The following is a 98671-nucleotide window of genomic DNA, read 5'->3' as shown; positions in this document are numbered from 1 at the left end:
CATCGCTGCAAGTTTACCAGAAGCTTTTGTGAAGTCTGGAGCAAGCGATAATAAATTTTTCTTTTCCAGATCTTCCTTTACGGCTATAAAGTTTGATGGCTTTAGTACACCGGTATAATCTTCGATCTCGTTAATATCTGGATATACTGAATATTGTCCAATTTCGTGAGAAATTAATGGCACTTCTATATTACGACTATTTGCGGTATAATCAGTTTCAAAATTTGGGCTGTATTCATTAAAAACACCTTGCCCGCGAATCCATCCTTTATCTGTCCACTGCGTTACAAAAAATTCATCTTCTGGTTCTGGACGAGTTCCTACCGGTTGCTGAAAAGAAAAACTTGTAGTCGCATATAAATGTCTTGTGTCTTTCTCTTTTAATTCTGAAACCAGATTATTTAATAAATCGAAGTTTCCTTCTAACTCGTTCCCCATAGACATAAATAGAAACGAAGGATGATGCCCATAATCTGCAATGATCTTATCGGCTTCACTTTCTAAAAACTGCCATGTTTTTTCGTCTTCCCCAACTTTTAAACTCCAATGCGGCAATTCTACCTGAAGGTACATTCCAATCTCATCGGCTGCAGCAAAAGCAGCTTCAGGAGGACACCAGGAATGAAATCTAAAATGGTTTAAGCCATAGGCCTTAGCTTTTTGATAAAGATCTAACCATTCCTCTTTTTGCATTGGCGGACGGCCGGTTAATGGAAAGATCACGCATTCTAAATTCCCACGTAAAAAGATTCGGTGATCATTTAGCGTAAGTTCTCCGCCATCATGGCTCAAGCTACGATATCCAAAAGTCTTGGTGATCTTTTTTTCTTCAGTACCTACCTGAACCGTATAAAGCTGCGGATTAAATTCGTCCCACTCTTCTAAAGCTCCTTCTACGGAAAACTGAAATTGAATTTTATTTTCTTCTTCGGAATATTCTGAAATAGATTCTGAAAAAACTGAAGCTCCCTCGCTATCTAAAACTTCTACTGAAATTGGCTTAGACGTACTACTATCTGTAGCAACTTCAATATTCAAAATACCAGTTTTAGTATCAGGATAAACCTCAACACTTTTAAAGATCTTTTGGCTAACAGGTCTAATCGAAATATCTCCTAAAATACCGTTCCATTTAATCTGCGTATGATTGGTATAGGCATGCGCCATTTCCTGATTAACTTTTACCGGGTAACGATCGCCAATCACATTAATATCTGGATAGAAATCTGAATTATCAATTAAAATACTAATCGTATTCTCGCCAGCTTTTAAATTTGAAAGCTCATATTGGTGATTCCCGATCAAACTTTCTCTAGAGCCTACTTCTTCTCCGTTCACAAAAACGGTAGATTTCCATAAAACTCTTTCCAGATTAAGCATCAAGGATTTCCCTTCCCATTTCTTAGGAATTTCAATTTGCTTTTGATACCAGGCTTTCCCAATATACTGTCGTTTACGTGTTAGACTGGAAAGCACATAATTATTAAGCGCAGGCGTGAGAGTATCTTTTTTACCGATCCCGGCTTCATCTAAAGTTCCGGGCAATTGTACTTTTTGGGTTTCATTATCCCAGGCCATTTGCCAATTTTCCTTGGTGCCAGTATCTAGAGAATCTAATCGAAGACTCCATTCTCCAGAAAGATCTATTTTGTTAGAATCTGCTTCCTTATCTGAAACGCAGGATAGTTGTAACGCACAAACAACAACCAAAAAAATAGTGGTGAATTTTGTATAATATGACATTCGGGTAGTTCATTTTAAGAACGAATAAAAACGTAAAACTTAGACTATAAACTTAGCTTAATTATACCCAATTTCGATACTTTTTTATCCAATTACCTATTTGAAACCGTTCATCCTATAACTCAATTTTCTAAAACTTACAACTCGTCCAAAAAAGTAAACCATTCACCGACAGTAAAAAATAGCCTGTCGATTTAGAAAAGATAAAAGCCTTAAGCTGATCTATTTTCGTGATATAAATCAACCAGATCATGAAGCAACAATTACTTTTTCTTTGTCTTTTAGTTTCTTTTTTCGGAACAGCCCAGGATTACAACTTCTTAGGAAGCTATGATAGCCAGGGAGTACCAGATTATTTAGTTGGTCGCGACAATATAAGCGCAGAAACCATGCAAATGATAGATGATGCGGTTCCAGAAGGTTATCCGGTACCAGATTATAATCCTCATTACATTACCGCTGGTTATGACACCGATCTTATCCTGGATAAAGATGCTGCTGTTTGGGTAACTTTTGTAAAAGAAGGTGCTGGTTATAAAAATGTTTTAGGCTTTTATACTTACGATATTAATGCGCCAAAACAACCAAAACCAGAACCAAAGGATATCACCATTATCTTCCCTAATGTTTCTGCAGCTGGATCTGGTGGTGGATTATATGCCGGCGATAAAGTTAAAATTGGAGATTTTAAGGCAGGAACCGGTATTGGCTGGGTGCTTTTAGCCAATGGTTGGAGAGGTTATGTAACCGGTGGTCACTGGCAGGTATTTTCTAATCCTGATTATAACCCAGAAGCCGATCCAGAATTAAGAAAGCATAATGTATTACTGGCAGATCCAGAAAACGAACGAGTAATCCTTGGTTTCGAAGATATTCGTCGAGATTATGCCAGCTGCGATCAGGATTTTAATGACGCTTTATTTTACATAACGGCTAATCCTTACGATGCGATAAGAACCGCTAATTACGTAGATATTAAATCGGCTACAGATGTAAGCTCTGCTAACCTTGGCGGATTAGAAAGTAATGGAAATTTAGCTTCTCTAATCGCTAAAAGAAATTTTAGCAGAATTAAAGAAAACAACTTTAAAGATCATAAACGTATACAATCAAAATATAAAGCTCAGGGCCCATTTATGAAAAACTCCCAGGTTAACCTGAAATCCCTACTACCAGAAACCGGGATGTTTGGCTCTGAGCAATCATATGAGTCTAGCCCAGAAGATCTTTTAGCGATCACTAATGCGAAAGAGATCTTCTCGGTAGACTATTACCAGGGCAATATGCGTGTTGCTGCAGCTTTGGCTACTTTAACAGATGACGGAATTTACGATCACTCTAAAGTAATTTGCGATCGATTAAACAGCTCTAGTTTAGAAGATATTAGAACAATTCAATTAGCAGGTCACGAAATCATCATGATCAAAATTCTTAGAGCTAGTGGTCAATTAGAATATGCACTTAATTTTTCTGTTCAACTTAATTCTGGTGGAAACAAATTGTACAGCTTCTGGAATATTGGGGATTATCCAAAAGGAAATTACGCAAATTTCCAGATTTGGGGCGGCTCTATGGGGCAGGTAAGCACTTTAGCAAAACATGTGATCGATACCTTTAAAGCTACAAACGGTTTAAGTTTTAATACTGAAGAAAGTGAGATCCCGAGTGTTTTTGTAAAAAAAGGAGTGTATAAAAACGGACAATTACATTTGCGCATCAAAAATAATTCGGGTGCTACGGTAATAAACTTTCAGGGAAATATTCGTTCAACTGAAGTGGCTTCTGAAACTGATTTCAATAAAAACATCACTTTAGCTGCTGAATATGAAGAAGAAGTGGTGGTAGATGCCGGAAGTTTATTTGACGTAGGATTAGAAATTCAGGGGAATAATTCACCAAAAGCAGATGCACTTTATTTAGCCGATGGTCCATGGGGAATTGATTATGCTGAAGCTGAAACCAAGATTAACTCTTTCAGTATTACTGAAGCGAAATTGGATAATTTCAGCAACAATTCTTATCAGATCGAAAGAAACGTAAATGTAAATGGTGAGATCTTTGGAACTTTAAATGTTTTCAGAAATATTCTGGCCGGAGATCAACAATTTTATACTGATAATTTTGAAGCCTTAGAATTTACTTCTAAAAGTAATCTTCCTATTGAAGTAATCCTGGTTACCGATGGTTTAACAGATTGGAATAAAAGATATCGCTACGCCATAGAAACCAATGAAGATGGAAAAATCTACAACTTAAGATTATCAGATTTCAGAAATGATTCTGAGAGTTTTAAAGGCGATCCACTAAAAGGAATAGTATTTTCTGTACAAGGGAATTATAGCGAATTTCAGCAATTTAATGTAAACATAGAAAATGTTCAGTTTACCAATTTTAGGGAAATTCCTTCACAGGAAAATCCAATTGCGGTAGTAGATACTCCCGTAAAGAAAGCCTATAATTATCCAAATCCTTTTAGAAATAATACAAGTTTGGTGTTACCAAAATCAGGAAAAAATGTAAAAGTGATGATCTTTGATATGGGCGGCAAAATGGTGCATAACAAGGAGTACGAACTGGAAAACGGAAAAATAGAAATCCCAATACAATTAAAAAGTGTGCCTCCGGGAATCTATAACAGCATAATTATCGTAGATAATAAAGATAAATCCCAAATAGGATTAGTCGTAAACTAATGGTTGGTTAGTTGGTTAGGTTAGTTATGAGTGAAAATGCCGGGAGTGGTTACCCGGCATTTTCTTTTTTATTGGCACCGCCAAAGAGTATAATACCCCGAGGCTTCTCTCGAAATTAAAAATCTACTTCCAAAAAAAGTCTTGTGGGCTTACCCCGAGATAATTTACTAAATTCGTTTTTTTAATCATAACAATATGACACTCGAGCAACTAAAATATCCCATTGGAACCTTTATAAATCCTGCGGAAATTACTCCGGAACTTCTTAAAACCTGGACTAAGGACATTGCAGAATTACCCGCCAAAATATCGAATCTTACCAAAGATCTTTCTGAAGAAGAATTATCCTGGCAATATCGCCCTGAAGGCTGGACAATAAAACAGGTGATTCATCATCTGGCCGATAGTCACATGAACAGTATCATCAGGTTTAAAATCGCTTTAACCGAAGAAGATCCTACCATTAGGGGCTATAACGAAACTGCCTGGGCACAATTAGATGATTATTCGTGTGATATCAACCAAAGTTTGATATTGCTAGAAGGTTTACATTATCGTTGGGTAAAATTGATCGAGAATTTTAACGAAAATGAACTTCAAAAGACTTTTTACCATCCAGAAAGAAAGCAAAAGTTCACTTTAAAAACCGCTATCGGGATGTATGCCTGGCATTCTAATCATCACCTGGCGCATATCGAACAGGCGATTAAATTTCAGGTGAAATTTGAGTAATATTGAAAATTTCTTGAATAAATTTTAGGCTTTGCCGTTAACTTTCTTTTTCTTATTTTAATTCCTTAAAAGTCTAAGTTTTAAGAATGTCTTCTACATCTCACTTCCCAAAAGGGCTAATGTTGATTGTAATATTATTCATTTACAATTCTAATGGATATGCTCAACAAGCGCTGGTTTTAGATTCGCTAAGTCTAGAACCTATTCCCTACGCTAATCTGAATTTTGGCAATAATCAAGGAAGTGTAAGTAATGAAGACGGAATTATCTTTACCCCAAAAGACCATGAGGAATACATTCTTTCTCATTTGGGTTATCAAACCAAAAAACTCCCCTCGAAAGATCTTAAAGACACCTTATATTTAAAAGCTTTAGCTTATAATTTGGATGAAGTTGTTTTAAACAATTTTAATGCAAGAGATACCATTTTAAAAGCTTTTGAAAATATCCCAAAGAACTTTTTTTCAAAGCCTTACAATCAGGAAGGAATATTTAGATATAGCTTAAAAAAGGATGGTAAAGGAGTAGAAATGATCGAAACCGACTTTCTATCCTACAAAGCTTCACTGGAAGAGGAAACCAAAACCAAAATTTCTGAGGTTAAAAAAACAGAAAAATATAAACGAATGAATCTTCTAAGTGGTGTAGCTGAGTTTTTAAATATAATGGATCCTACCTTAAAGAACGCTCCGATATTAGAAAAACTAAAAACAATGAATTTCAGTTATGCCGGTCGAATTGAAAACGAGGAAGAAGAAATCTATAAAATTGAAATCTCTGGAGGAGAAGATTCGGCAAATGGACATATTTTTCTAAGTAAAAACCAACTGACCATAAAAGAAATTAAAGTTGAATACCTAAGAAACCAGATACCAGAACTAACACCTGATAAACCAAACCACAACACACGAATTGCTTCACTTATTAAAATAAGTGCTGATGAAGATGGCAAACAATTTCTGTCTTATGCAGAAATCACAAATGATAAAACAGTGCTTTTTAAAAATGATTCGATCTTTCGTTTTGAGATGAAAGGTAAGATTGCCTTCAATAAATTAATTCAAGGAAAAAAGGTCAAAAAATTTAGAAGTAATTATAATTCGAAAAAAGCCTTCAATAAAACCGTGGCTAAATTTAAACAAAAGCAGCAATGGACCAATAGCCAAATGCTTCCCATGACTACTGAAGATTTAAATATTTTAAAAGATATTTATGCTAATTAATTCTATTTCGATTTTCTAAGATTTCCGATATCTCAAAGCCTCTTTTTTTAGATAATTGATGATCCGTAATTCGTTGTTTAGTCATTCCGTTCCAATAACCATTGGAATTGAAGCAGAATCTCATACTATATTGAAAACAAATTATTGTGATGGGACCCTGAATCAAGTTCAGGGTGACCATACCTCATTATTATCTATTTTGGACATTTAATTTGATAATCTTTTAAACTTACCTCGTTTCAAAAACCGGCTTATTCAAAAAGATCCACTTCAGTCGAAATCCAAATTCAGTAAAAGTAAAACCAGCTGCAGTGGCAGAAGCTATGTTACTTCGAGTTCCGTAGAAGTTCGCTAAACAACGCTCTGAAAATTTATAGCCAAACCTTCCCTGGATACGATAGGTAGATTGCTTGGGATCGTCTTCAATAAACTGGTAACCGGTTGCTGCGGTTAATCCGTAAAACAGACTTTTGGCTTCCACAGCATTTTCATCCATCAAAAATTCGACAAAAACTTCTACCGCATTAAATCGTGACGGACTAAAATAGATCGTTGGCACCTGATTCTTAAAACTTAAGAATTGATAATTTAGACCTCCTTTTAAAACCGGCTTCGACAAAAAGTTATAATACAACGAGGTAAACAGCAAATTCCTGCTATTTTCATCACTCTGCGAACTGTAATAATACTGCGTAAACCATCCTAAATTAAAATTGGTACCCATATTATAGTTCATGTAATAATTGTTCACTACGATTTCACGATCCAAAAGATCGGCGTTGAAATTCTGCACTTCGCGGTTATAACCAACTTCCAGATCCTGCAATTTATATGGCTTGATCTTGAAAAAAGCATGCGCTAAGAATTGATTATAATTATTACTGAAAGAGTTAGCCGAATTTATTCCTCCTAAAACATGAAAACTAGCTTTTGGATGAAATTTATAGCTTCCACCTAAACTGAAGTTATTTGAAGTTGCTTCATTTTCTGTAATGCTATTTCGGGTTTTTCGATAGTTATAATTGGCATTAAAACTCAGTTTTGTGCTAACAGGAAATTCAATATTGGTATTTGTAGCATAGGCTTTGTTATCACCGTTATCAAAGGTGTAATTTATTTTCTCTTCTACAGTTGGTGTAAAACTACGATCTAATTTGCCTAAGAAATTGGTCGCATCTTTTTGATTAGGAAACACCTTTAAAGTTTGATAAGCGGCATCGTAAGCATTTTCGGTTTCGCCATCTGCAAAATAAGCATTGGCAATTCCCAAATTTCCATCGAAAGAAGCAGTATCTTTTTCTAATATCTGCTGATAATCGGCAATACTTTCTTTAAAATCACTTCGATACATTCCTAAAGTTGCACGTAATGACAACACCCAGTTTTCTTCGCCGTAATCTTTTATTAATTCTGAAATGTAAGCTTCAGCATTTTTAAAATCTTTATTCCAAACCAAAGTCTGAGCATATCGTTCTCTTGAAGCCTGTATCGATGTGGAATCACCTAGGACTTCAGCTTTTTCAATAGCTTTTTCAGCAAGCCTCTGGGCTTCTTTTTCATTTTCAGCAATATGCGAAGCAAGTGACATTCCGTTTAAAGCGACGATACTATCTTTAGCGTTTTTGGCTAATTCCAGATACACATTTTTAGCTTCATCGGTTTCTTTAGTGATTAAATAGATATTAGCTTTATTCAGCAAGGTTTCTCTATCACCAGAAAAATCTTCTAAATTTTCATTCAGCAAAGCGATCGCCGGCTCGTATTGCTGATTTTGCATTTTTTGATACGCAAATCCAAGCCTGATGTATTTTTTAGAAACCATCGCATTTGGATTGCCGGGAGAAGTTTCTAATGCTCTATTCACATAGATCAAAGCATTGTCATATTCCTTCAAATTAGAAAGCGTGTTGGCAAAGCCTAAAAGTGCTGCAAAGTTTTCTGGATATTTTTGTACAAGATCGCTGTAATAAGCTTTAGCTTTATTAAAATGGCTTCCCCATAAAAGTGATTCGGCATAATTTAGTTCGATTTCCAGGTCACCGGGATAGTCTTTCAGCAAATCGGTAAAGATCGAAGTTGCCTTTTGCGGTTCACCGTTTAAGCCTACTGCCCTACCGTAGCACAAATTTGCAGTTTTGTTATCTGGATATTCGTTTAGAATACCTTCAAAAAAAGTTTCAGCTTTCGCAAAATCGCCTTGTTCTAAATAGCCAAAACCTTCCTGCATGTCTTGCGCAGATACTAATTGAATGCCTAGAAACAGAAAAAATAATAGGTTAAGTTTTTTCATGGGTACTTGGTTAATTTTTGTAGTTGCAAGTTAAGCCTGTTTTGGTCTTCATTCATCTACATAAAACTTCCGCTCAACGAAATAGAATCCCTTTTCACTGAAATCTACTGGATATTTGTGCCGATAACTAATCTAAAACCGAACTAAAATGATTTTATCACAACTAAAGGTAAGAAAAATAACGCCGGAACAGTTTTTTATGCTGAGCGCAATGGGTGTTAATTTAGGTAACTACCTATACAACTTGTTGTTAGGTAGAATATTGGGACCAGAGCAATTTGCTAATGCTGCGATCCTAATTACTTTTTTACTGGTTTTGTCGTTTATCGCCATGACATTTCAGTTAACCGTTGCTAAGTTTACCGCAGGTTACGAGACTGAAAAACAACTTCATTTCCTTAATTATGTAAAAAAAGCCAGCCTTATAATTGGAATCGTGGCTTCGCTTGCTGTTGTTCTATTTGCAGGACAACTTCAAAATATTTTTAATACTGATAGTAAGTGGATGTTCGTGATTTTTGGTGTTGGGATCCCGCTTTATTTTTTAATGAGCGTAAATCGTGGTTTTTACCAGGGAAGCAAAAGTTTCTATAAACTTTCTGCAACCTATCAAACCGAAATGTTTAGCAGATTAGTGATCACATTACTTTTGGTAACGCTTTTGGCTAATGGATCTTCGGTTTTAATTGCTTCAGGAATTTTGATCTCTTTTGTATTTGGATTGATCCCTTTTAAAAATAGCGGCAATTTTTTCGCAAAAGTGACCTTAGAACAATCAGATCGTAAAAGCCTGGTAAATTTTATCGCCATCACTGCTTTTTACGAGCTTACACAAATCATTATCAACAACAGCGACATCTTGCTGGTAAAACATTATTTCGATTCTTACGAAGCCGGTTTATATGCTTCGCTGGCTTTGATTGGCCGATTGGTTTACTTTGTAGCCTGGATGTTCGTGATGATCTTATTGCCAACCGTTGTACAAAAAAAGAAAAATGGCGAAAATACCTTACCTGTGCTTTTTAAGTATGTTGGTTTTGTAAGTCTTTTAGCGATAAGTATAATTACAGTGACTTATTTTGTGCCCGAGTTAATTATAGACATCATGTTTGGTGATGCTTATACCAGTATCGCGCCTTTACTTTGGAAGTACGCCTTAGCCACCTCTTTATTCGCAATCTCTAATGTTTTTGTGTATTACTTTTTATCGATCGATAAATACATGCCGGTAGCCTTGTCTGGGATCTTTGGTATGGGACAGGTAGGACTAATTGTTTTCTTTCATAATTCTTTAGAACAGGTGGTGTTAGTACAGATCATTATTATAGTGGTGCTACTTTTAATTCAACTGGCATATTTCTTTTACCAACACAAAAAGAAAGCTCACCTACAGTAAATTACCGTTTATCGAAGAAGAAAAAATTAAGACAGGTTTATATAGATATTTGAATCATAATTAAAAGAACAAGATTTTCTAAAATAACTAACTCCTTCTAAAAGAGGATTTTTAAAACCAAATTTACCATGAAACTAGCAATCGTAACAGCGTTCCCTCCTAGCAAAGTAACCTTAACGGAGTATGGATATCATTTGGTAAAGCATTTTGCTTTAAAGGATGAAGTAGATGAGATCGTATTAATTACAGATCATACAGAAGAAGAAAAGCAAATTGACTTCGATGCGAATTGCAAGATCACGGTTAAAGACTGCTGGAAGTTTAACAGTTACGCCAATATTGTAAATATTTACAAGGCAATTTCAGCTGAAAAACCAGACGCTATTTTATTCAATTTGCAGTTCATGAAATTTGGAGACAAGAAAGCTGCTGCGGCTTTAGGCTTAATGCTTCCTATGATCTTCAAGATAAAAAGAATCCCAACGATCGTTTTATTGCATAACATTCTAGAAACTGTAGATCTTGAAAAAGCAGGATTTACTCAGAATAAATTGATGCAAAAAATGTACAATTTTATAGGATCTACACTTACAAGATTAGTTTTACAAGCAGATCTTGTAGCCGTAACCATTAGTAAATACGAATATATTTTAAAATCGAAATACAGAAAAAAGAACGTAATGTTGATTCCGCATGGTGCTTTTGAAACACCGCCAGAACCAACTTACGATCTACCAGCAGGTCCAAAAAAGATCATGACTTTTGGCAAATTTGGAACTTATAAAAAAGTAGAGATCTTAATTGAAGCGATCGAGAAATTAAGAAGAACCTCAAAACAGGAAATGGAAATTGTAATAGCAGGAACCGATAGTCCTAATACGCCTGGTTATATCGAAAGCATGAAAAAGAAGTATAAGGATGTCCCTAATCTTACATTTACCGGTTATGTTGAAGAAAAAGATGTACCGGTGATCTTCGGAGAAAGTGCGGTAGTTGTATTCCCCTACACCTCAACTACCGGAAGCTCCGGGGTTTTACACCAGGCAGGAAGTTACGGGAAAGCAGTAGTGCTTCCAGATCTTGGTGACTTAGGAATTTTGGTAAGAGAAGAAGGCTATCGTGGCCAGTTCTTCACACCATCCAATGTAGATTCTTTAGCAAAGTCTATCGATGCGATCATATCTAACGATGGATATCGCGTAGAGCTTGGTAAAAAGAATTACAAAGCTTCATGTTCTTTACCAATGGAAAAAATTGCAGATATGTACTTAGAGCAATTTCATAGAATTATGAACAAAAATTTTAAAAACGGAATGAGCGTAGTTCAATAGATTGGTGTTAGTGAGTTATATACTTAAAAGCAGGCTTAGGTTCTCCATTCTGGTCTAAAAACCCGAAGAATCTTTGCCTGCTTTTTCTCCATGGTAATCTACCCACCACCTGCGAAGGAACTTCCTCGAAATCATATAATGTCCAGGACATAAATGCAAGATCCTCTTTTTTAAAGAAGTCTTGCATTTTTTTATGGTAACCGGCCTGTGCTTCTTCATCGGTTCCAAAAGGATTCCATAAACCGTGATAAGAACTCATTCCAAACTCTTGCATTACCAGTGGTTTATTCATAATTTCTTTTTCAAGAATGCTATAATCTGAAGCTAATTTTTCTAGATCTTTATAAAAATGAAAAGATACAAAATCTATTTTATCCTGAAGATTTACCGCAGCTTCTGGCGACGACCAGCCAATCGTAATTAGATGATTTGGATCGTATTTTTTAATCTCATCGGCAACGTGAGATAACCACTGCAAAACCATATCTTTCCCACGGCTTTCAAAATCCAAATCGGGTTCATTTTTTAGATCCCAGGCTAAAATTGCCGAATGATCTTTAAAAGCTGAAACGATCTGATCTGCATGCCGGTGGGTGAGCGTCCAATCCAACACCGAATAATCTCCATAAAAATCAAACAAAGTAACCACTACTTTTAATTGATTTTCATCAGCCAGATCTAAAACCGTTCTTAGTTTCTCTAATTTCTGCGGAAGAACTTCAGCTTTTCCAAAATCTTCATACTGAATAAAAATCCGAATACTGTTTAACCCGGCATTTCTGATAATTTTAAAATCTTGAGCGATCGTATCTTTACTGAAGTTTTCTCCAAACATATCCCAGGGCGAATCCTTTGGGTAATAATTGATTCCCTTGATTTTAAATTCGTTATTTTCAACAATTATTTTTTTGCCTTTAACTTCAGCAATTTTATTGGTCGCAACCGAATCTTCTTGTGCTTTAGCCGAATGTTTTACCATGTGCCTTATGCGCCAAAATCCGTCTTCTAAAAGCATCATTACGCGATACGACGAGGTGTCCTGATGCGTCAAAAGTTTTTTATCCTGCTCGTAAATTTCCTGATATTCGATCACCTCATCATCAGTGATCACCACCAACTGCCCATCTGCACTGTAAAACTCTAATTTGGGGTGATGATTTAAAGTTGTCGCCTCTAAATGAATGTCATTTTCTTTATTAAACGCAATGGTCTTAAAAAGATTTACACGAGAACTATCGGTATAATAATCTTCGATTCCGTAAGGATTATTGGTTTTATAAGCCACGTGTTTTACATACCAGGCGTTCAAATAATCCTGCTGAATTTCACCTAAAGTCTGCTGCTCCATTGGACGGCCGGGATTTTCTAAACTCCCCCATTCGATATCTGGCAAATACACATCTTTGCTCAACACCTCGGTATGCAACATTCCTGTGCGCTCGGCTCCTGTATTTAACCACGCCAAAACCGAACTCAATCCAAAAAGCACCAACGCATTTAGCGCCACAAAAGTGACGATCAACCCGGCACGATAGATATTTTTATTCATCTTATTCTTCATAACTCAGTTCTTCTGTGGTTTTGCTTTTGCCCAGGGCTTCAATTTTAAAACTATAGCTGTTTTCAGGATAAAAACTTTTGGTTAATCGAAAAGTCACGAAACCATCATTCGAGGTTTCCTGCTTTATTTCAACTAATTTATTTTGATGAAAAATATGCAATTTCACTACGGCACCATCGGGAATTAGCTGTTGCATAAAACTTTGCAGTGGCCCTATTTTGATGCTTCGATTTCCGTTAGAAAATTCGACTTCAAAATCTTTTAAAGCTTGTCTAAAACTAATTTCAATTTCATTACTTTCAGCCAAACCTGTCACATAGCCTTTAATTTTCCAGGTATCGGGATGATCTGGATGAATTATTTTTGCCGTCGCCACTCCTTCGATCGAACTTCCTCTGGTGGTAAGCATTGTTCCCGCTTCATTTTCGATATAAAACGACACCAAAGTTCCATCGCTAATCGTATTTCCCCATTCATCTTTTATTTCTGAAGTGGTAAATTCTGCAATCTGATTTCCATCGGCAAAATCGTGATTTCTGAATGAGAATATCTGAAAGTCTGTCGCGTTTGAAGGAAAAACATTGGTAGTTAATTCGATCGAATTTACGCCTAAAACCGTCGAAGAAACATTGATATTTCCTGTTTTTCGATAGGCCATAATATTTCGCCAGGCCATAAGTTTATCTGTAAATATTTCTACAGAATCGATCTCCTCGTAAAACTGTTTATGCAGCATCACGCTTGTGCTATCGGGCAAAGGATTATCCATCGCGTCCATTGGCACGACCACTAACATCGAATAATCACGATCGCCCGCCTGAATACTTCGCGGCCCAAAATAACTTTCGATCACTGTTTTTGAAGCAACTTTTGGCAGAATCTCGAAACTTCCGGTTTGTAATTGCTCTTCATCCTTCAGCAAAATCCAATTGACTTCCCCGCTTTTTGCACTTAGAAAATCAGGAATTAAAAATGTGGCTTGATTTTCTGCAATCTCAGGTTTTAGAATCGTTTGCGAATAAGAATGATGAAGATAAAGTTTACAGCTTTTATCGATATTGTTGAATTTCAGCTGAATTTTTTCGCCGGCTGTATATCGATCTTTGGCATTTATAAGCTCGATTTTTTCAGCATCAACTTCAGTATAAAAATATCCAAAAGAAGAGCCTAAAACGACCAAACTCAGCAATATGATGAATCTAATTTTTAGCTTCATTATTTTGGATTTCCAACGTAGTTATTCAGTTCTAATTTAATGAAATTATAGCCTTTTCCTTCCAAAGCCTGCATTTGCTGTTTTGGATGATCTTCTTTACGATCTGGAATCACTTTTATGGCGATCTCTTTATTAGGCAAACCATTTACAAAAATATTTTCCATCGAAGAATTGATAATTTCTACTTCTTCTAGATTCGGCAAATCATAATCAAAATATTGTTTACGCTGTACCCGCACGCCTTCTCGCATAAAATCCTGATTCACCCAAACAAGCTGTTTATTTTCATCGTAATACGAAAAAATAAGCTCGGGAATGGTCACTTCCTGGATTCCGTAGTTAAAAAGTGTTCCAGAGATCTTGTCTTCAGCATAATTTGCATCGGCCAGGGCTACGTATTTATAAAGATCTGTATTGGCAACATTTCCCGCGCATTGCAAATTGAATTTGGTTGGCGGTTCTGGTAATTCTACCGGCGTAAATTCATCTGGATTAAACGTCTCTGGAATTTTATCGTTTTTCCCCAACCACGCGATCCCTTCAAAATCGACTCTAAAACTGCTAATTTCCTTCGGAAGCAATTTATGGCTCATCACATATTTTGCGCTATAGCCGGCAAGTTCTTTGTTGTCGTCGTTGTATAAGGTGCCTTTGATCACCACATCGGCAGGCACATTATCGACATTCTGAATTTCGCCAATAATCGCATAACGATCGCCCTTTTTCACCAATTTTGCTGAAAGCACCTCTAAAACCGGCTGTTTTAAAACATCCTGGTGATAGGTTTGCTGTGTGGTAATTCTTCGACGCCCATGATTATAAAACTGCGTTAGATTATCTGAAAAAAGCTGATCTGGCGGAATATCCAGATCGTAAGTACTCGGTTTTATAAACCACTTTCCTCCTATTTTAATGACATCGTGCTCGTAGGTTTTGTCGATCTTTTCGAGCGGAGTGATCCACTCGGTATGCGCCAAGATCTTCGCCCTGTTCTTTGATTCACTAAGCACTTCCAGCCCAATCGAATCCATTTTTGCGTAAGAACTTAAAATACCATCGGTTACTGAAACTTCAAGCATATATTGTGCGATCGTCACATCACTTTTTGGATCTAGATAAGAATGTGCTCTTTCAAACTCCTTAAAATCGAGCGCATCGTAATACGATCGCACAACATTTTCAGCGCTTATTTGTGTCGCATTTTTAATGTAAAAAAGGTAAATTCCGTAGAAAATGACTCCGCATAAAATTACCGCCCAAATATGACTAATCTTGATCAGCTTCCAGCTGAAACCGTCGTAATTAGTTTTAAATCTTAAAAAATCGGGTTTCTCGGGTATTTTGATCTTTAGCGTTTGAAACCAGATCAACTGAATATTAATAAAGAATGCGATCAAAACAGTGAGCACCGGAATCACGCCCCACATAATTTTAAGAAAAACGGGAACGTCTTCTTTTGGCAAAATCTTGCTAAGTGGCGGGACATTTAATTTTTCCCAAACCATGATCCCATTTTCTAGTTGCTGAAGCCTTTGCCAACCCGAGAAATACAAAATAGGATCGTAAAACTTATCATTCGAAAATATGTATTTCAGGTTATATTTTTCTGGAACAGTTAAGAATTGCTGCAAAGAACCAATCCCTTCTACCCCCCGGAATTTTGAATTTTCCAGTCGCTCTACTGCTCTGGTGGTAAGTTCTGGTAAACGCCGTGCGCTATGATAATTTCCATCTACGGTTAATGCATTGGTTTGTGCTGAAAGCCACGCCATCTGATCACCAAATCCCAAAGTTAAAAACCGCCAATGATCATGCTGATCCTGATTTAGAAAATTGGTAATAGGCAAGGTTTTTATTTTTTGTGGCTGCATAGGCCTAAAATAGCCGAGCGTGATTGTAAAAATGCACATAAAAAGGAACATTCCTACCAATACAGCTCCTAAGACCCGATGATAAACCGCGCCTAATTTCTCCTGAATTTTCCAACGCAAATCACCTTCAGCAAAACGATAGCCAAATTCACCGAATATCGGCAAAGCCATGATCGATGCCCAAAGCGTAAATCGATCTAAAGTAAGAATATTAAAGGCAGTATCGCCAAGCATCATTCTAGGGATTGGTGTAGTTCCACCGGTTCCCAAAATGGTTAATAAGGTAAACGACAAACCAAAAAAGATGTATCGTTTTGAATAATATCGATAAAAAATATACGGTAGCAGAAACAATAAAATTCCCCACGGAATGGTAAAGAATACCAAGCCAGAGGAAGTAACTTCTAAAAAGTTATCTCTACTCCCATGCGGAATGGGTACTTGCGTGATCGGGTTTTTCTTTGAATTAATCCAATACGGCAAAATACATGTTACGATGATGACCAGCGAAATTCCACCAAATAGGACAATTCTTTTAAAGGCTTCAAAAAAAGATTTCAGAAAAACTTTAAAAGTGACTTCTTTGATATGATTTACTCGCTCTCGTGAATTATCCATCACCGCCATCCCAATTAAGGGAAAGATAAAAAACACCATTCCAAAGATCGGTGTTACGTGATGCGAGGTAACGGTAACCGCTAATAAAGAGATCGCTCTAACCAGAGAACCGAGTTTCCCGGTTTTTATCCACATGTAGATTTCAGGCATGCAATGCATCAACACCGAAACCCCTACAATGCTGGGTAACTGACCAAAAATATGCAGGGTTTCTACAAAAGAGGACGAAAAAACCGCCAATAGCGCTGCATATCCCGCAGCCTTTCGATCGGCAAGCATCATCAATGAAAATCTGTAAACCCCGGTGATAAAAAGAATGATGCCAATAACCCCAACCGTGAACAACCCAAATTTGAGTCCGCCAATATAACTTAACAGCCCCATCACCTGGTGGACCAGCGGTGGATAGCCCATTACCGTAAAACCCGTGTACCACTCGTAGTTCCAGGGTTCCCACCAACTATTGGCATAATGATCTGCAAAAAATAAATGAATTAAAGCATCGTAAGTATTTTCTATAGTGAAGAAAATCGCCGTCCCATGAAAAAGAACGCCAATAATCAAGGCTACTATTAAATATTTATTAGTCTTTTCCTTCATTCGCTAGATAAGTTCTATAAAACTACGATAAATATAAAAGAATGTTTATCGTAATAGCAATCCATTTATCGATACAATTTAACCACTCGTCTAACTAAAATTTGTTCTTCATCTAATAACCAGCGTAATACACTCTAAATCAATCTACTTTTGAACCATATAAACAATCTAATGCCATGAAAATTTTAGCCATCGACGACCAGCAGTTAGTCCTTCTTCCTTTGAAGAGACGTTTAAGTGAATTGGGATATGACGTAGAAACAGAAACTGATGCTTTAAAAGCTAAAGCTACTTTCGACACTTTTAAGCCAGATCTAGTGATTGTGGATATTAATATGCCTATAATTTCAGGAATCGAAATTATTAGATACATAAGAGGTACAAAAAATAGCACAACTCCAATTATGGTCTTATCTGGAAATACAGATGATAACCTAATTGTAGAAAGTTTTGATCTTGGGGTTGAAGATTATATGAAAAAGCCTTTAAGTCTGGACGAAGTTTCGGCTAGAGTGAAACGTTTAATAGGTGCTGTAAATAAAGAGCAAAAAGCGGTTTCTCAGAACACCATCATTCAGAAAAGATGTGTGGGCGTTGTGATCCCATGCTACAATGAAGAGGATAGATTGTTAAGCAAAGAATTTACAGATTTTGTTGAAAAACACTCTGGATATCATCTTTGTTTTGTTAACGACGGAAGTAAAGACAATACGCTGCAGGTTTTAAACGACCTACGTAGAGGCAGAGAAGATTATATCACGGTTTACGATTGTGAAAAAAACGGAGGAAAAGCTGAAGCAGTTCGATTAGGGATGCTACACATGGCCGAGTATACTGATCTTGATTATATTGGATTTTTAGATGCCGACTTATCTACAGATCTTACAGATTTTGATGATCTAGTTAAAACGATAGAAACCTCAGATTTTAAAATTGTAAGCGGTAGCCGAATTTCCAGAATGGGTGCCAATATTGCGAAAGAATCGGCCAGAGAAATTATCAGCTTAACAATAAACTACATTATTAGAAAAATTCTAAGAATGAACTTTAAAGACACCCAATGTGGAGCTAAGATCATGGATAAAGAAGTGATAAAGATCGCTTTTAATGAACCTTTTATTACAAAATGGCTTTTTGATGTAGAGATCTTTATGCGAATGAAAAAACATTTTGGAGCTGAAAAAGCAAACTCATTTATCTGCGAGCAACCTTTAAAAAGATGGGTACATGCAGATGGATCTAAATTATCAATGAAGGATTCAGCAAAGATCGTTTTTCAGCTTGGTCATATTGCAGCGCACTATAAGCGTAAAAGTGTGGGAAAGCAAAATCAAAATTATAATTACGTCATTGAATCTGGTAAAGTGAATGTATAAAGAATTTCATTTTGAATGCCTCGATATGGGTTTAATTCCCCGAGGTTCTTGATTTTCAATTTTTAATTTGTGCTCAAAACCACGTAGTTAATCTGCGTGGTTTTTCTTTTTAGCTGATTAGTTCTCTATCACGAATCTTGCTTTTACCGGGAAATGATCTGAGGCATAAGTTTCCTTCAGGACTTCGTGCTTTAAAACTTCAACTTTATTCCCTTTAAACAAAATATAATCAATCGTACTATCTGGATTTTGTGCGGACGAGGTAAACTCGCAATCTTCTATACAGCTAGATGTGAAAGCTTCAAATAAATACTTCATTGACGCACTGTTAGGCATAACATTAAAATCGCCGGTCACAAAAATCGGCTCAGGTTCCTCCGAAAGCACTTCGCGTAATGCCGAAACCTGGGCAAAATTGTTTGAAGCATCTGTATAATCTAAATGTGTATTCGCTATTGTAATAACAAGATCTTTTTTAATATGAATTTTAGCCAAAGACAGTGTTCTTGGCTCGGCATTTTTAGGATTGGGTAATTTCTTGGTAAGCGTATCTGAGATTGGAAATTTAGATAAGATCGCCGTACCATAACCTCCTCCCTGAAAATCGATCGACTTTGAAAAATACCAATATTCGAAACCAGCTTTCGCTGCCAGTTCTTTTGCCATATCCAAATTCTTTCCAGACCGCTTTGTGAAAACATCGATTTCCTGTAACCCAACAATATCTGCTTTACTTTTTTTCAGAATAGCAGCAATGGTATCTATATTTATAAGATCTGAAGCTGAAGGTGGATTAGCATGATGAATATTATAACTTAGGATCACAAGCTCATCGCTTTGCTTTTCCTGAGAAGTCATTTTCAAATTTACACCTAAAAAAACAAGAATAAAACCGGCTAATCTTAGCTTTGAACTACGCATAATTTTTCTCTTTAAGAATATTTCAGTAAAAGTAAATTATCTCGCAGCAAGCCCACGAGGCATTCATTAGAAACAAATTTTTAATTTCGAGACAAGCCTTGGGATATTATACCCTTTGGCGGTGCCAATAGATTCTGAAATTAAAATACAAATATGCAGTTTAGATCGAATAATTATATTGCCAAAATATTAATTTATAGACTGAAGAGTTAATTTGAATCTCACGAGAAAGAAATAAATATTATCTTCCCAAAAATTTTAGAATACTATGGCCTCTGGATTTTTCGCTTTGTTAGATGATATTGCAGCTTTGATGGACGATGTTGCGGTAATGAGTAAGGTTGCCGGTAAAAAAACTGCCGGACTTTTAGGAGATGATCTCGCCGTTAATGCTGAAAAAGCCTCTGGTTTCGTTTCTTCCCGGGAGTTACCGGTTTTATGGCAAATCACTAAAGGATCTTTGCTGAATAAATTAATAATCCTGCCACTCGGTTTTCTCTTAAGCGCCTTTTTACCTTCTGTGATTCATATTATTTTATTGTTTGGCGGACTTTATCTTGCCTACGAAGGTGCTGAAAAAGTGTATGAGTTCGCTTTTCCGCATAAAAAGCATCACAAAAAAATTGACACGACTGAAAAATTAACGAAAGAAGAAATTCTAGCTCGAGAAAAAGACAAGGTGAAATCGGCTATTTTAACCGACTTTATTTTATCTGTTGAAATTGTAATTATTGCCCTGGGAACTGTTGAAGGGGCTGAACTTCCAACACAGATCATCGTAGTGTCTATGATCGCCCTCGTTGCAACCATAGGTGTTTATGGGATTGTGGCTTTAATTGTAAGAATGGACGATTTTGGCACCAAACTTATCGATCTAAACGAAGAGGATAATAGTTTTTCTGATAAAGTTGGTAGATTTTTGGTAAACGCTTTACCTAAAGTAATTAAAGGACTTTCTGTAATAGGAACAATAGCTTTAATGCTGGTTTCAGGAGGAATATTTACTCATAATCTAGATTTTCTACACGATATTTTTCCACAGATCCCAGCAATGATCACCGAATTCTTTATTGGTTTAATCGTTGGTATTTTAGTTTTGATCGTAGTTAAACTAGTTAAAAAAGTGATTAAAAGCTTTAAAAAATAAACTACCCCGGAGCAAGCCCACGAGGTATTCAAAAGACACAAATTTTTAATTTCGAGGCAGACCTCGTATACCTTTTGGCGGTGCCAATAAATTGCTTAATAGCCTAATTTGCTGTTATAAAGGCTATCTAAAATAAGCCACATTACTACAACGCTTAAGATTAAGATGATGATATAGCGGTTTTTGTGCAAAAACGGTTTAACTCGGTGCATAGTGATAGATTTGGGACAATAAATGTACTCACATTCCCTTAAAAACAAGTACGGTTTCCCATAAAATTAACTATTAATATTCAATAATATTACCCCACCAAGAAAACTTCTCAGCACTAAAACTAGGCTACAATTTTCTTTTGTTTATTTTTAGGCTTCAAAGACATTTCAAAAGATCAAATGGCATTATTTCAAACTTCGGTTTTAAAAAAATACCTTAAAGCCCAAGACCAAAACCAGATTTCTAAGGCGTATAGAAAGTTTAGCAAGTATTTTTTAGATCCTAAAATTCAGGAAAATATCAAAAGCTCGAAAGAAGAAGAATATCAGGGCATTTTTCTTACCGAGTTGTTTGTAAAGGTTTTAGACTACACAATGAAACCTAATGCTCACTATAATCTGGTAGCCGAATATAAAAACCAAACCAACTCCCGTAAGGCCGATGGTGCCATTTTAAAAGAAGATTTAGCCCTAGGCGTTATCGAGCTTAAAGGCACCAACACCAAACATTTAGAAGGGATTCGCCAACAGGCATTCGATTATAAAGCCAACCAAAAAGGCTGTGTGTATGTAATTACCTCTAATTTCGAAAAACTTCGGTTTTATATTAACGATGCGACCGAGTTTTTAGAATTCGATCTTTTTAGTTTAACCGAAGATCGCTTTGCCCTACTCTATTTATGTCTTCAAAAAGAGAATTTCTTAAGCGGTTTGCCTTTAGAAATTAAAGAAGCTTCGTTGATAGAAGAAAGCCAGATCACCAAAGGTTTTTATAAAGATTACTCGGTTTTTAAACGTGAATTGTATCGCGATTTAGTGAGAAACAACGCTAAAAAATTAAAAGCTGGTGCATCGAATTTCATTTCGAGCGAAGTCGAGAGATCTCCTGAAGAATTACAGGAACAACAACGCCTCGAAAAAAATGTAAAGCTTACCTTATTTAAAAAATCACAGAAATTAATAGATCGTTTTCTGTTTATCTTTTTTGCTGAAGATCGCGGACTGTTACCGCCCAACGCCATTTTACAGATCATCGAAGATTGGAACAAGCTTAAAGACCTGGATGTAAACCAACCGCTGTACGAGCGTTTTAAACTTTATTTTAGTTATCTGGACACCGGCCGAAAAGGCACCGATAAAAAAGCAGAGATCTTTGCTTATAATGGCGGACTTTTTAAACCCGATACGATTTTAGATCTTCTAGAGATCAATGATGAATTGCTTTACAAACACACCGCAAAACTTTCGGCTTACGATTTTGAAAGCCAGGTTGATGTAAATATTCTGGGGCATATTTTTGAAAATTCGCTAAATGAAATTGAAAGTGTAAATGCTGAAATTGAAGGTGATAATTTTGACAAGCAGAAGAGTAAACGTAAAAAAGACGGCGTTTTTTACACGCCTAAATACATTACCAAATATATTGTTGAAAATACCGTAGGTAAACTTTGTGAAGAAAAGAAAACCGAACTCGAGTTTCGGGAAGAAGAATATTTTGAAGTAAAAAAAGGAACACGAACCGCGACCAAAAAGAAATTAATTGCCACGCTCGACACTTATCGAGATTGGTTATTACAGCTTACTATTTGCGATCCTGCCTGTGGCTCGGGTGCATTTTTAAACCAGGCGTTGGAATTTCTTATTGCAGAACACGCTTATATCGACGAGCTTAAAGCCAAAGTTTTGGGTGGCGCGATCGTGTTTAGCGATATCGAAAACACCATTTTAGAAAACAATATTTACGGTGTAGATATTAACGAAGAAAGTGTAGAAATTGCCAAACTTTCCCTTTGGTTACGTACCGCGCAACCGCGCAGAAAATTAAACGATCTAAGCAGCAATATTAAATGTGGTAATTCTTTGATCGATGCTAAAAGCGTTGCCGGCGATAAAGCTTTTAAATGGGAAGAAGAATTCCCAGCAATTTTTGCTAAAGGTGGTTTTGATGTGGTAATTGGGAATCCGCCTTATGTTTCGAAAAGTTTTGATGATAATATCAAAAAATTTTTAAATAAATCTTATGAAACGGCAGAATATCAGTTGGATCTATATGTTTCATTTATGGAAAAAGCTGTAACCATCTCCAAATCAAAAAGTTTAATAAGTTTCATAGTACCAAATTCTTGGCTCAAAAATTTGATGTTTAGCAAATGTCGATTTTTTTTGTTGGAAAATTTGAATTTTATTTCAATCATTCCAAATCTTGAAAATGTATTTGAAGATGCTAATGTAGATACCATGGTTTTTATAGCTAAACCAAAAGTTAATCCTGAAAATAAAATTGAGATAGGGCAATTTGTAAACAAAGCATTCAAGGTAAAACATATTACTAATGAGCAAAGATTTTTAAATAATCATAAATACACGTTTGATGTCGAGATAAGTGAAGAAAAAGAAATTATTTTCAAAAAAATTGATAAACAATTCACCGCTCTGAGTGAAATTTGTGATATTACAAGAGGTGTAAATCCATATGATAAATATAGAGGCCAATCTCAAGAAATAATTAAGAATAAGTTATATCATTCTCACTTTAAGAAAGATGAGACTTTTGTTCCAGAACTTAGAGGTAAACATATAAATAGATATAATTATAATTGGGATGAAGTAAGCTACATAAGTTACGGAGAATGGCTTGCTGCTCCAAGAGAAATGAAATATTTTGATGGTAAAAGGATTCTATGCAGACAAGTACTAAGCAGTCATCTAAATTGCTGTTTAATAGAAGAAAAATTCATAATTGATCAAAGTGTATTCATAGCAAAAATTAAGGAAAATTTTTTGGAGGAATACTCTTCTTATTTTATTCTAATACAATTGGCTTCTAAGTTAATGGCATTTTATTTCAAATTTAAAGCTAATGAATTCGATGCATTGTTCCCTAAAATAAAAATTGGTGAATTCAGAGAACTACCAATTAAAAAGATTGAAAAATCAAAGCAAGAAATTTTTCAGATAAAATCTGATTCATTAAAAATCACTTTTAATGAATTCAACTCAACTATAAAATCAATTAATAGATTTATATTTTCTAAATTTAATTTAGAAAAAATTTCTAAAAAACTCCAAAACTGGCACGAGTTGGACTTTGGGGAGTTTATAAAAGAACTCAATAAAGCCATTAATGCAGCAAACCGTGAGCGTCGTAAAAACGAGCAGCCAGAAATCCCAAAACTCACCAAAAAAGATGAGTTTGAGTGGATGGAGCTTTTTGAAGACAATAAGAAAAAAACCGTAGAACTACAAACACAAATCAACCAACTCGACCAGCAAATCGACCAAATGGTTTATGAACTGTATGGCTTGACCGAGGAGGAAATCGCTATTGTGGAAAATTCGTAATTAATTTAAATTAAATTATGGCGATTCACGAGCACAAAAAAATAGAATAACGCGAGATAAATATCAATCGTTGAACAATCTTAATCTTTCCTTTAAAGTTTTTGATTTTTATTCACGAGCTCTTAAAAAAATAGAATGAGGTGCTGTGGCAAGCACAGTATGACGTATAAAAGATAAATTTATGATCGATTGGAAGGAACAAAAAGAATGCAGTAAAAAACTACTAGAAAACACTATAAAATTAATTGATAAAATTGAAGTTGAATCAACTAAGTTTAGCTTAGAAATAAATTCAACAGATTTAAAAGAATCTTCCTGTGACATTAATGAATTAGTTCAGAATACCTTTAGCAAAATTAATTTCGATCCTATTTATTGTATTCAGTTAATCGATGAGAATTGTTCAAAAGAAATAGGTCAAGCTTTTGATATAGCGAAGAAAAATAAACTAGAGGAAAGATGTTATTCAAAATATAACGATTGCATCAGTAAAACACTTTAAGTAGGAATTAGTCAGGGAAAAAGTTTTCAAAAGCGAATGCGCGAACATTTAGGAGCAGGATCGAAATCAACCTACGCTTTAAATTTGCAGTATTGGATTCCTGAAAATATTGAAGTTAAAATTTCAGTATTTAAACCAAACATACCTGAGTATGATAAAAAAGAACATTTAAACCTTATGGAACTCTTAGAGCAATCTTTATGGGATAAATTAGAACCAATGATGGGTAAACTTAGTGGCCAACTTTAAAGAAAAATAGCCTAATATTTTCTTAACTAAGAATTGACTAAATTATATGTAATTCCATATAATTTAAGGTGAAATACGAAAATTATATGCTTTAACGTATAATATCAAAATAGATCAATCATTCTAAGAATTGGACATTGCATTTAAGAGATTTCAAAATGGCAATATTGGGAATAAAAAAACCGCAGAAAAATCTGCGGTTTTTTGTGGCGGAGAAAGAGGGATTCGAACCCCCGGAGGTGTGACCCTCAACGGTTTTCAAGACCGCCGCATTCGACCACTCTGCCATTTCTCCTTAGCGGATGCAAATATAGAAAGCTTTTTCCTTTCTACACAATAAAATTTCAATAATTTTTAATCGAATTTTTACAAGACTGATATTCAATAAAAAAGAGACCTGTTTTTATCGAATATTAAAATACATATATGCTTTTCTTTACCTTTACAATTATAAACCTAACCAGATTATGAAAATCAAACACTTATTTTATTTAGGATTGCTATGTTTAACTACTGGCGTCTTTGCACAAAACGAGAAATACAAAGAACTTATGAGTCAGGATTGGCCAAATTTGAAGCGTTATCGAGAGGCTAACGAAACTGTAAAACAAGATACTAAAGAGGTTATTGCCGTCTTTATGGGAAATTCTATAACCCAGGGCTGGTACGACCAACACCCAGATTTCTTTACAGAAAATAATTATATAGGTCGTGGTATTGGCGGGCAAACAACACCGCAAATGCTAATTAGATTCACTCCAGATGTGATCGATCTACAACCAAAAGTAGTAGTGATCCTAGCCGGCACCAATGATATTGCAGGAAATACCGGGTTTTCTTCAGTAAAAATGATTACCGATAATATTAAAGCTATGGCCCAGCTTGCGACTGCAAATAACATTAAAGTGGTGCTTAGCTCTATTCTTCCCGTTTACGATTATCCCTGGCGCCCGGGATTAGAACCTGTAGCTAAGATTGCCGAAGTAAACGACTGGTTAAAATCCTATGCTGAAGAAAATGGGCATATTTACCTGGATTATTTCCCGGCTTTGGCCAACGAACAACAAGGCATGAAGAAAGAATATGCTTCAGATGGTGTTCACCCAACTTCAGAAGGATACGATGTGATGCAACCTTTAGTGAAAGAAGCTATTGCTAGTGCTTTAAAAAAATAACTTCAGAATTAACCAATATCGCTTTCAATAAGCATTCAGAAGAAAAGAACAAGTACAAGCTCATAATTTGAGATAAACTACTATATTGTGCAACCGTATATTTAAATTCGAAAAATTCAAATGAAAAAATTATTAGTATTTGCCCTAACTGCTAGTTTAGTTGGATGTGGCGCGCATCAAAAAGATGTAGACAAAGCCGACCCAATGAAATATGCTGAAACGATTACACCTTCAGACCTTAAGGAGCGTGTTTACACTTTTGCAAGTGATGAGTTCGAAGGTCGTGAGACAGGTGAACCAGGACAGAAAAAAGCTGCAGAATACCTAAAAGAACAGTATAAAAAGTTTGATGTTCCATCGGCTTTAGGTGGTGACGATTATTTTCAGGAAGTTCCAAAAAGTTATTTTAGAGGAGACACAAAAGCTTCTGAAAATGTAGTGGCTTTTATAAAAGGAAGCGAAAAACCTGAAGAGATTTTAGTTATTTCTTCTCACTACGATCACGTAGGAATGGATAAAGACGGAAACGTTTTTAACGGAGCAGATGATGATGCTTCTGGAAGTATGGGTGTTGTAGAAATTGCGCAGGCATTTTCTGAAGCTGTAAAAGATGGCTACACTCCAAAACGTTCTATTCTTTTCTTAAACAACACTGGTGAAGAAAAAGGACTTGTTGGATCTAAGTATTATACCGATAACCCAATTTTCCCTTTAGAAGAAACTGTAGCGAACCTTAACATCGATATGATTGGTCGTATCGATCCAGATCACGAAGGAAACGACAACTATGTTTACCTAATTGGTAGTGATAAATTAAGTACAGAACTTCATGAGCTTAGTGAGAATGTAAATTCTGAATTCATGAATATGGATCTAGATTACACCTATAACGACGAAAACGACCCTAATCGTTTTTATTATAGAAGTGACCATTACAACTTTGCTAAAAACAATGTACCTGTAATTTTCTATTTTAACGGTGTTCATGCCGATTACCATAAGATCACAGATACGCCAGATAAAATTAACTACGAAGCATTATCTAAAAGAACCCGACTTGTTTTCTTAACAGCCTGGGAAATTGCTAACCGTGACGAACGTTTAGTTGTAGATAAAGCAGAATAATTTTTCTGCGGAAAATATTAAAAAAGCCTCATGAGTTTTCATGAGGCTTTTTTTGGTTTTGGACTTTTGGTTATTGGTATTTTGAATACGTTGATCATTAGAGATTAGTTCCCTTGTCATCTCGACCTTGTGGAGAGATCTCGCTAAAATTTCATTGAGCACTGCTTACTTATTGGTAACTGTGACTGCAAACTGCTTACTTCTACTGAAGACTGATAACTAAACCTAGTTCTTATCCTCCAAAAGTGGTACGAAACGAAACTCCCCAAATTCAGTTTTATCGAATTCTGTTGGAGATTTTCTAACAAATAAGGTCATAATTTGTACATCTTCCCCTACCGGAATCACAAGCCTTCCTCCTACTTTTAATTGCCCCAGCAAATCTTTAGGAACATAAGGTGCTCCTGCAGTCACAATAATTTTATCAAAAGGCGCATAAGCCGGCAAACCTTTATAGCCATCGCCAAAACTTAAATATTTAGGACGGTACCCGATCTTGTTTAAAAATGCCTTAGTTTTTTTATATAATTCTCGTTGACGTTCAATACTAAAAACTCGGGCGCCAAGCTCGCACAAAACTGCGGTTTGATAGCCACTTCCTGTTCCGATTTCAAGGACATTCTCACCTTCAGTAATTTCCAAAAGCTCACTCTGAAAAGCCACCGTATATGGCTGAGAAATTGTTTGATCTGCGGCAATGGGAAATGCTTTATCCTGGTAGGCATGATCTTCAAAACTACTATCCATAAAAAGATGACGCGGAATTTTACCAATCGCCTGTAAAACACGACGATCTGTGATTCCTTTTTTAATTACGGTATTTACCAGTTGTTGTCTTTTTCCTTTATGTCTAAAAGTATCTTTATACAATTTCCAGCAGTTTTTTTATTGTTTACGTTGTCAAAGAAGGACTTTAAAAGCTATGAATTTATTTCTAAAATCGATTAAAAAAATATCGAATTTCGAGTCTTTAAATCGGTCATCCTAAATTACAATTATCGAACAAAAATAGGGAAACAAAAGCTATCGTTCCAAGCAAAAGCGAGCATGATATTAAGATAAAAATATAATCTGTTTACAATCAAAATAGTATTTTTGTTAAAAATCGAAGCTTATGCTTAAAGTTGGGGTACTAGGTGCCGGCCACCTGGGTAAAATCCATTTAAAATTACTAAATCAATCTTCAAAATATACACTTGTTGGTTTCTATGATGCCGATAAGGAGAATTCAGAAAAAGTTGCTGCAGAATTTGGCTATACTGCTTACAACGATCTAGATCAACTTATCGCAGATGTCGATGTAGTAGATGTAGTGACGCCTACGCTTGCTCACTTTGATGTGGCGAAAAAGGTCATTTCAGCAAAAAAACATCTTTTTATAGAAAAGCCTATTACCAACACTTACGAGGAAGCCGAAGAGCTTATTAAAATGGCTTCAGAAAATAGTGTAAAAGGACAAGTTGGACATGTAGAGCGTTTTAACCCGGCGTTTAGATCTGTGGTAGATCGCATCGAGAACCCTATGTTTATCGAGGCGCATCGTTTAGCTGAATTTAATCCTCGTGGCACAGATGTTCCTGTAGTTTTAGATTTAATGATTCACGATGTCGACGCTATTTTAAGCGTTGTAAAATCTGAAGTAAAAAGCATCAACGCCAGCGGTGTTTCTGTAATTAGTGATACTCCAGATATTGCTAATGCAAGAATTGAATTCGAAAATGGCTGCGTTGCTAATTTAACGGCTAGCCGAATTTCGATGAAAAACATGCGTAAGTCACGATTTTTCCAAAAAGACGCTTATATCTCGGTTGACTTCTTAGAGAAAAAATGTGAGGTGGTAAAAATGAAAGATGCTCCGGCTGAACCCGACGAATTTGCCATGATCTTACAAAACGCTGAAGGTGTTAAAAAACAAATTTATTACGATAACCCATCGGTGTCCCCAAACAACGCCATCCTGGATGAGCTAGAAACTTTTGCCGATGCCATTACCAACGATACTACCCCGATCGTGACTTTAGAACAGGGCGCAAAAGCGCTTAAGATTGCCAAAGAGGTGATCGCTAATTTTTAAACCACACAAAACGGAATATAGTATGAATACAATTGCTGTAATTGGCGCAGGAACAATGGGAAACGGAATTGCCCATACTTTTGCCCAATTTGGATTTAACGTAAACCTAATTGATATTTCTAAAGAAAATCTTCAAAAAGGAGTCGACACGATCACCAAAAATTTAGATCGTATGCTGGCCAAAGAGAAGATTTCTGACAAAGATAAAGATCAAACTTTAGCGAATATTTCTAGTTTTATCGATATTCCTTCAGGAGTAAAAAATGTAGATCTTGTTGTTGAAGCGGCTACTGAAAATGAGAATCTAAAACTGAAGATCTTCAGTCAGCTTAACGATATTTGCGACGAGAATGTGATTTTGGCGTCGAATACTTCTTCGATTTCGATCACTAAAATTGCTTCCGTAGTAAAAAATCAAGAGCGTGTTATTGGGATGCATTTTATGAATCCGGTACCGATCATGAAATTGGTTGAAATTATTAGAGGTTACAATACTTCTGATGAAGTGACCGAAAAGATCATGAAACTTTCAGAAAAACTTAATAAAGTTCCTGTTGAGGTAAATGATTATCCGGGCTTTGTAGCTAACAGAATTTTAATGCCAATGATCAACGAAGCGATCGAAACACTTTACAATGGTGTTGCCGGTGTTTACGAGATCGATACGGTAATGAAGTTGGGAATGGCACATCCTATGGGACCTTTACAATTAGCCGATTTTATTGGCTTAGACGTTTGTCTTTCGATATTAGAGGTGATGTATAACGGATTCAAAAATCCAAAATACGCGCCTTGTCCATTACTGGTAAATATGGTTCAGGCGGGGAAAATGGGTGTAAAATCGGGTGAAGGATTTTATGACTATTCTGAAAGTAAAAAAGCTGAAAAAGTATCAGCTCAGTTTATATAAAATTGTGCCTTATTTTTTTAAAAATTTATTAGAATTCGAAATCAGAATATTCCTGGATAAGTTGTGGATGAGATCCCGGATCAAGTCCGGGATGACGAGCAGATCAAAATTAAAAATAAAAATGTCATTTCGAGCGAAATAAAATGTAGCCGAGAAATCTAAACTTTGGGGAATCCAAGATTTCTCCATTCCGCTTCGATCCACCTGCCTGCCGACGAGGCAGGATCAAATGACATGAAAAAACACTGATTAAAACACCAAAAGAAGTTGGTAAAAATAACTCCATTTAAAGCGGTACGACCACAGCGAGCACGAGCGGGACTTGTAGCTTCCAGACCTTATGGTGAGTACAACGAGGCCGAAATGCGCGCACGACTGGATTATAATCCGTATTCTTTTCTTCATATTTTAAATCCGGCGTATAAATTTCAGCATACGATAAGCGGAACGCAGAAATTTCAGCTGATTAAGAATCGTTATCTTGAATTTAAGGAGGAAGACACCTTTATTCAGGATGAAAATCCATGTTTTTACGTGTACAAAATGGAAACGCGTGATCTTTCCTGCTGCGGAATTATCGCTGCTGCCAGTGCTGAAGATTACAAAAATGGGATTATTCGTAAACATGAAGAAACCATTGCCAGCCGCGAGGTTATGTTCAAAGAATATGTAAAAACGGTAGGTTTTAATACTGAACCGGTTTTACTTACTTATGAAAACCAGCCTGAAATTCAGCAAATCTTAGAAAAAATAATGCGTCAAAATCCCGAATATGAGTTTGCAACTCGCCAACGGGAAACGCATTATTTATGGAAAGTAGATGATAAAGCAGAAATTGAAGAAATTCAGCAATTCTTCGGAAAAATGGAAAGCATTTATATCGCTGACGGGCATCATCGTTGTGCTTCGTCTTTTCTTCTTTCTAAAGAATCGGCTGAAAATAACGAAAATCACACCGGCAAAGAGTCTTACAATCATTTTCTAAGCTATTTTATTCCTGAAGAGCATCTAAAGATCTATCAATTTCGCCGTTTGGTTACCGATCTAAATGGACATTCTAAAGAAGATTTTTTAATAATGCTTGATGAACATTTCAGGATCGAAAATCGAAGTTTAGATGCGCACACGCCTGAAGAAAAGCATCAGTTTAAAATGTATCTGGACGGTGAATTTTATTCCTTGTTTTTGCGTAAAACAAGCATGAATTTTACCGATACGCTTAGTCAGCTTGATAGCCAGATCTTATACGAGCGTGTTTTGGCGCCAATTTTAGGCATCAAAGATTTACGCAAGGATAAACGAATCGGTTATATTCCGGGTAAAAAAGATATTCTGGAAATGAAGAAAATGGTCGATATTGGCGAGTTTGCCGTTGGATTTGGAATGATGCCGGTTTCGGTTTCAGAAATAAAAAAGATTGCAGACGAAGGTTTAACGATGCCACCAAAAAGCACCTATATCGAACCTAAATTAAGAAGCGGACTTACCATTTACGAGTTTTAAGCAGGAATACCTTATTTGATTCTATTAATTATTATCTTGCAGTAGTTAACGAAGAACCTACTTAACCGAAGAAATAACGTAGAATGAGTATTGCTGAAAATATCAAAAAATATACTGAAGAACTTCCTGATACCGTAGATCTTGTAGCGATAAGCAAAACCAAGCCCAATGAAGATATTATGGAGGCCTATGAAGTGGGACAGCGCATTTTTGGAGAAAATAAGATCCAGGAAATGACCGATAAGTGGGAAGCTTTACCCAAAGATATCGAATGGCATATGGTTGGTCACGTGCAAAGAAATAAGGTAAAATACATGGCGCCTTATGTTGGCCTGATTCATGCTGTTGATAGTCTAAAACTTTTAAAAGAAGTGAATAAACAGGCAAAGAAACATGATCGAGTGATTAGATGTTTGCTTCAGATAAAAATTGCTGAAGAAGATTCTAAATTCGGTATTTCTGCCGGTGAAGCTGAAGAAATTTTACAATCTGCCGATTATAATGCATTCGAAAATGTAGCTGTTGTAGGTTTAATGGGAATGGCAACAAACACCGAGAATGATGATAAAGTTGCTGAAGAGTTTGATTACCTGCATTCTGTTTTTAAAGATTTCAGAGTAAAATATCCAGCGATTAAAGAGCTTTCGATGGGAATGAGTGGTGACTATAAGATCGCTGTAAAACATGGAAGCACCATGGTAAGAATAGGAAGTTCGATCTTTGGAGCTCGTAATTACAATTAAATAACCTAGTGGCAAGTCCATAAGGTTTTATAATAAAAGAAAATTAATAGAATCGAGGAAATCCTCGGAGAATAAACCCCTAATGAGGGATTAAAAAAGAAAGAAGAGTTTTTGTACGCAATTTTAGACATAGAAACTACCGGTGGCAAGTATAATGAGGAAGGAATAACCGAAATTGCTATTTACAAATTTGACGGGGAAAAGGTGGTCGATCAATTTATTAGTTTGATCAATCCAGAACGTCCTATACAACCTTTTGTGGTTGGTCTTACAGGAATTAATAACGAAATGTTGCGTAATGCGCCTAAATTTTATGAGGTTGCCAAACGAATCGTAGAGATCACAGAAGATTGTATTATTGTTGCCCATAATGCTAAATTTGATTACCGAATTTTAAGAACTGAATTTAAACGTCTTGGTTTTGAATTTCAGCGAAAATCTTTATGCACGGTAGAACTTTCTAAAAAGCTAATTCCAGATATGCCATCTTACAGTTTAGGAAAACTGGTAAGAGCTTTGGGAATTCCGTTAAGTGATCGTCACCGTGCTAATGGTGATGCACAGGCAACAGTAAAACTGTTTAAAATGTTATTGGCAAAAGATACCAAAAAAGACATTTTAAAGGACAACGTTAGGCAGGAACCAAAACGACAACTAGACAGCAAACTGGTTTATATTCTGGACGACTTACCGGCCATAATCGGTATTTATTATTTGCACGACGAGGATGGCGAGATCATTTATATTGGTAAGAGCAAGAATATTAAAAAGCGTATCAATCAGCATTTTACGAACGATAACGCTAAGGCGAGGGAGATGCAAAAAGAAGTTTCCTCGGTTTCGTACGAATCTACGGGAAATGAACTTATCGCTCTACTTAGGGAAAACCAGGAAATAAAAAATAATAAGCCTAAGTATAATAGAGCCTTAAAAAAACATATATTTACCCACGGTCTTTATCACTACACCGATAAAGATGGATATATCAATTTTAAAATAAGCAAAGCCAGATCTACAAGAAACTGCATTACAACATTTAGCAGTTTACGTTCAGCAAAAAATACGTTGAGTAAATGGATCGAAGAATACGAGCTTTGCGCAAGGATTTCTGGCGAGCATCCAGGCTCGGGTACCTGTTTTAATTACACCATAAAAAGCTGCTACGGCGCCTGTCTTGGTGAAGAAAGTCCTGAAGATTATAATGCAAGAGTAATGCAGCTTATAGAAAAATATTCGTATGCCAACCAAAATATGCTGGTAATAGACCGCGGTCGTGATGTGGACGAAAAAAGCGCATTATTAATTGAAGACGGAAATTTTAAAGGCGTAGGTTATTATAATCTAAATCATCAGATTAACAACTTAGATATTATAAAATCTATCATCACCCCTATGACGAATGATAGAGATGCCCAACATATCATCCAAAGCTACTTAAGACGTAACAAGAAGCTTAAAATCGTTCAATTTCAGTAAATGAATAAATTATTAGTGCCGCTTTTGCTTGTTTTTAGCTTAAGCATTTTCGCTCAGGAAGAAGATCATCAATTCAACCAGCAAAACTTTAATGTTGGTAGCAGTAAAGTAACCAAAGAAGAGCTTTACGCAAACACTTATTTACCAGACACCACCGCTAATGCCTTTTATATTTTTGAAAGTGGTTATAGCGAGATCGAAGATGGTCGTGATTTTCATCTTTTCACCAATTACGAAGCTAAGATCAAAATCTTAAATAAAGATGGTTACGGGGAGGCTAATATCACTATTCCACTTTATAAAGGTGGCAATGTTCCAGAAAAGATCCATGATCTTAAAGCCACGACTTATTACTTAGATGGTTCCACAATTCGTTCCAGAGTTTTATCTGAAAGTAAAATATTTACTGAAGAAAAAGGCAAATATGAATACGTGAAATTCACTTTTCCAGATGTACAACCTGGCGCCGTTTTAGTGTATTCTTATCGATTTGAATCACCGTACATATTTAATTTTCACACCTGGTGGTTTCAGGAGGACATCCCGAAAGCATTTAGCCGGTACGAAACCGAAATTCCTGCAAATTACAATTATAATATCGTAAAAATGGGAGAATTGGAGCTAGATCAAAATGATGCCGATATTAAGAAAAACTGTTTTTACGGCGGGCAATCCCAAAACGCAGGTGATTGTATCACTACCATTTATGCGATGAAGGAGATCCCAGCCTTTATCGAGGAAGATTATCTTACTTCTAAATACAACTATATTTCCAGGATAGAATATGAGTTGACTCAAGTTACCATGTTAGATGGTTACGAGCGCAAGTACACCAAAGAATGGAAAGATGTAGATCGTGAGTTTAAAACAGATAAAGGAATAGGTAAACAGTTAAAAAAAGACCGATTAGTAAAAGAATTACTGCCTGAAGAAATCGCAAACCAGGATAACGATCTTGATAAGGCCAAGGCCATTTACAGCTTTGTAAGAGAAAATTATAAATGGAATGGGAACTATCGAATCTTTGATGATATGAATATCAAAGACCTTATCGAAGATCATACTGGTAATGTGTCTTCTGTAAACATTCTTCTTCATAATTTTTATAATAACGAAGGTTTTAAAGTTTACCCGGTAATTAGTGCAACCAGAAGTGCTGGATTTCCAAAGAAGATCATTCCGGTACTTTCAGATTTTAATTATTTGTTTGTGCTACTCGAGATTGATGGGAAAGAATATATGCTAGATGCTACAGACGAATTTGTAGAATTTGGACAACTTCCTTTCCGTGCTCTTAATCAATACGGAAGAAAGCTAGATTTTGATACCGAAAGTAGTTGGATAGATATCACTCCTGAAGGCTTTTCTAAAATAGCATACCGCGACAGCCTTATAGTTGAAGAGGACGGTACCTCTATTTTGAAATCTAATCAAACATTTGGTGGTTATCATGCTTCTAGCGCCCGAAAAAAGATAAGAGAAGCTTCTGAAGACGAACAGATCTTAAAAGGTCTAAATGATATTCGAGACTCTTACGAGTTGATTAGCCTAGATTATGAGAACGAGAAAAATACCAGCGAAGAATTATCTGTAGATTATGAGATAAAAAATATCTCTCAGAAAATTAATGACAGGATCTATCTTAATCCTTTCACATTTGTATTCTGGAAAGAAAATCCTTTTAAACTGGAAGAAAGAAAATACCCTATCGATTTTGGTTTTAAGGATGTTTATAGCTCCAGTATTTTAGTAGAGACCCCAGAAAACTACGAAATCGTAGAACTTCCTGAACAGAAAATGTTCTCTTTACCTAATGGCGCTGCTAAAATTCAGTTTATCACTCAAAAGGCAGACGATCATCATCTTTACGTGCGTTTACGAGTTATCTTTTCTGAAGCCATGTATAATTCTGGATACTATCCATATTTAAAAGAATTTATGGATAAGCTGGTAAATATCCAAAATCAATCTGTAATTGTATTAAAAGAAAAAATAGATAACTTAGCGGAAAATTAAGAAGGCTTGAAAACAAAAGATGACAGACCCCAGTGGAAAAAGCGGCTTTACGACATTATTTACGAAGCCGATACTCCCATGGGAAAGTTATTTGACATCGTTCTTCTTGTTCTTATCGTAATTAGTGTTATACTGGTGATGCTAGAAAGTATCACTCATCTTCATGTTGAATATTACTGGGAATTTTTTATTGCTGAATGGATAATCACTATCTTTTTTACGATCGAATACATTGCCAGAATTTTAGTTATAAAACGACCTAAAAGCTATATTTTTAGTTTTTACGGCATCGTAGATCTTCTCTCTACCCTACCAAGTTATCTTGGATTCTTTATGGGAGGTAAAAACCTGTTCTTCGCTATTAGAGCACTTAGATTATTGAGAGTTTTTAGGGTTTTAAAGATCACTCGTTATGTTGGTGAATCTAATAAACTGGCCATTGCCCTTAAAAATAGTAAAGCTAAGATCCTGGTATTTCTTTTTGCTGTTTTTATCATATGTATCATTACAGGTACACTTATGCATCTCATCGAAGGTGAAGCCGGAGGTTTCGATAATATTCCTATTAGTATTTACTGGTGTATTGTAACGCTTACCACTGTAGGTTTTGGAGACATTGCACCAATTACTCCGCTTGGTCGCTTATTGGCATCACTATTAATGATCGTAGGATACGGAATTATCGCCGTTCCAACAGGAATAGTAGGAGCAGAATATAGTAGAGCTACAGACGAAAGTTTGGCAAACAATACCCAGGTTTGCCCTCATTGTAATGAAGGAAAACATTTAGACGATGCCGAATTTTGCCATAACTGCGGAAATAAACTAAATGAATAACAAAATACTTATAAGTGTTGTAGGACCTACTGCCATAGGTAAAACAGCATTAGGAATCCATATCGCTAATTATTTTGATACTGAAATAATTTCAGCAGATTCTCGCCAGTTCTTTAAAGAAATGTGTATTGGTACCGCCGTTCCTTCGCCTAAAGAATTAGCGACTGCAAAGCATCATTTTATTCAGCATATATCGATAGAAGATCAATATTCGGTTGGTGATTTCGAGAAAGAGGCTATGGCCAAAATCCATGAGCTCTTCCAGAATCACAATGTTCTCGTTATGGTTGGCGGCAGCGGATTATATGTAAAAAGTATTACTGAAGGCCTAGACGATTTTCCTGAAATTAAACCTGAAATTCGACAAAATCTGAATGAATTATTGGAAAAAGATGGCCTACAAAAACTACAAGAGAAACTAAAGAATCTGGATCCTGAATATTTCTCGAAAGCAGATATAGAAAACCCTCACCGAGTGATTAGAGCACTCGAAATCTGTTTGGGAACCGGTAAAACATATTCTTCCTTTTTAAATCAGAAAAAAAATAAGCGGAATTTCAACATTATCGAAATAGGTCTTACGGCAGATCGACAAGTTATTTACGATCGTATTAACTTAAGAGTAGATTTAATGATGCAGGCTGGCTTATTAGAAGAAGCCAAAAAACTTTATCCTAAAAAGCACTTAAACGCACTTAATACGGTAGGTTATAAAGAACTTTTCAGCTATTTAGATCACGAAATTGATCTGGATTTCGCTGTTTCAGAGATTAAAAAAAATACCCGCCGTTTTGCCAAAAGACAGCTTACCTGGTTCAGAAAAAATCAAAATATTCATTGGTTTGATTTCAAAACCAAACCTGAAAAGATAAATAAGTTTATTTCAGAAGAGATAAATAACCTAAATTAAATAGGGATTGAACTTATCCAAAATCAGTAAAGGTTATGGAATATCCTGCCCATTGTAGAGCAGCATATTCCTTCCTTTGAAACTGAAAATTGCTATTTATTGTTGTTGTTTTTGCTTAAGCTTTTTCTTCTTCCTTGTTTTTCACAACAAGTCTAAATCCTTCACCGTGGATGTTCAAGATTTCTACGTTTTCGTCCTTTTTAAGATACTTACGTAGTTTGGCGATATAAACGTCCATACTTCTAGAGGTAAAATAGTTATCATCTCTCCAAATTTTGGTTAGTGCTAACTCTCTAGGCATTAGATCATTTTCATGCAGCGCTAATAAACGTAATAATTCGTTTTCTTTAGGAGAAAGCTTTTGTGGCTCCTCTTCTCCAAAAGTTAAGAATCTAAGTTTAGAATTTAGGTGGAAATCACCAATTTCGAATTCAAATTGCTTACTATCGGCAACACTATCTGTAGCTTTACGCTGCATGATGGCCTTAATTTTCATAAGCAATACTTCACTATCAAAAGGCTTATTAAGGTAATCATCTGCTCCTACTTTATAACCTTTTAATACATCTTCTTTCATTGCCTTAGCAGTTAAGAAGATAATTGGAATTTCTTCATTCTTTTCGCGAATTTCTTTCGCTAATGTAAATCCGTCTTTGTAAGGCATCATCACATCAAGAATACAAAGATCGAAATCATCTTTTTTGAATTTTTCGAATCCTTCCATTCCGTTTTTGGCATGAGTTACCTCGTACTCATTCATCGCAAGGTAATCCTTAAGAACCGTTCCAAAGTTTGGATCGTCTTCTACTAGTAAAATTTTCTTGTTTTCAGTTTCCATATATTAAGATATTAGTGGTAATTTAATTATAAAGGTACTTCCTTTTCCTTTTTCACTGTTAACGGTGATCTGCCCATGATGATCGTCTAAGATCTGCTTTACGTAGGCCAATCCTAAACCATGACCTTTTACATTATGAATATCACCGGTATGTTCTCTATAAAATTTTTCAAATATTTTTTTCTGAACGCCTCTGCTCATTCCTGCGCCCTGATCTCGAATTTTGACGATAATGTAATGCTTAACATTTTCAGTATAAATATCGATTCTAGGCTCTTCTTCACTGTATTTTATAGCGTTATCCAGAATATTCACGATAACATTTGTAAAATGATCTTCGTTTGCTAAGATTGAAGATTTTAAAGCTCCAAAATGAGTCTGAATGTAACCTGCACGGTCTTCAACTATCAATTCTACATGCGTAATCGCATCTAAAATAATGTCATGCAATTGCAGGCGTTCTTTCTTTAAATCGAGTTCGTTTTTCTCTAATTTCGATATTCTTAGCACATTTTCTACCTGCGCGTGCATTCTTTTATTTTCATCTCTAATCATCTGTAGATACCTAAGCACTTTAGATTGATCTGAAATGATCTTTGGATTCTTGATCGAGTCCAAAGCAAGATTTATAGTCGCAATTGGAGTCTTAAATTCGTGCGTCATATTATTAATAAAATCGGTCTTTATCTGCGAGATTTGACGCTGTCTTATTAACTGAGACAAGGCACTAGAATACGCAATTACAATAATCAATGTAAAAACGATAGACAATACGGCCATTAATGTAACCGAAGATAACACTACACCTTTTTTGCCTTTAAAATTTACCAGTAGCTGGTAATTGCTGTTTCCTGCTCGATCCACAAAAAGTGGAACGCCGTAAGTGGAAGGGTGAGAAACATCAAAATTATCTGAATGTATTCCCGTTTCTATTGAATTTTCAACCGAGTTGCTATATACCGCATACTCAAACTTGGTATCAAGATCACGACTTGCTAATTCTCTTTTTAGCAAATTTTCTATGGTCTTTTCTGAAACTCGTTTTCTTAAAGGTTGTCTTGCAGCCGCTTCAGAAATCACATCTCGTAAAATTTCTTTTTCGTAATCTTCTAAACGCATTACCCTTTCCATGATATCTGAAGCAGATTGGGCAGAACCCGAATCTTCTCCTCTATCTTTTACAATTTGGGTAACCTTACGGTTAATCAGTTTTTTGATCTGAATGCTATCGCTTTGCTGTTCGGCTCCTAGAAAGTCTGATGAAATTTTATAATCTGCTTCCTGTATGGTTCCAAAATTAAAAACATCTTCATTCTTAAACTCATCCCTTGTAGCGATCAAATACTCGGTTAGGGTTATTCGATCGATTTTTTGTTCAGAGTTTTGTAATTGAGATTCGTATTCAAAAATATATCGTTCAAATTCACTATTCTGAATTTGTTCAGAAACCTCAATTAATACCTGTTTAGCGTTATAAGAAAACTGCTCCTCCCTGTCTTCAACTGTGCTCTTAATCCAGTAGCCCTGCACGAAAATTATTCCAATAAGGGACAAACTCATTAAGACAACGAGTAGTACAAACAACTTCTTATTCATGCTCCCAAAAGTAATATTTTAACATTTAGAGCATAACCGGTTTAACCAAATGTTAACAGAGAAATTAGGAATTTTTAGCCGACTTTAAGATAATCTCGTTTAAATGTACAACCTGTCTCTTAGAATCTTCAATTTCTTCATTTTTTATGACGAAATCTGCAAGTTTTATCTTCTTTTCATCGCTCCATTGGTTATTTATTCGAGCCTCGATTTGCTCTCGGGTAGTATCATCGCGTTTTAACACTCGTTCAATTCGTGTCTCTTTAGGTGCTGTTACCAAAATACTAAAATCAAAATTCTCGTGAGATCCCTTTTCAAACAAGATCGCAGCCTCGTAAACAATATAAGCTGAAGATTGATTAGATAGCCAATTCTTAAAATGATCTGCAACTGCGGGATGAATAATGGAATTCAGTTTCTCAAGCAGTTCTTTATCATTAAACACTTTTGAAGCGATAAATGGTCTATTTGGCTTGCCATCTTTATAAGATTCTTCCCCAAGAAATTCAACGATCTTTTTGCGAATTTCAGCTGATGTTTCCATCAATTCTTTACCAGCTTCATCTGCAATATACACCGGTACTCCTATCTCTTTAAACATTTTAGAAATAGTTGTCTTCCCACTACCAATACCTCCGGTAAGTCCTACTTTCAGCATTTAGATTATCGTTTTATAATGAATTGTATTTTACGCTCGTTCAATCGAACATTATTTACAAATCTCGGTTTTTCGCTAACCTGCGCCAGCATATAGTCTACACCTTCCTGAATTTCATTAAAATCACAAACCACTTTAAACTGATCTGCTTTTACAAATTCGTAATTCTTCAAATTCACCTGAAAATAGAGCATTACCTTCTTAGGAAAAATAGTAAGATTAGTTCCTCTGGGCAAATTGATCACCTCTACCGGAATTTCAACATTCCCCTCGGTAAACTTTGCGACCTTTTGGCTATAATCTACAGTATTACGGTAAAAGTTTAACATCCCCAAATTCGCCGTATCAATAGCTACTGTCCCAGCTATATCTTTACTAATATTGCTAGCGCTAATTAAGGTGGTAGAAAGACTGCTTAACGTATCAATTATATTCTCTGGCCCACTAACAGTAACGCTATCTGGTTGTAATTCTACCTGATTTACTGCTGAAAAACCTACATCGTAGTTCAGACTTGTTTTGGGCGAAATAAGCACTCGTTTTTCTTTTCGAGGCTGAAAATCGATAACCAAAGAGTCTTTTAAAAAATTAGCATTATCGAAGTCTATATTCAATTGATTTTCGATCGAATTTCTATTATCCTGAATATCGTACACCAACTGCGAACCAACTTCTTCAGTATTGCTTAGGTCGATGGTTAATTCTGGCTTAAAAAATCGGTATTTCCAGATTAATAAAAATCCTTTAGCATCAAGATTGAAACGCAACGTTTTTGGAGTATCCTGCAAACTTTTATCTAAAGGCGTATTTACATAGGTAAGAGGAATTTCGACCGTGCGATTATACTCTTTAGAAAGCTGTACCAAAACCCAGATTATGGCAGAAAATATCAGGAAAAAACCAAACACCTGTACGTTGGCTTTTTTAATTTTCTTACCTCCTATGTTACCGTAACTACGCATCTTTAAAAAATAATCCCGGATAAGCTTCTTCCGGATTTGCTTTTATAATTAACATCGACCAAGAGGATCTTAGAAATCCATAACCGTAACCAAAAAACTGAATTACCGTCGCCAGGATCGCTAAAAAACCTATCTTAAAACTCTTCGTTTTTAGGCTAGCAAGGAAAAACAAAACCGTAAAATATAAAACATATAATCCAAGCATCCACCAAACCCCTAAACGAATAGCCAGCACAGAAATTACAAATCCAACAATAAAGATCGAAGGAAACCAATAGGTGATCTTCGCGCTACCTTTATGCCACTTATTTAAAATAGGACGGGTAAGCCCAAATTTATGAACCTGATTATAAAATTTCTCCCAATCGATTCTTCTTTTATGAAAAACCACTGCTTTGGGAATTAAACAGGTCTTAAAATTCTGCTTTTCCAGACGCAACGAAAGATCTGGATCTTCGCCAGGATGTATACTTCCAAATCCTTCTGTAGCCAAAAAAGCTTCTTTAGAAAGCCCCATATTAAAACTACGTGGCTGAAATTTATTAACTGCTTTTTTCCCTCCTCTAATTCCGCCTGTAGTTAAAAAAGAAGTCATACTAAAATCGATCGCTTTTTGAATATCACTAAATGTTTTATGTGCACCATCTGGCCCACCAAAGCAATCGCAATAATTTTCGTTTAAGCCTTTATCTACCTGCTGAAGGTAATCTTCTGGCAGAATCACATCGCTATCTAAAATTAGAAAATAATTTCCTTTAGCACGCTGCATCCCAAAGTTTCGAGATTTTCCGGGACCCGAATTATCTTTAAAATAATAGCTAATATCCAGGTGGTCTTTAAACTCTTTTATAACTTCTTCTGAAGTTCGGCTAGAGCCATCTTCCACAATTACGACCTCAAAACCTCTATCGAATTTTAAAGCCGCCATACTTTGTAAGAGTTCCCGAGTCTCTTCAGGACGATTATATACAGGTACAATAAAGGAATATTCTCTATTCATTTTAAGAAAATAACAGCATGACTTTAACTGAAGTGAATTTAAAAAAGAAAAACTGAATTTACCTTAAATTAAGTTAAGCTTAACGATCTGCAAGCCACACTTTTTAAGAAGGTAAATTCAGTTTTAAAGTTCAGCAAAAACTATTTTTCGCCTTCCTTTTCAACAAAAGCTTCCATAACTTCCTGGCTAACGCCTACGTTAGAGAAACCTCCGTCGTGATATAAATTTTGTAAAGTAACTTTTTTAGTAAGATCAGAGAAAAGTGTGATCGTATAATCTGCACAATCCTGAGCTGTTGCATTTCCTAGAGGAGACATTTTATCTGCATAAGCGATAAATCCATCAAACCCTTTTACACCCTGCCCTGCAGTAGTTGGTGTTGGAGATTGAGAGATGGTATTCACTCTTACTTTTTTGTCTTTCCCAAAGAAATAACCAAAACTACGGGCTATACTTTCTAAATAAGCCTTATTATCGGCCATATCGTTGTAATCTGGGAATACACGTTGTGCCGCCATATACGAAAGCGCAACAATACTTCCCCACTCGCTCATAGCATCTTTTTGGTAAAGTGCCTGCATGGTTTTGTGGAAAGAAACAGCAGAAACATCCCATCCTTTTACTGTCCAATCGTAATTTTGATTGGTATAATGTTTTCCTTTTCTTACGTTAACAGACATCCCGATAGAATGAAGTACAAAATCGATCTTGCCTCCAAGGATTTCTGTAGCTTTATCTACAAGATTTTCTAAATCTTCAACTTTTGTAGCATCTGCAGGAACAATTTCAGCACCAATTTTCTCAGCTAAAGTTTTAATACTTCCCATTCTCATGGCGATCGGAGCGTTGGTAAGCACGATTTCAGCACCTTCTTCGTGTGCTTTCACAGCGGTTTTCCATGCAATAGAATTCTCGTCTAATGCCCCGAAAATGATTCCTTTTTTTCCTTTTAAAAGGTTATATGACATGTCGAAATTTGTTTTTAGATTCTTTTCAGCTGGTAAAGATAGTAAAATTCACTACAGCCGTAGATTTTTTAAAATCTATTAATTCTCCAGTAAAGATACAGCGTGCGCTCTGGCAGATTCACTTATTGTATTTCCGCCAAGCATCATCGCCAACTCGTCGATACGTTCTTCCTGCGCTAATTGTTTGATCTTGGTACTGGTAACTTCACCGGTATCTTCTTTAAATATCTTAAAATGAGCACTTCCTTTCCCGGCGATTTGCGGTAAGTGCGTAATAGCAAGAACCTGCATACTGCGGCCCATTTTCTGTAAAATTTCACCCATTTTTTGTGCAATATCACCAGACACTCCGGTATCGATCTCATCAAAAATAATGGTCGGTAGATTACTTTGTGCTGCTAAAATACTTTTAACAGCCAGCATTATGCGGGATAACTCTCCACCAGATGCAGCTTTTCTAATTTCTTTAAAGCTTCCGCCCTTATTAGCGGCTAAATACCAACCCAATGTATCGTTTCCGTTAGCAAAAAACTTATCACCTTGTTCTAAACTGATCTTTAATCGCGCATTAGGCATTCCCAATCCGCTTAAAATTCCTTCGGTTTCTTTTACAAAAGATGGAATGATCTTCTCACGACGATCGTGTAATTTTTTGGCGATATTGGATAATTTACCCTGCTGTTTTTTTATTGCTGAAGCTATTTCAGCCAAAGCCTCGTCTGCATTTTCACTAACAGCTACCTGCTTTCTAAGATCTTCTGCAATATTTAATAGATCCTGGACCTCCAAAACATTATGTTTTTTCTGAAGATTATAGATTTGCTGAAGCTGATCGTTAGTTTTTTCGAGTTCTAAAGGATCGGCTTCTGTATTTTCTAGCGCAGTTTCCAATTCAGCATTAATATCATCCAACTCGATAATCACACTTTGAACGCGCTCGTGCAGACTTTCATAATTAGCCGAAAATCGTGAAATTTTAGACAAATTATTACGCACCTCTTTTAAAGTACTTAAGCTTCCTATTTCTTCCTGAGAAATAAAATTAATAGCTGAATTTATCTGCTCGGTTAATTCTTCAACATTATTTAGTTCTTCATATCGGGCTTCAAGCTCCTCCAACATTCCCGGTTGCAATTTTGCTTCGTCTAATTCATTCAGCAAAAAAACGTTGTAATCGTATTCTTTTGTGGCCTGAGATTGCTCTTCTCTTAAAACTTCTTGTCGTTTTTGCAAGGATCGAAGTTCTTTTAAGGCTTCACGATATTCTAAATTTAGCGCTTCATTATCTGCAATGGTATCGATCACCTGAAATTGATAATCGTTATTTCCTAAACTTAAGGTTTCATGCTGACTATGAATATCGATCAAATAATTCCCTAAATTATTTAAACTCGATAAAGTAACAGGCGTATCATTTACGAAAGCCCGTGATTTTCCTGAAGCCAAAATCTCTCTTCTAATAATGGTTTTTGGTTCGTAATCAAGATCCTCTTTTTCGAAAAAATTGGTTAAGCCATAATTAGAAACATCAAAAACACCTTCTATAACGCACTTTTTCGCAGCATCTTTGATCGAACTATAATCGGCTCGATTTCCCAAAAGTAAACCTAATGCTCCAAGCATAATAGATTTACCAGCCCCGGTTTCTCCAGTAATAATGGTAAATCCAGGCTTTAAATTCATGTTGATATCTTCGATCAACGCGTAATTTTTAATAGATAAAGATGTAAGCAATTTTTCTTAGAATTTAAGGCTAAATATAAGGGAGAAATTGGCGCAAATCAACTACCAGAAAAAAGATTTACAATTACTGGATCTGTCGCCACTGGCGCGCATAACTCGGCGCCATGCTATTCAGTTTTTGCACTAAACCACGTTCACCAACATCTGGACCACCGGTAAAAATATTAATGATCTCGCCAGACTTGGCGTCAAAAAAGACTCTTAATAATAACGAATTTCGGCGTACAGAGTTCATTTCCCGTAACTCTTCAAGTGCTGTGGCGATCGATTGTTTACCTTCAGTAATATTATCGTGCATCACATCTAAGCCTTCACGATGATACGTGTAAAGCGCATCTCGATAACCCTGAAATGAATTTGATAACAAATCTGCATTAAGTCTAAATCTCGATCTTGTGTTTCCGCTAGGCTGCCAACCGGCGCTATTACTTTGCTGGGCAACTGTGACAATTTGTTTAGCTTCTTCGAAGAAAGGCGTTCCCCCATTTTGCTCAAACGAATCGGCATCTAATCCTAAAATGGTGTACACGTAAAAACTTACAACTGAAACTAAATTAGAACTAAAAGTATTTTGATTATAATTTAAAGGCTGATATTCCCTGTAAGAGAAGTTGAAATCATCGTCATTGTAATTAAAAACAGGCGTTACCATATCAGATCCAAAAACCGGTCTCGAAGATTGCACCTGGATACTTGCCGCGAAATTTTCGCCATCAAGCTCTCTCACGGTGATAAAAATACTGCAGTTAATACGTTGCTCTGGGGGTAATTCTCTACCTGTCCAACTTGTGCTATTAATAAATTCCTGAAGCGAATTCTTTAGGGTTTTAAAAACGCTAAGATTAGTCTGCCCGGTTTGTTCGGCATTAATTTGAACATCGCAATTAAGCTCCTGCGCCTGTAAATTGAAGCAAAAAAGCATCACTAATATTGCGATTATTCTATTCATTTAAAAGTTCGATTATTTCGTTAAGGATATCTACCGCAACTTCAGATTTTGGTTTTAAACCAAAGGTTTTTACTTCGTCCTGAAAAACAAAACTTACTTTGTTAGTATCATTCTTAAATCCTGCACCTTTATCCTGAAGCGAATTAAGCACCACAAAATCTAAATTCTTTTTTTGCAGCTTTGCTTTTGCATTTTCCAGCTCATTATTGGTCTCTAAAGCAAAACCAATTAATTTTTGATGCTGCTTGCGCTCTCCTAAAGAACGCAAAATATCCTGAGTTTTGGTAAGCCGTATTGTTAAAGTCTCATCGGCTTTTTTAATTTTTTGGTCGGCTACACTTTCAGGCTTATAATCTGCTACCGCTGCGGCAGCGATCACAACATCTGCTGTTTCAAAGTTTGCCATGACGGCATCATACATGTCCTGCGTGCTCACCACCTTGATAAGATTGATATGATCTTCAGCAATTTGCAAATGAGTGGGACCAGATATTAAAGTAACCTCAGCGCCAAGATCTGCAGCTGCTTTGGCAATCTCGTACCCCATTTTACCACTACTGTGATTACCAATAAACCGCACAGGATCTATGGCCTCGTAAGTTGGTCCTGCAGTGATCATAACATGTTTTCCTTTTAAGGGTAAAGAAGCTGATAAATGATCTTCTAAAAACTGAAATATCTCTTCAGGCTCGGCCATTCTGCCTTCACCACTTAAACCACTGGCAAGTTCTCCTGTGCCGGCAGGGATCATAAAATTTCCGTAGTTTTTTAAAGTTTCAAAGCTATTTTTAGTGGAAGGATGTTTATACATATCCAAATCCATTGCCGGTGCAAAGAAAACCGGGCATTTAGCCGAAACATAAGTAGCCAGTAAAAAGTTATCACTATTACCGGTTGCCATTTTAGAAAGTGTATTGGCCGTTGCCGGGGCTATAAGCATAAGATCTGCCCATAAGCCAAGTTCTACATGATTGTTCCAAACTTCATCTTCGTCTTCAGTAAAAGAAGAATATACTTCGTTTTTGGACAGGGTAGAAAGAGTAAGCGGAGTAATAAAATCTTTTGCAGCCGGCGTCATCACCACACGGACTTCGGCGCCGGCCTTAATGAAAAGTCGGACTAACGAGGCGGTTTTATAGGCAGCAATACCGCCGGTAATACCCAAAAGTATTTTTTTGCCTCGTAGTACAGACATATGCTATAGATCTATTAAAATCTTTTTAGATTGAATCTTCAGATTCTTTGGTGTTACGATAATAGATCTTATCGCTTAACCACTCTTCTACTGCTAACGCATGTGGTTTAGGAAGTCTTTCGTAAAACTTAGAAACTTCGATTTGCTCCTTGTTTTCAAAGATTTCGTCTAAACTGTCGTTATAAGTAGCAAACTCGTCTAGCTTTTCAAGTAACTCTTTTTTGATCTCGGTATTGATCTGGTTAGCTCTTTTAGCGATAATTGAAATTGCCTCATAAATATTATCTGTAGGCGCATCAATTTGATTCTTGTCGAGCGTAGTCGTGTTTACCGCTGCTTCAGTTTTTTTAATATCCATTTTCCTTAAACTAATTAAAAGTTTTCAACCTTGCTTGTATATCCTGGTATGCTTCGTTTACATTGGCGATGTATTCACCTTCTGGGTAACTTTTCTTGTACGCCTGGTAATACTCCTCTGCTTCCTGTAAACGCTCTTGCATTAAATTCCTGTAACTGTTTATTGCATAAGAATAAGCTGCATCAAATCTTAGGTAAAACGCTTCTTCGCGATATGGCGTACCTGGATAATCTGCTATAAAATTATTGAAAGATGTAATTGCCGCAGTAAAGTTTCCTTCACGGTAATTCCCTCCAATTCTCCAATATTGTTTTGCAATTTCAAATGCTTTTTTCTCTAATTTTAATCGAAGCTCGGTCGCCATTAAGTTGGCTTCCTCTGCATATTCTCCTTCAGGATATCTGTTAAGATAACTTTGTAAAGCTTCGATCGCTTTATTGGTATCTGTTTGATCCAGATCGTAACGAGGAGATTCTTCAAAATAACTTTTAGCCGATTTAAAAGAAGCTTCCTCTACTTTATCACTGTTAGGATATGATTGTACAAATCTTTCGAATTCGAAACTAGACAAATAATAATCACCCACCTGATAGTAAGAATCTGCAAAAAGATAACTTAATTTTTCTCCTTGAGGCTTCCCACGATACTGTGGTAAAATTTGTTCGAAAAGCCGAATCGCTTTTCTAAATTTTCGATTACTATCTTCGGCTTTGGCTTCGTTATAAAGGTTTTCTGCAAAGGTGTATTTCTCACCTGCATTTTCACTTTTTAACATCTTTTGGTAGTCCCCACAGGACTGTAGTACAAAAAGTAAACCTAATAAAAGTAATCCTTTTTTCATCATTTGTAAAAACATCTTGCAAAAGTACAGTTTTTGGAATTATAAAAAAAACTTTCCGCTCGTACAAGAATAACAGCAAAAGCCTTTATTTATTATACCTAAGCGATGTTTATTTTTTCTGCGGAAAAAATTTATTCTCGCTAAAACTAAAAAAAGCTGCCCAAAAGCAGCTTTTACTAATCAAAATTTTAAAATCTGAAGTTGCCTTTAAACTACTTCAGCTTGAAAATTATGTACAAAATCTCCAATTTTAGCTTGTAATCCTTCCGAAGCATTAACTAATGGAAGTCTCACATTCTTAGAACAGATTCCTTTTTTCTCTAATAAAGATTTAATTCCCACCGGATTTCCTTCAGCAAAAATAAGGTCTATAGAAGGTGCTATTCTATAATGTAATTGATAAGCTTCTTTGGCATTACCTTCTAATCCCAGCTTCACCATTTGCGAAAATTCTGCCGGAAATCCCTGTCCAATTACAGAAATCACTCCTGCCCCACCAGCCAGCGTCATTGGTAAAGTGATCATATCGTCACCAGAGATCACCTTAAAATCTTTAGGCACCAGGCTAATTAATTTCATGGCCTGCACGATATCTCCTGCGGCTTCTTTTACTCCAATTACATTATCACATTCTTTCGCAATTCTGGCAATTGTTTCTGGCAAAATATTAGAACTTGTTCTACCCGGCACATTATATAAAATAATAGGAAGCGGTGAAGCTTCTGCTACCAGTTTAAAATGCTGAAAGATCCCTTCCTGAGAAGGTTTGTTATAATAAGGAGAAACCGATAATACTGCCTGAAAAGCTGAAAGATCTGTAGTTTTTAACTGCTCTACAACAGCCATAGTATTATTACCTCCAATTCCTAAAACCAAAGGAAGACGATTACTGTTTGTCTTTACGATACAATCGATCACCTGCTCCTTCTCCTGTTTATTAAGCGTAGAATATTCTCCTGTAGTTCCTAAAACCACAAGATAATCGATACCATTAGCGATCTGGTCTTCTACCAATCGCTCTAAAGCTTCAAAATCTATGCTTAGATCATTTTTAAACGGAGTTACCAAAGCTACTCCCGTGCCTACAAACGCGCTCATTTATCGTATTTGTTTTAGTATTTTTAAGTATTTTAGGATTTCCTGTTGGTACAATGCGACATCTTCTGTTTCGATCGTAAGGTCTGCCAAATGACTTTCTTTTATGTGATCGATCTTTAAAGCTGATTTTACACATCTAAAGACCAGATTTTTTAGTTTGTTATCGCTTTTAGAAAAAGAGATAAAAACATCGAATTTCGACTTAAGAAAATCCTTTACATCTTCATATTGGATATTTCCGCCCGCTTTTATTTCTGAAGGGGCAAAGAAAATCGCTCTTTCATCTTCTACAGAAGCTGGTTTTGCAGTACAAACAAGAACTTTAAAATCGCTTTTCGCAATTTTTAACTGCTGCTGAAGTTTTAAAAGTGGCTTTACCTCTTCAAAATCTTCCGCGGTAGTTACCAAGCCCACTTTCGTGATAAATTTCTTATTTTTTTCAGCAATAACTTCCGAATTTTGTTTCGAAAGCTTCTTTTCAGCTAAAAAATATTTAAAATTCTTAAACACTGCAGTGATATTGGCCTGCAAATGTAAATAATTTCTCATAAAATTTTCCTAGCCAGAAGCCTGCAATCTTAAGCTGAGTTTTCATATTTAACAGGTTTGTTTTTTTTGTTACAATAATTACATAATCTTGGCTTTACTTTAATTTCTTCCGAAGAAATAGCGCCTACTTTTGTAATCTATGTACCTTTGCCCTGCAATTAAGTTACTATGAAAAAAGTTATAAAACAGATTCCCCTCATCTTTTGCTTTTTAAGTCTTATTTCCTGCAAAAATTCCCAAACAAAGCTTGAAGGCAAGGAAATTCCTATCGATAATACGATCACAGCAGATCCCGAAATTGAAGAATTTATCGCTCCTTTTAAAGAACACCTAAATAAAACACTGGATAGCACTTTAGCCTACAATCCCGGCGTTTTAAGCAAAGGCGAAAAAGGAATGAATACCGGAATTGGTAATTTAATGGCCGATATTGTGATGGAACAGGCTAATCCTGTTTTTAAAAGTCGCACCGGAAATTCTATAGATTTTGTATTGCTTAATTACGGCGGAATTAGAGCTGAATTAAACAAAGGCCCAATTACTACTCGCGATGCTTACAACATGATGCCTTTTGAAAATCACATCGTGGTGACTGAATTAAGCGGAGAAAAAGTAATGAAACTTCTTTCTTATCTTGAAAAAGGAAAGTCGGCACACCCGGTTAGTGGTATCAACATAAAAATGAATAAAGATTTTAAAGTAATCAGCGCCAGCGTAAATGGAAAATCGATAGATCCCGACCAGAATTATTTTGTGGCTACATCAGATTATTTGCAGCAGGGAGGCGATAGCATGTATTTTTTTAGCGATCCGGTTAATTTATACAATATCAATTATAAACTTAGAAATGCGATTATCGATTACTTCCATAAGATCGATACGATAAAAGCAAAACAAGACGACAGATTTATTAAAGAATAGCTTAGCCTTATTGAGGATTACAAGCAAATTCTTAACCTGAATTGATTCCCCATGAAAAGAAGAAATTTTATTCAGCAAACATCAGCAGCTTCAGCATTTGTAGGATTAGGCGGACTATCTTCGCTTAGTTTTTCTGAAGCTCCTAGACATATTACCATTTTGCACACCAACGATGTGCATAGCCATATTGAAGCTTTTGGTCCAGATCATCACCGTAACCCAAATATGGGCGGTGTTGCAAAAAGAGCCGTACTTATCGAAAAGATTAGAAAAGAAAATCCTAACACGCTTTTGTTAGATGCTGGGGATATTTTTCAGGGTACTCCTTATTTTAATTTTTACGGCGGCGAATTAGAATTCAAATTAATGAGCAAACTAAAGTATGATGCTTCAACTTTAGGAAATCACGATTTTGATAACGGAATTGATGGTTTGTTTGCACAGCTTCCACATGCCGACTTCGATTTTTTAATTTCGAATTACGATTTCAGCAATACCATTATGGACGGCCACACCAAGCCTTACAAGATCTTCACGAAAAACGGAGTAAGAATTGGCGTTTTTGGCGTTGGGATTGAACTCAAAGGTTTGGTAAACGATAAACTTTATAAGGAAACAAAATATCTTGATCCTATCGAAATGGCGACAGATATGAGCAACACCTTAAAAAAAGAAGAAAACTGTGATCTGATAATTTGCCTTTCTCATTTAGGATATAAATACGACAGCGAAAAAGTAGATGATCATAAATTAGCCTCAAAAACCGAGAATATCGACCTTATTATTGGTGGCCACACGCATACTTTTTTAGATGAGCCAACAATAGTAAAAAACAAAGCCGATAAAAATGTGATGATTAACCAGGTTGGCTGCTACGGACTTTACCTTGGGCGAGTTGATTTCTACTTAAACGGAAGCAAATCTGTTGCCGGTAATGGTAAAAGTGTAGAAATATAGAAAAAATAAGGCATGCATTTTGTGCTCGTTTTTTAATCAATCAAAAAGCGAACATGAAACATCATCATTACTTTCTATTTTTTCTGTTCCTTCTCCTCACACCACGACAGATCTTCTCCCAAAATATCGAGCCCGTTATAGGTTTAGACGGAAGCATTTTTATTCAGGTTGACCGCATCATTATTAATACTGAAGGAAAAATCGCTTACCTGGATCTTATTGAAGATATACCTATTGGTGTAAATTTGGAACAAGATCCTGTAATTATTCTTGAAGAAAAACGAAGTTATCTTCAGCTTCAGCAAAATTTACCCGAAAGCCTTTGGAATAATTTTCAATTAAACTTTAATAACGAGATCAATTATTTTAACGGTTATTCGATCGATTATAATTTTCAAAATCGCATAAGCAAAATTGGAAATATTCCGATTGAATACAATTTAAAAGATAAGATCGATAAAATTGGAAAATATGCGATTTCTTATGGTTTTCATGGAAAAATTGAGAAAGTAGGAAACTTAAAAATTGACTACAACTTCAGAAATTTTATAGATAAAATCGGAAATAAGAGGATCTACTACAATTTTAAAAATCAAATCAATAAGATTGGCAACACCAAAATTGCATACGATTTAAAGGGCAGAATCGATAAAATAGGCTGTAAAAATATCGAATATAGCCTTAATAATCGCGTAGAAGAAATTGGCGATTTAGATATTGAATACGACGCTATGGGAAGAATCTTGAAGATTGGCGATCTGAATTTTCGTAGCTCATATCACTCCAGATAACTTAATTCCAATTTAAAATCCATCTAATTTCGAGAATATCTTAGACATCGATTTTTGATCGATTGCATTCATATCAATCAGCTTTAGCGATTTTACCATCTCAGCAGAATTGGTTTTGTATTTTTTAAAATGCGGAGTTTCTAAATGAGACTTATAAGCTGTTTCATTTTTATAAACTTCTAAAATCTGAATAATCTCTGGACGTTCCTGTTGAAACATAGGGTAAATTGCAATTACTCCATCCTCCAAACGCACTGAAGCTTCAGCTTCTTCCTGTAGTAAATCAAGATAATCTTGCTGAAAATCCAAATCAATTTCAATCTCGGCAATTCTTATGATAAGCTTATCTGAATCGATCGTCGTATTTTTATCCTTCTTTCCGCAGCTAAAAAGAACGAAGAACAATAGAAAAAAGAATACTCGTGATATGATGGTCGTTTTACTTCTCATGATATTTTTATATCGAAATACAAACATAAAAAAACCGCATAATTCTGGAGAATTATGCGGTTTCGAGTTGTAAATAAAGTGACCCCGGAGGGATTCAAACCCCCAACCCTCAGAGCCGAAATCTGATGCGCTATTCAGTTGCGCCACGGGGCCGTTTTTCCGACTTCGTCGGAAAAAATATTTTAGTTGCTAAGCTTTTGCTTTACAATTACAGAAATGGTCTTCCCATCTGCCTTACCAGCAAGTTCCTGAGAGGCAACTCCCATTACTTTACCCATATCTTTCATTCCGTCAGCGCCGGTTTTAGCAATAATTTCTTCAACTTTTGCTTCGATTTCAGCTTCGCTTAATTGCTCTGGTAAAAACTGCGAGATTACTTCAGCTTGCTGCTCTTCCGGCTCAGCTAAATCCTCTCTATTTTGTTCTCTATACACCTGCGCGCTGTCTTTACGCTGCTTTACCAACTTCTGAACGATTTTTAATTCCTGATCTTCAGTTAGTTCTTGCTGACTGTTTTCTGTTTTTGCTAAAAGAATAGCTCCTTTCACTGCTCTTAAAGCTTCTAAAGCTGCTGAATCTTTTGCTTTCATAGCAGCTTTCATCTGAGTCATTACGTCTTTTTCTAAGCTCATCGTAATAAATTTGAAGTGCGAAGATAAAATTTTAAAATCGAAAAAACCACTTAAAATTCTTTCAAAAATGGCTATTTTGAAACTCTAACAAACTACCAGTTTATTATGCATTTAAATATGAAAAGAATCTTGTTTGGCGCTATACTTTTCCTTAGCCTGCAAGTTTCTGCACAACAACATTTTACCGACAGCATTTATAAAATTAAAGCTCGAAAAACACTTACTTATGCTGAAAAAGACGGCCAGGAACTTTACTTAGACGTTTACGAACCTGAAAATTCATTTAAAAACCGACCCGTTTTTATTTTCATGCACGGCGGTGGTTTTGGTTTTGGCAGTCCGCGAAATGAAGACGAGGTAAAATTGGCTAAAATTGCGGCAAGTTATGGCTACGTTGCCGTTCAAATATCCTATCGTTTAACCAGAAAAGACCAATCCTTTGGTTGTGATTTTGAAGCCGAAGGTAAGATCGAAACTTTTAAATTGGCAGCTGAAGATTTTCTAGACGCCGTGAACTTTATGATCAGCAAAAAAGATCAATTCAAAATAGATCCTGAAAAGATGATTATTGGCGGAAGTAGCGCGGGTGCTGAAGCTGTTTTAAGCGCAGCTTTTAATCGTGATCTGCTCTTTAAAGATGCTTCAAAATACGAGAATCTTAAATTTAAGGGCATTTTATCTTTGGCCGGGGCGATTGTCGACAAACGCTATATTAATAAAGAAAACGCTATCCCTACGGTATTTTTCCACGGAACGGCAGATAATCTAGTGCCTTATGCTACCGCACCTCATCATTTTTGTAACAAAGACGAACCCGGCTATCTAATTTTAGATGGTTCCCGAAGTTTAGCCGATAAACTGAAGAAACTCGACACTTCTTACATGCTAAATACTTTCCCTGAAGCAGGACATGAAATTTCAGGAATTCCTTTTGATCATTTACAGATGGTTTTTCAATATTTTGACGATGTCTTTTTAAAAGGCGAAAATCAACAAATTGAGCATACATTTTAAAAGCGAAATACCTCATTAAAAAACAAAAAAACCGATGATTAGATCATCGGTTTTTTCTTTCGGAAATTATAATCAAATTGGTTAGGATCGATTATGTTTTAATTACACCTAAGCTTATTCTTTTAGTATAAATGTATTTTCAAATTCAGCATCAGAGCTTCCTGCAATAAAGAAATCAAACTCTCCTGGCTCAGCTACATGTTCTAAACTGCTGTTGTAAAATTTCAGATCTTCTGCGCTTACTTCAAAAGTTACGGTTTTAGATTCGCCTTTTTTCAACATAATTTTTTCAAAACCTATTAGCTGTTTCATTGGCGGCGTGATGCTTCTCACTTTATCATGAATATAAATCTGAACTACTTCTTCACCATCGTAATCACCGGTATTGGTAATTGTTGCGCTCAAAGTAATCGTTCCATCCATTGTTAATTCTTCTGCACTGGCTTTTACATCGCTATAATCAAAATCGGTATAACTTAAACCGTATCCAAAAGGATATAATGGTGAATTTGGAGTGTCTAAAAATTCTGACTTAAATTTCTCGAATCCTGGCTGTGAACCTGGTCTCCCTGTTCTTTTCATTGAATAATAAACTGGAACCTGACCAACATTTCTTGGCCATGATGCCGTAATTTTTCCTGAAGGATTATAATCTCCAAAAATAACATCGGCTATTGCATTTCCTGCTTCTACACCTGGATGCCAAACCTGAAGAATATCAAGATCCATTTCAGATTCTTCTGAAATATTTAAAGGACGACCACTCATTAAAACCAGCGCCATCGGCTTACCGATTTTGGCCAATTCGCGGATCATTTTTTTCTGACTTTCAGGAATCAGTAAATTAGTTCTACTGGCAGCTTCGCCACTCATTTCAGTGGCTTCACCAACTACAGCTACAATAACATCAGATTTTTTAGCCACTTTTATCGCTTCTTCCAACATTTTTTCAGGAGAAGTCTCACTAATTTCAGCACGAGGACCAAAAACATTAATATTTTCAGCTAATTGGGCATCATTCGTAATATTTGCTCCCTGCGCGTAGCTTACTTTAGCCTTTGGCGCTACATTTTTTATCCCTTCTAAAACCGGAACAGAAAGTTGTGGATCACCAGTTGGTGCCCAGGTTCCTAACATATTATTTTTGTTATTCGCTAAAGGTCCAACAAGGGCAATTTTCGCATCTTTTTTAAGTGGAAAAACTCCGGCATCTTTCTTAAGTAATACAAAAGAATGCGCAGCCACTTTTCGTGAAAAAGCTCTGTTTTCTTCAGAAAGAATATCCTTTTCTGGTCGGCTTTCATCTAAATATTTATAAGGATCTTCAAAAAGACCAAGCTTATATTTCGCTTCTAAGATTCGGCGTGCAGCGGTGGTAATTTCTTCTTCGGTTACCTTACCTTCATCTAAAGATTTTTTCAGCGTTTGTAAAAAACCTTCTCCAACCATATCCATATCCAACCCGGCTTTTAAGGCTAATGCTGAAACTGCCTGAAGATCTCCCATTCCGTGAGCGATCATTTCATTTAAAGAAGTATAATCTGAAGTTACAAAACCATCAAATCCCCACTGATCACGAAGTAGATCGGTTAACAACCACTTATTCCCGGTTGCCGGTACACCATCAACATCGTTAAAAGAACTCATCACACTTCCTGCACCCGCATCGATCGCCGCTTTATAAGGAGGCAAATATTCATTGAACATTTTCACTCTACTCATATCTGTCGTATTATAATCACGACCTGCTTCTGAAGCTCCGTATAAGGCAAAATGTTTTACCGTAGCGATCATAGTGTTTTCTTTGGTAAGATCGTCTCCCTGGTAACCTTCTACCATAGCCTTTGCGATTTGAGAACCTAAATAAGGATCTTCACCGGCACCTTCAGCAATTCTCCCCCATCTTGGATCGCGAGCGATATCTACCATCGGTGAGAAATTCCAGTTGATCCCGTCTGCCGTAGCTTCCTGAGCAGCAATTTCAGCAGTTCTTTTGATCATCTCCAAATCCCAGCTTGCTGCGGTTCCTAACGGAATTGGAAAGGTGGTTTTATAACCATGAATCACATCTGATCCAATTAGCAACGGAATTCCCAATCGGGTATCATTCACGGCATAATCTTGTGCAATTTTAATTTTATCGGGACCAGCAACACCAAAAAGTCCGCCTACTTCCCCGTCTTTAATTTTTTGTTGCACATTATCACTTACCACTGCACCGGTAGCAACACCGCCACCGGGATTAAGTAGGTTAAGCTGACCTATCTTTTCTTCGATGGTCATTTCAGCTAAGATCTCATCGACCTTTGCATCCATTTTAGATTCATCAGTTTGCGCTTGTAGGCTTTTTGTTGGGGCAAAAAAGCATCCTGTAATTAGCGAAAATGTGATTAAACTTTTCTTTATCATGTAATTCTATTTAGGGTTGTACTAAAATTATTCTATAGGTTTGCCACGCATTCTCTCGAAATTTCTGTAGGCATTTTCTATATTTTTTTCTGAAGCTTTTTCAAATTCCTTTTCAGTTACACTATAATATTGCTGAACAGAATCCAGTTTTTGCTTCATCATTTCTATTTCTCCCTGATACTCTGGATTATCGATCAGGTTATTTTTTTCTTTTGGATCCTCCTGAAGATCATAAAACTCCCAGGCATCGTTATCATCATAAAAATGCATGATCTTATAGCGTTCGGTTTTAATTCCGTAGTGACGTTTTACCATGTGAAAAGCCGGCCAATCGTAATAATGATAATAGATCGCATCACGATCCAACTCTTCTTTTTGGCCAAAAACCACATCTTTAAATGAGATTCCCTGCATATCCTCTGGGATTTCGATACCGGCCATATCTAAAAATGTTGGGGCAAAATCGAGATTCTGAGTCATAGCATTTACTTCAGATTGCTGCGGAATTTCCCCCGGAAGTTGCATTAGCAATGGCATTCTAAATGAAGGCTCGTACATAAATCGTTTATCGAACCATCCGTTTTCACCCAGATAAAAACCCTGATCTGAAGTATAGACCACCAGCGTATTTTCATCTAATCCCTGAGATTCCAAATAATCTAAAATTCTACCCACTCCTTCGTCTACTGAAGCTATGGTTGCCATATAATCCTTTAAATAACGCTGCCCTTTGTACCTGGCCAGATCTTCGTCATGCAAATCCTTTTCCCAAAAAGCATCATTTTCGGGGCGGTATGCTTCATTCCATTGATTACGTTGCTCAGCCGTCATGCGATCAAAATCGTCTGTCCAGGGATTGCTTGCCAATTCATCTGTTCCTTTTGCTTTACTCATTTTAAGATCATGACCTTCGTACATATCCTCGTAAATGGTCATCAACTGTTCTTCAGCAGCTTCCTGGTTTTCAAAATCTGGGAAATACGAATCTGGCAAAGGAAATTGAAACGAATCATATTTATTGACGTGGCGCAAAGCAGGCATCCAGTTACGATGCGGTGCTTTGTGTTGCACCATTAAGAAAAACGGCTTCGACGTATCTCGTTGTTTTAACCAATCTAACGAGTAATCTGTAATAAGATCTGTTGCATAACCTTCAACTCTGGCAGTATCCTCTTCCGTAATAAAATCGGGATTATAATATTTCCCCTGGTCTTCTAAAATTTTCCAGTAATCAAATCCGGTTGGTTTTCCGGCTAAATGCCATTTCCCGATCACCGCAGTTTGATACCCATTATTTCTGAAAATCTTTGGCATGGTTTGCTGCGAATTATCAAACTGCTCACCATTCATTCTAAAGCCATTTTCATGACTATGCTTCCCAGTTAAGATCACCGCTCTACTTGGCCCACAAAGTGAATTTGTGTTGTAATTCTGGCGAAATATCGCTCCGTTTGTAGCTAATCGATCGATATTAGGCGTTGGCGCCAGTTTCCCTATTTCACTTCCGTAGGCACTAATCGCTTTTACCGCATGATCATCGGCCATTATAAAGACGATATTAGGCTTTTTAGAAGTAGATTTTTCTTCAGCAGCATTTCCCTTTTCTTCTTTACAGGAAAAAAAGCTGATCAAAACAACGAAATACAGGAATCTAAGTTTCATTATTTTTCTTTTTTCTGATTTAGCAGCCAATCGTATAATTCTGGATTATTATAGGTTTCTGTCCAGCTATTGTGGTTCGCAAAAGGATAGATCGTGTATTTTACATCCTGATTTCCCGATTGCTTTAACGCCATCACCATTTTATTACTATTCTCTGGCAAAACCACATCGTCCATCGCACCGTGAAAAACCCAGATAGGCATGTTTTGAAGATGTTGCGCGTTGCGATAAATTGGCCTGTAGATCGCCCCACAAACCGGAGCCATCGCAGCAAACAATTCTGGATATTTACCTCCCGTAGCCCAAACGCCATAACCGCCCATACTTAAACCTGTTAAGTAAACCCTACTTGGATCGATTCGTTCTTCTTTGATAATTTTTTTTACCAAAGCAGCTACTTCATCTGGCTGCCAGTAGGTTTCAGCAGGACATTGCGGTGCTAGCATTACCGCATCAATCTCATTTCCCTCTTTTAAATACTGAAAAGGCCCATTAACTTTTACCTTCTGAAGATCTGTACCTCGTTCGCCGGCACCATGTAGAAAAACAATCAATGGATAATCTTCTTTAGATTTTTTATAAGCTTCAGGTTTGTACAGCAGGTAACCCATATCTACAGGAATCTCTACTTTTTCTTTAAACTGATTTTCTGAAATACCCGCAGTTTGAGCTTCCGCAGTAATTCCGAAGAAAATAAATAATCCTAGTAATGCGATATTCGATAATTTCATCATCAATTTTTTAATGGGTAAACTCTAGTTTTTCTAATCCCTGTTGAACTTCAGGAGAACTCATAAATAGATCCCAAATAAGTCCGCTACGATAATTCTCGATCATCACCATCATTGGTCCCTGGTCGATCGCTAAATATCTTTCAGCAACCCAATCGCCACCATCTAAGCTGAAGGCATCGTAAAAACCGGCAGGTCCCCAAAGTAGATCGTTTTGATCTTCGTAAAAATATCTTATCGCTCTTAAGCTTTCTTCCGGAGTATAAGGAATAGAACTTACGGCAGCAGTTGGAGAAACCACTCCGTGATCATCATCTGGTGAATGTGCTGCGTAACCTACGCTACCATCTTCATTTTTAGTATAACTTGCAGTTAATCCCCAGCTATTTTCACTGTAAGTTTTATAATTATTAGGGTTTTCCTGCGCATACTCATAATTGATCTTGCTATGGTTTACATTTAGGTCCCAATAATTGGCGTAACGATCACTAAGTCCTTTTGGATTTAAGCCTAAATATGAATAATGTGCCCAAAACAATGGCCCTGCTTTATCGCCAACAGTATTGAATTTTAATATTAGCGGAATTCCGTATGCTTTCTTATCGGTTGTGATATTTCCGCTTCTTGCCCAACCATCGTGGTAAACGGCAGGTTTGATCGCGTGATCTGGAGAACTGGCAGCCATCACATAAGTAATAAGACATTCGTTATAACCTTCAATCATAAAGTTCTTCTGAAATTCATAATCTGGCGACCAGTGCCAAAAGATTCCGTTTTTATTATTGGTGTACCAATCCCACTCAATATTTTGCCATAAATTATCGAATTTGGCTGCTACAGCTTTTTCCTCTTCATTTCCATCCTGCAAATACTGGCGCACCACAATAAATCCCTGCGCTAAAAACGAGGTTTCTACAATATCGCCTCCGTTATCTTTACTATCTGAACCAAATTCTTGTGTTCCGGCGGTTCTTCCGTTTATCCAATGTGGGAAAGCACCGTGATATTTTGGTGTTTTTTCTAAAAAAGTGGCAATTTTATCTAAGCGTTGCACGGCTTCTTCTCGCGGAATAAATCCTCTTTCGATCCCCGCAACTATTGCCATTAATCCAAATCCAGATCCTCCCGTGGTTACAATATCCGGATCGTTATTTGGATAATCTCCGTTAGGATGATATCGTTCTCTGGCCATCCCGCTATTAGGTTCAGCAAAATCCCAGAAATATTTTAATGTTTGCTTCTGGACGGTGTCCAACAAGGCTTCTTCACTCAGTTTAGTTGAATCCTGAGCAGTTTTTTGTGAAGTCTCTTCTGAATTGTTTTTTGAAGTGTCGTTGCATGCGGTGAATGCAAAACCTAAAAACAGAAGATATATAAGGTGTTTTTTTAGATTCATCGGTTAAGCTTAAAATAAGAAAGGTGTTTCGAGAAACTCCCGAAACACCTTTTAATAGATTTATTAGTATCCAGGATTTTGTTCTAATAATCCTCCTGAAAGGCTTATCTGATCCTGAGGTATTGGGAAAACTTCATTTTTGTTGGCCTGGAATCCAAGCGGCCCAAAAACTTCCTGTCCTCTACCCTGGCGAATGACGTCGAAATAACGATCGAACTCCATACCAAATTCTAATCTTCTTTCTGTCCAGATAATATCTCTTAATTCAGATTGAGAAGTAGTGTTAATGGCTGGCAATTCTACTCTGGATCTTACCATATTTAAACTTTCTAGAGCAGCAGCAGAATTTCCTAATTCGTTATTTGCTTCAGCATTCATTAAAAGAACTTCAGCATAACGCAGAATGATAAGGTTTTTGTCCAAAGCACTTGCATTCTCTGGCCCAAAATACATTTTCTCACTATAGTAAGGGTTTGGAGCATCTTCACTAACTACTGCAGTTAGATTAGGATCATCTTCATACAAATAGTTGTCGTACATTTCTTCTCCGCGGAAAATAATGGTTGCATCCATACGAATTTGATCGTCTGCAGCTTCGTAAGCATCTACTAAACTTTGTGAAGGAACATCGAATCCCCATCCCCACTGACCTCTTACTCCGTGGTGAACAGCCATATTATCGATTCCTAAATTTTCTGAAGCACTTCCCTGAACTTCGAAAATAGACTCTACAGTATTTTCATTCTGAATTCTCCAAAGTTCTTCGTAGTTAGGATGCAGTGCATACTGTCCTGAAGCGATCACCTCGTTTGTTAACTCTAGAACTTCCTGCCAGTTGCCCTGGTACATTTGTACTTTCGCAAGCAAACTTTTTGCAGTCCCTTGTGTTACTCTACCCACCTGCGCAGCAGTCTCAGGTAGATTTTCTGAAGCTTCAGTAAGATCTTCTACAATAAAACTGTAAACATCTTCACGGCTATCTCTTACCAATAAAGCTTCCTGATCATTAGGATCTGTTTCTTCAGTAATAATTGGCACACCTCCAAATACACGAACTAGTGTAAAATAATGGTAAGCTCTAAAGAATTTGAATTCTGCCTGATATTCTGCAATAGTAGATTCAGACAAATTGTTTGCCGGCTCATTTACAATATCGATTCCTGTGTTTGCAGTAGCTACGCCGCGATAATTTGCTCCCCAAAGACCAGCAACAGAAACATCTGTAGCCTCGTGAGTAAAATTATCTAATTTATCTTTATCTGTACCGGTATCTCCTGGTGCACTCCCTTTATCCGCGTCGTCTGATGCAATACTGAAAATACCAGAATAAGAGAAAGAATGCTGACTGTAATCCTGCAAATGTGCATAAGAAGCAACGATAGCCTGATCTACATTCTCTCCCTGAAAATATCCACTGCCGGTTGTAGCTTGCCCTTCTGGCGCTACATCTAAATAATCATCTGAACATGACATGGCTAATAGTGCAGAAACTGCAACTAAAGCTTTCGTCATGGTTTTATATTGAATTCTTAAATTTTTCATTGTCATAGTATTTTTTAAAAGTCAATATTTAATCCTAAAAGGAATTTTGCTGTTGTTGGATAAGCATCCAATTCTAAACCGCTATCAAGAATACCTCTTGGTAATTCAGGATTAAATCCGCTGTATTTTGTAAACGTTAGTGCGTTTTGCGCTGTTGCATACACTCTTAAACGTGAAAGTTGAATCGATTCAAGAATATCATCACTAAAATTGTATCCAACAGTAATGTTGTTCACTCTTAAGAAGTCTCCATCTTCCAGATAATAATCTGAAGGAAGTGGCACAGCGTTAAACGCCGCAGGACCTCCGTTACCGCTATCTCCACCTGTATATCTTTCTCCAAATAGGTCGGCATCGATATTCTCTCCACTAAATCTTTGTGCTCTTAGACCGTTAAATACTTTATTCCCAACGTTTCCGAATAACGAAGTAGAGAAATCTACTTGCTTATAGGTTACACCTAAGTTGATTCCGTAATAAAAATCTGGTTGGTAAGATCCCATATATTGTCTATCAGTCTGAGTGATAGAACCGTCTCCGTTAGTATCTACATATCTAAAATCTCCTACACGCGCTCCTGGCTGGGCACTATTATCAATCTCTGACTGGCTTGTGAAAACACCGTCTGCTTTATATAACCAAAAAGTTCCCAGTTCATTACCTTCTACAGTTCTTGTAACGATTTGACCATTTCCTAGATCTCCACTATCTATAAAAGGAATAGCATTTTCTACAACCGGGTTAATATTGGTTAATTCGTTCTCGTTTTTAGTGATATTGAATCCAACATTATAGCTAAAGTCTCCACTTTCTGAAGCATCACTCCAATTTAAAGCGAACTCGATACCTTTATTTTCAATACTACCGGCGTTGGTTACGAAACTATCATCACCAGATGTTTGTGGTAAAGAAAGTGGGAATAAAATATCCTCTGTTTCTTTATCATAATAGGTAAATTCACCTGTTAAGCGATTATCCAACATTCCAAATTCGATACCTAGATCCAGCTCTGTTGTAGTTTCCCAGGTAAGATTTTCATCATATTGCTGAATTGAAGATCCCCCTATCGCTACACCATTTGGAAATGGATAAGCGCTAAAGTCGATCAATTGAAGAAATAATCCAGAATCGATACGGTCGTTACCTACTAAACCGTAACTACCTCTTACTTTAAGATTGCTTAAGAAATTTTGGTTTGCAAAGAAAGCTTCGTTATCGATGTTCCATGCTACACCAAAAGAAGGATAATATCTAATTCTTTCAGACTCTGCAAATTTAGATGAACCTTCTCTACGAATAGTGGCATTAAATACATAACGCTTATCAAAGTTATATAACAATCTAGAGAAGTAAGCCAAACGTGTAGAACGGTCACCTACATGATCGATTGTTTGTCCTTCCTGTTCTCCTATTCCTAAGTATAAAAGATTATCAGATGGTGGCACACCACGACGGGAACCTTCAAAAGCTTCTGACGCTAAACGCTCTGAAGTTAAACCTAAAGTAAGGTTCACATCATGCTTACCAAATTTCTTATCGAATGTTAAGAAGTTATCCCAGTTAAAACGTTCTTCATCATAATCACGAACGTTTAAAACCTGATTTTGGTTAAGAATTTGAGTTCCACTTTCGTTACCTACGATGTATCTAGCACCATAGTTTCTGCTCTTTTCTCTAAGAACATTTACACCAATACTAGAGCGGAAAGATAACCAGTCGAAAATATCAACTTCTCCCCATGCATTTCCTAAAATTCTAACCTGTTCGTTTACGTTTTGGTTATTGTCGATATTTGCTACAGGGTTTCCTACGTTATTTAGGTTAGTAGTTCTATAATTACCATCCTCACCGCGAACAGGAATGTGTGGTGCCTGTTTGTAGGCGTTAGTAAAGTTTGAAAAAGATGGATTAAAACCTCTTTGTCTCACTAAACTTACGTTATGCCCAAATCTTATATTTTCGCTTAAATGGTAAGTATTATTTAATCGAACAGTTAAACGCTCGTAATCATTATCCTGAAGAATCCCTTCTTCATCCATATAATTTGCAGATACGTAGTAATCGATATCTTCCTTACTTCCAGAAACAGATAGATTATAGTTTTGGAAAAGACCTTCTCTTGTGATCTCATCCATCCAATCTGTTGTTTGCAGGCCAGAAATTTCTGAAACTGTAAAAGCAGGATCATTTCCTGTTCTGGTTAATGCTTCGTTAGTATATTGTGCATACTCCTGCGCATTGGCCATATCAACACCATTTACTAAGGTATTGATACCGGTAGTTGAAGATAAAGAAACTTTCATCTTCCCCTTACCTGATTTAGTGGTAATTAAAACTACACCGTTTGCGCCACGAGCACCATAAATAGCAGTTGAAGAAGCATCCTTTAAAACATCGAAGCTTTCGATATCTGAGTTTGCGATACCACTAATATCCTGTGTGATCACACCATCCACAACATATAAAGGATCTGCTCCACCAAGAACTGAAATTGCACCTCTAATTCTTACATTACCAACAGAACCCGGCGAACCATTATTGATTACTTGAACACCAGGTAGTTTACCCTGTGCTGCTTGTAATGCTGAAGTAGTTGGTGAATCATTAATTTCTTCGGCCTTTAAATTACTTATGGTCCCGGCAAGATCTCGAGACTCTGCCTCCCCATATCCAATTACTACAACCTCATTTAAAGACGCAGCTTCTTCTTGTAGTACTACATTATATTCATTCTCTGTTCCTACAGTTACTTCTTTTGGTTGAAATCCTAAGAAAGTTATTCTAAATACATCGCCCTCTTCTACATCTTCCAGAGTAAAGTTACCGTCAAAGTCTGTTACGGTAAAAATTTCCTTCCCCTGTACTTTTAGTTGGGCACCAGGTAACGGCACATCTGTACTATCTGATACAGTACCGCTAATGGTTTTTGTCTCCTGCGCCATACCTATATAGGATAAAAGCATGACGAAAACAGTAATTAATTTGAATCTCATACGGTTTGATGTTTACTTAATTTTGCCGAAAGATACAGGTAGGTGCTTATTTTTCGCAAACGATGTAGTACACATCCTATACATCATTGAATTTTAATTTATATATATCTGAAATACAGATATTTAAAACTAATTTGAAGTAAATAAAAAATACCAAAATTAATGTATGATGTAGTAATGATGTAGTGCTGAATTCTAAAAAAGAAGGCTAAATTTTGAAATTTTAGAAATTTTTAATAAGAAAATTTGTCAGATTCTCGTTCTTATCCAAATCCATTTTTTTCCGAAGACGATAGCGATGTACTTCTACACCCCTAACTGAAATTCCCATTAATGGAGCAATTTCTTTTGATGTCAGATTCATTTTTAAGTAAGAACAAAGCTTTAAATCTTTACTCGTTAATTTAGGATAAGTCTCCAGAAGGTCTTTGAAAAAATCTTCGTGAATTTCATTGAAATTCGTTTCAAAAACCTGCCATTCATCCTTACTTTTTACAGCTCCATTAATTTTATTCATAATGTGCTTAAGACGATATTGGTTAATTTTTGCCTTATCTTTATTTAGTTCTCCCTGTATCTCCATTAGCACTTCGTTCTTCTTAGCCGCCATCATGGTTGTATTGGCTAATTCTTTACGTTTCATATCGATCTCGTCCATTAAACGTTCCCGCTCTAACCTATCGATACGTTCTTTATGCTCTTTTTCAAATTTTTGCTCAATAAGCAATTGATGCTTTTTAAGACGTCTTCTGTTATACAAAAAAATCAGAGCTATTCCGCATAAAAACAGCACAAGATAAGCTGATTTCATCCAAAGAGATAGGTACCATGGCGGTAAGATCGAAAAGCTGAAAACTTTAGAATTATCAGATCTGCTTCCTAAAGGGTATAGCGCCAAATCGTATTCACCATAATCTAAATTCTGAAATTCAAGTTTACCGTTATTCACAACCCCAGAGATCGTATCGTTTCCAATAAGATGATATCCTACTTCTCGCGCATCAGAAAATGGTAGACCTATATCAAATCTTATTAAACTAGCATTTTTAAAAGGAATTTCTGCCTGTTCAGTTAAGGCATATTTATTCTCTATATCTTCTAGCCCAGTAACAAAAGGGTCAGAAATAAACAATCCAGATTGTTCTTTTAAAAGTTTGCTAAGATCTAAACGTGCAAAACCATCTTTTAAGCTGATATAAAACACAGAGTCTGAAACCGCCGTCATTTGCTCATAGCCCTTTACTAAACGATTGTCCAAACGCCAAGAAGGTAAGATCAACTGTTTTTCTTTCAAATTTGTAAACAAAAGATCATTTGTTTTGGTATTTATAAACCAATATTCATCATTTATTTCTTCCAGTAATTTATATCCATCAAGGATTTTTAATTCCTTAAAAACTTCCAGACTATCTTTAAACGCATTGTATTTAAGCCATTTATCGTCAGAAAAAACAGCGATCTGATTATTAATTTTAAATATTTGAGGATTAACATTCGACGAATTACTTACGCTGGAAATTTCAGACACCAATTCGGCTACTTTTAGACTATCAGAAAGAATAACACGATATACGCCTTCATATGGATGTGCTGCCCATAAAGTATTTTCATTTTCGAAGATGATCTTTCTTACCGGGAAATTTAAACTATCTACTTTAGAGATTGTCTCATCAGAAAACTTAATAATACCAGTATAGGTCCCAATAAGTAATTTACCAGAAGGTGCAATCTGCGTATAAAAACTACCGGTAGAATTATCAATAACTTCAGCAGTATGAGTATCGATCTTTAATGTACCCGAATTACTATTGCTTATTATTTGGCCTTCTACGCTTTCTAGATTCCAGGAATGGCCTTCGGCTCCTTCAATCAGTTTTAATTTATCATCAGCGAGTCGATATACACCGGTATTACTGGCCAAAAACATTTGATCTGAATCGTTCACAAGATCATAAACCGCACCCAATTCTCCCGAAGTATCGGTATAAAAACTTATAGGAGAATCGATATCTATTCGATCAAGCCCATTATCGAGACCTAACCATAGATTACCTTTAAAATAATCCATGGAAAGTATCGTATTGTTCTGCAATCCGTTAGATCTATCGAAAATTTGGTAATTCCCGTTTTGACTATTCCATTTTAGAAGTCCATTTTTCAAAGTTCCTATTATTAGATCACCATTAGGTAAACTTATGAGCTTATTTAATTCAGATCTACCTATAAATTCGTTTACCTTTTCAGGTAACAACTCAAATTCATTAAGATCTTCATTTAATGAAAAAAGTTGTTCCTTGCTACCTACGTAGAGTTTGCCACTATGCAGAACAATATCAGCAACGGTGATTCCTATGAGTTTTTCTGAAGGCTGATAAAATTTAAGTGTATCGGTATTATCGAGATAAAAAATCCCATCTCGACCTTTAGAAACTAAAAGTCTACCTTTAAAGTGCTGAATATTGGTAAAAACACCACTTGCAATTTTTTTGATCTTTTCACCATCGTATTTATAAAAACCACCAAAGGATCTAAAATAGATGTCACCTTTATAAGCAATGATTCCCCAAAATTCCTCATCACTAAGATCTATATTTTTAAAAAGCGATTTTAAGGAATGATAAGTATAAGTTCCCATTTCATTTTGCTTCCAGTATCCAAATTCCCTGTACGATCCGGTAAAGATCTTATCCTTATATGTATACACTGAACGAATGATCGCTCCAGAATTTAAACTGTACAACTTCCATGTTTGACCATTATATACTAACAATCCACGATTGTTTGCTACGTAAATAATTCCTGCATCATTGATGGAAACATCCCAATTTTGACTTGCCGCATCATAATCTATAGAAGAATAATTTTGTATAGGTGGATTTAATTGTTGTGCAGTAGCGCTGCATAGCATTAAACAATTGATTATCAAAACTAAAAACACAGTAAATAGTTTTGAAAAATAAGCATTTGTGCAACTAAAATTAGCTTTTCCCATGCTACAAATCTACAATATTATAAGCCTATAAAAAGCGTAATCGTAACAAAGAAAGATTAACAAAGGATAATATCCTAATTATTGGATTTTTTCCTATTTTTGGAAAAATTGGTAGAATGAATTTCGATAGAATTAAAGAGAAATTAGAAATTTTAGCAGACGCAGCAAAATACGATGTCTCGTGCTCAAGCAGCGGTAGTAATCGAAAGAATACTAAAAACGGACTTGGAGATTCCTCTGGAATGGGAATTTGCCATAGTTATACTGAAGATGGACGCTGCGTATCTCTTTTAAAGATCTTACTTACCAATCATTGTATTTTCGATTGCGCGTATTGCGTAACCAGACGAAGTAATGATATAAAACGAGCTGCATTTAAGGTTCAGGAAGTAGTCGATCTTACTATTAATTTTTATCGTCGAAATTATATAGAAGGCCTTTTTCTAAGTTCAGGAATTTTTAAAAGTCCGGATCATACGATGGAACGATTAATTAGAGTAGCTAAAAAACTTAGAGAAGAAGAAAATTTTAATGGCTACATACACCTAAAATCCATACCGGGAGCCAGTGATGAACTAATGCGTGAAGCCGGACTCTATGCAGACCGATTAAGCGTAAATATTGAAGTACCTACAGTATCTGGCTTGAAACTTCTCGCTCCAGAGAAAAAACACGAAGATTTTACCAAACCTATGCTAAAGGTTAAAAATGAGATCATTCAATTTAAAAACGAAAGAAAGTTTATAAAGAGTACTCCCAAATATGCGCCGGCAGGTCAAAGCACACAAATGATCGTAGGTGCAACGGGAGAAAGTGACCGTGATATTATGTATTCTGCCAATTACTATTACAAGCAGTATAATATGAAACGTGTTTATTATTCTGGCTATGTTCCTATCACGACAGATCCCCGGCTACCAGCCATAACTTCTCAAGTTCCTATGCTAAGGGAGAATAGATTATATCAAACAGATTGGCTTCTTAGATTCTATGGTTTTGATATAAGAGAACTATTAAATAATGATCACCCTAACTTAGATTTGGATATCGATCCAAAATTAAGCTGGGCACTACGTAATCAGCATTTATTTCCTGTAAATATTAATACTGCAGATAAATCTATGCTTGCCAGGATTCCAGGTCTGGGAATGCGATCTGTTTTTAAGATCCTGCAAGCCAGAAAATATCGTAAATTAAACTGGGAACATCTAAAAGCTATAGGAATCGCATTAAACAGAGCAAAGTACTTTATAGTTTGCGATTCCAGATTATGGGAAAGAAAAGATTGGACCCCAGAACAAATAAAATCGAAGATTATAAAAACAAGTTCTAGTAAATTTAGGAAAGACTATTCTACTCAGCTAAACCTATTTGACCATGCATCCTAAGATTTTAATCTACGATGGGACTTTTAAAGGTTTGCTAACCTGTATCTTCCAGATCTATGAAGAAAAATTAACCGAATATAGTATTTATCCAGAAGGCTATAATCAAAATGACTTTTTTGCAAACCAAGAACATGTAATTACAGACGAAGAAAAATCTGGGCGAGTTCTGGAAAGCTTTAAAAAGTATACTTCTAAAAAAGCTGTTCACCGAATCTATCGCGCATTTTTGTCTGAAATTCCGGGTGTAGAACTCTTAATTGTAGATTTTTTCAAGCATATTTTTGAGCAAAAAACAGATCTTTCAGATGATTTTTCGCATCCTCCAATACTCAAAATCGCCCAAATAGATAGAAAAGTTGGTCGCGAAAAGCACAGAATGGAAGCTTTTATAAGATTTGAACTGCTAAAAGATGGAATTTTTTTCACAAAAATTGCCCCAGATTTTAACGTTTTACCCCTAATTTTAAAACATTTTAAGAATAGATATGCCGATCAACAATGGATAATTTATGACGAAAAACGGCAATTTGGGCTTTATTACAACTTAAATAAAGTAACACCAATCAGCCTAGATTTTAAAAATAATTCAAAAAAAAACACTAATATTCTTCACGAAGACGAAATAAGCTTTCAAAAATTATGGAAATCATATTTCGACGCTAGCAACATAAAATCCCGAAAAAACACCAAATTACACCTACAACATGTACCAAAACGTTATTGGAAATATTTAACGGAAAAGACTATTATCATGTAATGAAAATTAGTTTACATTTGTTTGTTCAACTAATTAAACATTATAACGATGAAAAAATTATTCTTATTATTTGCTGTAGCAACTATGACAATTTCTATGTACTCTTGTAGAGAAACTACTGAAGAAAGTGCAGAAGATACCATGGAACAAATGGGTGAAGATGTAGAAAGCGGAGTTGATGAAGCTGCTCAAGAAACTGAGGACGCAATTGACGAAGCTGGTGACGAAATCGAAGAAGCAGGACAAGAAGTTGAAGACGAAGTAGAGGACAACGACGACATGTAATTCTCTCTTCCTTTGAAGAAAATTATAAAAAAGCCACTCGTCGTAGTGGCTTTTTTTAGGTTTAAATAAAAGTAAACTACCTCGGGGCACGCCCTCTAAGCATTCGTTGGAAACAAAATTTTAATTTCGAGGCAAGCCTCTGGGTATTATACCCTATGGCGGTGCCAACCAAAAACTAAATAATCATGAAAAAATTAATTTTATCTGTCTTTGTTGCAGCTTTTGCATTTACCTTCCAGTCATGTAGAGAATCTACCGGAGAAAAAACAGAAGAGGCTATTGAAGCTATCGGAGAAGATATCGAAGATAATGTAGAGCATGCTGGAGAAAAGATCGAAGAAGGTGCCGATAAGGTAAAAGAAGAAGTTGATAAAGAAATTCACGAAACAGACGATGTGAATGGAGAAGAAGCTAATGACGATCTATAATCGTATCTTGTAAAAACTAAAAAGGCTGCAAATTCGCAGCCTTTATTTTTTCCTTTCAATTACATAATTTACCATCAATTCCAGAGAATCTTTATACTGAGATTGTGGATATTCTTCAAGTATTTTTAAAGCTTCCTCCTGAAAAGCGATCATTTGAGAAGTGGCGTACTCTAAACCACCCTTTTCTTTTACAAAAGCGATCACCTCTTTAACGCGCTTTTTATCTTTATTATGATTCTTAACCGAATTGATTACCCAGGCCTTTTCTTTCTTATCTGAATTATTAAGCGCATAAATTAACGGCAACGTCATTTTTTGCTCTTTAATATCGATTCCGGTAGGTTTTCCTATTTTTTCTTCGCCGTAATCAAAAAGATCATCTTTTATCTGGAAAGCCATTCCTATAAGCTCTCCAAATCGGCGCATGGTTTCTACTTCTTCAGAATCAGGTTTAACTGAAGCAGCGCCTAAGCTACAACAAGCCGCAATAAGCGTTGCTGTTTTTTGCCGAATTATATCGTAATAAACATCTTCAGTAATATCTAAACGCCTGGCTTTTTCAATTTGCAATAGTTCACCTTCACTCATCTCTCTAACCGCTACAGAAATAATCTTCAGCAAATCAAAATCGTTATTATCGATAGAAAGAAGCAATCCTTTAGACAACAAGTAATCACCAACTAAAACAGCGATCTTGTTTTTCCATAAAGCATTTATGCTGAAAAAACCTCTTCTACGATTACTATCATCCACGACATCATCGTGAACCAGGGTAGCAGTATGAATTAATTCGATAACAGAAGCGCCTCTATACGTCCGCTCGTTCACTTTTCCATCAGAAACCATCTTTGCTACCAAAAAAACGAACATGGGCCGCATTTGCTTTCCTTTTCGATTTACAATGTAGTGTGTAATTCGATTTAAAAGCGCAACTTTAGAAGACATCGATTGGAAGAACTTTTTTTCGAAAAGTTCCATTTCTCTTTCAACCGGAAGTTTTATTTGAGAGATTATCTTCATAAAGTCCGCAAAGATAGCTTAATTCGGGAAATTGAAGATCATTTATGAAGCCGATTTATTTGCTAGTTGACCACAAGCTGCATCGATATCTTTTCCGCGAGATCGTCTTACGGTAACTGTAATTCCGTTTCGCTCCAATAATTGCTGATACATATCTGTGGCCTGAGAAGATGCCTGTTGAAAATCTCCATCATCTATTGGATTATATTCAATAAGATTTACTTTGCAAGGCACATATTTACAGAATCTTACCAAAGCCATAGCATCTTTACGGGTATCGTTCACATCTTTCCAAACAATATACTCGTAGGTAATTCGGCTTTTGGTTTTAGAATACCAATATTCTAAAGCTTCTCGAAGATCTTCTAACGGAAATGTCTCATTAAAAGGCATGATCTTAGTTCGAACTTCATCGGTTGCTGCATGTAAAGAGACAGCAAGTTTAATTTTAGCCTCATCATCTGCCAGTTTTTTGATCATTTTAGGCACTCCAGAAGTAGAAATGGTTATTCGCTTAGCAGACATTCCCAAACCTTCGTCTGAAGTGATCTTTTCGACCGCTTTCATCACATTATTGTAATTCATAAGCGGCTCTCCCATTCCCATAAACACAATATTGCTTAAAGGACGATCAAAATATAAACGACTTTCATTATCTATAGCGACAACCTGATCGTAAATTTCATCTGGATTAAGATTACGCATACGTTTTAAACGTGCTGTTGCACAAAACTGGCAATCTAAACTACAACCTACCTGAGAAGAAACACAGGCCGTTGTCCTGGTTGGTGTAGGAATAAGAACAGATTCTACTGTAAGATTATCATGAAGTTTTACCGCATTCTTAATCGTGCCATCACTACTGCGCTGCATTTGATCTACACGAATGTGATTGATCACAAAATTCTCGGCAAGCATCGTACGGGTTTGTTTAGAAATGTTGGTCATTTCTTCGAAAGTATGCGCTCCCTTACTCCACAGCCATTCGTAAACCTGTGAACCTCTAAAGGATTTATCACCGTTTTCTACAAAAAACTCCTGCAGTTGCTTTTTGGTTAAAGCTCGTATATCTTTTTTCTTATTCTTCACAGCGCAAAATTACAAAGATTTTGAGGATATTCTATATAAGCTTATTTAAATGCAAAAAGCCACAATCTTAATTAATTGTGGCTTTTAAAAATTTGTTCTAAAAACTTACAAGATCAACATTGCGTCACCGTAAGTATAGAATCTGTATTTTTCTTTTACTGCCTCTTCGTAGGCTCTCATCATAAAATCATGACCGGCAAAAGCAGAGATCATCATTAATAATGTAGATTTTGGCGTATGGAAGTTTGTTACCATACAGTTCGCTATACTAAAATCGTAAGGAGGAAAGATAAATTTGTTGGTCCAACCACCAAACTCGTTCAAAGTTTGATTTGAAGAAACAGAACTTTCTAAAACTCTCATTACTGTTGTACCAACGGCACAAACTTTACGCTTTTCAGATTTTGCTCTGTTAATGGTATCTACTGCATCTGCTTTTACAAATGCTTCTTCGCTATCCATTTTGTGCTTGCTAAGGTCTTCTACCTCAACCGGACTAAAAGTTCCTAATCCTACGTGAAGCGTAACTTCAGCAAAATTAATTCCTTTAATCTCTAAACGTTTTAATAAATGCTTAGAAAAGTGAAGCCCTGCTGTTGGTGCAGCTACTGCTCCTTCTTCTTTAGCATAGATCGTTTGATAACGCTCCTGATCTTCAGGTTGAACATCTCTCTTGATATATTTTGGAAGTGGAGTTTCTCCTAGTTCTTTAAGCTTTCTTCTAAAATCTTCGTAAGAACCATCATAAAGAAAACGAAGTGTTCTACCTCTAGAGGTTGTATTATCGATAACCTCAGCAACTAAACTTTCATCCTCTCCAAAATAAAGTTTGTTTCCAATTCTAATTTTACGCGCTGGGTCTACCAATACATCCCAAAGTTTAGTTTCAGGATTTAATTCTCTTAATAAGAAAACTTCAATTCTCGCCCCGGTTTTTTCTTTATTACCATACAAACGAGCAGGAAAAACCTTTGTGTTATTAAGAACCATTACATCTTCAGGATCAAAATAATTAATAAGGTCTTTAAATTGTTTATGCTCTATTGTTTGCTCTTTTCGATTAAGAACCATTAGGCGCGCTTCATCTCTATTTTCCGCAGGATACTCAGCAAGTAATTCTGGTGGAAGTTCGAAATTGAAGTTTGAAAGTTTCATTCCCATATTTGAAATTTTAAAGGCTGCAAATATACAATCTCAAAACAGGCGTTGTCAAGTAATTGCGAATATATTTGGCCGTTAATTTAAAATTAGTCTTTTTCTATAGTAAATTTTAGTGTTTCCAGGTCATTATAAAAATCTGGATAACTTTTAGAAACCACCATAGCATCTTCGATGATTACCGGTACTTTTAATGCTATAGGTGCGAAAGCCATCGCCATTCGATGATCGTTGTAAGTTGCTATGGCAATATTTTCTTTTAATGTGGCAGAGGCTTTTAATTCTAAATGATCGTTAGAGATCACCACCTCTCCTCCTAGCTTTTCGATCTCGTTTTTTAAAGCGACCAATCTATCGGTCTCTTTGATCTTTAAAGTATGTAATCCGGTTAATTTACAAGCTATCCCTAAACCAAGACAAGTCACAGCGATAGTTTGTGCAATATCTGGCGAGTTTCTAAGATCTTCAGTAATGCTCGCCGGCTTAGAACATTTTGATTTTTTAAGTGTAATACTATTTTCTCCAAAACTTGTTTCTACCCCAAATTTCTTATAGATATTCGCAAGACAGGAATCACCCTGCAAACTTTCTTCCCGGTAATTCGACAATTTTATCTCAGCTTCTTCAGCAAGTGCTGCTATGCTATAAAAATAAGAAGCTGAACTCCAATCTGATTCTACCGGAATCGTTTTTGGTAATAATTCACTGCAAGCTTCTATTTGAATAGTATTTTCTTCAAAACTTCCCTGTATCCCAGAACGCTGTAACATCTCCAAGGTCATTAAAATATAAGGCGTACTGGTTACCTGTCCTTCAAGATTTATAGTTAATCCCTGCGGAAGTGATGCTCCAATAAGCATCAATGCTGAAATATACTGACTACTGATATTTGCCTGAAGACTCACAGAATTTGCCTGAAGTTTTTTACCCTGAATTCGGATTGGAGGATACCCTTCATTTTTTTCATAAGAAATTTCTGCTCCCATAGATCGAAGCGCTTCTACCAGTAATTGAATAGGACGCTCCTGCATACGCTGGCTACCGGTTAAAACCGTCTCTCTCCCATCCTGCACAGCAAAATATGCAGTTAAAAAACGCATTGCGGTACCAGCATGGTGAATATCTACCTCAACTTCATTAGAAGCTAAAGCTTTTTTCATCACCTGAGTATCGTCACTATTTGAAAGATTAGAAATTTGCAGGTTCTTAAAAAGCGACTCGATAATTAGCAATCTATTCGATTCACTTTTAGACCCCGTTATTTGTAGCGCTCCGGTCACAGTATCCTGTGAGTGCTTTACTTTAAATTTCATGGAAGAGGAGATTATTGATTTATTTTTTAAGCTGATCTTTTTCTTTTCTTCGGAATTGACCATAGGATACTATCATCCCATAAACGATCATTCCAAGAACCTGACCAACAACAAAAGTAATCATTTTCCCGTCTGCCATCCTATCCTGATAGTAATCTTTAAAAGCAAAACCGCCATAATCGATTACCATCATTACGATGTTGTAGATAAGCACGAATAAAAAACCAAGAACAACCACAGAGCGCCAGTATTTCTTACTGGACATAATTTCTTTAAACTTCATTTTACTTCAGCTTTTCGTTATTATGATGCCTGTCGTGATCTCTTTTGGTCTTAAGATCTAACTTTTTATCGAAAGCTTCCTGTAGATCTACCCCGGTTTGATTGGCAAGACAAAGCACTACAAATACAACATCTGCAAGCTCTTCTCCAAGGTCTTTTGCTTTATCGCTTTCTTTTTCACTTTGCTCACCGTAGCGACGAGCAATAATACGCGCAACCTCACCAACTTCTTCGGTGAGTTGCGCCATATTAGTTAATTCGTTAAAATATCGAACACCGTGTTCTTTTATCCATTTATCGACGGCCTTCTGTGAGTTCTGTAGATCCATTGTCTTCTTCAATTTTAGACAAAACTATAGCTTCTGAATGTTTACTCACAATTTCATCGAAAAAGTTTTTTAAATGCTCATAATCATTTGCTGAAAAAACAGACTTATTTAGATCTATTGAAGTCTCTAATCTCAAGAAATTCGAACTTTGGGTGATCAAATATTTAAACTTGGCATCTTCCTCGTTCATATTTACCATAGCACTCTCTGGCAGTGATTCAATTTTATAACCTTTTGGAATCATAAAATTAATGGTCGAAGCATATTCTACCGGATAATTCAAATAAATTGGATAAGTTCTTTCTTCAGCTTTAAAAGGATTTTCTTTTTCTGATAAAAATAGTAGAGGATTTACATAAAGTTTGTCGCCAATTGCCTCTACCCCATTATTGATCTCAAATTGATAAACCTCTTTTACATTCTGCCCAATTGCATCTTCATTTTCCTTGGTTAATTCTGAAATTAAAATATCTCCTTTTCCTTCCTGAAGCAACTCCAGGTAACTTTCTTCATTTATGCCTTTATATTTATCTCTAAAATTCTTAGCTACCAGTTTTTCATAAATACCTGTATATTTCCCTTTCAATTTTAGATCTTCAGTGATCTGAAGGTTCATGTAGTTAAGCTCTTTAGATTTATAGGTTGGTAACAGGTAAACCCAGTCAGACTTTCCTTCATCTTTAATAATTCTACCCTGCCAGTTTCTTGCTCTTTCTGGTAATTCACCCGGAGCAGCATTTTTATCTGTAGCATCTAACAACAGTGTTTGCTCCCCAAATTGTACACCTGCGATCACATAATTAAATCCAGATCGTGTTGGAAATACCGGTACACCATTACTTTTTGTACTTAAAAGAACTGGATGCGATTCTAAACCGGCATACCTTAACATAGCAATTAAAAGAAGATTTATATCTCCTGTGTTTCCACTCCCTTCCTTATATGCTTTCTTAATTCCGTTTTCTGCTGTATATCCTATGTAATCGTTCCACGCAACTTTACTTTTGATGAAATTATAGATTCTCACTAATTTTTCTTCAGCTGAAGAAGCTCCATCTAAAATGGCATCTACATCATCTTTAAAGAAATTACTTCTTCGTAGCTCTGTAGCATATCCACCATCATCATAAATAGATTTAGAAACATCTTCCCAGCTATGGCTAAAATAATCCATAGGCTGATTTGGGAATTTAGTATACTGCAATTCCCATTTAATCCTTGCCGCATAGTTGTACAGGTAATCTACGTACACTTCTTCTTTTAACGCTGGAATATTTTCTTTTGTAATCGTATAAACCGTTTGCAAGTAGTCGTTATTCTGCGTATGCATATTAAACGGCTCTGAAGTTTTATCGATTGGAATAAACAAAGAAGCTAATTGATTATAATGCGAAACAAATCCAAAAAATTCTGGTATTTCTACTTTTACTTCCATCATTTTAATAGGAATAGTAGCCTGTAATTCAGTATCATCCAAAGAAGTTAAAAATGGTGATCTTTTTTCGTATTCGTATTCTACAACACTACCCGCCTGTAAAGAAGGCATGGTAAATTTAATAGCATCGCGATACTTAGAGATCTCTTCGTCAAAGATCTCATCTTTCCTTAACTTTTCATCTACCAGTTTACCATCTAGGATATTATAAGTATAACCTTTAACTCCGTAGATCTTTTCCTCGTCGTTCGAGCTCTTATATTCATCTAACTGCACGGTTGCCCAATCGAAGCCGTCTTCATTATAAAGTTTTATTCTATAGTGATACCTTGTAACTAAAGATAGTCCTGTAGTACTATTGTAATCGTAAAAAGAATATTGTTTTTTATACAATATCGCTGCATCGGCATCTTTGTTCGTAGGATGTTCGGTTTCTTCTACTTCTTCTTTAGAAACCTTCCCAAATTTGTAGTTCTGTGCCTGCATCGCACCTCCTACCAGGAGAAATGCAATTAGATAAAATTTTAAACGCATAGTAAAATAATTTTTAGCTGTTTTTAACCAAAACAGCCTTTTGATTGCTCAACATGTTGATTTTGTTTAAAAACTCTCTAAAATCTCCAAACTTGTCTGCCGGCCAGTGCCCCTGATTAACGCTTACAGAACGTTTAACCACTAAAACATCTGGATCGTCTTTTGAGGATTCTACAGAGAATTTAAAACTTCCAAAATCGGTTTCTATGCTAATCGCTTCGGGTAGGGCCTCCACCGCATAACCTTCAGGAATTTTAAAATTAAATTGATCTTTATTTGTAAAACCACGCAAGATTTCTACAGGATAATGCCTGTCCTCGTCACGCGATACCATGTCTATTTCTGGTTCTATAAAATTTAGAGGAAGTAATATTCGGTTTCCCGCTGTGGTATAGAATTTCTTTCCGGTGAATTCTAACTCTTCAGAAAAACTTGCCTGTTCTTTATCATTCTCGAAACTTAGATGATCAAAATGTATCCCCTGAAGATTTCCAAAAACTTCTTTGTAATAAATATTCTTATCCTTATCTTTTTGTCCCTGGATATGATAATTGTTTCCGTATGGGATTCCTTTACTTTGCTTTTTAATATTAGCCGTAAAAGCATCTTCAGAAAGGTCTATTTCGCAAAGCGTTTCTTCCAGGTTTATATCACATTCGTAATTTGGAGTTTTTACGATCTCACCACCATCTTCTTTGATCAATAATACATGACGATTATCTGTAAAATCGCCTAAGTAGTTGAATGGTAAAGACTGACTTGTACATTCCAGCCAAACATCTTCTTCTGCAATTCCCGGCACATTTAAAATCACGTGATTTCCCTGCATCGACGCGAATTTAGGATCAATATCCTTTTGCTCATCACCGGCATAAACTACCGCATAATTAGACTTAATTCCCTGCGATGCCAGTAAGGCTTTCATATAATTGGTTAATCCTTTACAATCACCATAGCCTACACGATCTACTTCTGTAGCTAAAATAGGCTCCCAACCACCAATTCCTAACTGAACGCTTATATAGCGGGTTTTCCCCTGCATATATTCGTAAATAAGTTTAGCTTTCTGGTAATCGGTTTCAGCGTCTTTAACCAGCGCTGTGATCTCGGCTATTGTTGAAGAATATAATTCGTCCCTACCTTTAATTAGGTTTTCATATTGCCATTTACCAAACTCTGTCCAATTATTTGCAGTTCCCTCTACGCCCATCAAACTGAACTTATCAAGAGCAACTTTCACTTTCGGAGTTAATTCTGAGATCTGCGGACTATAAGGTTCGTATTTATAGGCCGGAATATTTTTCACCGCATAGCTAATCTCAAATTCAGTATTATTTTTTTCAACCTGAATACTATCCAAATTAGACTCCAGATAACGGAGTGGTATATGATTTGGATTTTTTAGCTGATATTCGCTAGATTCAACACTTACATAATATGCATCAACAGGCTGAAAAGGCTGAATAAAAACTGTGGTAGACATCTGTACTTCGCTCTCGTAAACTACCGTGTAAGGATAGCTCATAGGCGAATAATCCAGGTAGCTCACCCTGTTATCTGAGTACAAATTAGAAGACCCAACAGCGCTTTGATCCTTAAAATCACGCTGCTTATACTTCTTGATCTCGTTTCCCATTTTATTATAAACGTAGGCAGACTGCGACTTTATCTTCGCATCACCATCATCATAAAAATCATAGGCTCTAACAAAACCATTTCCGTATTTGTTCAATACGGTAACCACTCGCCTGGTGGTAACTGTCATTTTATCTACATCCTCAACTTCAACTAGGATGCTCTCATCCCTAAGTACCGCATTAGCATGCTCGGTAAGTTCTTTTTTAAGAATGATACTTTGATACGATTCCTGGGCAAAACACAGGATTCCGCTTAAGAGCATAACGCTCACTAAAAAAGATTTCATTGCAAAAACTGGTAATATTCGTTTTGCAATATATTAAAATTTTAAGAATTTTTAACTTTTATTTTTAGAATCTATTAAGATAGTTACCGGACCATCATTTAATAATTCTACCTTCATATCGGCGCCAAATTTTCCTGTGCCAACTTCTTTTCCAAGATATTTTTTGAAAACCTGAATAAATTCCTCATATAACGGAATGGCCACATCTGGCTTAGCGGCCTTAATATAACTTGGCCGATTACCTTTCTTGGTGCTGGCGTGTAAAGTAAACTGACTAACAATGATAGCATCACCATTTATATCCAAAAGTGAATTATTCATCACGCCGTCTTCATCATTAAAGATTCGCATATTCACGATCTTTCTACAAAGCCATTCTATATCTTCGGAAGTATCTTCGGCTTCAATACCAATTAATAATAAAAGTCCGAGACCTATTTCAGCATTCAATTGATTTTCGATAGTTACCGAAGCTTTTGTTACTCGTTGAAGTACTACTCTCATTTTTTGTATTGATCTATGCGATAAGGATCATCCTCCCCTTCAATAATTTGCAAATAACTTTTATAACGCGACCACGGAATTTCACCATCATCCAAAGCATCTTTTACGGCGCATTTTGGCTCATTTAGATGAAGACAATTATGAAATTTACAATCTTGTTTTAATTCAAAAAATTCAGGGAAATAATCACCAAGCTCTTCTTTTTCAATATCTACAACTCCAAATCCTTTAATTCCCGGAGTATCAATAATCCTGGCATCAAAACTCAGATCGAACATTTCAGCAAAAGTCGTGGTATGTTGTCCCTGCTTATGCTGTTCTGAAATTTCTAAGGTTTTTAAATTCAGGGAAGGTTCTAAAGCATTGATCAACGTAGATTTACCGGTACCACTATGCCCTGAAAACATTGAAGTTTTACCTAACATCATTTCTTTTACCTTATCTACATTTCTACCGCTTTTTGCAGAAATTCCTACGCATTCATAACCAATCTCACGATACATTTTTGCAAGGAATTTAATCTCCAAAAGTTCATCATCATTATAAGTATCGATTTTATTAAAAAGAAGCACTGCTTTTACATGATAAGCTTCTGCAGTAACTAAAAAACGATCAATAAAAGTGGTAAAAGTGGGAGGATTATTTAAGGTAACCATCAGGAAAACCTGATCGATATTGGCAGCGATAATATGTGTTTGCTTAGAAAGGTTTACAGAACGCCTGATAATATAATTATCACGATCGCTAATCTTTTTGATCACGCCCTGGGTTTGTTCTGAAATTTCTTCAAGATCAAACTCTACCTTATCTCCAACAGCAACAGGATTGGTACTTTTTATCCCTTTAATACGGAATTTACCTTTGATACGGCAATCATAGAATTCACCATTCTCTGCCTTTACCTGATACCAACTTCCTGTAGATTTATATACCGTTCCTCTCATTTACATGTTTCCCTCTAATTAAATACCTCGCAAAATTACACAATTTCACGAGGTATTATCTTATTTTGGAAAATCAAGAAATCATTTTAATGCTTAATTATCTAAAATAGTCTGTTGGTGATTAATTGATTCCTGGTGAACAGCTTTAAATAATTTTAAAACAAACTCTTCACTTAAACCTACCTGCTCACCTTCTAATACCATTTTACCTAAAATCTCATTCCAACGTTTCGTCTGAAGAATCGCCACGTTTTGTGATTTTTTCACATGACCTATATCTTCAGAAATCTTCATACGTTTTGCCAAAAGCTCGATCAATTGATTATCTGCAATATCGATCTTCGCTCTAAGATTCTGTAGTTTATTCTGATAATCTTCACTTTCAGAAACCTCTTTTCTAATTTTTAGATCTTTCATGATCTGTACTAAAGTTTCTGGAGTAATTTGCTGTTTAGCATCACTCCATGCATTATCTGGATCCCAATGAGTTTCTACCATTAATCCGTCGAAATTAAGATCTAGCGCAGTTTGGCAAAGATCAAAAATAATATCACGACGTCCTGCAATGTGAGAAGGATCTAAAATTAAAGGAAGGTCTGGGAATTTATTTTGTAATTCGATCGCAATTTGCCACTCTGGATTATTACGATATTTCGATTTTTCGTAGCTAGAGAATCCTCTGTGAATCACCCCAAGATTTTTAATATCTGCAGTGTACATACGCTCTACCGCACCAAGCCATAAGGCTAAATCTGGGTTTACAGGGTTTTTAATTAAAACAGGCTTATCTGTACCTTTAAGCGCATCTGCGATTTCCTGAATAATAAAAGGAGAAACTGTGGTTCTTGCTCCAATCCACAAAATATCTACATCATGCTTTAAAGCTAACTCCACGTGATGCGGATTCGCAACTTCTGTAGTGGTTAACATTCCGGTTTCTTCTTTAGCCTTTTGCAGCCATTTTAAACCTAAAGCACCAACACCTTCAAAGTTTCCTGGTCTTGTTCTTGGTTTCCAAATTCCGGCACGTAAAACTGTAGCATCGGTATCTTTTAACTGATGAGCAATTTTTAGCACCTGCTCTTCAGTCTCTGCACTACATGGCCCTGCGATTACCAACGGATGATCTAATCCAAATGCGTCTAACCAGTTTCTTAATTCTTTCTTGTTTTCCATGATAAAAAATTTAGCTAATTCCGTTTAAAATTGATTTTATATGATTTGTACGTTCCATTTCGTTGTACACTTCGCCAAATTCGTCATTGGCGATCAAGTCTCTAAAAGAGCTTAAATTCTGAATATATTCATTTAATGTTTCCAGCACATTTTCTTTGTTCTGCTGAAAAATGGGCGACCACATTGCCGGCGAACTTTTTGCCAGTCTTACCGTTGAAGCAAATCCACTTCCCGCCAAATCGAAGATATCACGCTCATTTTTCTCTTTTTCGAGCACTGTTTTCCCCAGCATAAAAGAGCTTATATGCGACAAATGTGACACATACGCAATATGGCGATCGTGAGATTCTGGATCCATATATCGAATACGCATTCCTATTTTTCTGAAGATTTCCATACCTCGCTCCTGAAGTTTAAAAGCTGTTTTTTCTACTTCACATACGATATTGGTCTTTTCTTTGTATAAATCTTTTATAGCTGCTGAAGGTCCTGAAAACTCTGTTCCCGCAATAGGGTGCGCCGATAAATAATTTCTTCGTTTTGGATGATCCTTTACCGCTTCACATAATTTGAATTTTGTAGAACCGGCATCGATTATCAAAGTATTATCTCCGGCATGATCTAAAGCTTCTTTTAAAACCTTGATACTTATATCTACCGGCACAGCTACAATTGCAACGTCACTGTCGGCAAGATCTTCCATCGTTCCGGCAACATCGATAAAACCGATCTCCAATGCTTCCTTCACATGTACTTCGCTTTTATCGATACCAAAAATGCTACTTTCAGGAAAAGATTCTTTTATTGCCAAAGCAAACGAACCACCAATAAGACCTACACCAATTATACTTACTTTCATCCCTTAATTCGTTTAATGGCTTCATCTACATTTTTCTCTTCTGTACATAATGAAAAACGAATATAACCTTCGCCCATATCTCCAAAAATGAAACCTGGCGCAGTAAAGATGCTATGCTTGTGCAACAAGTTATCTACAAATTCTTCAGAAGATTTTCCTTCAGGAACTTTACACCAAATAAACATTCCTGCCTGTTCTTCGCCCGGGGTACATTCTAAAGCTTCTGCTAACTCCAGAATTTTCGCTCTTCGGCTTTTATAAACCGAATTCATAGAATCGAACCAGTTTTTATCTAATTTCAATGCTGCAGTAGCGCCAGCTTGCACGGGATAAAACATCCCACTATCCATATTGGTTTTAACCTTTAGAACCGTATCGATGTTTTTAGCGCTTCCACTCAACATTCCAACACGCCAACCCGCCATATTAAAACTTTTGCTCAAACTATTCAGTTCTAACGCAACTTCTTTAGCGCCTTCAGCCTTCAAAATGCTTTTAGGGTTTTCATTCAGGATAAAACTATATGGATTATCATTTACAATAAGAATTTGATGCTTTTTTCCAAAAGCAATTAATTGCTCAAAAACCTCGTCTGTAGCCGATGCTCCTGTTGGCATATGCGGATAATTAACCCACATGATTTTTACTTTACTTAAATCTTTCTGCTCTAATTCATCGAAATTCGGCAACCAGTTTCCTTCTTCTTTTAGATCATAAAAAATCGCGTTCGCACCAACCAATTTCGAAACCGAAGTATAGGTAGGATACCCAGGATTAGGAATTAACACCTCGTCACCTTCGTTTAAATAGGCCATAGAAATATGCAAAATTCCCTCTTTACTTCCCATTAATGGGATAGTTTCGGTTTCAGGATCTAATGATACCTGATAATACTTTTGATAGAACCCGGCAATCGCATTCCTAAAATCAGCTGTTCCTTTATACGGCTGATATTGATGCGCACCATTTTGAGTTAAACCTTCATTTAAGGCGGCAATCACCTGTGGCGGTGGCGGTAAATCTGGGCTACCAATTCCTAAATTGATAATGGGTTTACCTGCGGCCTGCAAGGCACGAACTTCTCTTAATTTTGAAGAGAAATAGTACTCTTTTACATGTTCTAACCTATTGGCTGGTATCATTATTAAACGTTGTTTTTATATGTTCCAAAAATTCTTAATTGCTCGGTCATCATTCCCAAAACTTCCATCGCTTTACAGAATCGCTCGTAATCATCGAAAGTGATATCGATAAAAAAGCTGTATTTCCAGGGAGTTTCAATAATTGGCATACTTTGGATCTTGGTCATGTTTAGATCAAAATCGCGCATAATATTTAATACTGAAACTAAACTCCCCGTGCGACTTTCTAACTCAAACTTCAACGAAGCTTTATCGATCTTCTCGCCGTTTGGTTCTTTTTTGGTTTTACTGATGATCAAAAATCGAGTAGAATTACTCTTTTTTGTATGAATGTCTGAAGCCAGAATATCCAATCCAAAAATTGAAGCCGCCGCAGTACTTGCTACAGCCGCTACATGCTTTGATTGTTTTTCTGAAATTCTTCTGGCAACCTCAGCAGTATCTGTATCTTCAATTAATTTAATATTGGGGTATTTTTTGAAGAATTCTTTACACTGCAGTAAAGCCATGGGATGAGAATATACTTTTTTGATCTGGTCGATCTGCTGACCTTTTAAAGCCATCATATTCATTGCAATTGGGATATAATGTTCACCAACCACATGCAGATCATTCTCGTCGATCAATGCATAATTAGGAAGAATAGAGCCTGCGATAGAATTTTCGATCGCCATAACAGCTTCCTGGGTTTCCCCGGCAACAAGGCTTCTTACCAGTTCCTGGAAAGACATACATTCTAAAATCTCAACATCTTCACCATAATATTGCTGAGCAACCAAATGATGGAAAGACCCCTGAATTCCCTGTATTCCTATGACTTTTTTCATTCAAAAATTGATGTAAAAAAAAAGTCCCGACTTTTAGATCGAGACTTTTATATAATATTGTTTGCTTAATTACATACCATTCCCGATCTCTACTCCTTAAAATAGAAATAAAAATAAAAGAATGTGTTCCAAGTAATTAAGTTCTTCATCTGTTCTTTGTTACGCTGACTAAAGTATAATTATATTTTAATATGAAAAACCCTTTTTTCACTTTTTTTCAGATAAATGTACTTTTTACGAATCTTTTTATATTTCAGTTTTTTCAGAAGAAATCTTGCAGCAAAGCCATTTTTAAAAAGCCTGTTTTTAAATTATAAATACTAATACTGAAAAATAAGATTTTGAATCCATCTACGTTAATACTTAAAGCTCCTTTTGCCAAGCCATTTTTATGCTTACTTTTGGGCTAAAGCTTCTAATATGTCGATTTCAGTAGAAAAAATATCAAAATTTTATGGGGAACAAAAAGCCCTAAACCAGATTTCATTTTCTATTGAAAAAGGTGAAATTGTGGGTTTTCTTGGTCCAAACGGTGCCGGGAAATCTACTTTAATGAAAATCTTAACCGGTTATCTTAAACCTTCTGAAGGAAATGCCAGTGTAAATGGTTTCGAGATCGATAAACAATTACACGATCTACAAAAAAGTATTGGCTACCTGCCAGAACACAATCCTTTATATACAGAAATGTATGTTAGGGAATATCTTGCGTTTAATGCTAAAATCTACGGAATTAAGAAAGATCGTATAGAAGAGGTGATTAAATTAACCAATCTTACTCCTGAAGCCAATAAAAAGATCGATCAGCTTTCTAAAGGTTATCGCCAACGTGTTGGTTTGGCCGCAGCTTTATTGCACGATCCACAGGTGTTGATCTTAGATGAACCTACCACGGGATTGGATCCCAACCAACTTGTAGAAATTAGAAGTCTAATTAAGAATATCGCCAAAAACAAGACAATTTTTCTTTCTACTCATATCATGCAGGAAGTTGAGGCGCTTTGTGATCGCGTGATCATTATAAATCATGGCGAAATTATCACCAACCAAAAATTAACCGATCTTCGTAAAGGCCAGGAACAAATTATTGAGGTAGAATTTGATTATCGTATCGAAATGGTAGCGCTACAAAAGCTTCCGCATTTGAAAAACGTGAAGAATCCAGCAGGTTTTGTTTATGAACTTACTTTTACCACAACAGAAGATATGCGCCCGGCTGTTTTTGACTTTGCTCATGATAACGGACTAAAAACACTTCAGCTAAATCAAAAATCTAAAAATCTGGAAAGTTTGTTTACTGAACTAACTCAGCAATCTAAAGCTTAATAATCGACGTTTTTCACGATAATTTTTTCAGAAGGCATATCAAAGGTTAGTACATCGCCAATCCAGTTAATTCCCATAATTCCTTCGTAAATCAAACCTTCAATAAATGTTGCTCGGAAGTTAACTTTTTCAGCATTCATTTTTAGGTCGCTAAGTTTCGAAACTTCAGCAAAATAATATTGGTTTCCTTCTTCAGGTTTAAAAGAGCTCGGGATATATTTACTATCAACTTTCGTTGAATCAATTCCAAGCGCTTCCATATATCTTGAATTGAAACGATAAACATCAAAACCGGCACCACTATCCAAACCAACATGCAATTCCAAAGAATCAATTTTCACCATAGTTCCTATGCTCACCTTTATATTTCTATCATTATTAATTTCCAAAGGCATTTCAAAATCCATATTTACTTTTCGTTGCTGAAGTGATTTTTCAGATTCAATAATCAGTTTTTTTTCAGCAAAATTAATCGTGAAAGCTTTTTCCTGAAATGCCGTCAATGAAATTAATCCGTCTAACGGAAAATCGATATCATATACCGCAAATTGCTCATTTTCGTTGCCAAAATCTCCAATTCCTAAAACCTCTGAATGATATAGATCTGAAGTTATCGCCTCTCCGGTGGCACGATGCCCGGTATAAAAATGAGTTGTTTTTTCAAGATTATCGATTTTATCGGCAAAATCTTTGGTTAGTAAATTCATACCAGCACCGGTATCGAACACAAAATTCCCAGAAACACCATTTACCGTCGCCCTAATCATAATGTGACCATTTGGACTCAATTTAAACGGAATTTCGATCTTTTCTTCTGAATAATTTTGTGCGTAAAATAAACTTGGAATAAATAGAAATGTTATTACTAAAATTGCTCGCTTCATAATATCCTCTTTCTTATTCCACGAATTGCTAGCGGCTTTGTTACAAAAAAAAGCCTCATATTTTATCGAATATGAGGCTTTAGCAATCTTCCTTTTTCAGTATTAATTCTGCTATTTCTTTTCTGAAAGTTTTAAAATATCACCAAAAACGCCACGTGCAGTCACCGCAGCTCCGGCACCGGCACCCTGAATCACAATTGGGCGATCGCCGTAAGACTCGGTATAGATCTCGAAGATAGAATCTGCTCCTTTTACCTGTCCCAAACTGCTATCATCTGGCACAGAAACCAAAGCAACTTCCAACTCCCCTTTGTCCTGCTGTAAATCTCCAGAAAGATCACCAATATATCGCAATACGTGATTTGGCTTTTGCTCTTCTTTTACTTTTTGATAAGTAGCGTCTAATTCTTCTAATCTCGACACAAATGTTTTCGCATCACCGCCACGTAAATCTTCAGGAACAAGATTCTTAATTTTCACATCGCTAAATTCATTCTGAAGATCCAGCTCTCTTGCCAAAATCAATAATTTTCGGCCTACATCATTTCCGTTTAAATCTTCACGAGGATCTGGCTCTGTAAATCCTTTGTCTATCGCTTCTTTTAAAACACTGCTAAACGTGCGATCTTCCGCAGAAAAAGTATTGAATAAATAACTTAAAGTTCCTGAAAACACACCCCGAATTCTAGTAATATTTTCTCCGGAAAGGTGTAAAATTCTAATCGTATCGATTAGCGGTAAACCGGCACCAACATTAGTTTCATATAAATATTGTTTCTGGTTTTTCTCTAAATTCTCACGCAATTCCTTATAAAAATCGAAACCTAAAGTATTCGCAATTTTATTTGAAGAAACCAAATCGAAACCGTGATCTACCAGTTTATTATAATTCTGAACAAAAGTTTCGCTGGCCGTATTATCTACCGCGATCAGGTTTTCTAAATGGAATAATTTCGCGTATTTGATCACCTCATCGATCGAGGCTTCCTGCTGCGCTTCTTCTAATTGTGCTTTCCATTCTGATCCAATTCCGGTAGCATGAAGCAATAACTTTCTGGAATTAGAAACCGCAAAGATATTTAGTTTTACTTTTTTACGTTCTTCAATAGTTGCTGCCGAATCTAAGATCTGATTGATTAGAGTACCACCAACCGTTCCATGGCCAAAAATCGCAATATTGATCTTTTTACAAATCTCGAAGATCTCACCATGAATTACATTTAGGGCTTTGTTCAGCTGTGATTTTTTCACCACCAAACTCACATTTTTCCCGGTCACAGTATTGTTAAAAAGCAAAGGAACGATCAGATTTCTAATCAGCGCATCGTAAGGTTTATGAAACGTACTTAGATCCTGCCCAACGATCGAAATCACCGAAACATCATCAACTACAGATATTTTATTCACATCTTTGGAATAAAAATCGCTCTCAAATTCACGCTCTAAAGCTTTTACCGCGCGCACCGCATTTTCAGCGTCTACCACCAAACCAATTCCACGTTCCGAAGAACCCTGCGAAATTATACTCACACTTATTTGGGCATCGCCAAGTGCACGGAAAATCCTTGCATCTACACCAGATTTCCCCAGTAGACCACGACCTTCTAAATTCAGCAAAGCCGTATGTTCTAAAACCGAAAGAGACTTCATTCCTTCCTTATTCGGTTTTGCCGTGATCAAAGTTCCCTGATTGTCATTATTGAATGTATTCAGGATTCTAAGCGGAATATTTTTTTCAATTAACGGAATAATGGTTTTGGCGTGTAAGATCGTCGCTCCAAAATTCGCAAGCTCGTTCGCTTCGTTATAGGAAAGCTGGTCGATTCGTTGTGCACTCGGAACCAAATCTGGATTCGCAGTATAAATTCCGTCTACATGGGTATAATTCTGCAACTCTTCAGCATCCAGGTAATTTGCGATTAACGAAGCTGTGTAATTACTACCATTTCTACCTAAAGTTGTAGTTTCATTTTTAGTATTCGAGCCAATAAAACCGGTAACGATATTCACCGTTTTGCCATTAAATTCTTCAAAATGCTCCAGAACATTTTCTTTTGAAAGTGCATCCAATGGCTGGGCATTTCCAAAAATATCATCGGTTTTAATCAATTTACGCGTATCGGTAAAATTGGTTTTGTAACCGCGCTGTTTTAGAATTTCAGTAATTAATTTAGCCGACATTAATTCGCCCTGAGAGAGTAACTGATCTTTGATCTTCGCGCTGTAATCGCCCAGCAAACGAACACCTTCAAGTAGTTTTTCGATATTTTTAAATTCTTCTGAAAAATCTACAAAATCATATTCTGAGATCTGGTAGGCTTTAAATTTCTCGAAAGCCGAAGCAAAATCTTCATTTTCTGATGCTTTTTCCAATAAATTTTCAAGCTGATCTGTGGTTTTTCCTCTTGCTGAAACCACTACCGCAATACGTTCTTCATTTTTGATCTTTTCTTCAATAATTTCTAAGACCGTATTGATACCTTCTCCGTTGGCGAGAGATTTTCCGCCAAACTTTACTACTTTCATTTTATTTGCTTTTTGAAAAATGCCTGCAATTATATTTTCCAATTGTTTAAATTCGATCAAAAATGCATCGTGACCATGTAACGAATGGATTTCGCCATAAGTCACTTTATTGCTGCTTTGTGCCAGCTGTTTGTATGTTTCCCTGTTTTCTTCCGCAGTAAAAAAGAGATCTGAATCTACCCCAATAATGCAAATATTGGCATTGATACTTTCTAAAACCTTATCCAGCTCTGGCCTACCGCGAGAAACATCGATCGTTTTTAAAAGCTGATTCATTAATTTATAAGCCCCTACCTGAAATCGCTCCTGAAGTTTAGCACCATGATGCAGCAACCAGCTTTCTACATTAAAAACCTGAAGTTCTTCGTTTTGGGTTCTTTTAAAACGGGATTTAAACGACTCGGGCGTGCGGTAACACAACATGGCGTGCATACGCGCATCGTGCACCGGATTTTTAGAATTATTTAAAAACAGCTCCTGAATTTGGCAATTAGCGATAAGCCAGTCGGTCGATTTCCAATCGGTTGCTACGGTGATTAAATTATCGGTAATCTCCGGACTTAAAGCAGCCATTTCCCAGGCGATTCCGCCTCCAAGCGAACCACCAACCAGTGCAAAAAGATGCTCGATTTTTAACGAATCTAAGCCTAAAAGAAAGATCCTGGCGATATCTCTTGCTACAAAATCTTTATAGTTATCGATTAGAATTCCGTCATAACCATTCCCGGGCACATTAAAAGCCAGAATGGTATATTTATCGGTATCGATACATTTCTCTGTCCCTACAACATCTTTCCACCAACCTGTTTCTCCGGCAACTTCAGAATTTCCCGTAAGCGCATGATTAATCATCACGATAGGCGCCGAATGTAATGGCTGGCCAAACACGTGATACGACAATGTAATATCCTGCTTAGCACCGCTTAATGTGGTAAAATCCTTAAGTTGTAATTGTAATAAATCTTGTTTCAACTTTTCCCTTTTTAAACTTTTGAAAGTTTAAAACCGACTGAAAACAGCAATAACCCTTTGATGGGTGCGCGCTTCGTTATGATCAAGAAAAGTTTGTGAGAATAATTCGATGAAGAATCTATCTGTTATCTATCCGGAAATCGGTAGAACGTAGCACCTTCTTTGTTGGCAAAGGGTTGCTAAGGCTTCAGCGGGTCTATTCCCTCGGCCTTTCTTGATAACAATCAGTAAGTTTCTGAACTTTGTAAGCACAAATTACGGTAATAATTTGCGATCGACCAACATTTTTTTCAATTAGTATTGAGTAGTTAGATTTTTGATCATTTTCCTTTTTTCCATTGATGAAAAAAGAAAGAAAAAAATCTAGGCTTACGAAACTTGCTCTAAATTGTACATTCGGAAGCTAAATTTTAGGAACTCGCTTTGCTCAAACAGCCTAAAATTTTCAACGCTTCTATCACTTCCAATTTTACGATCAATTTTCGATAGGCCAATTACTTTAGAAAATGAAATTTAATAATATAAGACCAATTCAAAATTCAAAATAATTAAATCCTGATCTACACGTCAAAAGTCTAAATTCTAACATCTAAGAGCGAAGCGGTCTTAAGACTAAAACACAGCTTCAGCAATTTGCTTGATATTTGAACTTTTTCCCATTGAATAAAAATGCAATACGGGTACGCCGGCGGCTTTTAATTCTTTGGTTTGTTCGATCGCCCATTCAATTCCTACCTGGCGGACCTCCTTATTATTTTTACAAGCTTCAACACTTTCTATTAATGTCTGCGGAAGATCGATACTAAATACATGCGGCAACAATTGTAAGTGCTTTTTAACAGCTATTGGTTTAATCCCCGGAATAATTGGCACATTAATTCCCATTGCTTTCGCCTTTTCTACAAACTCGAAATACGCCTGATTATTAAAGAACATCTGCGTTACCACGTAATCTGCTCCCGCATCAACCTTTGCTTTCAGCTTTTTAAGATCGGTTTCTAAAGAAGGTGACTCTAAATGCTTTTCAGGATAACCGGCAACACCAATACAAAAATCAGGATGATTTTCAGAATCGATAACTTCATTCAGATATTTTCCTTTTGAAAGATCACGAATCTGTCCTACAAGTTCATTAGCGTAAATATGCCCACCTTTTGTTGGTTCAAAATAACGCTGATGTTTCATCGCATCACCACGCAAAGCCATTACATTTTCGATTCCCAAATAATGACAATCTACCAAAACATACTCGGTTTCCTCTTTCGTAAAACCGCCACACAAAACATGCGGAATCGTATCTACATCGTACTTTTGTTTGATCGCAGCACAAATCCCAACAGTTCCCGGGCGCATTCTGGTAATTTTACGTTCTAATAATCCATCGTCGCGCTTAATGTAAATATGCTCTTCTCGCGAAGTGGTCACATCTATAAACGGCGGATTAAATTCCATTAAAGGATCAATATTATCATATAATTCCTGAATATTTTTCCCTTTTTGTGGCGGAACGATCTCGAACGAAAACAAGGTTTTCCCTTTTGCTTTCTCTATATGCTCGGTTACTTTCATTGTCTTAAGCTACTAATTGCTGATAGCTGTTGGCTGTCAGCTTATTTTTAATCTGCAATATTTGGATTAAGCCATTTTTCGGCTTTTTTATATTCTATTCCTTTGCGCTCGGCAAAATCTTTTACCTGGTCTTCTTTTATCTTTCCTAAACCAAAGTATTTTGCTTCAGGATTGGCAAAATAATAACCACTTACGCTGGCTGCCGGCCACATGGCCAAACTCTCCGTAAGTTTTACGCCAATGCGCTCTTCTACCTTCAGCAATTCCCAAATCGTAAGTTTCTCTAAATGATCTGGGCATGCAGGATATCCCGGTGCCGGGCGAATTCCTTTATAACTCTCCTTGATCAATTCTTCGTTACTCAAACTTTCTTCGGAAGCGTAACCCCAATCTTCTTTTCTTATTTTTTCATGAAGGTATTCAGCAAAAGCTTCAGCAAAACGATCGGCCAGCGCTTTGATCATAATCGAATTATAATCATCAAGATTTTTCTCGAATTCTGCTGCTAATTCCTGTGTTCCAAATCCTGTGGTTACACAAAAACAGCCCATATAATCCTGAATTTCGGTTTCCTTTGGTGCAATAAAATCAGATAAGGCGAAATTAGGCTTCCCAGCATGCTTTTTTAATTGCTGGCGCAGCGTCCTGAAAATGATGGTTTTTTCTTCGGAATTTTCATCATATTTCACCTCGATATCGTCACTATTGATGGTATTTGCTTCAAATAGACCAAATATCGCCTTTGCTTTTAGCAGTTTTTCATCTAAAATACGCTTCAGCAATACCTGAGCATCTGCAAATAACGATCTTGCCTGCTCACCAACCACTTCATCTTCTAAAATCTTAGGATATCGCCCATGCAAATCCCAACTTCTAAAAAACGGACTCCAATCTATATAATCTAAGAGTTTGTCTAATTCAAAATCCTCTAAAACCTGGATTCCAAGTTTATTCGGTTTGCTGATATTCGATGTTTTCCAATCGATTTTAAAATTATTCTCACGCGCTTCTTCAATAGAAAGAAAGCTTTTCACCTTGCTTCGTTTCCCAAAATTATTTCTGAATACTTCATACTCAGATTTCAGGTTTTCGATATACGTTTTTCGGGTTCGTTTATTCAGTAGATCACCAACAACGGTAACCGCTCGCGATGCATCGTTAACGTGCGCCACGGCGTGCATATATTGCGGATCGATCTTTACTGCCGTATGTGCTTTAGATGTTGTAGCCCCACCAATTAATAAGGGAACCGAAAATTCCTGTCGTTGCATTTCTTTAGCCAGAAAAACCATTTCATCTAAAGATGGCGTGATCAAACCACTTAATCCTATCGCATCAACATTTTCAGCTTTTGCGGTTTCAATGATCTTTTCAGGCGGAACCATAACACCAAGATCGACGATCTCGTAATTATTACATCCCAAAACAACACTTACTATATTTTTACCAATATCGTGAACATCTCCTTTTACAGTAGCCATCAATACTTTTCCGGCAGTTTCACGTTTACCGGATTTATCTTCTTCAATATAAGGCAATAAATAAGCAACAGCTTTTTTCATTACTCGCGCCGATTTTACCACCTGGGGAAGAAACATTTTTCCACTTCCGAAGAGATCTCCAACCACATTCATCCCGGTCATTAAATGACCTTCGATAACTTCGATCGGTTTTTCTGAAGCCAGTCTTGCTTCCTCTACATCTTCGATCACATAAGCATCAATTCCTTTTACTAGGGCGTGCGTAATACGGCTTTGCAAAGGTTCTTCTCTCCAACTTAGATCAACTTTACTGGTTTTAGCCGATCCTTTTACGGTTTCAGCAAAATCCAATAAACGCTCGGTTGCATCGTCACGACGATCTAATATCACATCTTCTACATGTTCTAAAAGATCCTTAGGGATTTCATCGTAAACCTCTAATAAAGCCGGATTCACAATTCCCATATTCATTCCCGCTTTGATCGCATGATAAAGAAAAACCGAATGCATGGCTTCTCTTACCGGATTATTTCCGCGGAAAGAAAAACTCACGTTACTCACACCTCCACTCACACTACAATGCGGTAAATTATCTTTCACCCAGCGCGTGGCTTCGATAAAATCGATGGCATTTTTACGATGCTCGTCCATCCCGGTTCCTACCGGAAAAATATTTAGATCGAAAATGATATCCTCTGGTGCAAATTTTAATTTATCTACCAGAATATCGTAAGAACGCTTTGCAATTTCTATTCGGCGTTCATAATTATCGGCCTGCCCAACTTCATCAAAAGCCATTACGATAACAGCAGCGCCATAACGTTTTATCTTTTTTGCATGATCGATAAATTGTTCTTCACCTTCTTTTAGCGAGATAGAATTCACCACACATTTTCCCTGCACCACCTGCAAACCGGCTTCGATAATCTCCCATTTAGAGCTATCGATCATAATAGGCACACGAGCGATATCGGGTTCAGCAACAATAAGATTCAGGAATCTAACCATAGCTTCTTTTCCTTCGATCAAACCATCGTCCATATTAATATCGATGATCTGCGCCCCTCCATCTACCTGATCACGAGCAATATCGAGTGCTTCATCAAACTTTTCTTCTTTTACCAAACGAAGAAATTTTCGAGAACCCGCCACATTGGTACGCTCACCAACATTTACAAAATTGCTATCTGGAGTAATAATAAGTGGCTCCAGACCCGACAATTGTAATGGCCTGTATTCTTTTTTTGCTGAAGTGTTATTTGCTAAATTACTGTCCAATTCTTCCATTTTAGGCCGAAGCTTTTTTATTTTGAAGACTTTTTATCGGTCGCGGTTTATATTCTTTTGCAATATCTGCAATCGCTTTTATATGATCTGGTGTTGTACCACAACAACCACCAAGGATATTCACCAAACTTTTATCTAAATATTCTCGTGTTTGCTTTGCCATTTCTGAAGGTGATTCATCATACTCACCAAAAGCATTTGGTAAACCTGCATTAGGATAAGCTGAAACTCCGTATTGTGTTTTATAGCTTAACACCTCCAAATGCGGCGTTAATTGCTTTGCACCAAGCGCACAATTAAAACCAATACTCATAAGTGGAATGTGGGAAACTGAAATCAAGAAAGCTTCTGCTGTTTGCCCAGATAAAGTTCTACCTGAAGCATCGGTAATTGTACCGCTAACCATCACAGGAATATCCAGATCTAATTCTTCTTTAAGTTCATCGATAGCGAAAAGTGCTGCTTTTGCATTAAGCGTATCAAAAACAGTTTCTACGAGAAGAATATCCACTCCGCCTCTTATCAAAGCTCTTGCCTGCTGTTTGTATGCAATTCGAAGTTCATCAAAAGAAATTGCACGAAATCCGGGATCATTCACATCTGGAGACATGCTCGCTGTTTTGTTGGTAGGCCCCATTGCTCCTGCTACAAATTTTGGTTTCTCTGGATTTGCTTCAGTAAGTTCTACCGCAACTTGCTTGGCGATTTTGGCCGACTCGTAATTTAATTCATCTACGAGTTCTTCCATCTTATAATCTGCCATTGCGATCGTAGTCCCAGAAAATGTATTGGTTTCTACGATATCGGCACCGGCTTCAAAGTATTTTTTATGAACTGCGGCAATTGCTTCTGGTTGGGTGATCGAAAGCAGGTCGTTGTTTCCCTTTACAGAAACCGGCCAGTCTTTAAAACGATCTCCACGGAAATCTTCTTCAGTAAATTTATATTCCTGAAGCATGGTTCCCATGGCACCATCGAGGATCAATATTTTTTCAGCTAATAATTCTTCTAATTTCGACATGTTATGCTATTCTATTGGCTATCAAAAAAGAAGATAAAGGAAAGTCTGTTTGTTATCTATCTACGCAAATCACGTAGTAGAAGGTAGCACCTTCTCCTTAAAACCCTTTTGGTTGAGGAGGGTTGCTAAGGCTTCACAGGGTCTAATCCCTCAACCTTTCTTGATAACGCTAATAAAGTTATGAACTGAGCCCGCTAATATACGGCGATCTATTATAATGACAAGAGAATGAGTAAAAATCTTGATTATCTTCTTCTTTATAATTAATGAAGAAATTAATTAAAATTTATCAAAATCTGTCCCTAAAATAATTCTGTTCATTTTTTCCATTGATGAAAAAACGAACCAAAAAAATCTAGGCTTACGAATCTTGCTTGAAATTGTATGTTCGGAAGCTAAATTTTAGAAACTCGCTTCGCTCAAACCAGCCTGCCGGCTGGCAGGCAGCCTAAAATTTTTTACGCTTCTCTCACTTTCAATTTTACAAGCAATTTTCGATAGGCCACAAAAAAGATCCAAAATAAAAAATCTATTTTTAATTCAGCATAAGTAATTCTGAACTCGATTCAGGATCTCATCTGTTTTTTATTCGATTCATGAGATTTTGCATCCATCACGAAATAACAATAGTCCTTTTAATGTTAGTAAAAGGAATTAATAATTATTTTACAGCTTCTCCGTTTACATTTACTTCATAGGAGATTTCAGCTGCTTTTTCTAACATTTTTGCTACTGAACAATATTTATCCATAGAAAGTTCTACTGCACGTAAAGCTTTTTGTGGCGTCACATCGCCTTTCAGCATAAAGTTTAAATGTATTTTTTTGAAAACATTAGGTACAGCACCATCTTCTCTAAAACCATCAACTTCTACCTGAAGATCTTCTAATTCTACCTTTTGCTTTTTAAGGATCATCACCACATCGATACTACTGCAGCCTGCAATACCTCTAAGCAATAAATCCATAGGACTACCTCCCTGCGGATTTTCTTCAGATTTATTATCTAAATGAACAATATCACCACGTTCATTTTTAGTCTCAAAATGATAGGCATCATTAAGCCTTTTTAGAAAGATTTTCATCTATTTTAATTTTGATTCAAATATACGAAACCTGTTATGATTCTTTTGTAACCTTTGTACTTTGAAGCTACTTATAAAAAACGTCATTTC

78 protein-coding genes, 2 tRNA genes and 2 riboswitches are annotated in these 98671 nt (G+C 36.3%); of the genes, 29 read left to right on the top strand and 51 right to left on the bottom strand.

The genetic code is table 11. From position 1 onward, the window contains the following. On the bottom strand, nucleotides 1-1743 hold a 1743-nt coding region (locus tag BM201_RS06185), incomplete at its 3' end, for a sugar-binding domain-containing protein (protein WP_394333729.1). Nucleotides 1744-1994: 251 nt separating this feature from the next. Here BM201_RS06185 and BM201_RS06180 point away from each other — a divergent pair. From BM201_RS06180 to BM201_RS06170, 3 genes are all read left to right on the top strand, one after another. Further along, entirely contained in the window at nucleotides 1995-4436 is a 2442-nt protein-coding gene (locus tag BM201_RS06180; RefSeq protein WP_092540528.1) for a DUF4114 domain-containing protein, read from the top strand. Nucleotides 4437-4631: 195 nt separating this feature from the next. Then, entirely contained in the window at nucleotides 4632-5168 is a 537-nt protein-coding gene (locus tag BM201_RS06175) for a YfiT family bacillithiol transferase (RefSeq protein WP_092540526.1), read from the top strand. Between the two features lie 119 nt (nucleotides 5169-5287). Then, complete coding sequence (locus tag BM201_RS06170) at nucleotides 5288-6391, top strand: peptidase associated/transthyretin-like domain-containing protein (RefSeq protein WP_217643047.1); 1104 nt, start codon at nucleotides 5288-5290, stop codon at nucleotides 6389-6391. 229 nt (nucleotides 6392-6620) lie between these two features. Here BM201_RS06170 and BM201_RS06165 read toward each other — a convergent pair whose 3' ends face one another. Beyond that, nucleotides 6621-8681: a tetratricopeptide repeat protein gene (locus BM201_RS06165; protein WP_092540522.1), complete on the bottom strand. Its 2061-nt coding sequence runs from the start codon at nucleotides 8679-8681 to the stop codon at nucleotides 6621-6623. Between the two features lie 148 nt (nucleotides 8682-8829). Between BM201_RS06165 and BM201_RS06160 the strand changes: the two genes are divergently transcribed. Together BM201_RS06160 and BM201_RS06155 are read left to right on the top strand one after the other, a co-directional pair. Then, nucleotides 8830-10077 (top strand): oligosaccharide flippase family protein, encoded by a 1248-nt coding sequence (locus BM201_RS06160; protein ID WP_092540520.1) that lies wholly within the window; start codon nucleotides 8830-8832, stop codon nucleotides 10075-10077. A gap of 128 nt (nucleotides 10078-10205) precedes the next feature. After that, the gene (locus BM201_RS06155; protein WP_092540518.1) at nucleotides 10206-11408 is read left to right on the top strand and encodes a glycosyltransferase; all 1203 of its coding nucleotides are present in this window, start codon (nucleotides 10206-10208) and stop codon (nucleotides 11406-11408) included. A gap of 7 nt (nucleotides 11409-11415) precedes the next feature. Here BM201_RS06155 and BM201_RS06150 read toward each other — a convergent pair whose 3' ends face one another. The 3 genes from BM201_RS06150 to BM201_RS06140 are packed head-to-tail and all read right to left on the bottom strand — an operon-like array spanning nucleotide 11416 to nucleotide 17274. After that, a complete protein-coding gene (locus BM201_RS06150) occupies nucleotides 11416-12969 on the bottom strand; it encodes a cellulase family glycosylhydrolase (protein WP_245758584.1) in 1554 nt (517 codons plus the stop codon). After that, on the bottom strand, nucleotides 12959-14185 hold the full coding sequence (locus tag BM201_RS06145) for a hypothetical protein (protein ID WP_092540516.1): 1227 nt from the start codon (nucleotides 14183-14185) through the stop codon (nucleotides 12959-12961). Before BM201_RS06145 ends, BM201_RS06150 begins: the two co-directional genes overlap by 11 nt. After that, on the bottom strand, nucleotides 14185-17274 hold the full coding sequence (locus BM201_RS06140) for a hypothetical protein (RefSeq protein ID WP_092540514.1): 3090 nt from the start codon (nucleotides 17272-17274) through the stop codon (nucleotides 14185-14187). The genes BM201_RS06145 and BM201_RS06140 overlap by 1 nt, the downstream gene beginning before the upstream one ends. Nucleotides 17275-17450: 176 nt before the next feature. Between BM201_RS06140 and BM201_RS06135 the strand changes: the two genes are divergently transcribed. Next, entirely contained in the window at nucleotides 17451-18650 is a 1200-nt protein-coding gene (locus tag BM201_RS06135; protein WP_092540512.1) for a response regulator, read from the top strand. Between the two features lie 117 nt (nucleotides 18651-18767). Here the strand turns inward: BM201_RS06135 and BM201_RS06130 are convergent, their stop codons facing one another. Beyond that, nucleotides 18768-19571 (bottom strand): endonuclease/exonuclease/phosphatase family protein, encoded by an 804-nt coding sequence (locus tag BM201_RS06130; protein WP_092540510.1) that lies wholly within the window; start codon nucleotides 19569-19571, stop codon nucleotides 18768-18770. Between the two features lie 268 nt (nucleotides 19572-19839). Between BM201_RS06130 and BM201_RS06125 the strand changes: the two genes are divergently transcribed. The 4 genes from BM201_RS06125 (at nucleotide 19840) to BM201_RS06110 (ending at nucleotide 25023) form a co-directional block, all read left to right on the top strand. After that, on the top strand, nucleotides 19840-20718 hold the full coding sequence (locus tag BM201_RS06125) for a DUF808 domain-containing protein (protein ID WP_092540508.1): 879 nt from the start codon (nucleotides 19840-19842) through the stop codon (nucleotides 20716-20718). 392 nt (nucleotides 20719-21110) lie between these two features. Further along, a complete protein-coding gene (locus tag BM201_RS06120) occupies nucleotides 21111-24272 on the top strand; it encodes an Eco57I restriction-modification methylase domain-containing protein (protein ID WP_092540506.1) in 3162 nt (1053 codons plus the stop codon). 181 nt (nucleotides 24273-24453) lie between these two features. Next, nucleotides 24454-24774: a hypothetical protein gene (locus tag BM201_RS06115; protein WP_092540504.1), complete on the top strand. Its 321-nt coding sequence runs from the start codon at nucleotides 24454-24456 to the stop codon at nucleotides 24772-24774. Between the two features lie 36 nt (nucleotides 24775-24810). After that, complete coding sequence (locus BM201_RS06110) at nucleotides 24811-25023, top strand: hypothetical protein (RefSeq protein ID WP_092540502.1); 213 nt, start codon at nucleotides 24811-24813, stop codon at nucleotides 25021-25023. Nucleotides 25024-25230: 207 nt separating this feature from the next. Here the strand turns inward: BM201_RS06110 and BM201_RS06105 are convergent. Continuing rightward, nucleotides 25231-25318 (bottom strand) — tRNA-Ser (locus BM201_RS06105). Between the two features lie 172 nt (nucleotides 25319-25490). Here BM201_RS06105 and BM201_RS06100 point away from each other — a divergent pair. Further along, the gene (locus BM201_RS06100) at nucleotides 25491-26198 is read left to right on the top strand and encodes an SGNH/GDSL hydrolase family protein (RefSeq protein ID WP_092540500.1); all 708 of its coding nucleotides are present in this window, start codon (nucleotides 25491-25493) and stop codon (nucleotides 26196-26198) included. 120 nt (nucleotides 26199-26318) lie between these two features. Continuing rightward, on the top strand, nucleotides 26319-27323 hold the full coding sequence (locus tag BM201_RS06095; RefSeq protein WP_092540498.1) for a M28 family metallopeptidase: 1005 nt from the start codon (nucleotides 26319-26321) through the stop codon (nucleotides 27321-27323). A 225-nt stretch (nucleotides 27324-27548) separates the two neighbouring features. On the opposite strand, the gene BM201_RS06090 is transcribed toward BM201_RS06095, so the two are convergent. After that, on the bottom strand, nucleotides 27549-28193 hold the full coding sequence (locus BM201_RS06090; protein ID WP_092540496.1) for a protein-L-isoaspartate(D-aspartate) O-methyltransferase: 645 nt from the start codon (nucleotides 28191-28193) through the stop codon (nucleotides 27549-27551). 244 nt (nucleotides 28194-28437) lie between these two features. Between BM201_RS06090 and BM201_RS06085 the strand changes: the two genes are divergently transcribed. The 8 genes from BM201_RS06085 (at nucleotide 28438) to miaA (ending at nucleotide 37792) form a co-directional block, all read left to right on the top strand. Further along, a complete protein-coding gene (locus tag BM201_RS06085; RefSeq protein WP_092540494.1) occupies nucleotides 28438-29397 on the top strand; it encodes a Gfo/Idh/MocA family protein in 960 nt (319 codons plus the stop codon). A 22-nt stretch (nucleotides 29398-29419) separates the two neighbouring features. Then, nucleotides 29420-30307, top strand: coding sequence for a 3-hydroxyacyl-CoA dehydrogenase family protein (locus BM201_RS06080; RefSeq protein WP_092540492.1), 888 nt, complete (start codon nucleotides 29420-29422; stop codon nucleotides 30305-30307). Nucleotides 30308-30574: 267 nt separating this feature from the next. Beyond that, nucleotides 30575-31810 carry a DUF1015 domain-containing protein gene (locus BM201_RS06075; protein ID WP_092540490.1) on the top strand — a complete coding sequence of 412 codons (1236 nt, stop codon included), beginning with the start codon at nucleotides 30575-30577 and terminating at the stop codon, nucleotides 31808-31810. Nucleotides 31811-31893: 83 nt separating this feature from the next. After that, nucleotides 31894-32553 carry a YggS family pyridoxal phosphate-dependent enzyme gene (locus tag BM201_RS06070; RefSeq protein WP_092540488.1) on the top strand — a complete coding sequence of 220 codons (660 nt, stop codon included), beginning with the start codon at nucleotides 31894-31896 and terminating at the stop codon, nucleotides 32551-32553. Between the two features lie 111 nt (nucleotides 32554-32664). Continuing rightward, nucleotides 32665-34029: an exonuclease domain-containing protein gene (locus BM201_RS06065; RefSeq protein WP_092540486.1), complete on the top strand. Its 1365-nt coding sequence runs from the start codon at nucleotides 32665-32667 to the stop codon at nucleotides 34027-34029. Next, nucleotides 34030-36045: a transglutaminase family protein gene (locus BM201_RS06060; RefSeq protein ID WP_092540484.1), complete on the top strand. Its 2016-nt coding sequence runs from the start codon at nucleotides 34030-34032 to the stop codon at nucleotides 36043-36045. It abuts the gene before it with no gap. 6 nt (nucleotides 36046-36051) lie between these two features. Beyond that, nucleotides 36052-36882 (top strand): ion transporter, encoded by an 831-nt coding sequence (locus BM201_RS06055; protein WP_092540482.1) that lies wholly within the window; start codon nucleotides 36052-36054, stop codon nucleotides 36880-36882. Beyond that, the gene (miaA, locus tag BM201_RS06050) at nucleotides 36875-37792 is read left to right on the top strand and encodes a tRNA (adenosine(37)-N6)-dimethylallyltransferase MiaA (RefSeq protein WP_092540480.1); all 918 of its coding nucleotides are present in this window, start codon (nucleotides 36875-36877) and stop codon (nucleotides 37790-37792) included. The genes BM201_RS06055 and miaA overlap by 8 nt, the downstream gene beginning before the upstream one ends. 115 nt (nucleotides 37793-37907) lie before the next feature. On the opposite strand, the gene BM201_RS06045 is transcribed toward miaA, so the two are convergent. From BM201_RS06045 to BM201_RS05985, 13 genes are all read right to left on the bottom strand, one after another. Further along, nucleotides 37908-38630: a response regulator transcription factor gene (locus tag BM201_RS06045; RefSeq protein ID WP_092540478.1), complete on the bottom strand. Its 723-nt coding sequence runs from the start codon at nucleotides 38628-38630 to the stop codon at nucleotides 37908-37910. 3 nt (nucleotides 38631-38633) lie between these two features. Then, nucleotides 38634-40226 carry a sensor histidine kinase gene (locus BM201_RS06040; protein WP_092540476.1) on the bottom strand — a complete coding sequence of 531 codons (1593 nt, stop codon included), beginning with the start codon at nucleotides 40224-40226 and terminating at the stop codon, nucleotides 38634-38636. Nucleotides 40227-40290: 64 nt separating this feature from the next. Further along, nucleotides 40291-40884, bottom strand: coding sequence for a dephospho-CoA kinase (gene coaE / locus BM201_RS06035; RefSeq protein ID WP_092540474.1), 594 nt, complete (start codon nucleotides 40882-40884; stop codon nucleotides 40291-40293). A 5-nt stretch (nucleotides 40885-40889) separates the two neighbouring features. After that, entirely contained in the window at nucleotides 40890-41846 is a 957-nt protein-coding gene (locus BM201_RS06030; RefSeq protein WP_092540472.1) for a CdaR family protein, read from the bottom strand. Beyond that, complete coding sequence (locus BM201_RS06025) at nucleotides 41839-42846, bottom strand: glycosyltransferase family 2 protein (RefSeq protein ID WP_092540470.1); 1008 nt, start codon at nucleotides 42844-42846, stop codon at nucleotides 41839-41841. The genes BM201_RS06030 and BM201_RS06025 overlap by 8 nt, the downstream gene beginning before the upstream one ends. 140 nt (nucleotides 42847-42986) lie before the next feature. Continuing rightward, nucleotides 42987-43814 carry an enoyl-ACP reductase FabI gene (locus tag BM201_RS06020; RefSeq protein ID WP_092540468.1) on the bottom strand — a complete coding sequence of 276 codons (828 nt, stop codon included), beginning with the start codon at nucleotides 43812-43814 and terminating at the stop codon, nucleotides 42987-42989. A 78-nt stretch (nucleotides 43815-43892) separates the two neighbouring features. Beyond that, nucleotides 43893-45548 carry a DNA repair protein RecN gene (recN, locus tag BM201_RS06015; protein ID WP_092540466.1) on the bottom strand — a complete coding sequence of 552 codons (1656 nt, stop codon included), beginning with the start codon at nucleotides 45546-45548 and terminating at the stop codon, nucleotides 43893-43895. 73 nt (nucleotides 45549-45621) lie between these two features. Then, complete coding sequence (gene porD / locus BM201_RS06010) at nucleotides 45622-46506, bottom strand: type IX secretion system protein PorD (RefSeq protein ID WP_175486990.1); 885 nt, start codon at nucleotides 46504-46506, stop codon at nucleotides 45622-45624. Next, on the bottom strand, nucleotides 46499-47701 hold the full coding sequence (gene coaBC / locus BM201_RS06005) for a bifunctional phosphopantothenoylcysteine decarboxylase/phosphopantothenate--cysteine ligase CoaBC (RefSeq protein ID WP_092540464.1): 1203 nt from the start codon (nucleotides 47699-47701) through the stop codon (nucleotides 46499-46501). Before coaBC ends, porD begins: the two co-directional genes overlap by 8 nt. 25 nt (nucleotides 47702-47726) lie before the next feature. Continuing rightward, the gene (locus tag BM201_RS06000) at nucleotides 47727-48059 is read right to left on the bottom strand and encodes a DNA-directed RNA polymerase subunit omega (RefSeq protein ID WP_092540462.1); all 333 of its coding nucleotides are present in this window, start codon (nucleotides 48057-48059) and stop codon (nucleotides 47727-47729) included. A gap of 10 nt (nucleotides 48060-48069) precedes the next feature. Further along, nucleotides 48070-48903, bottom strand: coding sequence for an outer membrane protein assembly factor BamD (locus BM201_RS05995; RefSeq protein WP_245758583.1), 834 nt, complete (start codon nucleotides 48901-48903; stop codon nucleotides 48070-48072). A gap of 204 nt (nucleotides 48904-49107) precedes the next feature. After that, nucleotides 49108-49998 carry a 4-hydroxy-tetrahydrodipicolinate synthase gene (dapA, locus tag BM201_RS05990; protein WP_092540458.1) on the bottom strand — a complete coding sequence of 297 codons (891 nt, stop codon included), beginning with the start codon at nucleotides 49996-49998 and terminating at the stop codon, nucleotides 49108-49110. Next, the gene (locus tag BM201_RS05985; protein ID WP_092540456.1) at nucleotides 49999-50547 is read right to left on the bottom strand and encodes a DUF6913 domain-containing protein; all 549 of its coding nucleotides are present in this window, start codon (nucleotides 50545-50547) and stop codon (nucleotides 49999-50001) included. A 168-nt stretch (nucleotides 50548-50715) separates the two neighbouring features. Between BM201_RS05985 and BM201_RS05980 the strand changes: the two genes are divergently transcribed. From BM201_RS05980 to BM201_RS05970, 3 genes are read left to right on the top strand one after another with little or no spacing between them, the layout of a single operon-like run. Beyond that, nucleotides 50716-51468 (top strand): 5'-nucleotidase C-terminal domain-containing protein, encoded by a 753-nt coding sequence (locus BM201_RS05980; protein ID WP_092540454.1) that lies wholly within the window; start codon nucleotides 50716-50718, stop codon nucleotides 51466-51468. A 51-nt stretch (nucleotides 51469-51519) separates the two neighbouring features. Further along, nucleotides 51520-52425 carry a bifunctional metallophosphatase/5'-nucleotidase gene (locus BM201_RS05975; RefSeq protein ID WP_092540452.1) on the top strand — a complete coding sequence of 302 codons (906 nt, stop codon included), beginning with the start codon at nucleotides 51520-51522 and terminating at the stop codon, nucleotides 52423-52425. A 53-nt stretch (nucleotides 52426-52478) separates the two neighbouring features. Then, nucleotides 52479-53216, top strand: a complete 738-nt coding sequence (locus tag BM201_RS05970) for a hypothetical protein (RefSeq protein ID WP_092540450.1) — start codon at nucleotides 52479-52481, stop codon at nucleotides 53214-53216. A gap of 12 nt (nucleotides 53217-53228) precedes the next feature. Here the strand turns inward: BM201_RS05970 and BM201_RS05965 are convergent, their stop codons facing one another. The 3 genes from BM201_RS05965 to BM201_RS05955 form a co-directional block, all read right to left on the bottom strand. Next, nucleotides 53229-53666 carry a putative quinol monooxygenase gene (locus BM201_RS05965; protein WP_175486989.1) on the bottom strand — a complete coding sequence of 146 codons (438 nt, stop codon included), beginning with the start codon at nucleotides 53664-53666 and terminating at the stop codon, nucleotides 53229-53231. 79 nt (nucleotides 53667-53745) lie between these two features. After that, nucleotides 53746-53819: transfer RNA gene (locus tag BM201_RS05960), tRNA-Arg, on the bottom strand. A 29-nt stretch (nucleotides 53820-53848) separates the two neighbouring features. Further along, nucleotides 53849-54298: a GatB/YqeY domain-containing protein gene (locus BM201_RS05955; RefSeq protein ID WP_092540447.1), complete on the bottom strand. Its 450-nt coding sequence runs from the start codon at nucleotides 54296-54298 to the stop codon at nucleotides 53849-53851. A 117-nt stretch (nucleotides 54299-54415) separates the two neighbouring features. On the opposite strand from BM201_RS05955, the gene BM201_RS05950 reads away from it, so the two are divergent. Continuing rightward, complete coding sequence (locus BM201_RS05950) at nucleotides 54416-55312, top strand: alpha/beta hydrolase (RefSeq protein WP_092540689.1); 897 nt, start codon at nucleotides 54416-54418, stop codon at nucleotides 55310-55312. A gap of 114 nt (nucleotides 55313-55426) precedes the next feature. Here the strand turns inward: BM201_RS05950 and bglX are convergent, their stop codons facing one another. The 7 genes from bglX to BM201_RS05915 all read right to left on the bottom strand — a co-directional run bounded on the left by bglX (nucleotide 55427) and on the right by BM201_RS05915 (nucleotide 68983). After that, complete coding sequence (bglX, locus tag BM201_RS05945; protein WP_092540445.1) at nucleotides 55427-57721, bottom strand: beta-glucosidase BglX; 2295 nt, start codon at nucleotides 57719-57721, stop codon at nucleotides 55427-55429. A gap of 27 nt (nucleotides 57722-57748) precedes the next feature. Next, nucleotides 57749-59383: a sulfatase family protein gene (locus tag BM201_RS05940; protein ID WP_092540687.1), complete on the bottom strand. Its 1635-nt coding sequence runs from the start codon at nucleotides 59381-59383 to the stop codon at nucleotides 57749-57751. Beyond that, nucleotides 59383-60117, bottom strand: coding sequence for a carboxylesterase family protein (locus tag BM201_RS05935; protein WP_245758582.1), 735 nt, complete (start codon nucleotides 60115-60117; stop codon nucleotides 59383-59385). The genes BM201_RS05940 and BM201_RS05935 overlap by 1 nt, the downstream gene beginning before the upstream one ends. Before the next feature lie 7 nt (nucleotides 60118-60124). Continuing rightward, a complete protein-coding gene (locus tag BM201_RS05930) occupies nucleotides 60125-61510 on the bottom strand; it encodes a glucoamylase family protein (protein ID WP_092540441.1) in 1386 nt (461 codons plus the stop codon). A 63-nt stretch (nucleotides 61511-61573) separates the two neighbouring features. Beyond that, nucleotides 61574-63052: a RagB/SusD family nutrient uptake outer membrane protein gene (locus BM201_RS05925; RefSeq protein WP_217643046.1), complete on the bottom strand. Its 1479-nt coding sequence runs from the start codon at nucleotides 63050-63052 to the stop codon at nucleotides 61574-61576. Between the two features lie 14 nt (nucleotides 63053-63066). After that, nucleotides 63067-66045, bottom strand: a complete 2979-nt coding sequence (locus BM201_RS05920) for a SusC/RagA family TonB-linked outer membrane protein (protein ID WP_092540439.1) — start codon at nucleotides 66043-66045, stop codon at nucleotides 63067-63069. A 223-nt stretch (nucleotides 66046-66268) separates the two neighbouring features. Next, entirely contained in the window at nucleotides 66269-68983 is a 2715-nt protein-coding gene (locus tag BM201_RS05915) for a histidine kinase (protein WP_139219141.1), read from the bottom strand. Nucleotides 68984-69153: 170 nt separating this feature from the next. Here BM201_RS05915 and BM201_RS05910 point away from each other — a divergent pair, with 170 nt between their 5' ends. The 4 genes from BM201_RS05910 to BM201_RS05895 all read left to right on the top strand — a co-directional run bounded on the left by BM201_RS05910 (nucleotide 69154) and on the right by BM201_RS05895 (nucleotide 71895). Beyond that, nucleotides 69154-70425, top strand: coding sequence for a putative DNA modification/repair radical SAM protein (locus BM201_RS05910; protein WP_092540435.1), 1272 nt, complete (start codon nucleotides 69154-69156; stop codon nucleotides 70423-70425). Then, nucleotides 70415-71182, top strand: coding sequence for a TIGR03915 family putative DNA repair protein (locus BM201_RS05905; RefSeq protein ID WP_092540433.1), 768 nt, complete (start codon nucleotides 70415-70417; stop codon nucleotides 71180-71182). Before BM201_RS05910 ends, BM201_RS05905 begins: the two co-directional genes overlap by 11 nt. A gap of 48 nt (nucleotides 71183-71230) precedes the next feature. After that, nucleotides 71231-71467: a hypothetical protein gene (locus tag BM201_RS05900; protein WP_092540432.1), complete on the top strand. Its 237-nt coding sequence runs from the start codon at nucleotides 71231-71233 to the stop codon at nucleotides 71465-71467. 185 nt (nucleotides 71468-71652) lie between these two features. Then, entirely contained in the window at nucleotides 71653-71895 is a 243-nt protein-coding gene (locus tag BM201_RS05895) for a hypothetical protein (protein WP_092540430.1), read from the top strand. A gap of 42 nt (nucleotides 71896-71937) precedes the next feature. Here BM201_RS05895 and BM201_RS05890 read toward each other — a convergent pair whose 3' ends face one another. The 14 genes from BM201_RS05890 to BM201_RS05825 all read right to left on the bottom strand — a co-directional run bounded on the left by BM201_RS05890 (nucleotide 71938) and on the right by BM201_RS05825 (nucleotide 86431). Next, complete coding sequence (locus tag BM201_RS05890) at nucleotides 71938-72915, bottom strand: polyprenyl synthetase family protein (RefSeq protein ID WP_092540428.1); 978 nt, start codon at nucleotides 72913-72915, stop codon at nucleotides 71938-71940. Between the two features lie 42 nt (nucleotides 72916-72957). Then, entirely contained in the window at nucleotides 72958-74004 is a 1047-nt protein-coding gene (gene rlmN, locus BM201_RS05885; protein ID WP_092540426.1) for a dual-specificity RNA methyltransferase RlmN, read from the bottom strand. A 105-nt stretch (nucleotides 74005-74109) separates the two neighbouring features. Beyond that, a complete protein-coding gene (gene queA / locus BM201_RS05880) occupies nucleotides 74110-75159 on the bottom strand; it encodes a tRNA preQ1(34) S-adenosylmethionine ribosyltransferase-isomerase QueA (protein ID WP_092540683.1) in 1050 nt (349 codons plus the stop codon). A gap of 92 nt (nucleotides 75160-75251) precedes the next feature. Then, nucleotides 75252-76475 (bottom strand): 3-phosphoshikimate 1-carboxyvinyltransferase, encoded by a 1224-nt coding sequence (gene aroA / locus BM201_RS05875; RefSeq protein WP_092540681.1) that lies wholly within the window; start codon nucleotides 76473-76475, stop codon nucleotides 75252-75254. A gap of 19 nt (nucleotides 76476-76494) precedes the next feature. Continuing rightward, entirely contained in the window at nucleotides 76495-76758 is a 264-nt protein-coding gene (locus BM201_RS05870) for a hypothetical protein (protein ID WP_092540424.1), read from the bottom strand. Nucleotide 76759: 1 nt separating this feature from the next. Next, nucleotides 76760-77086, bottom strand: a complete 327-nt coding sequence (locus tag BM201_RS05865; protein WP_092540422.1) for a nucleotide pyrophosphohydrolase — start codon at nucleotides 77084-77086, stop codon at nucleotides 76760-76762. After that, on the bottom strand, nucleotides 77052-79055 hold the full coding sequence (locus BM201_RS05860; protein WP_092540420.1) for a transglutaminase family protein: 2004 nt from the start codon (nucleotides 79053-79055) through the stop codon (nucleotides 77052-77054). The genes BM201_RS05865 and BM201_RS05860 overlap by 35 nt, the downstream gene beginning before the upstream one ends. A 13-nt stretch (nucleotides 79056-79068) precedes the next feature. Then, entirely contained in the window at nucleotides 79069-80979 is a 1911-nt protein-coding gene (locus tag BM201_RS05855; RefSeq protein WP_092540418.1) for a DUF3857 domain-containing protein, read from the bottom strand. 51 nt (nucleotides 80980-81030) lie between these two features. Continuing rightward, a complete protein-coding gene (gene dtd, locus BM201_RS05850) occupies nucleotides 81031-81483 on the bottom strand; it encodes a D-aminoacyl-tRNA deacylase (RefSeq protein ID WP_092540416.1) in 453 nt (150 codons plus the stop codon). Then, complete coding sequence (gene rsgA / locus BM201_RS05845) at nucleotides 81480-82427, bottom strand: ribosome small subunit-dependent GTPase A (RefSeq protein WP_092540414.1); 948 nt, start codon at nucleotides 82425-82427, stop codon at nucleotides 81480-81482. The genes dtd and rsgA overlap by 4 nt, the downstream gene beginning before the upstream one ends. 93 nt (nucleotides 82428-82520) lie before the next feature. Next, entirely contained in the window at nucleotides 82521-83603 is a 1083-nt protein-coding gene (locus BM201_RS05840) for a bifunctional 3-deoxy-7-phosphoheptulonate synthase/chorismate mutase type II (RefSeq protein WP_092540412.1), read from the bottom strand. A gap of 10 nt (nucleotides 83604-83613) precedes the next feature. After that, complete coding sequence (locus tag BM201_RS05835) at nucleotides 83614-84462, bottom strand: prephenate dehydrogenase (protein ID WP_092540410.1); 849 nt, start codon at nucleotides 84460-84462, stop codon at nucleotides 83614-83616. Continuing rightward, the gene (locus tag BM201_RS05830) at nucleotides 84459-85604 is read right to left on the bottom strand and encodes a pyridoxal phosphate-dependent aminotransferase (protein WP_175486988.1); all 1146 of its coding nucleotides are present in this window, start codon (nucleotides 85602-85604) and stop codon (nucleotides 84459-84461) included. Before BM201_RS05830 ends, BM201_RS05835 begins: the two co-directional genes overlap by 4 nt. Nucleotides 85605-85606: 2 nt before the next feature. Beyond that, entirely contained in the window at nucleotides 85607-86431 is an 825-nt protein-coding gene (locus tag BM201_RS05825) for a prephenate dehydratase (RefSeq protein WP_092540406.1), read from the bottom strand. A 420-nt stretch (nucleotides 86432-86851) separates the two neighbouring features. Here BM201_RS05825 and gldA point away from each other — a divergent pair, with 420 nt between their 5' ends. Further along, nucleotides 86852-87757 (top strand): gliding motility-associated ABC transporter ATP-binding subunit GldA, encoded by a 906-nt coding sequence (gene gldA, locus BM201_RS05820; RefSeq protein WP_092540679.1) that lies wholly within the window; start codon nucleotides 86852-86854, stop codon nucleotides 87755-87757. Here gldA and BM201_RS05815 read toward each other — a convergent pair. From BM201_RS05815 to BM201_RS05790, 6 genes are all read right to left on the bottom strand, one after another. Further along, entirely contained in the window at nucleotides 87754-88641 is an 888-nt protein-coding gene (locus BM201_RS05815) for a retropepsin-like aspartic protease (RefSeq protein ID WP_092540404.1), read from the bottom strand. The genes gldA and BM201_RS05815 overlap by 4 nt on opposite strands. A gap of 111 nt (nucleotides 88642-88752) precedes the next feature. Continuing rightward, entirely contained in the window at nucleotides 88753-92139 is a 3387-nt protein-coding gene (gene thrA / locus BM201_RS05810) for a bifunctional aspartate kinase/homoserine dehydrogenase I (protein WP_092540402.1), read from the bottom strand. A gap of 122 nt (nucleotides 92140-92261) precedes the next feature. Beyond that, nucleotides 92262-92363, bottom strand: a riboswitch (SAM riboswitch). Between the two features lie 388 nt (nucleotides 92364-92751). Further along, entirely contained in the window at nucleotides 92752-93708 is a 957-nt protein-coding gene (gene metF / locus BM201_RS05805) for a methylenetetrahydrofolate reductase [NAD(P)H] (protein ID WP_092540400.1), read from the bottom strand. A gap of 47 nt (nucleotides 93709-93755) precedes the next feature. Beyond that, nucleotides 93756-96476 carry a methionine synthase gene (metH, locus tag BM201_RS05800; RefSeq protein WP_092540398.1) on the bottom strand — a complete coding sequence of 907 codons (2721 nt, stop codon included), beginning with the start codon at nucleotides 96474-96476 and terminating at the stop codon, nucleotides 93756-93758. Nucleotide 96477: 1 nt separating this feature from the next. Then, nucleotides 96478-97497, bottom strand: a complete 1020-nt coding sequence (locus BM201_RS05795) for a homocysteine S-methyltransferase family protein (RefSeq protein ID WP_092540397.1) — start codon at nucleotides 97495-97497, stop codon at nucleotides 96478-96480. A gap of 49 nt (nucleotides 97498-97546) precedes the next feature. After that, a riboswitch (SAM riboswitch) is annotated at nucleotides 97547-97667 on the bottom strand. 491 nt (nucleotides 97668-98158) lie between these two features. Further along, on the bottom strand, nucleotides 98159-98581 hold the full coding sequence (locus tag BM201_RS05790) for an OsmC family protein (RefSeq protein WP_092540395.1): 423 nt from the start codon (nucleotides 98579-98581) through the stop codon (nucleotides 98159-98161). Between the last annotated feature and the right edge of the window lie 90 nt (nucleotides 98582-98671).

This window comes from Zunongwangia mangrovi, assembly GCF_900112105.1.
In the GTDB taxonomy this organism is placed as follows: Bacteria; Bacteroidota; Bacteroidia; order Flavobacteriales; family Flavobacteriaceae; genus Zunongwangia; species Zunongwangia mangrovi.
The sequence above is the reverse complement of the archived record's forward strand: the minus strand, read 5'-3'. Positions and strand labels throughout refer to the sequence as shown.

Excerpts from the sequence above, each read along its gene's own strand:
- BM201_RS05930 (WP_092540441.1), bottom strand. The coding sequence starts at position 61,510 with ATGAATCTAAAAAAACACCTTATATATCTTCTGTTTTTAGGTTTTGCA.
- BM201_RS06000 (WP_092540462.1), bottom strand. The coding sequence starts at position 48,059 with ATGGATATTAAAAAAACTGAAGCAGCGGTAAACACGACTACGCTCGAC.
- BM201_RS06125 (WP_092540508.1), top strand. The coding sequence starts at position 19,840 with ATGGCCTCTGGATTTTTCGCTTTGTTAGATGATATTGCAGCTTTGATG.
- coaBC (WP_092540464.1), bottom strand. The coding sequence starts at position 47,701 with ATGTCTGTACTACGAGGCAAAAAAATACTTTTGGGTATTACCGGCGGT.
- BM201_RS06150 (WP_245758584.1), bottom strand. The coding sequence starts at position 12,969 with ATGAAGAATAAGATGAATAAAAATATCTATCGTGCCGGGTTGATCGTC.
- BM201_RS05955 (WP_092540447.1), bottom strand. The coding sequence starts at position 54,298 with ATGAGCTTAGAAAAAGACGTAATGACTCAGATGAAAGCTGCTATGAAA.
- BM201_RS06120 (WP_092540506.1), top strand. The coding sequence starts at position 21,111 with ATGGCATTATTTCAAACTTCGGTTTTAAAAAAATACCTTAAAGCCCAA.
- BM201_RS05895 (WP_092540430.1), top strand. The coding sequence starts at position 71,653 with ATGAAAAAATTAATTTTATCTGTCTTTGTTGCAGCTTTTGCATTTACC.
- BM201_RS06020 (WP_092540468.1), bottom strand. The coding sequence starts at position 43,814 with ATGTCATATAACCTTTTAAAAGGAAAAAAAGGAATCATTTTCGGGGCA.
- BM201_RS05995 (WP_245758583.1), bottom strand. The coding sequence starts at position 48,903 with ATGATGAAAAAAGGATTACTTTTATTAGGTTTACTTTTTGTACTACAG.
- BM201_RS06110 (WP_092540502.1), top strand. The coding sequence starts at position 24,811 with ATGCGCGAACATTTAGGAGCAGGATCGAAATCAACCTACGCTTTAAAT.
- BM201_RS05825 (WP_092540406.1), bottom strand. The coding sequence starts at position 86,431 with ATGAAAAAAGTCATAGGAATACAGGGAATTCAGGGGTCTTTCCATCAT.
- BM201_RS06175 (WP_092540526.1), top strand. The coding sequence starts at position 4,632 with ATGACACTCGAGCAACTAAAATATCCCATTGGAACCTTTATAAATCCT.
- BM201_RS06085 (WP_092540494.1), top strand. The coding sequence starts at position 28,438 with ATGCTTAAAGTTGGGGTACTAGGTGCCGGCCACCTGGGTAAAATCCAT.
- BM201_RS05925 (WP_217643046.1), bottom strand. The coding sequence starts at position 63,052 with ATGAAAAATTTAAGAATTCAATATAAAACCATGACGAAAGCTTTAGTT.
- BM201_RS06135 (WP_092540512.1), top strand. The coding sequence starts at position 17,451 with ATGAAAATTTTAGCCATCGACGACCAGCAGTTAGTCCTTCTTCCTTTG.
- BM201_RS05830 (WP_175486988.1), bottom strand. The coding sequence starts at position 85,604 with ATGATACCAGCCAATAGGTTAGAACATGTAAAAGAGTACTATTTCTCT.
- queA (WP_092540683.1), bottom strand. The coding sequence starts at position 75,159 with ATGAAACTTTCAAACTTCAATTTCGAACTTCCACCAGAATTACTTGCT.
- BM201_RS06130 (WP_092540510.1), bottom strand. The coding sequence starts at position 19,571 with ATGCGTAGTTCAAAGCTAAGATTAGCCGGTTTTATTCTTGTTTTTTTA.
- BM201_RS06045 (WP_092540478.1), bottom strand. The coding sequence starts at position 38,630 with ATGGAAACTGAAAACAAGAAAATTTTACTAGTAGAAGACGATCCAAAC.
- BM201_RS05835 (WP_092540410.1), bottom strand. The coding sequence starts at position 84,462 with ATGAAAGTAAGTATAATTGGTGTAGGTCTTATTGGTGGTTCGTTTGCT.
- BM201_RS06040 (WP_092540476.1), bottom strand. The coding sequence starts at position 40,226 with ATGAATAAGAAGTTGTTTGTACTACTCGTTGTCTTAATGAGTTTGTCC.
- BM201_RS05860 (WP_092540420.1), bottom strand. The coding sequence starts at position 79,055 with ATGCGTTTAAAATTTTATCTAATTGCATTTCTCCTGGTAGGAGGTGCG.
- BM201_RS06170 (WP_217643047.1), top strand. The coding sequence starts at position 5,288 with ATGTTGATTGTAATATTATTCATTTACAATTCTAATGGATATGCTCAA.
- BM201_RS06155 (WP_092540518.1), top strand. The coding sequence starts at position 10,206 with ATGAAACTAGCAATCGTAACAGCGTTCCCTCCTAGCAAAGTAACCTTA.
- BM201_RS06030 (WP_092540472.1), bottom strand. The coding sequence starts at position 41,846 with ATGCGTAGTTACGGTAACATAGGAGGTAAGAAAATTAAAAAAGCCAAC.
- BM201_RS05950 (WP_092540689.1), top strand. The coding sequence starts at position 54,416 with ATGAAAAGAATCTTGTTTGGCGCTATACTTTTCCTTAGCCTGCAAGTT.
- BM201_RS05965 (WP_175486989.1), bottom strand. The coding sequence starts at position 53,666 with ATGAGAAGTAAAACGACCATCATATCACGAGTATTCTTTTTTCTATTG.
- BM201_RS06025 (WP_092540470.1), bottom strand. The coding sequence starts at position 42,846 with ATGAATAGAGAATATTCCTTTATTGTACCTGTATATAATCGTCCTGAA.
- BM201_RS05855 (WP_092540418.1), bottom strand. The coding sequence starts at position 80,979 with ATGAAATCTTTTTTAGTGAGCGTTATGCTCTTAAGCGGAATCCTGTGT.
- BM201_RS05940 (WP_092540687.1), bottom strand. The coding sequence starts at position 59,383 with ATGAAACTTAGATTCCTGTATTTCGTTGTTTTGATCAGCTTTTTTTCC.
- BM201_RS05870 (WP_092540424.1), bottom strand. The coding sequence starts at position 76,758 with ATGAAGTTTAAAGAAATTATGTCCAGTAAGAAATACTGGCGCTCTGTG.
- metH (WP_092540398.1), bottom strand. The coding sequence starts at position 96,476 with ATGGAAGAATTGGACAGTAATTTAGCAAATAACACTTCAGCAAAAAAA.
- BM201_RS05790 (WP_092540395.1), bottom strand. The coding sequence starts at position 98,581 with ATGAAAATCTTTCTAAAAAGGCTTAATGATGCCTATCATTTTGAGACT.
- BM201_RS06095 (WP_092540498.1), top strand. The coding sequence starts at position 26,319 with ATGAAAAAATTATTAGTATTTGCCCTAACTGCTAGTTTAGTTGGATGT.
- BM201_RS05840 (WP_092540412.1), bottom strand. The coding sequence starts at position 83,603 with ATGGAAAACAAGAAAGAATTAAGAAACTGGTTAGACGCATTTGGATTA.
- BM201_RS06140 (WP_092540514.1), bottom strand. The coding sequence starts at position 17,274 with ATGAAGGAAAAGACTAATAAATATTTAATAGTAGCCTTGATTATTGGC.
- BM201_RS06160 (WP_092540520.1), top strand. The coding sequence starts at position 8,830 with ATGATTTTATCACAACTAAAGGTAAGAAAAATAACGCCGGAACAGTTT.
- BM201_RS05900 (WP_092540432.1), top strand. The coding sequence starts at position 71,231 with ATGAAAAAATTATTCTTATTATTTGCTGTAGCAACTATGACAATTTCT.
- aroA (WP_092540681.1), bottom strand. The coding sequence starts at position 76,475 with ATGAAATTTAAAGTAAAGCACTCACAGGATACTGTGACCGGAGCGCTA.
- BM201_RS05910 (WP_092540435.1), top strand. The coding sequence starts at position 69,154 with ATGAATTTCGATAGAATTAAAGAGAAATTAGAAATTTTAGCAGACGCA.
- rsgA (WP_092540414.1), bottom strand. The coding sequence starts at position 82,427 with ATGAGAGGAACGGTATATAAATCTACAGGAAGTTGGTATCAGGTAAAG.
- BM201_RS06080 (WP_092540492.1), top strand. The coding sequence starts at position 29,420 with ATGAATACAATTGCTGTAATTGGCGCAGGAACAATGGGAAACGGAATT.
- BM201_RS05970 (WP_092540450.1), top strand. The coding sequence starts at position 52,479 with ATGAAACATCATCATTACTTTCTATTTTTTCTGTTCCTTCTCCTCACA.
- BM201_RS05935 (WP_245758582.1), bottom strand. The coding sequence starts at position 60,117 with ATGATGAAATTATCGAATATCGCATTACTAGGATTATTTATTTTCTTC.
- BM201_RS05890 (WP_092540428.1), bottom strand. The coding sequence starts at position 72,915 with ATGAAGATAATCTCTCAAATAAAACTTCCGGTTGAAAGAGAAATGGAA.
- BM201_RS05865 (WP_092540422.1), bottom strand. The coding sequence starts at position 77,086 with ATGGATCTACAGAACTCACAGAAGGCCGTCGATAAATGGATAAAAGAA.
- BM201_RS06070 (WP_092540488.1), top strand. The coding sequence starts at position 31,894 with ATGAGTATTGCTGAAAATATCAAAAAATATACTGAAGAACTTCCTGAT.
- BM201_RS05795 (WP_092540397.1), bottom strand. The coding sequence starts at position 97,497 with ATGTCGAAATTAGAAGAATTATTAGCTGAAAAAATATTGATCCTCGAT.
- metF (WP_092540400.1), bottom strand. The coding sequence starts at position 93,708 with ATGAAAGTAACCGAGCATATAGAGAAAGCAAAAGGGAAAACCTTGTTT.
- gldA (WP_092540679.1), top strand. The coding sequence starts at position 86,852 with ATGTCGATTTCAGTAGAAAAAATATCAAAATTTTATGGGGAACAAAAA.
- BM201_RS06165 (WP_092540522.1), bottom strand. The coding sequence starts at position 8,681 with ATGAAAAAACTTAACCTATTATTTTTTCTGTTTCTAGGCATTCAATTA.
- coaE (WP_092540474.1), bottom strand. The coding sequence starts at position 40,884 with ATGCTGAAAGTAGGACTTACCGGAGGTATTGGTAGTGGGAAGACAACT.
- bglX (WP_092540445.1), bottom strand. The coding sequence starts at position 57,721 with ATGATAAAGAAAAGTTTAATCACATTTTCGCTAATTACAGGATGCTTT.
- BM201_RS06180 (WP_092540528.1), top strand. The coding sequence starts at position 1,995 with ATGAAGCAACAATTACTTTTTCTTTGTCTTTTAGTTTCTTTTTTCGGA.
- BM201_RS06060 (WP_092540484.1), top strand. The coding sequence starts at position 34,030 with ATGAATAAATTATTAGTGCCGCTTTTGCTTGTTTTTAGCTTAAGCATT.
- BM201_RS06145 (WP_092540516.1), bottom strand. The coding sequence starts at position 14,185 with ATGAAGCTAAAAATTAGATTCATCATATTGCTGAGTTTGGTCGTTTTA.
- BM201_RS05920 (WP_092540439.1), bottom strand. The coding sequence starts at position 66,045 with ATGAGATTCAAATTAATTACTGTTTTCGTCATGCTTTTATCCTATATA.
- dapA (WP_092540458.1), bottom strand. The coding sequence starts at position 49,998 with ATGAGCGCGTTTGTAGGCACGGGAGTAGCTTTGGTAACTCCGTTTAAA.
- BM201_RS05815 (WP_092540404.1), bottom strand. The coding sequence starts at position 88,641 with ATGAAGCGAGCAATTTTAGTAATAACATTTCTATTTATTCCAAGTTTA.
- dtd (WP_092540416.1), bottom strand. The coding sequence starts at position 81,483 with ATGAGAGTAGTACTTCAACGAGTAACAAAAGCTTCGGTAACTATCGAA.
- BM201_RS05980 (WP_092540454.1), top strand. The coding sequence starts at position 50,716 with ATGAAAAAAGTTATAAAACAGATTCCCCTCATCTTTTGCTTTTTAAGT.
- miaA (WP_092540480.1), top strand. The coding sequence starts at position 36,875 with ATGAATAACAAAATACTTATAAGTGTTGTAGGACCTACTGCCATAGGT.
- BM201_RS06100 (WP_092540500.1), top strand. The coding sequence starts at position 25,491 with ATGAAAATCAAACACTTATTTTATTTAGGATTGCTATGTTTAACTACT.
- porD (WP_175486990.1), bottom strand. The coding sequence starts at position 46,506 with ATGAATAGAATAATCGCAATATTAGTGATGCTTTTTTGCTTCAATTTA.
- BM201_RS05985 (WP_092540456.1), bottom strand. The coding sequence starts at position 50,547 with ATGAGAAATTATTTACATTTGCAGGCCAATATCACTGCAGTGTTTAAG.
- BM201_RS06115 (WP_092540504.1), top strand. The coding sequence starts at position 24,454 with ATGATCGATTGGAAGGAACAAAAAGAATGCAGTAAAAAACTACTAGAA.
- BM201_RS05905 (WP_092540433.1), top strand. The coding sequence starts at position 70,415 with ATGCATCCTAAGATTTTAATCTACGATGGGACTTTTAAAGGTTTGCTA.
- BM201_RS05975 (WP_092540452.1), top strand. The coding sequence starts at position 51,520 with ATGAAAAGAAGAAATTTTATTCAGCAAACATCAGCAGCTTCAGCATTT.